This is a genomic window from Pseudomonas sp. NBRC 111130 (assembly GCF_001320485.1).
Lineage (GTDB): Bacteria > Pseudomonadota > Gammaproteobacteria > Pseudomonadales > Pseudomonadaceae > Aquipseudomonas > Aquipseudomonas vlassakiae.
In genome coordinates this window covers 113127-228469 of sequence record NZ_BCBG01000010.1, presented here as the reverse complement: position 1 = coordinate 228469, position 115343 = coordinate 113127, and the positions used below count along the sequence as shown (strand labels likewise).

Below are 115343 nucleotides of genomic sequence, written 5' to 3'. Positions count from 1 at the left end.
ATTCAGTCCATCGGCGGCAACCGCCGCTTCACCGGACTTTTCTTGATGATTGCGGTGTTGGTTTCGGCCAGCACATTGATCCGGTCGAGCAAAGTGTCGAGTTGCTCCATCGAGCGGACATGCAGCCGCGCGATGAAACAGTCCTCGCCCGTGACCTTGTCGCATTCGGTGAACTCAGGGATGGCGATGATCTGTCGCTCCACTTCCTGCAACTGCCCTGGCAGCGGGCGAATGCGCACGATCGCCTGCAGCTGGTAGCCGAAGCTGCGCGGATCGATCTCCACCGTGTAGCCGCGCAACACACCGCGTTCCTCCAGGCGCCGAAGGCGTTCGCTGACGCTGGGGGCTGAAAGGCCGCTGATCTGCGCCAGCGCCTTGAGCGAGCGGCGGGAGTCTTCCATCAAGGCGTTGATCAGCAGCTGGTCGATGGCGTCGGTCATGCGTACCTCGTCAGGCAAATCTTGAAAGTTGCCTTGATAGTAAAGGTGAAAAGGCTGATACGCCTTGGATATCCGCTGGAAGGTGCACGGTGACCCTCCGCATACTATGGCCATCATCCAAGGGAGGTGTGAGATGGACAGTTCATTACGCCGCGGCTCGCTGGAAATGGTCGCTGCCATGCTGATTTCCGGGACCATCGGCTGGTTCGTGCTGGTGTCAGGGCAGCCGGTGCTGGAAGTGGTGTTCTGGCGCTGCGTGTTCGGGACCGGCACCTTGCTGGCGATCTGCGCGGCATTCGGCTTTCTCAAGCCTGGCGTGATCACCCGGACGGCATTCCTGCTGGCCATCGCCAGTGGCGTGGCCATCGTCGGCAACTGGGTGCTGCTGTTCGCCTCCTACTCGCGGGCTTCGATTGCCATCGGCACGGCGGTCTACAACGTCCAGCCGTTCATGCTGGTGGGGCTGGCGGCGCTGTTTCTGGGCGAGAAGATCACCGCCGCCAAGGTCACCTGGTTGAGCGTGGCATTCCTGGGCATGCTGGCGATCGTCAGCGCCCATGGCGCGGGGCAGGCCAGTGGCGAGGACTACCTGTTGGGCATTGCCCTGGCGCTGGGTGCGGCGTTGCTGTACGCGATCGCCGCGCTGATCATCAAACGGCTCAAAGGTACGCCGCCGCACCTAATCGCTTTGATCCAGGTCGCCACCGGGGTGCTGCTGCTGGCGCCTTGGGTGAACCTGGGCGGGCTGCCTGGCCAGCCCTCGGCGCTGGCCAGCCTGGTCGCGCTGGGCATGGTCCACACCGGGTTGATGTATGTGCTGCTGTACAGCGCCATCCAGCGCCTGCCGACGGCATTGACCGGTGCGTTGTCGTTCATCTACCCGATTGCCGCGATCCTGGTTGACTGGGTGGCCTTCGGGCACCGCCTGGCGCCGTTGCAGTGGCTGGGGGTAGTGTTGATCCTGCTGGCGGCAGCAGGCATGCAGCAAGGCTGGTGGTTCCGATCTGCACAAGTACCGGCCAAGGGGTAGAATGGCGGCCTTTTCACTTGCTTGCGACCCGCCATGACCTCGCCGATGCACACCCTCGAACAGCACCTGCTCGCTGCCCTTGACCCTGCTCCTGCCGAAACCCGCCGCTTGTTCCACGGCCGCGGCCGCTGCTGGGAGGGCCTGGAGCAGGTCACGGTGGACTGGCTGCAGGGTGTGCTGTCGGTGGCGCTGTTCCGCGAACCGCCAGAGGGTCAGCTGGCGGAACTGGAAGCCATGCTGCGCAACCTGGCCGAACGCCCGCAATGGACTGGCCAGGCGATCCTCATCCAGCACCGTTACCTGCCTGACAGCCCGGGCCAGTGGCTGCTGGGCGAGCCCTGTCAGCAGCGCGAGGTGGTCGAGGATGGCCTGACCTACCTGCTCGACCTGGGTGTACGGCAGAACAACGGCCTGTTCCTCGACATGCGCTACGGTCGTCGCTGGGTGCGCGAGCAGGCGGCGGGCAAGCGGGTACTCAACCTGTTCGCCTACACCTGTGGTTTCTCGGTGGCGGCGATCGCTGGCGGTGCCGAGCAGGTGGTGAACCTCGACATGGCCAAGGCAGCGCTGTCGCGGGGACGCGATAACCATCGCCTGAACGGGCACGATGCGTCGCGGGTCGCCTACCTGGGGCATGAACTGTTCAAGTCCTGGGGCAAGGTGCGCAAGTACGGGCCTTACGACCTGATCATCATCGACCCACCGACCTTCCAGCGTGGCAGCTTCGTGCTGACCCAGGATTACGCCAAGATCCTGCGGCGCTTGCCGGAACTGCTGAGTGAGGGTGGAACGGTGCTGGCCTGCGTCAACGACCCGGGCATCGGGCCGGAGTTTCTGATCGAGGGAATGGCGGAGCAGGCGCCTTCGCTGGCCTTCGTCGAGCGGCTGGAGAATCCGCCGGAGTTTCCGGACGTAGACCCGGCGGGGGGGCTGAAGGCCCTGGTATTCCGCCAGGTTTGATGTTGCCCGTACCGGCCTCTTCGCGGCTAAAGCCGCTCCCACAGGTACAGTGCAGGACCCTGTGGGAGCGGCTTTAGCCGCGAAGAGGCCGGTCCTGCCTACATCAATTACTGCTGATTGGTATAGATCTGGTCAAACACGCCACCGTCATTGAAGTGGGTCTTCTGCACGGTGCGCCAGTCACCAAAGGTCTTCTCCACCGACAGGAAGTCGACTTTCGGGAAGCGGTCGTTGTACTTGGCCAGTACCGTCGCATCACGCGGGCGCAGGTAGTTTTGCGCCGCGATTTCCTGGGCCGCTGGCGACCACAGGTACTTCAGGTATTCCTCGGCCACGGCCTGGGTGCCTTTCTTGGCCACCACCTTGTCGACCACGCTCACCGGCGGCTCGGCCTCGGCCGACACGCTCGGGTAGACCACTTCGAACTGATCGCGGCCAAACTCGCGGGCGATCATCTCGGCTTCGTTCTCGAAGGTGACCAGCACGTCGCCGATCTGGTTGGTCATGAAGGTGGTGGTGGCGGCACGGCCACCGGTGTCGAGCACTGGCGCCTGCTTGAACAGCTTGCCGACGAATTCGCGGGCCTTGGTTTCATCGCCACCTTGCTTGAGCACATAGCCCCAGGCCGACAGGTAGGTGTAGCGGCCGTTACCGGAAGTCTTGGGGTTGGGCACGATCACCTGCACGCCGTCCTTGAGCAGGTCGGGCCAGTCCTTCAAGGCCTTCGGGTTGCCCTTGCGCACGATGAACACGGTGGCCGAAGTGAACGGCGCGCTGTTGTTCGGCAGGCGGGTCACCCAGTTGTCTGGCACCAGCTTGCCGTTGTCGGCCAGGGCGTTGATGTCGGTGGCCATGTTCATGGTGATGACATCGGCCGGCAGGCCATCGATCACCGCACGCGCCTGCTTGCTCGAGCCGCCGAAGGACATCTGCACATTGACCTTCTCGTTGTGCTCGGCTTCCCAGTGCTTCTGGAAGGCCGGGTTGTAGTCCTTGTAGAAGTCACGCATCACGTCATAGGAAACGTTCAGCAGGGTCGGGGCAGCCTGGGCCAGGTTGCCGAGGGCCAGGCCGGCGGCGAGCAGTGAGGCGGTGAAGAGCTTTTTCACGTTGCGTCCTTGTTATCGATGGCAGTTTGCCTGCGACTATAGCGGGTGGGTTAATGCGGGCTAAAGAACAAAAAACACTTTGGTTATGCCTCTGTCTGTACTGGCCTCTTCGCGGGCACGCCCGCTCCCACATAATCACCACAGGCCTGAATTATGCGCGGTCCCTGTGGGAGCGGGCGTGCCCGCGAAGAGGCCGGTTCAGGCAGCATCATTGCTTGGGAAACAGCACGTTACCGCAGCGCGAGCAGAAAGCGGCGCCATGTTCGTGGGTCTTCTTGCTGCAAGTCGGGCAGTCATGCTGCAACTGCTCCCCGCGCATGGCATTGGCCAATTCTGCAGTAAAGATTCCCGTCGGCACGGCAATGATCGAATAACCGGTGATCATCACCAAAGACGACAGCACCTGGCCCAGCGGCGTCTTCGGCACGATATCGCCAAAGCCCACCGTCGTCAGCGTGACGATGGCCCAATAGATGCCTTTCGGGATGCTGGTAAAGCCATGCTCCGGCCCTTCGATCACATACATCAGCGTGCCGAACACCGTCACCAGGGTGGATACCGTCACCAGAAACACGATGATCTTCTGTTTGCTGCCACGCAGCGCGTCCATCAGGTAGTGCGCCTGCTTGAGGTAGGGGCTGAGCTTGAGCACGCGGAAGATCCGCAACATCCGGATCACCCGGATGATCAGCAGGTACTGGGCGTCGCTGTAGTACAGGGCGATGATCCCCGGCACGATCGCCAGCAGGTCGACCAGGCCGTAGAAGCTGAAGGCATAGCGCAAGGGCTTGGGCGAGCAGTACAGGCGGGTGAGGTATTCGGCCAGGAATATCGCGGTGAAGCCCCACTCGATGGCGGCCAGCAGGCCGGCGTAGCCCTGGTGGACCTCGTCGATGCTGTCGAGGATCACCGTGACCAGGCTGGCCAGGATGATCAGCAGCAGGATCTTGTCGAAGCGCCGACCGGCTACGGTGTCGGTCTGGAAGACGACGATGTAGAGGCTTTCGCGAAGAGATTGCGGGGTGGACATGGACTCAGCTTCCGCGAACAGGAAATAGCAAGCCTAGAGCGTCTTGGTCGGTAACGGGAAGGGGCAGATGCCCGACCTGATAAAACTGACAGTTATCCTTTGCAATGGCAGGGGCCATCATTGGCGCCAGACCAATTGAAAATGGAGTCGATACCATGCCTGAAATCCTGACTTCGCCACACCGCGACCGCGATATTGTTCTTCTGCAGGTGGATGGTCTCGGTAGTATTGTGGCCGAGCGCGGTTTGCGTCAGGGGGAATGGTCGTTCCCGCCCTATGGACAGCTTCCCTCACGGTGGGTCGTCGGTGCGCTGCGGTTCGCGGGGCAATGGTTCGACCCTGTAGTGCGGGGTTATCTACTGGGCCATGGGCATAGGTTGTATAGCCCGGCCATCATGCGGTTCCTCAGCCCCGACAGCTTGAGCCCATTTGGTGCGGGCGGAATTAATGTTTACGCGTACTGTTCTGGCGATCCTGTCAATTTGCACGATCCTTCGGGCCGGATCGGTACCAAAACGGGTCTCACCCAGTTGTTGCAAAACTTCGAGCTGCCGAAGCCGCAGCTGCGAGGCTATCTCAAGCCACTGGGTAAATTCGATAATTTCAGGAAAACGCGATGGATATATCGACTGAATGGCGATAACTTTGAACGTTTCGAGTTCATGGGAGCGGGGAATAAGATCATCGGAGCAAAACGTGAAGATCGTTCAGCCCTGTCAGTTTCCCTCAACTCCGAGACTTTTTATCGGTCTGGCGAGTTGTATATTCCTCACTCGACAGTTCCCCAAGGAGCAGTCGATGGGCTTCTGAGCGCTGGCTTTGAACAAATCCGGTTCAATACGGACTACCTTGTAGACACCCTCTTCCTTGGAGAAGCGAGCGCCCAAGCGGGGGGGATTGCCCATCCTGCCCCGCGTAGCCGGAACAACCCCTACACCGAAGATCCGGTTGCTGCAATGGTCCGCACTAGAACTATGCCGCCGAACTAAGTGGTCTTTAGCTACGTTGTGCCACGTCTCGATGTGAGCGATGTGCTTCTATCTGAGCCAGAACGGTGCCAAGGATCCAGCAAGCGACAACGAAGGGCGCGGTCAGGCCGGCCACCGGCATTAGCTTGAACAGCGGTTGCAGTAGCAGGGCCAAGGTGATTGCCAGCAACGTCACCCAAGGTTTTTCACCTTGCCTGCTGAACGCCAGCGCTGCCAACGCGGCATTGAAGCCGAACAAACCCAGCCAAGCAGCTTGCGCCTGGTCGGCGAGCAGTGCCACACCGCCGCCAATGGCCGAACCGAGCACGGCCCACATTGCGGCATAGGGGTTGGCAATGAACATCCCGATAATGATCAGCAACCCGGCCAGCGGCTGGTCGAGCAAAAAGATCTGCCCCACGCCACGCGCCAGGGCATACGCCGGTTCTGCTTCGACGAAGCCGCTGGGCGCGGGGCTTGCGAACAACAGGGCAACCCAGCCGAGCAGCACGAACGGCGCGGTATAGGCAACCAACAGCTTGCCGCCGCGCTTGCGCCACTGGTGGGTGATGATGCTGGACAGGCCGCCGGCGGCAATGATCAGCGGCGGCAGGATCGCCGACCAGGGCAGCACGGCGCTGGTCAGGATGCCGATCAGCACGCCGTTGTAGCAGTACAGCCCGGCCTGGCGGTCGGCCCGGTCGTAGCCGCGGCGTTGGGCGGTGAGCAGGCCGGCGAGGGCGCCCAGCAGGGCGCCGCCGACCAGGTCGGGGGCGGTCAGCAGGATGGCCAGCAGGCAGCACAGGCCGCACAGGGGGTTGCGCAGCAGCAGCACCTGGCTGAAGCCGTTGAGCAGCGCCGTGGCCCAGTCGGGGCACGGGTTGACGAAATTCTTGGTGTACATGGGCAGTCAGCAAGGTTGATGGGGAAGCGGTGGGCCTCTTTGGGCCTCGGTTTTCCGCAGGTTCGGTGTATGGGGAGGGCGTTGCCCTCCTTTCGCGACACAAGGCCGCTCCTACAAGGGATCGCGGTCTCTTGTAGGAGCGGCCTTGTGTCGCGAAAGGGGCGCAAAGCGCCCCCGGCGATCTCAGACCAGAGTCTCGATCCGCAAGGTATTAGTCGAACCCGGCTTGCCGAAAGGCACGCCGGCGGTGATCAGCAGCGTGTCGCCACGGCTGGCCATGCCTTGCGCCTGGGCGATCTCCAGGGCGGTGGACACCACCTCGTCGACCTGGCGCAGGCGGTCGTTGACCACCGAGTGAACACCCCAGGCCACGCTCAGGCGGCGGGCAGTGGCCAGGTTCGGCGTCAGGTTGAGGATCGGCGCCCGTGGCCGCTCGCGGGCGGCACGCAGGGTCGAAGCACCCGACTCGCTGTAGTTGACCAGCACCGCCACCGGCAGGATGCCGCTGATACGGCGGATCGCGCAGCTGATGGCGTCCGACACGGTGGCCTCGGCCTTTGGCCGGCCGACGTCGAGTTGGGCCTGGTAATCCGGGCCGTTCTCCACCTGGCGGATGATCTTGCTCATCATCTGCACGGCTTCCAGCGGGTAGTCACCGGAGGCGGTCTCGGCCGACAGCATCACCGCGTCGGCGCCTTCGGCCACGGCGTTGGCCACGTCAGTCACTTCGGCACGGGTCGGTGCTGGCGAGAAACGCATCGATTCGAGCATCTGGGTGGCCACCACCACGGGTTTGCCCAACTGGCGGCAGGTGCCGATGATGCGCTTCTGGATCTGCGGCACGCTTTCGGCCGGCACTTCCACGCCCAGGTCGCCACGGGCCACCATGATCGCATCGGCCAGTTCCGCAATGGCTTGCAGTTGTTCGACTGCCGATGGTTTTTCGATCTTGGCCATCAGGTAGGCGCGGTCACCGATCAGCTGGCGCGCTTCGACGATGTCTTCCGGGCGCTGCACGAACGACAGGGCTACCCAGTCAACACCCAGCTCCAGGCCGAAAGCCAGGTCGCGGCGGTCTTTCTCGGTGAGCGGGGAGAGGTCGAGCACCGCTTGCGGCACGTTGACGCCCTTGCGGTCGGACAGCTCGCCACCGTTCAGCACTTCGGTGTCGATGGCGTCATTGTGCTTGGCGGTCACCCGCAGGCGCAGCTTGCCGTCGTCGAGCAGCAGGTCCATGCCTGGCTCCAGTGCCGCGATGATCTCGGGGTGCGGCAGGTTGACCCGACGGCTGTCGCCCGGGGTCTTGTCCAGGTCCAGGCGCAGGGCCTGGCCGCGTTGCAGCTGGACCTTGCCCTCGGCGAAGCGGCCGACGCGCAGCTTTGGCCCTTGCAGGTCCATGAGGATGCCCAGCGGGTAGTTCAGCTGCTGCTCGACTTCGCGGATCCACTGGTAGCGCAGGGCGTGGTCGGCGTGCTCACCGTGGCTGAAGTTGAGGCGGAAGATGTTCACCCCGGCTTCGACCAGCTGGCGGATGTCGTCGATGCCTTTGATCGCAGGGCCGAGGGTGGCGAGGATCTTTACTTTTTTATCAGGCGTCATGATTGGGCAGTCTCGAGGATCAGGATGGCGCGGAAGTCGTTGACGTTGGTACGGGTCGGCTCGGTGACGATCAGGGCATCGAGCGCGGCGAAGTAGCCATAGCCGTTGTTGTTGTCCAGCTCGTCGCTGGCCGACAGGCCCAGGGCTTCGGCGCGGGCGTAGCTGCTCGGGGTCATGAAGGCGCCGGCATTTTCTTCCGAACCGTCGATGCCGTCGGTGTCACCGGCCAGGGCATACACCCCGGGCAGGCCTTTGAGGCTTTCGGTGAGGCTGAGCAGGAACTCGGCATTACGCCCGCCACGGCCATTGCCGCGCACGGTGACGGTGGTTTCACCGCCCGAGAGGATCACGCAGGGCGCCTTCAGCGGCTGGCCGTGCAGCACGATCTGCCGGGCAATGCCGGCGTGCACCTTGGCCACTTCGCGCGATTCACCTTCCAGGTCACCGAGGATCAGCGGGCTGAAGCCGGCCTGGCGGGCTTTGACCGCCGCGGCTTCGAGCGATTGCTGCGGTTTGGCGATCAGCTGGAAGTGGCTGCGGGCCAGGGCCGGGTCATCGGCCTTGACGGTTTCCGAGGCCGGGTTGTTGAGCCAGTCGATGACGGCTTTCGGCGCGTCGATGTTGTAGCGCTTGAGGATTGCCAGGGCATCGGCCGAGGTGCTCGGGTCGGCCACGGTCGGGCCCGAGGCGATGACGGTGGCCAGGTCGCCAGGCACGTCGGAAATGGCATAGGTGTAGACGGTGGCTGGCCAGCAGGCCTTGGCCAGGCGGCCGCCCTTGATCGCCGAGAGGTGCTTGCGCACGCAGTTCATCTCGCCGATGGTGGCGCCGGATTTGAGCAGCGCCTTGTTGATCTGTTGCTTGTCCGCCAGGGTCAGGCCTGCGGCTGGCAGCGCCAGCAGGGCGGACCCACCGCCGGACAGCAGGAAGATGACGCGGTCTTCTTCGTTGAGGTTGCTGACCAGCTCCAGCACGCGTTTGGCCACGGCCAGGCCGGCGGCGTCGGGGACCGGGTGAGCGGCTTCGACCACCTCGATCTTCTGGCAGTTGGCGCCGTGACCGTAGCGGGTCACGACCAGCCCGGAGACGTCGCCCTGCCAGCTTTTTTCGACCACTTCGGCCATGGCGGCTGCGGCCTTGCCGGCGCCGATGACGATGACCCGGCCGCTACGGTCGGCGGGCAGGTAAGGTTCGAGCACCTGGCGTGGGTGGGCGGCGGCGATGGCTGTGTCGAACAGGTCGCGGAGAAGTTTTTGCGGATCGACCGACATGGCAGGCTCCCATTTATTGTTGTTCTGCAGAATCGAAAACGCCCCTGGAACTGCCTCCGTGCAGGCCGAACCAGGGGCGGGTGTTGCTCGGGGTCACCTATGGACCTGTGGTCGCAGGTTCATAGGTGTTGGCTTCTTCGCGGGCTTGCCCGCTCCCACAGGAATATCGTGGCCCTCAGGCTTGCGCAGTACCTGTGGGAGCGGGCGAGCCCGCGAAGAGGCCAGAAAGGTCTTATTTATCGTCGCGGATCGAGAAGTTGGCCATGTGCTCCAGGCCTTTGATCAGCGCCGAGTGGTCCCAGTTGCCGCCGCCCAGGGCCTGGCAGGTGTTGAACACTTGCTGGGCATTGGAGGTGTTGGGCAGGTTGATGCCCAGTTCCTTGGCACCTTGCAGGGCCAGGTTAAGGTCCTTCTGGTGCAGGTTGATGCGGAAGCCTGGGTCGAAGGTGCCTTTGATCATGCGCTCGGCGTGCACTTCAAGGATCTTCGACGACGCGAAGCCGCCCATCAGCGCTTCACGTACCTTGGCTGGGTCAGCGCCGTTCCTGGCGGCGAACAGCAGGGCTTCGGCAACGGCCTGGATGTTCAGGGCGACGATGATCTGGTTGGCAACCTTGGCGGTCTGGCCGTCACCGTTGCCACCGACGCGGGTGATGTTCTTGCCCATGGCTTCGAACAGCGGCTGGGCGCGCTCGAAGGCTTTCGGGCAGCCGCCGACCATGATGCTCAGGGTCGCGGCCTTAGCCCCGACTTCACCGCCGGACACCGGGGCGTCCAGGTAGGCAGCACCAGTGGCTTTGATCTTCTCGGCGAAGGCTTTGGTGGCGGTAGGGGAGATCGAACTCATGTCGATCACCACCTTGTTCGGGCCCACGCCTTCGGCGACGCCGTTTTCACCGAACAGGACGCTTTCGACCTGTGGGGTATCCGGCACCATGATGATGATGAACTCGGCTTCCTGGGCCACTTCCTTCGGGTTGGCCAGAGCCACGGCGCCAGCGGCGATCAGGTCGGCCGGTGCCGCATCGTGGTGTGTGGAAACGAAGATGCTGTGGCCTGCTTTCTGCAGGTTCTGCGCCATGGGCTTGCCCATGATGCCAGTGCCGAGGAAACCGATTTTAGCCATGAGAAATTACCTCTTTGTAATTGTGATATCTCAAGCAAGCATTGGCCCCCTGTGGGAGCGGGCTTGCCCGCGAAGCAGAAACCCGGTGGATGGCACCGGCTTCGCCGGTGTTCGCGGGCAAGCCCGCTCCCACAGAGATCTGTATTCAGCCGTTAAATGACGTTGTGGGTCTTCAGCCAGCCCAGGCCCGCTTCGGTGGTGGTCAGCGGCTTGTATTCCGCGCCCACCCAGCCCTGGTAGCCGATGCGGTCCAGGTGTTCGAACAGGAAGCGATAGTTGATCTCGCCAGTGCCTGGTTCGTTGCGGCCCGGGTTGTCGGCCAGCTGGATGTGGTTGATCAGTTTCAGGTTGGCTTCCATGGTGCGAGCCAGGTCACCTTCCATGATCTGCATGTGGTAGATGTCGTACTGCAGGAACAGGTTGTCACTGCCGACTTCGGCCTGGATTTCCAGCGCCTGTTTGGTGGTATTCAGGTAGAAGCCAGGGATGTCGCGGGTGTTGATCATTTCCATGACCAGACGGATCCCCGCAGCCTTGAGCTTGTCGGCAGCGTAGCGCAGGTTTTCCACGAAGGTCTTGCGCACGTCGGCGCACTGCAGGCCTTGTGGACGGATGCCGGCCAGGGCGTTGACCTGGGTGTTGCCCAGGACCTTGGCGTATTCGATGGCCTTGTCTACGCCGGCGCGGAACTCTTCGACGCGGTCTGGGTGGCAGGTGATACCGCGCTCACCTTTCGACCAATCGCCGGCAGGAAGGTTGAACAGCACCTGAGTCAGGCCATTGGCGTCCAGTTGCTGCTTGATTTCGGCAGCACTGAAATCGTATGGGAAGAGGTATTCGACACCGCTGAAACCAGCGTCGGCGGCAGCCTTGAAGCGGGCCAGGAAGTCCTGTTCGGTGAACAGCATGGACAGGTTGGCAGCGAAGCGAGGCATGGGTTGTCTCCTTGCGATGAAGGCCCCCAGGGCAAGCCTGGGGGCGTCAGGCGATCAGTCCAGCAGCGAGATGGCGGTTGGCGCGTCGTTACCGACCAGGGCCAGGTCTTCGAACTCGTTGACCGCGTTGATCTCGGTGCCCATGGAAATGTTGGTCACACGCTCGAGGATCACTTCGACCACGACCGGCACGCGGAACTCTTCGGCCATCTTCTGTGCCTTGAGCAGGGCAGGGGCGATCTCGGCCGGCTCGAACACGCGGATGGCCTTGCAGCCCAGGCCTTCGACCACAGCAACGTGGTCGACACCGTAGGTGGCAGCGTCGGTCGAGTTGATGTTCTCGAACGCCAGTTGTACACAGTAATCCATGTCGAAGCCACGCTGTGCCTGACGGATCAGGCCCAGGTAGGCGTTGTTCACCAGCACGTGGACGTACGGCAGGTTGAACTGCGCACCGACGGCCAGTTCTTCGATCATGAACTGGAAGTCGTAGTCACCCGACAGCGCGACGACCTTGCGCTTCGGATCGGCTTTGACAACACCCAGCGCGGCTGGGATGGTCCAGCCCAGCGGGCCGGCCTGGCCGCAGTTGATCCAGTGGCGTGGCTTGTACACGTGCAGGAACTGCGCACCGGCGATCTGCGACAGGCCGATGGTGCTGACATAGCAGGTGTCCTTGCCGAATACCTGGTTCATCTCTTCGTATACGCGCTGCGGCTTGACCGGCACGTTGTCGAAGTGGGTCTTGCGCTGCAGGCTCGCCTTGCGCTGCTGGCAATCTTCCAGCCAGGCCTTGCGGCACTTCAGCTTGCCTGCGGCTTTCCACTCGCGGGCCACTTCGAGGAACACGTCCAGCGCCTTGCCAGCGTCGGAAACGATACCCAGGTCCGGGGTGAATACGCGGCCGATCTGGGTCGGTTCGATGTCCACGTGCACGAACTTGCGGCCTTCGGTGTAGACGTCGACGGAACCGGTGTGGCGGTTGGCCCAGCGGTTACCGATACCGAACACCAGGTCGGATTTCAGCAGGGTGGCGTTGCCGTAGCGGTGCGAGGTCTGCAGGCCGACCATGCCGACCATCTGTGCGTGGTCGTCCGGGATGGTGCCCCAGCCCATCAGGGTCGGGATTACCGGTACGCCGGTCAGTTCGGCGAACTCGACCAGCTTGTCGCTGGCGTCGGCGTTGATGATGCCGCCACCGGCTACCAGCAGCGGGCGCTCGGCGTCATTGAGCAGGGCCAGGGCTTTTTCGGCCTGTACGCGGGTGGCGGACGGCTTGTTGATTGCCAGTGGCTCGTAGGCGTCGATGTCGAATTCGATTTCGGCCATCTGCACGTCGAACGGCAGGTCGATCAGCACCGGGCCTGGGCGGCCGGTGCGCATTTCATAGAAGGCCTTCTGGAAGGCGTAGGGCACTTGGCCCGGCTCCAGAACGGTGGTGGCCCATTTGGTGACTGGCTTGACGATATTGGTGATATCGACAGCCTGGAAGTCTTCCTTGTGCAGGCGGGCACGGGGTGCCTGGCCAGTGATGCAAAGGATCGGGATGGAGTCGGCCGAGGCGCTGTACAGGCCGGTGACCATGTCGGTGCCGGCTGGGCCGGAGGTACCGATGCACACGCCGATGTTGCCTGGGTTGGCCCGGGTGTAGCCCTCGGCCATGTGCGAGGCGCCTTCGACGTGACGAGCGAGGACGTGATCGATGCCACCGACTTTCTTCAGGGCCGAATACAGCGGGTTGATGGCAGCCCCCGGGATGCCGAACGCGGTATCTACACCTTCACGGCGCATGACCAGAACGGCTGCATCGATTGCTCTCATTTTGCTCATGGTTTGTGCCTCATTGATTTTGTAATTGTATACAACTTGCTTTGTGCCAGAGTGTATTCATGGCTGGCCGCTCAGGTCAACGGGTTTTCGTCGGACACGATCCCTTTCGTTCGAGCGCCCGTGAAAACGGTGGTTTGCGGTATCGCATACGATCGTTTCAATTTATTGTATACAAAAATTAATTCAGTTGTGTTCTATTGGTTCATCGATTTTTCACCTGCCCTCAGGGCTTCTCACAACAAGAAGAGGACCTTTCCATGAACGCTTTGAACCTGAAAGTCGCTGTCAGTCTGGTGAACGCCGCGTTGGCGGCGGGCCGCGCGATCAATGCCGCACCCCTGACCGTGGCCGTGCTGGATGCCGGCGGGCACTTGCTGGCCTTGCAGCGCGAGGACGGCGCCAGCTTGATTCGCCCGGAAGTGGCCACCGGCAAGGCCTGGGGTGCGATTGCCCTGGGCAAGGGCTCGCGCCTGCTGGCGCTGGATGCGCAGCAACGGCCGGCGTTTTTCGCGGCGTTGAACGGCCTGGGCGAGCGGCCGGTGGTGCCGGCACCGGGTGGTGTGCTGATTCGTGATCAGGATGGCAAGGTGTTGGGCGCTGTGGGGATCAGCGGCGATACGTCGGATATCGACGAGCAGTGCGCGATCAGTGCGATCGAAGAGGTAGGGTTGAAGGCTGATGCGGGTGTAGCGGCTTAATTCTCTACTGCCTGTTCTGGCCTATTCGCGGGCACGCCCGCACAGGTACAGCGCTATCCCTGTGGGAGCGGGCGTGCCCGCGAATGGCTTACATAGGTGGCTCAGGCCGCCTCGGGCTCACAGCCCTTGAGCACCATGCGAATGATGGTGTCGGCCGCAGCATCGTAATCGCTGTCGGCCAGCCTGGCCTTGCCGGTCACCGCCGAAATCTGCCAATCGAAATCGGCATAGGTCTGGGTCGCCGCCCAGATGCTGAACATCAGGTGGTGGGCATCGACATGGGCGATCTGCCCGCGGTCGATCCAGCGCTGGATGCACTCGATGTTGTGCCGGGCTTGCTCGTTCAGCTGTTCCACCTGGCTTGGCGAGAGGTGCGGTGCGCCATGCATGATTTCGCTGGCGAACACCTTCGAGGCATGGGGCAGGTCACGCGAAATGCGGATCTTCGAGCGGATGTAAGCACTCAATACTTCTTTCGGATCACCGTCGGCATTGAACGGCGTCGATGCCTGCATGATCGGCGCGATGATGCTCTCCAGGACCTCGCGGTAGAGGTTGTCCTTGGATTTGAAGTAGTAATACACGTTCGGCTTGGGCAGGCCGGCCTTGGCGGCGATGTCACTGGTCTTGGTGGCGGCGAAGCCCTTGTCGGCGAATTCTTCACTGGCTGCGCGCAGGATCAGCTCCTTGTTGCGCTCGCGAATGGTGCTCATGGTCAGGGATCTTCCTCGTGTCTGGCCACCTCTAAGAGGGATCGGGCATGGTAGCACCGCGCCCGACGGGCGCTCAAGGCAGGGGCTTTGGGCTAGAATCCGGCAAATCGACTCATTCGGATACAAACAGACATGGCAGGAAGCAGTTTACTGGTACTGATCGACGATATCGCCACGGTGCTCGACGATGTGTCGGTGATGACCAAGGTTGCGGCGAAAAAGACCGCAGGTGTGCTGGGCGACGACCTGGCGCTCAATGCCCAGCAGGTTACCGGTGTGCGCGCCGATCGCGAGCTTCCGGTGGTTTGGGCGGTGGCCAAGGGCTCGCTGGTGAACAAGGCGATTCTGGTGCCGGCGGCGCTGTTGATCAGCGCGTTCATCCCTTGGGCGGTGACGCCGCTGCTGATGCTTGGCGGCGCCTACCTGTGCTTCGAAGGCTTCGAGAAGCTGGCGCACAAGTTTCTGCACAGCAAGGAAGAGGACGAGCTGCATCACGAGGCACGCAAGGAGGCTGTGGCCGATGCCGCTGTCGACCTCGTAGCGTTCGAGAAAGCCAAGGTCAAGGGCGCGGTGCGTACCGACTTCATCCTCTCCGCCGAAATCATCGCCATTACCCTGGGCATCGTCGCCGACACGCCGCTGACACAGCAAATCATCGTGCTCTCGGGCATCGCGGTGGTCATGACCATCGGTGTGTATGGCCTGGTGGGGGGGATCGTCAAGCTTGACGACCTGGGGCTGTGGATGACCCAGAAGTCTTCAGCGCTGGCCCGTTCGATCGGCAACGGCATCCTGCGGGCCGCGCCCTACATGATGAAAAGCCTGTCGGTGATCGGCACCGCGGCGATGTTCCTGGTCGGTGGCGGGATTCTGGTACATGGGGTGGCGCCGCTGCATCACGCAATAGAGGCGTTCAGCGAAGGGCGCGGAGGGGCGCTGACCAACGGCCTGCTCAATGGCGTGGCCGGTGTGCTGGCCGGGGCCGTGGTACTGGCAGTGGTGGCGGTTGCGGGGAAACTGTGGCGGATGGTTCGCCCGGTCCGCTAAGGCTGTATGGCCGGGGCTTCGCCCCGGTTCGCGGGCTCGCCCGCTCCCACAGGAATCGCGCATGCCCTGAAGCTGGCGCTCAACCTGTGGGAGCGGGCAAGCCCGCGAACACCGGCGGAGCCGGTGCCATGCATCGCGATCAGTTTTCGGTCGTGGCGCCCTGCAGCTCGGGCTTCCAGGCCAGCAGGCCCTGGCTGAAGCCGTAGGCCGCGCTCTGGTAGTAGGCGATCGCCCGGCGGATCAGCGGGTTGTCGCTGGCGACCGTGGTTTCGTGGCTCTTGCCCAGCGCGTCTTCATGCACACGCATGCCGCCACGCGGGCTGAGAATGGCCAGGTCGTTGCCATCGAACAACCCCAGGTGCTGATAGTTGCCGATCAGCACCCGTGGTGGCAGGTCGTCTTGCTTGAGCAGGTCGCGGCCGAAGAAGGTCGAGGTGTAGTCGAAGTTGAGCAGGCCCAGCAGGGTCGGGGCCAGGTCGATCTGGCTGGCCAGCTTGCTGTCTTCGCGGGGCTCGATCATTTTTGGCGCGTAGATCCACAGCGGAATCTGGTAGTTGTTCACCGGCAGGTCCTCGACCCCGGCACTGCCGGCCGTGTGGTCGGCGACAAACACGAACAAGGTGTTGTCGAACCATGGCTTGCCCTTGGCTTCCTTGAGGAACTGAGCGATGGCATGGTCGGTGTACTTCACCGCACCTTCGCGGCCGTCGCCTGACGGAATGTCGATGCGGCCGTCCGGGTAGGTGTAGGGGCGGTGGTTCGAAGTGGTCATCAGCTGCAGGAAGAACGGCTTCTGCCGGGCGTAATCGGCATCGGCCAGCTTGAGGGTCTGCCGGTACAGGTCCTCGTCGGCCATGCCCCAGGCATTCTTGAAACTGATTTCGCTTTCATCGACGCTGCTCTGGTCGACGATGCGGTAGCCGTTGCCGCTGAAAAACGCATTCATGTTGTCGAAGTAGCCGCGCCCGCCGTAGACGAATACCGCTTCATAGCCTTTGGCGGTCAGTTGCTGGCCGAGACTGGCGTAGCCGCTTTCGCGGCCGATGCGCTTGACGATCGAGCGGCCCGGGGTAGGCGGGATCGACAGGGTGATGGCTTCCAGGCCGCGGTCGGTACGGGTGCCGGTGGCATAGAAATTGTTGAAGTACAGGCTCTCGCGGCGCAGGGCATCGAGGTTCGGCGTGAGGTTGCGCGCATCGCCGTTACTGCCCATGTACTTGGCGCTGAAGCTTTCGATGGTCACCAGGATGATGTTGGGCGTGCGCTGCTCACCGTTTGCACTGATGTGGCGGCGGATGTCCTGGGGTTCCTGGCCCTGGAACTGTGCATTGGGTTCGGCCAGCTCCTGATGCATCTGCGCGCCGACTTCGCCGGCGCCGAGGCTGGCGTAGAACTGGGTGTAGTCCAGTTCGTTGTTACGGAAGGCGGCGAAGAACTGGTACGGGCCGTTGCTGGCCAGCTCGCGCTGATAGGCATTGCCGCCCTGGCCGCGTGGGAACTGCTGGTCGATCACCACGCTGTTCAGGCCGACCAGTACGGCCAGCACAGCCAGCCCGGACACGCGCTGACGCGAGGTGGCGGCAGGGCCGGCGAGGGCCTGGGCCAATGGCTTGCGCAACACCAGGGCAAGCAGGACCGCAGCCACCGCGATGCCGCTGAGCAATGCGGGCAGTGGGTAGGACTCGCGGATGTTGTCCAGCACTTCCTTGGAATAGACCAGGTAGTCGACGGCGATGAAGTTGAAGCGTACGCCGAATTCGTCCCAGAACAGCCACTCGGCCACGGCAACGAACAGCATCACGAACAGGCTGACCACCAGCAAGCCGCCAAGCAGCCAATGGTGGGCGCGCGAGCGCCACAATCTGGTTGGGCACAGCGCCAGGTACAGGCCCAGCGGCAAGGCCGTGTAGATGAGGAAGCTCAGGTCGTAGATCGCCCCGTCAAAGAAGATCGAAAAATAGTTGCCGCTGAACTCATTCATATGAGTGAACAGCAATAACAATCGTGTCAGCAGGAAGATGCCGAACCAGGTTGAGCAAAGCAACAGCAGATAGCGCCAGGGCGCAGGTAGGGGAGTACGCATCTAGTTGGCCTGTTTTCTTTCTTGGGTGTGCGAGGCCGACAGTCTAGTAGAAAAGTTGCAAAAATATTGTCAAAAATTCGCCGTGCGTGCGAAGGCGATGGCTGTATAGTCCTAACTTGCGATTTCAGATTTGATCGGAAGGAAAACACATGTTTGGTGTGCTGACTCACGACGCCTGTCACTTGGCCCTGTACCTGCTCACGGCGCTTGCCTGGTGGGCTCTGGGGCTTGGCCTCGTGCTGCGCGGTGCGCACTTTCAGGCGCTTTGGAAGTGTTGCGCGATGCTCGGCTTGGTCTTGGCGATCAAGTCGGTAGTGCTGGTGCTGGATATCTTAAGGGTCATACCGCACCACCAAGTGGAGTTGGTATTGCTGGTATTTGGAATCGTGCTGCCGGCGGGCATTTTTCTGACCTGTAAGGCAACTTCTATTTGTAAGTAAGACAGCGCTGAAAATGTTGTAAGTTAAAGCTTACAAGTGAGAACTATGACGGCGCCGCCAGGTAACGGCGCTGTCACGTTTCAGCCGATCAGAAGTGCACTTTCACCAGGAAACTCATGGTGTTCTGGTCGGTGGTGAAACCATCACTGTCCTTGATGCCGTACTTGTCTTTCCAGTAATCGTACTCGACACCGACATACAGCTGCTTCTCGCCCAGGTGCAGGGCCTTGCCCAGGTCGTACTTGATTTGCGGGTTGAAGTGCAGGTTGGCGTGGTAAGTACCGTGACGGTTCTCGTCGTTGTCAACGACCCAGTCCATGAAGCCGTCGATCAGCACATCGGAGTCACCGACCGGAATGGTGTAGGACCAGACCGGAGTGATCTGCCAGACATTGTTACCCGCGCGGCTGCCTTCAGGCATGCGGTTGTAGAAGTTGAGCTGGAAGTAGTCGAAGCCAGGAATGTTCAGGTCGAAGCCCGGGCCGATCAGGTACGACTCGACGTCACCCTCGCCAAACTCGTAGGTCGCGGCCAGCAGCACGTCCTTGACCGGGCCAAACTCAAGCTTCTGGTCGAAAATCTTGCCAAACGACAGGCGCGGGCTGAATTCGCCGTAGTAGCTGTTGGGGCCGTTGTTGGCGTCCTTCTTGCCCTGGTAGAAAATCTTGTCGACGAAGAAGAAATTGTCGCCGTACTTCCAGCCATCGGCATGTTCGAAGGTGAAGGTTTGCTGGATCTCTGGGTTGACCTTGAAGTTCTTGCCCCACAGGTAGGTCAGGCTGTTGTTCTGCCACTGCAGCAGGTCGCCGGCGAAGGTGGTGCCGCAGGCCAGCAGGCCGCCCGCGAGAATCAGGCTGTTGATGGTACGCATTGCGAGTGTCGCTCCCTTGATTGATCTGTTGTCAGCGCTCGTTGGCGCTTTTTTGTCTTTTGAGTCAGCTTTTTTCGATTGGCCACAACTGTTTGGCAAGAGCTGCGCCAACTTTTCGGGGTTAGCTGCTACCTTCCTGCTCGACTCGTTCTGAACGGATGAAAATGGGTATTTCAGGCTGGCAACACGTCGGCCAACCGCCCGAATTCATTGACTGAGCGGTCAGTAAACGCCGGCAGAATCCATTGTGCCGTGATCGAGGGGGCGCGCAGATTACTGGCTTGCGCGCCGCGCCTCAAGTGCTCCGTCCTGGAGCACGGTGATTCAAACTTGGGCGTTTGGTCAGATTTTCAGAAGTGTACTTTGATCAGCGCGCTGGCGACACTTTGATTACTGTCCAGATTGCCGCGGCTGTCGATGCCGTACTTGTCTTTCCAGTAGCTGTATTCGAAGCCGACGTAGAGCTGTTTGGCACCGATATTCAGGGCCTTGCCCAGGTCATACTTGACCTGCGGGTTGAAGTGCAGGTTGGCATGGTAGGTGCCACGTTTGTTCTGGTCGTTGTCGGTGACCCAGTCCATGTAACCGTCGATCAGAATGTCGGATTTGCCCACAGGGATGGTGTAGGACCAGCCGGGGGTAATCTGCCAGACGTTGTCACCGGGGCGGCTGCCCTCGGTGTTGCGCACATAGAAGTTCAGGGTGAAGTAGTTGAAGCCGGGAATGTCCAGGTCGAAGCCGGGGCCGATCAGGTAGGCCTCGTTGTCGCCTTCGCCGCGTTCGTAGGTCATGGCCAGCAGCACGTCCTTGACCGGGCCAAAGGCGAGCTTCTGGTCGAAGATCTTGCCGAACGATAGGCGCGGGCTGAACTCACCGTAGTAGGTGGTCACGCCTTTGCCGGGATCGGGTTTGCCGTTGTAGAAGATCTTGTCGACGAACATGAACGTGTCGCCGTACTTCCATTTGTTGGCATGCTCGAAGGTGACGGTCTGCTGGATGCTCGGGTTGACCTTGAAATCCTTGCCATACAGGTAGGTCAGGCTTTCGCCGTGCCACAGCAGCCAATCGCCTGCATGGGCGGGGAGGGTGGCCAGCAGGCTGCTGCCCAGCAGCAGGCTTGATGCGATGCGCTTCATGTTGTGATTCCCGGACTTATTGTTTTTGTTGGCGGTTTTTTCGGCGCGCAGGCGCCCCGAGCGGCCCATTCCGGCGGGCCGACGGTGAAACGGTTACTACGGAATGTGAGCAGGGGCGGCACACTGCGCCGCCCCGCTCAGGGCTCAATGCTGGTGGCAGGCGTCGTTATGCACGGCGCGCTCGGCACCACCCAGGATGTTGAACAGCACGTTGAGCACCAGGGCACTGACCGTGGCCATGGCGATCCCGCTGTGGGTGATGGGTTCCATCCACTGCGGCATTTGCGCGAAGAACTCCGGCTTGACCACGGGGATCAGGCCAAAGCCGACGCTCACCGCCACCAGCAACTGGTTGCGGCGGTCGCCGATGTCGGCTTCCTGGAGGATCTTGATCCCGGTGGCGGTGACCATGCCGAACATGGCGATGGACGCGCCGCCCAGCACCGCAGGCGGGATCGAGGCGATCAGGAAGGCCGCCTTGGGCAGCAGGCTGAGCATGATCAGCAGGGCACCGGCCATTACTGTGACGTAACGGCAACGCACGCCAGTCATCTGCACCAGGCCGATGTTCTGGGCGAACGATGAGTGGGTGAAGGTGTTGAAGAAGCCGGCGACGAACGACGCACCGGCATCGCACAACAGGCCGCGACGCAACATCCCAGGTGTCACTTCGCGGTCTGTCACCTTGCCCAGGGCGAGGAACATGCCCGTCGACTCGACGAAGATGATCACCACCACCAGGCACATCGACAGGATCGGCGCCAGGCTGAAGGTCGGCATGCCGAAGTGCAGTGGCGTGACCACTTGCAGCCACGGCGTGTCGCCCAGGCCCGACAGGTCGACCATGCCGATGGAGCCGGCCAGGATGTAGCCAAGGCCCATGCCCACCAGCACCGACACGTTGACCCAGAAGCCGCGCATGAAGCGGTTGATCAACAGGATGACTGCCAGCACCAGGCCAGCCACCAGCAGGTAGATCGGCGAACCGAAGGTGGTGGCGTCCTGGCCGCCACCCGCCCAGTTGACCGCTACGGGGAACAGCGACAGGCCAATCGAGGTGATCACCGTACCGGTGACCAGGGGCGGGAAGAAGCGTACGACCTTGGACATGAACGGCGCGATCAGCATGCCGAAGAACCCGGCAGCGATGGTCGCGCCGAAGATCCCCTGCAGGCCTACGCCCGGCATGCCGGCCATGGCCACCATGCTGCCGACGGCAGCAAAACTGGCACCCATCATCACCGGCATGCGGATCCCGACCGGGCCGATACCGAACGACTGGATGATGGTAGCGACACCGGCCACCAACAGGTCGGCGTTGATCAGGAAAGCGACTTCTTCACGGGACAAACCCGCGGCCTGGCCGATGATCAGAGGGACGGCGATCGCCCCCCCGTACATCAGCAACACATGTTGCAGGCCAACCAGGATCAGTTGGAACAGGGGCAGAGGCTGTCGCGGCGGCGCAACTGGGATGTACGCCTTGCGTGACTCGGACATGCAGCACCTCGAGTTTTGTTTTTATTCTCGGATCCAAGCGCCGGTCGCAAGCGGCGGGCCAAGGCAGCCCGGTTTTCCCGCCAGCAGTCGAACGCTCGATGCTTGCTTGTTGCGTATGTCTTGAAGCGGAGGCCGGATTTACCGGCCTCTTCGCGGGCAAGCCACTCCCACAACGAGAGCGGGGTGCCCGATGGATCAGTTGACCTGGGCGCCTTTGGCGATCCAGTCACCGACGAGCTTGCGCTCTTCGGCGGTCATCTGGGTGATGTTGCCCAGCGGCATGATCTGGCTGGCGACCGCTTGCGCCTGAATGCGCGCGGCCTGGGCCTGGATCTGCTGCGGGGTGTCGAACATCACGCCGGCCGGTGCTGCGCTGAACAGTGGGCTGGTCGGTTTCGACGAGTGGCACACGCTGCAGCGTTCCTGGATGACTTTATGGATCTTCTCGAAGTCGCCACCGGCGGCTTGAGCCGTTGCCTGGGCCGGGGCCTCGGCGGGTGCGGCTGGTGCTTCGGCGGCCTTGGCGGCTTCTTCAGCGCGCAGTTCGGCTGCGGTCTTGCCCCCGACGGCGGTGGCTGGCAGTGGCTGGTACTCGACCTTCGCTGCGGCCTGCTCAGGGCTGACAGCCATCGGCTTGGGACCGGTGACGTAGGCCAGGCAGATCATCGCCAGGGCACCGACCGGCAGGGTCCAGGCGTACTTGTTGCTGTCGTGGCGGGTGTTGAAGTAGTGGCGGATCAGAACCGCGGCTACTGCGATACCGGCCAGGATCAGCCAGTTGTACTGGCTACCGTAGGTGCTCGGGAAGTGGTTGCTGATCATGATGAACAGCACCGGCAGGGTGAAGTAGTTGTTGTGACGCGAGCGCAGCAGGCCCTTGGCCGGCAGTACCGGGTCCGGGGTCTGGTTGTTCTCGATCGCCGCCACCAGCTGGCGCTGTGCCGGCATGATGATGCGGAACACGTTGCCGACCATGATGGTGCCGATGATCGCGCCGGTGTGCAGGTACGCACCACGGCCGCTGAACACCAGGCTGAAGCCGAAGCAGGCAGCAATGATCAGGACGAACAGCACGGCGCCGAGCAGGGCAGGGTGCTTGCCCAGCGGCGAGTCGCACAGGAAGTCGTAGATGAACCAGCCGGCGACCAGCGAACCGATACCGATGGCCACGCCTTCGGCACCGCTCAGGGTGCTGCCGGGTGCCAGCAGGTACAGGCTCGGGTTCCAGTAGAACACCACGCACAGCAAGGCGATACCGGACATCCAGGTGAAGTAGGCTTCCCATTTGAACCAGTGCAGGTTCTCGGGCATTTTCGGGGGGGCGAGCTTGTATTTCTCCAGGTGGTAGATACCACCGCCGTGAATCGCCCAGAGATCACCCGACAACCCATCGCGCGGGTTGCTTCGGTTCAGGTGGTTCTCCAGCCAGACGAAGTAGAACGATGCACCGATCCAGGCCACGCCGGTGATCATGTGAACCCAGCGAATGCTCAGGTTCAGCCATTCGTGAAGGTGTGCTTCCACAGTATGTACCTCTGCCGATCACCGTGAACGATGACCGACCTTTTCTTATTGGTGGGGATTGAGGATCAGCATCTGTTCCTCGGTGAAGTAATGCTCATCGCAGTTGTTGCCAGAACCGCTGCGATCAACCACCAGGAAGTCATCCCGCTTTTCGATCGTCAGCACCGGGTGGTGCCAGACGCCGCGATGGTAATTAACGCCCTGCCTGCCGTTACTACGGAAGGCACGGACCAAGCCTGATACAGGTGCATCGCCAACGGGCGCGACCACGATCAGAAAGGGGTTGCCGAGCAGCGGGATGAAAGCCTGGCTGCCCAGCGGATGGCGTTCCAGCATGCGCACGGTCAGCGGCATGTCCTGCGCGTCGGCGCGGAAGATGCTGATGATCGCCTTGTCTTCGGGCTCTGCGGTCTCGACCGTGGCGAGCTTGTGGAAGCGCATGGTCGAGCCGTTGTTGATCATGAAGTGATCGCTGCCATCGGTTTCGATCACGTCTCCGAATTCGGCGAAGGCTTCTTTGGTCAGGGGCTCGATCATCAGGGTGCGCATGCGGATATCTCTTCTATTGTTCGATGTGCTGAATAAGGTTCGGCTGTTGCTTACAGCTGCAACAGGCGGAACAGGGCGATCAGGTTGATCTGCGCCAGGGCTTCCTTGAATTCGGCATCGGCATCGTTATGGATGCGTTTTTCGAAGGAGGCGAGGATCTGGTGCCGGTTGCTGCCTTTTACCGCCATGATGAACGGGAACCGGAACTTGGCCTTGTAGGCGTCGTTCAGCTCGGTGAAACGGGCGAACTCTTCGGCGGTGCACTGGTGGATACCGGCGCCGGCCTGCTCGTTGGTGCTCGATTCGGTCAGCTCGCCCTGGATGGCGGCCTTGCCGGCCAGGTCCGGGTGAGCGTTGATCAGCGCCAGCTGATCGGCGTGGTTGGCGCTGAGCAGGATGTCGCTCATGCGCTGGTGCAGCGCCTCGATCTCGTCCAGTTCGCCCAGCTGGCCCAGGTCGTAGGCTTTCTCGGCGACCCATGGCGAGTGCTCATAGATGTCGGCGAACGCCGCGACGAAGGCGTCACGGGACAGCGTGGAGGGCTTGAGGGTCTTGAAGGCGGTCATCAGGCGTTCTCTTTCTTGTACGGGTGGGTGGCGTGCCAGTGGCGGGCGATGTCCACGCGGCGGGCGAACCAGACCTGGTCGTGGCTCTTGGCGTAGTCGACGAAGCGCTTGAGCGCAGCCAGGCGCGCCGGGCGGCCGACCAGCCGGCAGTGCAGGCCGATGGACAGCATCTTCGGCGCTTCGGCGCCTTCGGCGTAGAGCACGTCGAACGCGTCTTTGAGGTACTGGAAGAACTGCTCGCCGCAGTTGAAGCCCTGCACCTGGGTGAAGCGCATGTCATTGGTGTCGAGGGTGTACGGGATCACCAGGTGCGGCTTGCCGGTCGGGTTGTTCGGTTCCCAGTACGGCAGGTCGTCGTCATAGGTGTCGCTGTCATAGAGGAAGCCACCTTCCTCCATCACCAGGCGGCGGGTGTTCGGGCCGGTGCGGCCGGTGTACCAGCCCAGAGGGCGCTCGCCGGTGATTTCGGTGAGGATGCGGATGGCTTCGAGCATATGCTCGCGTTCCTGGGCCTCGTCCATGTTCTGGTAGTCGATCCAGCGGTAGCCGTGGCTGCAGATCTCGTGGCCGGCTTCGGCCATGGCGCGGATCACATCGGGATGGCGCTGGGCGGCCATGGCCACGGCGAAGATGGTCAGCGGTACACCGCTGTCCTTGAACAGCTTGAGCAGGCGCCAGACGCCGGCGCGGCTGCCGTACTCGTACAGCGACTCCATGCTCATGTTGCGCTGGCCCTGCAGTGGCTGGGCAGCGACCATCTCGGAGAGGAAGGCTTCGGACTCTTTGTCACCGTGCAGGATGTTGCGTTCGCCACCTTCCTCGTAGTTGAGGACGAAAGACAGCGCGATGCGAGCGTTGCCCGGCCATTGCGGGTGAGGAGGGTTGTTGCCGTAACCGATCAGGTCGCGAGGATAGTCAGCGCTCACTGCAGTCTTCCTTCTTGTGTGTTAGTGCGGGGTGGGCGGGCCGCGTCGGGATGTCGCACCACCGGATGGGCTGATTGTATACAACTTCTGAAATCTTTTGTAAGCCTGTTTTTCCGCATTTCTTCCCTTTTGTCGCTTGAGAATCCGTTGCAAGAAACCTGCCTGTTTGGTCAGTTAATTCTGTTGGGCTCTGCACGGTGCCTGTAGTTGTGACTGATGGCCGGTTTACCGGGGCTGAGGCGGAATGGATCAAAAAATTGTGTACAATCTGGCGCTGAAATGTCTTAATGGCCTTCATTCCCCGCACAGTGCGGGCCCCATCCCGGGGCAGCTGTGTATTTTTTGCCCATAGAGTGAACAAGAGGCGACAAGCAGATGGGACGTTTGACCACACACGTACTGGATGCCGCGCATGGCTGCCCAGGCAGCTCGATCAAGGTCGAGCTGTACCGCGTCGAAGGCCAGCAGCTGGAGCTGGTGAACACTGCCTTGACCAACAGCGATGGCCGCGTCGACGCGCCGCTGCTGCAAGGGGACGATTACCGTACCGGCGTCTACCAGCTGCAGTTCAGCGCTGGCGCCTACTACCGTGCCCGCGGCGTACAGCTGCCGGATACGGCGTTTTTGGATGTTGTCGTGCTGCGCTTCGGCATCGATGAAAAGCAGGAGCATTACCACGTGCCGCTGCTGATCTCGCCGTACAGCTATTCGACCTATCGCGGAAGCTAGTTGGTCGCTAGAAGAATCTTCGTAGGTCCTTTGGCCCGCTCTCACACTGGCGGGCTTTTTTTCGTCTGCAGGAAGGTGACAGGCGCGGATTCTGCGGTATTCATGAGATCGAGCGCCGCGCGGGCGGGGCTCGATCTCGGGACTGTTGAAAATCTGAAGCCAGGCTCCCTCGGTCAGAGGAACACGAACTTGGCAATGAAGATCGCGCACAGCACCCAAAGGCTGGCGGAGATTTCCTTGTACTTGCCGGTACCTGCCTTCAACGCCACATAGCTGATGAAGCCCAGGGCAATACCATCGGCGACCGAGAAGGTCAGCGGCATCATGATCACCGTGACGATCGCCGGAATGCTGTCGGTGGCTTCGTCCCAGTGGATGTGCGCCATGCTGCCCATCATCAGCATCGCCACATAGATCAGCGCACCGGCAGTTGCGTAAGCCGGGATCATGCCGGCCAGTGGCGCGAAGAACATCGCCGCCACGAACAGAACGCCCACCACCACAGCCGTCAAGCCGGTTCGGCCACCCGCAGCCACACCAGCAGCGCTTTCTACATAGCTCGTTACCGGTGGTACGCCGACCACCGCGCCAAACACGCTCGAGGCACTGTCCGCCTTCAATGCCCGCGACAGGTTCTCGATGCGCCCGTCCGGCGCCACCAGGTTGGCCCGCTGGGCCACACCCATCAACGTGCCGGCGGTGTCGAACATGTGCACGAACAGGAAAGCCAGCACCACGCTGATCATGCTGACGTTGAACACGCCGGCCACGTCCATGGCCATCCAGGTCGGTGCCAGGCTCGGCGGCATCGACATCACCCCGCCGAACTTGACCAGGCCCAGGCCCCAGCCCGCCAGGGTGACGCCGATGATGCTGATCAGGATCGCACCGAATACCCGCTTGTAGCTGAGGATTGCAATCAGCAGGAAGCACAGCGCGGCCAGCAGCGGCCCTGGTTCATGCAGCGAGCCCAGCTTGATCAGGGTGGCCGGGCTATCAACGATGATGCCGGCCGTCTTCAGGCCGATCAGCCCGAGAAACAACCCGACGCCGGCCCCCATGGCATGGCGCAGGCTCACCGGGATGCTGTTGAGCAGCCACTCGCGCACGCGGGACAAGGTCAGGAACATGAACAGCACACCGGAGACGAACACGGCCCCCAGCGCGGTTTCCCAGTTGTAGCCCATGGTGCCGACCACGGTGTAGGTAAAGAAGGCGTTGAGCCCCATGCCTGGTGCCAGGCCCACCGGCCAGTTGGCGTACAGGCCCATCAGCAGGCAGCCCAGCGCGGCGGCGATGCAGGTGGCGACGAAGGCGGCACCGTGGTCGATGCCGGCGTCGGCCATGATGTTGGGGTTGACGAAGATGATGTAGGCCATGGTGATGAAGGTGGTCACCCCGGCGATCAGTTCGGTTTTGACGGTGCTGCCGTGTTGCTTGAGTTTGAAAATCCGCTCCAGCCAACTCGTTTCGAGCGGTGGCGCGAGATCCAGCGTAGGGGCTTCGGATTTGCGGCTTTCCACAGCGAGTACTCCTCAAGTCTTTCTTGTTGTTGTGGGAGCCAGGGTCCTGAGCAATGCACTTGGTGGCTCCTCGAGGGAAGGCAGACGTCTGACGCGTTTTGTTGACTTACGGGTCAAGAAGTTGCTCGGTGGATTATGCTTTTGTGTACAAAGAATGCAAATAATGTTTTATGTTTTGTGCGCGCAATGTGTCGTACAACGGCTATATAGGCAAAACGCCCCCTGCGGAATCGCCTCAGCCTGTGTACAATGGCGCCATACTTTCTCTTCGTGCCTCGAGAGCCCATGAACGAACAGCTGCAACCTCTGAAAAAACCTGCGCGCACTGGCAAGGCCGGCCGCAGTGGTACCCAGGACGACATCGTCTACGCGCATATCTTCGAGGCGATCCTCGAGCAGCGATTGGCGCCGGGCACCAAGTTGAGCGAGGAAGCGCTGGGCGAGATCTTTGGCGTCAGCCGCACCATCATCCGCCGCGCCCTGTCGCGCCTGGCCCACGAAAGCGTGGTGCTGCTGCGGCCGAACCGCGGTGCCGTGGTGGCCAGCCCGACGGTGGAAGAGGCCCGCCAGGTGTTCTTCTCGCGGCGCATGGTCGAACGCGCCATCACCGAGCTGGCGGTGCAGCATGCCACCCTGGAGCAGCTCAACGAACTGCGCCAGATGGTGCGCGAGGAGCGTGACAGCTTCTCCCGTGGCGACCGTGGCGCAGGTATCCGCCTTTCCGGCGAGTTCCACCTGAAGCTGGCCGAGGCCGCAGGCAACGCCCCGCTGGTCAGCTTCCAGCGCAGCCTGGTGTCGCAGACTTCGCTGATCATTGCCCAGTATGAGACCGGCACGCGCTCACACTGCTCATACGACGAGCACATGCAGCTGATCGATGCGATCGAGGCGCGTGATGCCGAACAAGCGGTGAGCCTTATGATGCACCACATGGACCATATCGACAGCAAGCTGAACCTGGACGAGGAAAGCGCTTCGGACGATCTGCATGCGGTGTTCTCGCACCTGCTGAAAAAGCCCAAGGCGTCCGTTAAGGGTTGATCGTTTGCACAGCCTTCCGTCATTCCCTTGTGGGAGCGGCTTCAGCCGCGAACACCGGCAACGCCGGTGCCATCCACCGCGGTGCCTGTTTCGCGGGTAAACCCGCTCCCACAAGGATTGCGAATGACAGTCGTTAGTGGCCATAAACCAAACGTCTGCTAAATTCTTGTGAGCAAACCTTCATCAAGCAGTTGGGCTTGCGCATCCATTGCGTTCCACTTCTTGAGGATAGGTCGATGACCATGTCTCTGGGTACACGGATGGGGGCCGAACTGGTCGGCACCTTCTGGTTGGTTCTGGGTGGTTGTGGCAGTGCCGTACTCGCAGCGAGTTCTCCGGTCGGCATCGGTGTGCTCGGTGTCGCCTTCGCCTTCGGTCTCACCGTACTGACCATGGCCTTCGCCATCGGTCATATCTCCGGTTGTCATCTCAACCCCGCCGTCTCGTTCGGGCTGGTGGTCGGCGGCCGCTTCCCGGCCAAAGAGCTGTTGCCCTACGTGATTGCCCAAGTGATCGGTGCCATCCTTGCTGCGGGTGTCATCTATCTGATCGCCAGCGGCAAGGCCGGCTTCGAGCTGTCCTCGGGCCTTGCCTCCAACGGTTACGCCGACCATTCGCCCGGCGGCTACACACTGGGCGCGGGCTTCATCAGTGAAGTGGTGATGACCGCCATGTTCCTGGTGGTGATCATGGGCGCCACCGATGCGCGCGCCCCGGCAGGCTTCGCGCCGATTGCCATCGGCCTGGCCCTGACCCTGATCCACCTGATCTCGATCCCGGTGACCAATACCTCGGTCAACCCCGCGCGCAGCACGGGGCCGGCCTTGTTCGTCGGTGGTTGGGCCCTGCAGCAGCTGTGGCTGTTCTGGGTGGCGCCGCTGATCGGGGCTGCGATCGGCGGCGCGCTGTACCGGGGCCTGGCGAAAGAGCCTTAGCGCTGGTGCACGCAACGCCCGGCGGCGTAGGTTTCGCGTACGGTGCGGTCGTCGCCCAGGGTGGTCAGCACGAACAGGGTTTCCTCGATACTGCTGGACTGCTGAATGCGGTAGTCCAGCAGCGGCGTGGCCTTGTAGTCGAGCACCACGAAGTCGGCATCGTTGCCTGGGCGCAGGCTGCCGATACGGTCGTCCAGGCGCAAGGCGCGAGCGCCACCGAGGGTGGCCAGGTACAGCGATTTGTACGGGTGCAGGCGCGCGCCTTGCAGCTGCATCACTTTGTAGGCCTCGTTCAAGGTGTTTAGCAGCGAGAAGCTGGTGCCGGCGCCAACATCGGTGCCCAGGCCCACGTTGACCTTGAAACGCTCAGCCTGGGGCAGGTTGAACAGGCCGCTGCCGAGGAACAGGTTGGAGGTCGGGCAGAAGGCCACGGCCGAACCGGTTTCGGCCAGGCGCTGGCATTCGCTGTCGCACAGGTGCACGCCATGGGCGAACACCGAGCGCTCGCTGAGCAGCTCGAAGTGGTCGTAGACGTCCAGATAGCCGTTCTGCTCGGGGAATAGCGCTTTCACCCAGTCGATTTCCTTGAGGTTCTCGGACAGGTGGGTGTGCATGTACAGGCCCGGGTACTCCTTGAGCAACTGGCCGGCCAGGGTCAGCTGCTCCGGCGTGCTGGTCGGGGCGAAGCGTGGGGTCACGGCATAGTGCAGGCGGCCCTTGCCGTGCCAGCGCTCGATCAGCTGCTTGCTCTCGATGTAGCCGGACTCGGCGGTGTCGGTCAGGTAGTCCGGGGCGTTGCGGTCCATCATCACCTTGCCGGCAATCATCCGCAGGTCCAGGCGTTCGGCTTCTTCGAACAGGGCATTGACCGACTGCGGATGCACGCTGCCAAACACCAGGGCAGTGGTGGTGCCGTTGCGCAGCAGCTCCTTGAGGAAGATCTTCGCCACCTTGTCGGCGTGATCCTTGTCGGCGAACTGTTTTTCGCAAGGGAAGGTGTAGGTATTGAGCCAGTCCAGCAGTTGCTCGCCGTAGGAGCCGATCATGCCGGTCTGCGGGAAGTGGATATGGGTATCGATGAAACCCGGGGTGATCAGAGCATCCTGGTAATGCACCACTTCAATGTCGGCCGCCAGGCTCGGCAGCAGCTCGCTGGCTGGGCCGACGGCGCTGATGCGGCCATCGTCGATCACCAGCAGGCCGTCCTCGAAATACTCATGGGAAGCGTCCAGGCCTACCTCGGCCGGGTCGGCGATGCTGTGCAGGATGGCGGCACGGTAGGCTTTGCGGGTAACGGTCATAACACACTCGTCAAACGGCTTGGCTGCGCCGGGAGGGCGGCAGCAACTGGGCAATGGGGCCGGCATTGGCGGCAGCGTCGTGCTGGCCGAAGCAGGCGTTGTAGGTGGCAATGATTTCGCCAGCGATGGACACGGCAATCTCGATCGGCAGCTTGCCCTTGACCTCGGGCAGGCCCATCGGGCAGCGCATGCGTGCCAGCTGCGCATCGTCGTAGCCGCGCTCGCGCAGGCGGTGCTCGAACTTGACCCGCTTGGTCTTCGAGCCGATCAGGCCGAACCAGGTGAAGTCGTTGCGCTTGAGAATGGCGGCGGTCAGTTCCAGGTCGAGCTGGTGATTGTGGGTCATGACGATGCAGTAGCTGCCCTGCGGCAGGTCCGCGACTTCGTCGACCGGTTCTTCACTGACGACCTTGCTCACCCCGTTGGGGATGAATTCGGGGAATTCCTGTTCACGCGAGTCGATCCAGCGCACCCGGCAGGGCAGCGCGGCGAGCAAGGGTACCAGAGCACGGCCGACATGGCCCGCACCGAACACGGCGATGTGCGCCTGCACCGCAGCCATCGGCTCGAACAGCAGCACGGTGGCACCGCCACAGCACTGGCCGAGGCTGGCGCCGAGGCTGAAGCGCTCCAGGTGCGGGGTGTAGCGATGTTCCTCGAGCATCTGCCGGGCGATGTGCAGGGCCTTGTATTCCAGGTGGCCGCCGCCGATGGTGTCGAACAGGCCGGTGGCGCTGACGACCATCTTCGAGCCAGCGTTGCGCGGGGTCGAACCGCGTTCCTCGATGATGGTCACCAGCACGCAGGCTTCGCCACGGGACTGGTGGTCGGCGAGGGCGTTGATCCATTGGTGCATGATTCAAATCCTCTTCAGATCAACACGGCCCGCTTTGTGTGGGAGCGGCCTTGTGTCGCGAAAGGGCTGCGCAGCAGCCCCAAAACTCTATGTTGCAGCACACATACCGGGGCCGCTTCGCGACCCCTTCGCGACGCAAGGCCGCTCCCACAAAAAAGCGGTCCTGCGGTTTACTGAGTGACGATTTCCAGTTCCTGTTCAGTTGAATGGGCATCAGCCACCGCCTTGCGCATCTGTTCACAACCCCACAACACCCGCTCCGGCGTCGCCGGCGCATCCACCTGTGGCTGCACACGGTAGTCGGCAATGCTGGCCACGGCGTCCTTGAGCGCGCACCAGGCGGCAATGCCGAGCATGAACGGCGGCTCGCCCACGGCCTTGGAGTGGAACACGGTGTCTTCCGGGTTCTTGCGGTTTTCGACCAGTTTCACCCGCAGGTCCAGCGGCATGTCGGCTACTGCCGGGATCTTGTAGCTGGCAGGGCCGTTGGTCATCAGCTTGCCCTTGGCGTTCCACACCAGCTCTTCGGTGGTCAGCCAGCCCATGCCCTGGATGAAGCCGCCTTCGACCTGGCCGATGTCGATGGCTGGGTTCAGCGAGTCGCCCACGTCATGCAGGATGTCGGCGCGCAGCATCTTGTACTCGCCGGTCAGGGTGTCGACGATCACTTCCACGCAGGCAGCGCCGAAGGCGAAGTAGTAGAACGGCCGGCCGCGTGCCTGGCTGCGGTCGTAGTAGATCTTCGGCGTGCGGTAGAAACCGGTGGACGACAGCGATACCTGGGCGAAGTACGCCTGCTGCACCAGTTGCTCGAAGCTGACGATCTGGTCGCGCACGCGGACGTGGCCGTTGCGGAACTCGACATCTTCCTCGGTCACCTGGTAGTGCCGCGCAGCAAATTCGGTGAGGCGCTTCTTGAGGATTTCGGCGGCGTTCTGGGCGGCCTTGCCATTCAGGTCGGCGCCACTCGAAGCTGCGGTTGGCGAGGTATTGGGTACCTTGTCGGTATTGGTGGCGGTGATCTGGATGCGGTTGAAGTCGACCTGGAACACTTGCGCCACCACCTGTGCCACCTTGGTGTTAAGGCCCTGGCCCATCTCGGTGCCGCCGTGGTTCAGGTGAATGCTGCCGTCGGTATAGATGTGGATCAGCGCACCGGCCTGGTTGAGGAACGTGGCGGTGAAGGAAATACCGAACTTGACCGGGGTCAGCGCCAGGCCCTTCTTCAGGACCGGACTGTTGGCATTGAAGCGGCGGATCGACTCGCGGCGCTCGGCGTAGTCGCTGCTGGCTTCGAGTTCGGCAGTCATCTCTTCGAGCATGTTGTGCTCGACGGTCTGGTAGTAGTGGGTGACGTTGCGCTCGGTCTTGCCGTAATAGTTGGCCTTGCGCACGGCCAGCGGGTCGCGGCCGAGGTGGCGGGCGATGTGGTCCATCACCTGCTCGATGGCGACCATCCCCTGCGGGCCACCGAAGCCCCGGTAGGCGGTGTTGGAGGCGGTGTTGGTCTTGCAGCGGTGGCCGTGCACGGTGGCATCGCCCAGGTAGTAGGCGTTGTCGGAGTGGAACATGGCGCGGTCGACGATCGAACCGGACAGGTCGGGCGAGTAGCCGCAATTGCCGGCCAGATCGAGGTTGATGCCGTGCAGGCGGCCGTCGTCGTCGAAGCCGACGTCGTATTCCACGTAGAACGGGTGGCGCTTGCCGGTCATGGTCATGTCTTCGACCCGGGGCAGGCGCATCTTGGTTGGCTGGCCGGTCAGGCGCGCGACCACCGCGCACAGGCAGGCCGGGCTTGCCGCCTGGGTTTCCTTGCCGCCGAAGCCACCGCCCATGCGGCGCATGTCCAGTACCACCTTGTTCATCGGCACGTCGAGCACTTCGGCAACCAGCTTCTGCACTTCGGTGGGGTTCTGCGTGGAGCAGTAGACAATCATGCCGCCGTCCTCGGTGGGCATCACCGAAGAGATCTGGGTTTCCAAGTAGAAGTGCTCCTGGCCGCCGATGTGCAGGGTGCCTTGCAGGCGGTGCGGGGCGCTGGCCAGGGCCGCGGCCGAGTCGCCCCGCTGGTGGGTATGGCTATCGAGCACGAAGTGTTTCTTGCGCAAGGCATCGACCACATCCAGTACCGGCTCCAGGTCTTCGTATTCGACGATGGCGGCCATGGCCGCTCGGCGGGCGGTGTCGAGATCGCGGGCCGCCACGGCGAGTACCGGCTGGCCGAAGAACTCGACCTTGTCGATGGCCAGCAGCGGGTCGCCGGCCACCACCGGGCCGATGTCCTTCAGCCCTGGAATGTCTTCGTGGGTAATGGCGATGCGCACGCCTTCGAAGGCGAAGCACGGCGAGGTGTCGATGCGCAGGATGCGCGCATGGGCACGGTCTGCGGTGCGCGCATAGACGTGCAATTGATTGGGGAATTCCAGGCGGTCGTCGATGTACAGCGCTTCGCCCGACACATGCTTGTCGGCACTGTCGTGCTTGACGCTGCGGCCGACCCCGGTGGTCAGGTCCTGGCTGAACAGTTCGGCCATCTCGGCCTGGCTCTTGGCTGCGTGATGGTTAGACATAGTCGGTCACCCGGGTCTCGATGTAGGGCGTTTGCTGTTCGATGAAGTACTTGCGCAACAGGTTCTGCGCGGTCAGCAGGCGGTATTCCTTGCTGGCGCGGAAGTCGCTTAGCGGGGTGAAGTCTTCAGCCAGGGCCTGGCAGGCACGCTCGATGCTGGCCTGGTTCCACGGCTTGCCGCGCAGGGCGGCTTCGCAGGCGCGGGCGCGCTTGGGGGTGGCCGCCATGCCGCCGAAGGCAATGCGCACGCCGCTGACCACACCGTCTTCGATGCTCAGGTTGAAGGCGCCGCATACGGCGGAAATATCGTCGTCCAGGCGTTTGGACACTTTATAGGCACGGAAGGCCCATTCGTTGCTGGCGCGAGGCACGATGATCTTCTCGATGAATTCACTGTCCTGGCGGGCCGTGATGCGGTAGTCGATGAAGTAGTCTTCCAGCGGCATGACCCGCTGGCGCTCGCCCTGGCGCAGCACCACCTGCGCATCCAGGGCGATCAGCAGGGGCGGCGAGTCGCCGATCGGCGAGGCATTGCCGATGTTGCCGCCGAGGGTGCCCTGGTTGCGAATCTGCAGCGAGGCGAAGCGGTGCAGCAGGTCGCCGAAGTCCGGGTATTCCTCGTTGAGTGCGCCGTAGCAGTCGGTGAGCGGGGTCGCGGCACCGATTTCCAGGTGGCTGGCGGTCTTGTCGATGCGCTTGAGTTCGGCGACGTGGCCGACATAGATCATCACCGGCAGGGTCTTGTGGAACTGGGTGACCTCCAGCGCCAGGTCGGTACCCCCGGCCAGCAGGCGGGCTTCCGGGTGCGAGCTGTACAGGTCGGCCAGGTCGGCCACGGTCAGCGGCACCAGGCAGCGCTTGTCGCCACTGTTGAGTTCGCCGGTCTGGGTAGGCGCAATCGCCTTGAGACGGGCGATGGTCTGCTCTTGCTGGGCGTCGAATTGGTCGCGGCAGGGCTGGCGGCAGCTTTGCTCGGCGGCGTCGAGGATCGGCCGATAGCCGGTGCAGCGACACAGGTTGCCGGCCAGGGCTTCCTGGGCCTGATGCCGGTTGGCGCCCTGGCTGTTCTTCTGTAGGGCGAACAGCGACATGACGAAACCAGGGGTGCAGAAGCCGCATTGCGAGCCATGGCAATCGGCCATGGCCTGCTGCACGCTGTGCAGTTGGCCCTTGTGCTTGAGGCCTTCGACGCTGATCAGTTGCTTGCCGTGCAAGGAGGAAACGAACGTCAGGCAGGAGTTCAGGCTGCGGTAGCGCAGGCTGTCCTCGCCCTGTTCATCCTGGACAAGCTCGCCGACCACCACGGTGCAGGCGCCGCAGTCGCCACTGGCGCAGCCCTCCTTGGTGCCGGGTTTGCCCAGGTGCTCACGCAGGTACTGCAGCACCGTCATGTTCGGGTCCAGGGCATGCTCACTACGCAGCTCCTGGTTGACGAGAAACTGGATCACGGGGATGGCCTCGCAATGGTTTTATTGTTGTTGAGCGGACAATAAGCAGACCTGTCGCAGTGGTCAATATTTTTCTGACTCAAAGGTCAGGAAATTGCGTATGTCAACGCCCAGCCGAACGCAGCGCCCATATCACAAGCATAGATCGCGCCGTGTGGCTGACGGTTTGGCAGGGTAAATAAAGCGCCGCGCCCCTCTGCGCGTGCGCTGGGCAAGTGCGCTACAATCGCTCCCTTGTGCCCAGTTCAATGATTTTGAAGGAAAACCATGACGTTCAAGGCGCCGGACAGCCTCTCCGAGCAGATTGCCGACTACCTGGCCGAACGCATCATCCGCGGCGAACTTGCGCCGGGTGAGCGTATCCAGGAGCAGAAGGTCACCCAGGCCCTGAGCGTCAGCCGCGGTTCGGTGCGCGAAGCGTTGTTGATCCTCGAACGTCGCCATCTGGTGGCGATCCTGCCGCGACGTGGTGCTCATGTCACTGAGCTGGACGAGCGCAGCGTGCGCAGCCTGTGCACCTTGATGGGCGAGTTCTACATCTTGCTGGGCAACGCTGTTGCCCAGCAATGGCGCCTGGAAGCCGACCTGCGCCCGTTTCTGGACATCCAGCAACGCCTGCAACAGGCTCGCGAGCGCCAGGACATCAAGGTGTTCGTCGCCGAGAGCTTCGCGGTGATGCGCGCTGCCTATCCTTTTGCTGACAACCCCTATCTGCAGGAAACCGTAGAAAACCTTCAGCCGGCCATGAGCCGTGCCTACTACCTGGCCCTTGATCAGCGCCAGGCCAGCATGGACGACTACCTCGACCTGTTCGCCCGCCTGCTCGAAGCCGTGGTGGCGCGTGACCTGCCGCGCATCCGCGAGGTGCTCACCGCCTATGGCCAGCGCAGCTGCGAACTGGTGCTGGCGGCGTTGGCCCGAGGCTGACCGATGCGCCTGAAGTGCATTCGCCTGGCCGGGTTCAAGTCGTTCGTCGACCCGACCACGGTCAACTTCCCCAGCAACATGGCGGCCGTGGTCGGCCCCAACGGCTGCGGCAAGTCCAATATCATCGACGCGGTGCGTTGGGTGATGGGCGAAAGTTCGGCGAAGAACCTGCGTGGCGAGTCGATGACCGACGTCATCTTCAACGGCTCCACCAGCCGCAAACCGGTGAGCCAGGCCAGTATCGAGCTGGTGTTCGACAACAGCGAAACCACCTTGCTGGGTGAATACGCCGCTTATGCCGAAATATCCATCCGCCGCAAGGTCACCCGCGACGGGCAGAACAGCTATTACCTGAACGGCACCAAATGCCGCCGTCGGGACATCACCGACATTTTCCTCGGCACCGGCCTGGGGCCGCGCAGCTACTCGATCATCGAGCAGGGCATGATCTCCAAGCTGATCGAGGCCAAGCCCGAAGAGCTGCGCAACTTCATCGAAGAGGCGGCCGGCATCTCCAAGTACAAAGAGCGCCGCCGCGAGACCGAAAGCCGCATCCGCCGCACCCAGGAGAACCTGGCGCGTCTGACCGACCTGCGCGAAGAGCTGGAGCGCCAGCTCGAGCGCCTGCACCGCCAGGCCCAGGCCGCCGAGAAGTATCGCGAATACAAGGCCCAGGAACGCCAGCTCAAGGCGCGCCTGTCGGCCTTGCGCTGGCGTGACCTGGACGAGCGTGTGCGCCAGCGCGAGACCGTGATCGGCGATCAGGATATCGCTCATGAGGCGCTGGTTGCCGAGCAGCGCAATGCCGATGCCAGCATCGAGCGGCTGCGCGACGGCCATCATGAATTGTCCGAGCGCTTCAACCAGGTGCAGGGCCGCTTCTATTCGGTGGCGGGTGACATCGCTCGGGTAGAGCAGAGTATCCAGCACGGTCAGCAGCGCCTGCGCCAGTTGCAGGACGACCTCATGGAAGCCGAGCGCACGCGCCAGGAAACCGAGTCGCACCTGGGTCATGACCGCACGCTGCTGGCCACCCTGGGTGAAGAGCTGGCCATGCTCGAACCGGAGCAGGCGTTGACCCTGGCCGCCGCTGAAGAGGCTGCCGCCACCCTCGAAGAGGCCGAGCTGGGCATGCACGGCTGGCAAGAGCAATGGGACAGTTTCAATACCCGCTCTGCCGAGCCGCGGCGCCAGGCCGAGGTGCAGCAGGCGCGCCTGCTGCAGCTGGAGGCCAGCCTGGAACGCATTGCCGAGCGCCAGCGCAAGCTGGTCGAGGAGGGCGAGCAGTTGGAGGCGCAACCACAGGATGCCTCCCTGCTCGAACTCTCCGAGCAACTGGCCAGCAGCGAGATGCTGATGGAAGAGTTGCAGTCATCGGAGGGGCAGGTGGTCGAGCGCCTGGAAAGCGTGCGTGAGCAACTGCAGCAGGCGACCAGTGCCCAGCAACAGCAGCAGGGCGACCTGCAGCGCCTCGGCGGTCGCCTGGCCTCGTTGGAGGCGCTGCAGCAGGCCGCGCTGGAGCCGGGGGGCGGTGCCGCCGACTGGTTGCGCGAGCAAGGCCTGCAGCAACGCCCGCGCCTGGCTGAGGGACTGCGCGTGGAGCCGGGTTGGGAGCTGGCAGTGGAAACCGTGCTGGGTGCCGACTTGCAGGCTGTGCTGCTGGACGATTTTGCCGGGCTGGACTTCGCCGGCCTGGAGCAGGGCGAGCTACGCCTGTTGCTGGCGGCTGATGGTCGAGAGCGTCACCCCGGCAGCTTGCTCGACAAGGTCGAGGGGAGTACCGATCTGAGTCCGTGGCTGGGCCGGGTGCAGCCGGTCGAAGACCTCGCCGAGGCCTTGGCGCGGCGCGCCGCACTGGGCGAAGGGCAGAGCCTGGTCAGCCGCGATGGCTACTGGGTTGGCCACCATTTCCTGCGCGTCAGCCGCGGTGGCGAGGCGCAGGGAGGGGTGCTGGCCCGTGGCCAGGAAATCGAACGCCTTGGGCAGCAGCAACTGGAGCTTGAGGCCGCGCTGGAGCAGCTGGAGCAGCAGCTTGAGGCCGCCCGCGAGCAGCAGCTGGGCCTGGAAGAGCAGCGTGAGCAGCTGCGCCGGCGCAGCCAGGAAGAAAGCCGCCAGCACGGTGAGCTCAAGGCCAGCCTTTCTGCCGGCCGTGCGCGCGCCGAGCAGGTAGAGCTGCGCCGTCGCCGCCTGCAGGAAGAGCTGATTGAGCTTCAGGAGCAGCGTGCCCTGGAACAAGAACAGTTGGGCGAGGCGCGCCTGGTGCTGCAGGAAGCACTGGACCTGATGGCTCAGGACACCGAGCAGCGCGAACAGCTGATGGCGCGCCGTGACACCCTGCGCGAAGGCCTTGATCGTATCCGCCAGGAAGCTCGTCAACACAAGGACCACGCCCATCAGCTGGCCGTGCGCCTGGGCTCGCTGCGCGCTCAGCACGACTCCACCCGCCAGGCCCTGGAGCGCCTGGAGCAACAAGCTGCGCGCCTGAGCGAGCGCCAGGAGCAGCTGAGCCTGAACCTCGAAGAAGGTGAGGCGCCGCTCGAAGAACTGCGCCTGAAGCTCGAGGAGCTGCTGGAGCGACGCATGAGCGTCGATGAGGAAATGCGCCTGGCGCGCCTGCACATGGATGAAGCCGACCGCGCACTGCGCGATGCCGAAAAGCGCCGCACCCAGGCCGAGCAGCAAGCCCAGTTGCTGCGCGGCCAACTGGAGCAGATGCGCCTGGAAAACCAGGGCCTGGACATTCGCCGCAAGACCTTGCAGGAACAATTGCTGGCCGACGGCTACGATTTGCAGGGTGTGCTCGCCACTGTCGAGGCCGATGCCAGCGAGCAGGGCACCGAGCAGGAACTGGAGCAGATGGAAGGCCGCATCCAGCGCCTGGGTGCAATCAACCTGGCGGCCATCGAGGAGTACGAGCAGCAGTCCGAGCGCAAGCGTTACCTCGACGCCCAGGACGCCGATCTGGTCGAGGCCCTGGACACCCTGGAAAACGTCATCCGCAAGATCGACAAGGAAACCCGCAACCGCTTCAAGGATACCTTTGATCAGATAAATGCCGGATTACAGGCACTTTTTCCAAAAGTTTTCGGTGGTGGCAGCGCTTATCTGGAACTGACGGGCGAAGATCTACTCGATACAGGGGTGACGATCATGGCGCGCCCGCCGGGCAAGAAGAACAGCACCATCCATCTGCTGTCCGGCGGCGAGAAGGCATTGACCGCATTGGCGCTGGTGTTTGCCATCTTCAAGTTGAACCCCGCACCGTTCTGCATGCTCGACGAGGTCGATGCGCCGCTGGACGATGCCAACGTCGGGCGGTACGCCCGCCTGGTCAAGGAAATGAGTGAAAGCGTGCAGTTCATCTACATCACCCATAACAAGATTGCCATGGAGATGGCGGATCAATTGATGGGGGTGACCATGCACGAGCCCGGTTGCTCACGTCTTGTTGCAGTTGATGTGGAGGAGGCGCTGGCCATGGTGGACGCCTGATGAGCGAAGATAGGGCGAAAACTGTAGGCAAATGCCCCTGTCATGTGCGACAGACGGTGTAAAGTTGCCTTTGGTCGTGCTAGCTTAATGTCACTCGTTTTTTGCGTGGGTAAAACGCCTGTCAGAACATAGAGTTGGCGCCACGTGTTAAAGGGCTTTGAACCCTTTGTTTTCAAGCATATTTTTATAGAGGCACGGGATTACATGGAAATCGGTCTGCGCGAGTGGCTGATCGTCATCGGCGTCATTGTCATCGCCGGTATTCTTTTCGACGGCTGGCGCCGCATGCGCGGCGGAAAAGGCAAGCTGAAATTCCGTCTGGATCGCAGTTATTCCAACCTGCCGGACGAAGAAGGCAGCGCCGAAGTGCTCGGCCCGTCGCGGGTGCTGGAGACCCAGAAGGAGCCTGAACTGGACGAAACCGACCTGCCTTCGGTCAGTGCGCCAGCACGCGAGCGTGAGCGTGAGCCCAAGCCGGCCAAGGCCAGCAAGCGCGGCAAACGTGTGACAGAAGCGCAGCAGCAGGGTGACTTGAACCTGGCCGCCGAACCTCGCGAGCCCGACCTGTTCGCCGATGCCGACGAAGATCTCGCCGCCGACACCAGCCGCAACAACGGTTTCGCTGCCACCGGCAACGCAGCCAAGGAGCTGCCACCGGTCGAGGAAGTGCTGGTGATCAGCGTGATTTCCCGCGACGAAGGTGGTTTCAAAGGCCCGGCCCTGCTGCAGAACATCCTTGAAAGCGGCCTGCGTTTTGGCGAAATGGATATCTTCCATCGTCACGAAAGCATGGCCGGTCATGGTGAAGTCCTGTTCTCCATGGCCAACGCGGTCAAGCCGGGCATCTTCGACCTGGACGACATCGACCATTTCAGCACCCGTGCGGTGAGCTTCTTCCTCGGCCTGCCAGGCCCGCGTCATCCGAAGCAAGCCTTCGACGTGATGGTGGCGGCAGCGCGCAAGCTGGCCCACGAGCTCAACGGCGAACTGAAGGACGACCAGCGCAGCGTGCTGACCGCCCAGACCATCGAGCACTACCGCCAGCGCATCGTCGAATTCGAGCGCCGTGCGCTGACCCAGAAGCGCTGATATGCCCAAGTGGGCAGGCCTGGCCTCGGTCTCGCCCACCCTGTTTCAAGTGCAAGAGCAGCCCTGGGCTGCTCTTTTGCTTTGCAAGAGAACCTGAAAATGACCGCCGAAACCCGAATCCACGAACTGCGCGCCGAGCTGGACCAGCACAACTATCGCTACTACGTGCTCGACGAGCCGAGCGTGCCCGATGCCGAGTACGACCGCCTGTTCAATGAGCTCAAGGCGCTCGAGGCCGAGCACCCGCATCTGGTAACCCCTGACTCGCCTACCCAACGTGTCGGTGGCGCCGCCCTGGCTGCCTTCAGCCAGGTTCGTCACGAAGTGCCGATGCTCAGCCTCGGTAATGCTTTCGAAGAGGCCGACCTGCGCGAGTTCGGTCGCCGCGTGGTGGACGGGCTCGACCGGCCCGGCACGGTGGACTTCAGTTGCGAGCCGAAGCTCGATGGCCTGGCGGTGAGCCTGCTCTACCGTGACGGCCAGTTGGTGCAGGGTGCCACCCGTGGTGACGGCACCACCGGCGAGGACATCAGCGCCAACGTGCGCACCGTGCGCAACATTCCGCTCAGGCTGCAGGGCAAGGGCTGGCCTTCCGTGCTCGAAGTGCGTGGCGAGGTATACATGAGCAAGGCTGGCTTCGACCGCCTCAATGCTGCCCAGGCGCAAGCTGGCGGCAAGACCTTCGCCAACCCGCGCAACGCCGCTGCCGGCAGCCTGCGCCAGCTCGATTCGAAAATCACTGCCGGGCGCCCGCTGGAGTTCTGCTGCTACGGCGTCGGGCAGGTTTCTGCGAGCATCGGCGAGAGCCACATCGCCATCCTTGAACAGCTCAAGCAGTGGGGCCTGCCGATCAGCCGCGAGCTCAGGCATGCGGCCGGTATCGAAGAATGCCTGGCCTACTACCGCGACATCGGCGAGCGCCGCAACAGCCTGCCGTACGAAATCGACGGCGTGGTATTCAAGGTCAACAGCCTGGCTGCCCAGCGCGAGCTGGGCTTCCGCGCGCGTGAGCCACGCTGGGCCATCGCCCACAAGTTCCCGGCCATGGAAGAGCTCACCGAAGTGCTCGACGTCGAGTTCCAGGTCGGCCGTACCGGCGCGGTCACGCCCGTGGCGCGCCTGAAACCGGTCAAGGTAGCCGGTGTGACGGTGTCCAACGCCACCCTGCACAACATGGACGAAATTGCCCGCCTGGGGCTGCGCATCGGTGACACGGTGATCATCCGCCGTGCCGGTGACGTGATCCCGCAGGTCATGCAGGTGGTGCTCGAGCGCCGTCCGGAAGATGCGCGCCCGGTACAGGTGCCGAGCGAATGCCCGGTCTGTGGCTCGCAGGTCGAGCGCACTCAGCTGGTCAAGCGCAGCAAGGGCAAGGAAACCACCAGTGAAGGTGCGGTATATCGCTGCGTCGGCCGCCTGGCCTGCGCCGCCCAGCTCAAGCAGGCGATCATTCATTACGTTTCGCGCCGCGCCATGGACATCGATGGCCTGGGCGAGAAAAGCGTCGAGCTGCTGGTGGATGAAGGCCTGATCAGCTCGCCGGCAGACTTGTACAGGCTGGAATTCGATCAGATCGTCGGCCTCGAGGGCTTTGCCGAGGTCTCCAGCAAGAAGCTGCTGGACGCCATCGAAGCCAGCAAGCGCCCGAGCCTGGCGCGCTTCATCTACGCCCTGGGCATTCCGGATGTCGGCGAGGAAACCGCCAAGGTCCTGGCGCGCTCGCTGGGCAGCCTCGAACGTGTGCAGCAGGCGCTGCCACAGGTGCTGACTTATCTGCCGGATATCGGCCTGGAAGTCGCCCATGAGATCCACAATTTTTTCGAAGACGAACACAACCGCAAGGTCATCGAGCAGTTGTTGGCCTGCGGCATGCAGCTGCAGGATGAAGGCGAGCTGGCTGCCGAGTTCGCCGCCAGCACCACCCTCGCCGGCATGATCGCCAAGCTGGATATCGCTTCGGTCGGCCCGACCGGTGCCGAGAAGCTGGTGGCCAAACTCGATAGCCTGGACAAGATCATCGCCGCTGACGGCATCGACCTGCGGCAGGCCCTGGCGGCGAAACAGGCCGAAGCGGTGCGCGAGTTCTTCAAGGATGAAGCCAACCAGAAGCTGGCCCGTGATATCGAGGCCCAGCTGTTGGCCTTTGGCATGCACTGGAGCAGCGAGAAGAAGGTGGCCGAAGGCCTGCCGCTAGCTGGCCAGACGTGGGTGCTGACAGGTTCCCTGGAGCGCTTCAGTCGCGACATCGTCAAGGAGAAGCTGGAAGGCCTGGGCGCCAAGGTGGCCGGCTCGGTGTCTGGCAAGACCCACTGCGTGGTGGCTGGACCTGGCGCGGGTTCCAAGCTGGCCAAGGCCAGTGAGCTGGGGGTGAAGGTGCTGGATGAAGAGGCGTTCGTTGCCTTCCTGGCGGAGCAGGGCATCACCGTCTGACGTTCTGCGGTCCCTGTAGGAGCGGCCTTGTGTCGCGAAAGGGCTGCAAAGCAGCCCGGCGTTTGCGAAGTGTTCTGAAGATCTGGGGCCGCTTCGCGCCCCCTGTCGCGACACAAGGCGGCTCCTGCACGAGTGCTGTGCTAGGTCCCGGTCAGCCTCAATCCAGTCAAGTCATTGAGAAATGATGACTTTTTCTCGCCCTAGAGGTTGTATCTTCGCCCCAGACCGGTACAATGGCGCGGCTCGCTGCTTGGCGAGTCGCGTAGTGGTGGCCCCATCGGTCCCCCCGCATTGATTACCCGTTAACCTGGTCAGGCCCGGAAGGGAGCAGCCATAGCGGGAACATCGAGTGCCGGGGTGTGGCTGGTGGGGCCGCCTCCATTACGCAAGTCCTTGAATTCTCAAGGATTTCTCTCTCAAAAATCTCGAAGTGTGACAGCGTTTAGGTACACCTAGGTGGTGGACTCTGTTGCATGCTAATCGTCTGCGCCTTTATCGCCAATCTTTTTCCGCCTCTTTGATCGGTGTCACTCACTGATGATGGGGTCATGCTTTTCGTCTTCCGCTAATCGATCGGGCAATTTTCCAACCTGTTGAAGTGGCGATGCGCTACTATTGGGCGACGAGGCCGGTTGGGAGCTTTAGCCTCCTTACGACGGTGATAATCGTTCAGGTGCGTGCTGCTTAATATCGCTCTAAAAAGTTTAGGCTGTATTAAGTGCTCGCTTTAAGGGTTGCAGATTTCATTGGTGTATTGAGGAAGGTCAAGGATGCACATAGTCTCAGTAATTAATTACAAAGGCGGAGTGGGGAAGACAACTGTTACTGCTAATCTCGCTAGTGAGCTCGCGTGGCGTGGACAGAAAGTACTCCTGATAGATACTGATGCACAGGCTAGTCTGACATTCTCATTTGTCACGCCTGACCAGTGGGATACGAAATACAAAGCGGATAAGACTATTAAGTCTTGGTTTGATGCTATAAGTCTTGGGAAGGAACCTCCGCCTCTATCTGATTTTGTTATCCGGCCTCCAGCGGTCAACGCTATAGTGGGGAAAAATGGTGGTCGGATTGATCTTGTTTGCTCCCATCTTGGCTTGATTAACGTTGACTTGGAGCTTGCAACTCTTCTTGGTGGCGTGAATATGACGCAGGCTAAGAAGAACTATATTAAGGTTCATGGCAAATTGAGGGAGGCAATCTCTGACCTTGCTGGGCGAGGGGATTATGATGTTGTGCTGATTGACTGCCCTCCTAACTTTAATATCGTCACAAAGAACGCGATTGTAGCAAGTGAGCAGATTCTTATTCCGGCTAAGCCTGATTACTTGTCCACTTTAGGGATTGACTACCTTCAGCGTAGCGTAAAGGAGTTGGTTAAAGAGTTCAATGAGTATGCGGCGCTTGATGAGGCGACTGATTCTATTTCGCCTCAAGTGCTTGGTGTGATATTCACTATGATTCAGATTACCAGTGGAATGCCTATTGCTGCGCAGAGACAGTTTATTGCCCAAACTAAACGTCTTGGTGTGCCTACGCTGTCTAATTATTTTAGGGAGAATAAGACTATCTTTGCGGATGCGCCGCAGGCTCTTGTTCCGGTGGTGCTAAACTACTACTCTAGCGGAACGCATTCAGACATCGTTACAGAAATTGAAGAGTTTGTTAACGAGTTCGAAGAGTTACTGGAGGAGGTATGAGCGAGCATTCATCAGCAATTGGTATCGCTATGCGGCGGCTGTCCTCCGCTTTACTTCGGCTCACGTCGGAGGATTTGAGTAAGCTTGTTGATCCGGCATACGATGTTGAGATTAAAATTACTCGTCGTCGGGCAAAGGAAGAAGCTGGTCCTGATGTCTTGGAGAATATTTCATCAATTATAGATAAGCTAACTCACTGTGCCAGCAGAGAGGATGCGGCTGCTTATCTTGATGATAGCTTCTCAACGAAGAAGCCATTAGAGCAGATTGCTCGCTTTCTTGATATCGCTATCAATAAAAAGGATCGCCTTGATAATTTGAGAGATAAAATTATCGAGAGTACTACGGGTGCCCGTATTCGATCTGAGGCAATCAAAGGTGTTGAATGAGTTGCTATTTGATTATTCGACCTTTCGTATGAATTGATAAATTGTGCTGGGTGGCCTTATTGTTTCGCGGGGTTGCTCAGCACGCTTCTTGCTTCTTGCTTCTTGCTTCTTGCTTCTTGCTTCTTACTTCTTGCTTTCTGTTGTTTGCTTGTAGCGGTTTTCTGGGGTTGCTATTTGTATAATTTTTGTTTTCTCGCTCGTTTTTGTTCTTTTTTGAGTATGGCTATTAACTAGAGTTTTGCATCTTTTGATAAGCGCACTCCTAAGGTGGCTTTATATTCTTCTGGCGGGGTTTGTCTTAAGAGGTTTTTCGCTTTATTTTTTGTGTTCAGGCTGAGAGGGGTTTGTGTGGCAGTAACTAAGGGGCATGGTAATCCTAGTTGGACGCGGGATGAAGTCATTCTTGCTTTGGAACTATACCAAAGGTGTAGTGGTCAAATTCTGGGGCCGAACGACGAGAGGGTTCGGCAGTTGTCAATTGAGTTAAGGTCATTTCCTCATCATGCTCAGGCAGCACAATGTGCGAAACTGGGTCATTTTTCGGTCAGCGGCAACACGCCCCGCGCTTGATGATGTAGGCCATGGGTGTGACACCAAAGTGTGACAGTGCTGGCTACACCCCAAGTTTTGAGCACCCATGCTGGGTGTGCGTACCGGTAGAACTCTGATTGCCTCATCAGCCTGAAACCCTTGCCCCATAAGGTCTGCATTGATTACCAGCATGCTTGCATGCGACCTAGGCATAGCCCGGAAGGGAGCAGCCATAGCGGGAACATCGAGTGCCGGGGTGTGGCTGGTGGGGCCGCCTCCATTTCCGGGGTCGGAGAATTGCATTCGGCCCGGCATCCAGATTCATCCCCCTCGGTATCACTGGGCTACAGGTGTCGCATGATCGATGTGCCGGCAACTATCAAGGTCAAAGTGAATCTCGCGCCCAGGCCCTTGACCTGAAACCAGGCAATCGTTCCGATGGAATATGGGCTGATGAATGTTTCCCATTATTTGATGTTCGCCGACAGCGATAGCCGCCGGGCGCTTGAACGGATCGAGGGTGAGGAGGCGCGACAGTTGCTCCAGCATGGGCTGCGAGCGATGCAGATTGCCTGTGGGCAGGCGGATGCGCTGGTGGCGGCTTTGGAGCGGAAGTGATCGTGTGAGGGCTGGCAAGTGCTTGGCGGGCTTTCGCGTCAGGGCCGCTATGTGCCCGCCACAAAAGCTTCAGTGCCTGTGAGATCGAGCGCCGCCCGCGCGGCGCATCGCGGGCAAGCCCGCTCCCACATCTGTTTCGGGCCAGTTACTCCTGTGCCGCCAACAGGATCCGCCTTGGTTCATAACTGGAGACCGATGATAAGCAGTTATGCGCATGACTGGAAATAGGTGAAGCGGCATCAGCGTCAACCGAGATGCATCGCCATGCCAACAAGGCGGTCCCTGTTGGCGGCACAGGAGAGACTGGCCCGAAACAGATGTGGGAGCGGGCTTGCCCGCGATGCGCCGCGCGGGCGGCGCTCGATCTCACAGGCACTGAAGCTTTTGTGGCGGGCACCTGGAGGCCCAGATGCTCTATCCAGGCAGGCGCCCAGCGGTCCGGGCTAAACTCAAGGCTGGACCGCCGAAATTTCCCCTGAATACCCTGTCGCCCCATACCGCCGCACAATCCGCTCAATCTCCCCGGACTCCTTCATCCGTACCAGTGCCCGTAAAACCCCCTGGGTCGGTATCGCCGGATCATCCCTCACCATGCACCCCAGCGCCTGTTCCTCCAGCACTGCCTGCACCTGCAGCCGCTGCCCGGCCGGTAAGCCCTGGTTGAACCATGCCACCGACAGCTCATTGCTCACCGCATGCTGATACCGGCCAGCCTGTAGCTTCTGCAGCGCCAGTTGCTGGCTGCGGCTGTCCTCCCGCTGCAGGCGCCCTTGGGCAAACAATGGCTCCAGCGTGCCGTAGGCATAGCCCAGCACCGTGCCGATCGCCTGGGGCGGCAGTTGTTCGGGGCGGGCAGGGGCGGCGTCGCCCGGGCGCCCGACCAGCACATCGCGTTGATGAATCAGCGGTATGCTCCAGACGAAATTGCCCGGTCGATCATTGAACCACTGGCTGCTTACATAGCAGCGCACATCGATGTCGCCCGCGTCCATCGCCTGTTGCATGCGCAAGCGGGCCAGCACGTGGTACTCGGGGCGCACGCCGGCCTCCCGGGCCAATGCCTGGATCAGGTCGAATACCAGGCCCTCCACCGGCTTGTCGCCTTCGATCCGCACCAACGGCATACTCCAGCTCTCGGCCACGGAAAAACGCAGCACCGGCAAGTCCGCCAGGCTGTGCGTGGTCCAGAGCATGAGCAGAGCCAGCAGTCGTCGCAATGCATATCCTCCTTGAACAGTGCGCCAGGTGCTTAGCTTAGACGAGCCGCGCAGGGTGCAATTTTGCCCCCGCTCCGCTAGCATTAGCGATCTTCCGCTCGATCAGGCTACGATGGTTTTTCGATGAGTTATCAGGTTCTTGCACGTAAATGGCGTCCGCGCTCGTTCCGCGAAATGGTCGGCCAGGCCCATGTGCTCAAGGCCTTGATCAATGCCTTGGACAACCAGCGTCTGCACCACGCCTATCTGTTCACCGGCACGCGGGGCGTGGGCAAGACCACCATTGCACGAATCATAGCCAAATGCCTCAACTGCGAGACCGGTATCACGTCCACGCCCTGCGGCACGTGTTCGGTATGCCGGGAGATCGACGAGGGCCGCTTCGTCGACCTGATCGAGATCGACGCCGCGAGCCGCACCAAGGTCGAAGATACCCGCGAACTGCTCGATAACGTGCAGTACGCGCCAAGCCGTGGTCGCTTCAAGGTCTACCTGATCGACGAAGTGCACATGCTCTCCACCCACTCGTTCAACGCCTTGCTCAAGACGCTGGAAGAGCCGCCGCCCTACGTCAAGTTCATCCTTGCCACCACCGACCCGCAGAAGTTGCCTGCGACCATTCTGTCGCGCTGCCTGCAGTTCTCGTTGAAGAACATGAGCCCGGAGCGGGTGGTCGAGCACCTGAGCCATGTGCTGCAGGCCGAGAACGTGCCGTTCGAGCCAGATGCCCTGTGGTTGCTCGGCCGTGCTGCCGACGGCTCGATGCGTGATGCCATGAGCCTGACTGACCAGGCCATTGCCTTTGGCGAAGGCAAGGTGCTGGCGGCCGATGTGCGTGCCATGCTCGGCAGCCTCGATCACGGCCAGGTCTATGGTGTGCTGCAGGCGCTGCTCGAAGGTGATGCGCGTGCGCTGCTCGAAGCCGTACGCAACCTTGCCGAGCAGGGGCCGGACTGGGGCGGCGTACTCGCCGAAATGCTCAATGTGCTGCACCGCGTTGCCATCGCCCAGGCGCTGCCCGAGGCGGTGGATAACGGCCAGGGCGATCGCGAGCGGGTGCTGGCACTGGCCTCGGCGTTGCCGGCCGAAGATGTGCAGTTCTACTATCAGATGGGCCTGATCGGCCGTCGCGACCTGCCGTTGGCGCCGGACCCGCGGGGCGGTTTCGAAATGGTCCTGCTACGCATGCTGGCGTTCCGCCCGGCAGATAGCGACGACGCGCCGAAGCCGGTGCTAAAGCCAGTGGGGATCAGCCAGGCCACAGCTGATCCGGCAACCACGGTGGCAGCGCCAGCCGTTGCTGTCGCGGCGCCTGCCGTAGCGCCGGCGCAACCTGCGCCCGTGGCGTCGGCCCCGCAGGCCGAAGTCGCGCCGGTCGTGGAGCCGGCTCCTGAACCTGAGCCTGAGGTTGTAGCGCCTGAGCCGCCGGCGGTCGAGGAGGTCATCGATCTACCCTGGGAAGAGCCCGCTGCGCCGCCCGCGCCCGTCGCCGCACCGGCCCCAGCCCCGGTAGTTGCCGCGCAAAACGCCCAGCCCTCGTACGACGAGCCACCGTTCGACCCATCCGCCTACGCTTCGGCGGGTATGGAGCGTGACGACGAGCCGCCGATGGATGAGGACTATTACGGAGGCGAAAGTGACCCGGTAGGCTTCAGCTACCTGCACGAGCTGGCGGAACACGTTCAGGAAGATACCCCGGCAGTCGCACCCGAGCCGCTGCCAGCTGCCCGGCCGGCGACCGGCCTGGCCCTGCAATGGCTGGAATTGTTCCCACAGTTGCCTGTGTCCGGGATGACAGGCAACATCGCTGCAAACTGTACGCTCATGGCTGTCGACGGTGACGACTGGCTGCTGCACCTGGACCCTGGCCAGGGTGCGCTGTTCAATGCCACCCAGCAACGCCGGTTGAACGAGGCGCTCAACCAGCATCTGGGGCGCACCTTGAACCTGCGGATCGAACTGATCCGCCCCGAGCAGGAAACCCCGGCCCAGGCGGCCTCGCGCAAGCGTGCCGAGCGCCAGCAGGACGCCGTGCTGTCGATTGAGCAGGATCCGTTGATCCAGCAGATGATCAAGCAGTTCGGTGCCACGGTGCGACAGGATACTATTGAGCCTGTAGAAGCCCTGGTCAGCCAGGGCCAGTAATCGATAACCATGCGGCCGGCCCCTCGCCGGGCCGCATCACATGACCCAATCGAGGTATACCCCATGATGAAAGGTGGCATGGCCGGCCTGATGAAGCAGGCCCAGCAGATGCAGGAAAAGATGCAGAAGATGCAGGAAGAGCTGGCCAACGCCGAAGTCACCGGCCAGTCCGGTGGTGGTCTGGTGAGCGTGGTGATGACCGGCCGTCATGACGTCAAGCGTGTCAGCATCGACCAGAGCCTGATGTCGACCGACGAGGACGACAAGGAAGTCCTGGAAGACCTGATCGCCGCAGCGCTGAACGACGCCGTGCGCAAGATCGAGCAGAACAGCCAGGACAAGATGGGCAGCATGACCGCTGGCATGCAACTGCCGCCGGGCTTCAAGATGCCATTCTAAGGCATCGCGTTGCACAGAGCCGCCGCTGGGTAACCGCGGCGGCTTTTTTTTGCCCGTGCAAATGGCCCGCTCAAAGGGTCTACTGATTTGACGCCCCATGCCTGCGCTGGGTATAAACCGCCTCTCATTGATTTATCAGGCATTTCCCATGAGCTTCAGCCCCCTGATCCGCCAACTGATCGATGCCCTGCGCACCCTCCCGGGCGTCGGCCAGAAAACCGCCCAGCGCATGGCCCTGCAGCTGCTCGAGCGTGACCGCAGCGGCGGCCTGCGCCTGGCCCAGGCGTTGAGCCAGGCCATGGAAGGGGTAGGGCATTGCCGCCAGTGCCGCACCCTGACCGAGCAGGAGCTGTGCCCGCAGTGCAGTGACCCGCGCCGTGACGACACGCAGCTGTGCGTGGTGGAGGGGCCGATGGATGTCTATGCGGTGGAGCAGACCGGCTATCGCGGGCGTTACTTCGTGCTCAAGGGGCATTTGTCGCCGCTCGATGGCCTGGGGCCTGAGGCGATCGGAGTGCCGCAGCTGATGGCGCGGATCGAAGAGCAGGGCAGCTTTACCGAGGTGATCCTGGCGACCAACCCGACCGTGGAAGGTGAGGCGACGGCGCATTACATTGCCCAGTTGCTGAACGAGAAGGGGCTGGTGGCGTCACGGATTGCTCATGGTGTGCCGCTGGGCGGGGAGCTGGAGCTGGTAGACGGTGGCACCCTGGCCCATGCCTTTGCCGGGCGCAAGCCGATTTCGCTGTAATTTCGCGGGGCTGCGACGCAGCCCCCAAATCAGAACCTCAGTATTCGCTCAGGGAAAACTCGGTCAGGCAGAAGGTCGGCACCCCGGCCGCCTGCAGCCGGCGCGAGCCCTCCAGCTCTGGCAGGTCGATGATCGCCGCCGCCTCGAACACCTGCGCCCCGGTGCGGCGCACCAGGTTGGCGGCAGCCAGCAGGGTGCCGCCGGTGGCAATCAAGTCATCGAAGATCAATACCGAATCGCCTTCGCACAGGCTGTCGGCATGCACTTCCAGGAAGGCTTCGCCGTACTCGGTCTGGTAGCCCTCGCTCAATACGTCAGCCGGCAGCTTGCCCTGTTTGCGGAACAGGATCAGCGGCTTGTTCAGTTGGTGGGCGATGATCGAGCCGATCAGGAAGCCGCGTGCATCCATGGCGCCGATGTGGCTGAACTCAGCCTCGACATAACGCTCGATGAACTGGTCGGCCACGTAACGCAGCCCGCGCGGCGACTGGAACAGCGGGGTGATGTCGCGAAAGATCACGCCGGGCTTGGGGAAGTCCACTACCGGGCGGATCAGGGCTTTGAGGTCGAAGGCGTCGCTGTGCATTGTTGCGGGTATCCTGGGAAAACGAATGCCCAAGTATACCCGCTAAACGCTGGTCTCAGGCCTCCATTGCACCGCCGGCCAGCGCGCACAGCTGGATCGGGTCGAGGATGTGCACTTCCTTGCCTTCGGCGCGAATCAGGCCGTTCTGCTGGAAGCGGGTGAATACCCGCGACACGGTTTCCACCGCCAGGCCGAGGTAGTTGCCGATTTCGTTGCGCGACATGCTCAGGCGGAACTGGTTGGCCGAGTACCCGCGGGCGCGGAAGCGTGCGGACAGGTTGACCAGGAACGTTGCGATGCGTTCGTCGGCGGTCTTCTTCGACAACAACAGCATCATCTGCTGGTCGTCGCGAATTTCACGGCTCATCACCCGCATCAGCTGGCGACGCAGCTGCGGCAGTTGAACGGAGAGCTCATCGAGGCGCTCGAAGGGGATCTCGCAAACCGAGGTGGTTTCCTGGGCCTGGGCCGACACCGGGTAGGCCTCGGTGTCCATGCCGGACAGGCCGACCAGCTCGCTGGGCAGGTGGAAACCGGTGATCTGTTCTTCACCGCTGTCGCTCAGGCTGAAGGTCTTGAGGGCGCCGGAGCGTACGGCATAAACCGAGCCGAAATTGTCACCCTGGCGGAACAGAAACTCGCCTTTTTTCAGCGGGCGTCCGCGTTTGACGATCTCATCCAGTGCATCCATGTCTTCGAGGTTGAGCGAAAGAGGCAGGCACAGGGGGGCCAGGCTGCAGTCCTTGCAGTGGGCCTGGTTGTGGGCGCGCAGTTTGACTGGCTCGGACATTTGAATCGATCCTTGTGGGAAAACACACATAAGTCGTAAGGGTAACTCACGACCGAGGGTGTAGGCCAGCCTGCGCTACTTTGAAGCGAACTGGCGAAACCCCGGCGGAAAACTGCCGGGAGTCCTTGTCAGCCCATAGTGTGCCTGCCCTGGAGGGCTTGTCCATGTGGTCGATTGACTCCGTGATCAGATTACCCGTGAGAAGCGCTGGCGGTTGTGCATCGCCAGGTAGGCATCGAACACCATGCACACCGAGCGCGCCAGCAGGCGCCCGGCCGGAAGGATACGGATGCCCTTGTCGTCCAGGCTGATCAGGCCATCGCGCTGTAGAGCCTGCAGTTCTGGCCAGAGGTCGTCGAAATAGCCGCGAAAATCGATGGTAAAGGCTTCCTCGATCGGTGCGAAGTCCAGTTCGAAATGGCAGATCAGCTGCTGGATCACGGCCCGCCGCAGGCGGTCGTCGTGGTTGCAGACCAACCCGCGCTGGGTCGCCAGCTGGGCATTGGACAGGGTGTCCTGGTAGGTATTGAGGTCGCTGCTGTTCTGGCAGTAAAGGTCGCCAATCTGGCTGATCGCCGAAACGCCCAGGCCGATCAGGTCACAATGACCGTGGGTGGTGTAACCCTGGAAGTTGCGCTGCAGGGTGCCTTCTTCCTGGGCAATCGCCAGTTCGTCGTCGGGCAGGGCGAAGTGGTCCATGCCGATGTAGCGGTAGCCGGCGGCTGTCAGCTGTTCGATGGTGTTGCGCAGCATCTCGAGTTTGACTGACGGTGCCGGCAGGTCGTTGCCGTCGATGCGCCGCTGCGGCATGAAGCGCTCGGGCAGGTGGGCGTAGTTGAACACCGAAAGACGGTCGGGTTGCAGGCGGATCACCTCGTCGACGGTGCGGGCGAAGCCTTCCACGGTTTGTTTCGGCAAGCCGTAGATCAGGTCGAGGTTGACCGAGCGAAACTGCAGGGTGCGGGCGGCCTCGATCAGGGTGCGGGTCTGCTCCAGGCTCTGCAGGCGGTTGACCGCACGCTGAACGGCCGGGTCGAGGTCCTGCACGCCAAGGCTGACACGGTTGAAGCCCAGTTCGCGGAGCAGGCCCATGGTCGACCAGTCGGCTTCGCGCGGGTCGATCTCGATGCCATAGTCGCCGGAGTCGTCATCCAGCAGGTTGAAGTGCTGGCGCAGGGTGGCCATCAGCTGGCGCAGTTCGACGTGGCTGAGGAAGGTCGGCGTGCCGCCGCCGAAATGCAGCTGCTCAACACGCTGTTTAGGGGCCAGGTGGCAGGCGATCAGCTGGATCTCCTGCTCCAGGCGTTGCAGGTAAGGCGCAGCGCGGCCGCGGTCCTTGGTAATGACCTTGTTGCAGGCGCAGTAATAGCAGATGTTGGCGCAGAACGGCACGTGTACGTACAGCGACAGCGGGCGCACGGCCCGGCGGCTCTCGCGCAGGGCGTGGAGCAGGTCGAACGAACCTACCTCGCTGTGCAGTTGCACGGCGGTCGGGTAGGAGGTGTAGCGTGGGCCGGCGAGATCGTAGCGGCGGATCAGGTCGGCATCCCAGCTTAGGTCGGCGAGCATGTGGGAGTCCCCGGATGATGCAGCAGTGTCCGGAGTCTATGGCTGTCTGTAGGAATGTGTGTTGATTTGTATCAAGCGTCCATCAGTGGCCCATGAGCAAATGCTGGTGCGGGCCGGGCAAGGTCCAGATACCAAACAGCACCACCAATACACCACCGACCACGCGCACACTACGCCGTCTCAACACGGCGTTTACCCGCTCCGCCGCCAAGCCGGTGGCGAGCAAGATGGGCCATGTGCCCAGCCCGAATGCCAGCATCAACGCTGCGCTGTAGCCGGCGTTGCCCTGGCTGGCCGCCCACAGCAAGGTGCTGTAGACCAGGCCGCACGGCAACCAGCCCCACAGTGCCCCCAACAGCAGTGCACGGGGCACGCTGGAGACCGGCATCAGGCGCGAAGCAGCTGGCTGGATGTGCCGCCACAGCCCACGGCCCAGTGCTTCGATACGGGTCAGGCCGCTCCACCAGCCGGCCAGGTACAGCCCCATGGCGATCAGCAGCAGCGCTGCCACCACGCGCAAGGCCATGGCCGCCGGGCTGCTGGCCAGTGCCCAGCCAGCCAGGCCGAGCAGCAGGCCGGCGCAGGCATAGCTGAGGATACGCCCCAGGTTGTAGGCCATCAGCAGGCGCAGGCGCCGGCCGCGTTGCTCGGGGGGAATGGCCAGGGTCAGTGCGCCCATCAGGCCGCCGCACATGCCCAGGCAGTGCCCGCCGCCGAGCAGGCCGAGCACCAGTGCCGAGCCGAGCAGGGGAAGCAGGTCAGGCACGGGGTGGTGTTTCCTTGTCGTCTGGCGTTGCGCTTTCTTCGGGTTTGACGGCCGCCTGGTGGCGCGGGTCCTGTTCATCGAACAGGATGCTGTGGGCCGGGCTTTCGAGGTCGTCGTACTGGCCGCTGTCCACCGCCCAGAAGAAGATGTAGACGGCCACGCCAACCAACAGCAGGGCAGCAGGGATCATCACATAGAGGGCGGGCATGGCGACTTCCTTCCGTAAGCGGCTGTGTCGTTCGCCGCCAGGCCTGCCACCGCCGGCAGGCGGGTCAGGCGCAGGGCATTGAGCACCACGATCAGCGAACTGACCGACATGCCGATGGCCGCCCAGACCGGGGTGATCCAGCCAAGCGCCGCGAACGGCAACATCAGGCCATTATACAGGGTTGCCCAGAGCAGGTTCTCGAGGATGTTGCGGCGGGTACGGCGGGCCAGGTCGAAGGCCTGCACCAGTGCCTGCAGGCGGTTGGACAGCAGCACCGCATCGGCGCAGGTCTTGGCAAGGTCCGTGGCGCTGCCCATGGCGATGCTGATGTCGGCAGCCGCCAGCACCGGCACGTCGTTGACCCCGTCACCGAGCATCAGCACCTTGCGCCCGGAGGCCTGCAGTGCCTTGAGCCGATCGAGCTTGTCATCCGGGCGCAGGCCACCGATAGCCTGGTCGATGCCCAATTGGGCGGCCACCTCGGCAACCATCGGCGAGCTGTCACCGGACAGCAGCAGGGTACGCCAGCCTCTCGCCTGGCAGGCAGCGAGCAGGGCGGGGGCGTCCTCGCGCAGGCGATCATCGAGGCCGAACCAGGCGAGTGGCCCTTGGCGGTCGCCCAGTAGCAGCCATTGGCCACGCGGTTCCGGCACGCTGGGGATCTCGGCGCCGCTCAAGGCGCAGACGAACGTGGCCTGGCCGATGCGCAACGGTTGGCCGTCGACCCGGCCTTCAAGGCCGAGCCCGGCAACTGTCTGCACATCATCGGCGGCGGCGGCGGTGCGGCCGAAGGCGCGCGCAATCGGGTGCTCGGAGCGGTTTTCGAGCGCGGCGGCAAGGGCCAGGCAACGGTCGGCCGGCAGCGTTGCCAATGGGCGGATACTGCGCAGGGTCAGGCGGCCCTCGGTCAGGGTGCCAGTCTTGTCGAAAATCACCGTGTCGATCTGGTTCAGGCCCTCGAGTACATGGCCACGGGTTACCAACAGGCCGAGCTTGTGCAGCGTTCCGGTGGCGGCAGTAAGCGCGGTCGGGGTGGCCAGCGAGAGCGCGCACGGGCAGGTCGCCACCAGCATGGCCAGGACGATCCAGAAGGCCCGCCCCGGGTCCAGGTACCACCACCACAGGCCGATGGCTGCAGCGGCCAGCAGCGAGAACAGCAGGAAATACTGCGAGGCGCGGTCGGCAATTTCCGCCAGCCGTGGCTTTTCCGTCTGTGCACGCTCAAGCAGGCGGACGATGGCCGACAGCCGCGAGTCATGGCCTAGCGCTTCGACCTCAACGTTCAGTGTGCTCTCGACGTTCAGCGTGCCGCCGGTGACGCGCTCGCCGACGCGCCGTGGTTGCGGCAGGTACTCGCCGGTCAGCAGCGATTCGTCGACGCTTGAGCGGCCGGCGACGATGCGCCCATCGGCCGGGATCACTGCGCCGGGCAACACCTGCACGGTGTCGCCACGCTGCAGTTCGCCGAGCAGGATGCGTTCGGCCTGCCCGCAGCTGTCCAGGCGCAGGCACGAGGCCGGTAGCAGGTTGACCAGCTGCGCGGTGGCTGCAGCCGTGCGCTCGCGGGCGCGGCGCTCGAGGTAGCGGCCGGTAAGCAGGAACAGTGCGAACATGCCGACGGTATCGAAATACAACTCGCCGCTGCCGGTCACGGCCGTCCAGATACCCGCGCCGAAGGCCAGGCCGATAGCCAGCGACACCGACACGTCCATGGTCAGGTGGCGGGTGCGCAGGTCGCGCGCGGCGCCTTTGAAGAATGGCGCGCAGCTATAGAACACGATGGGAATGGTGAGGAACAGTGCAACCCAGCGCAGGATGGTGTGCATTTCCGGCGACAGGTCGATGTTGAACTCCGGCCAGGTGGCCATGGTTGCCATCATCGCCTGGAACCACAGCAGGCCGGCCACGCCCAGCCGGCGCAGGGCGCTGCGGTTGTCCATGGCAAGCTGTTCGGCGGCCTGGTCGGGCTGGTACGGGTGGGCGGCGTAGCCGATCTGGCGCAGTTCGGCGAGCAGCCGCGACAGCGGCAGCTGGTGGTCGTCCCAGTTGAGCAGCAGGCGGTGGTTGGACAGGTTCAGGCGGGCTTCGGCGACGCCGGGCAGATTGCGCAGGTGCTTTTCGATCAGCCAGCCACAGGCGGCGCAACTGATGCCTTCGACCAGCAAGGTCGCCTCGGCCAGGTCGCCCGTATGGCGGACGAAATGCTGCTGCACATCGCTGCGGTCGTACAGGGCCAGCTCATCTTGCAGTTGCTTCGGCAGTGCCTCGGGGTTGGCGCTGCTGTCGCTGCGGTGTTGGTAATAGTGTGCAAGGCCGCTGGCGACGATCGACTCGGCCACCGCCTGACAGCCGGGGCAGCAGAACTGCCGGGGCTCGCCGAGGACCACGGCGGTGAAGCGGCTGCCGGCGGGGACGGGCAGGGCGCAGTGGTAGCAGGGGGTGGGTTGGGTCATAAGGCGAACACGGCTGGTGGGGCAGATGATATACCCTGTGGGAGCGGGCTTGCCCGCGAATGCGGTTGATCAGGCAATGATGTTTTCAGGTCTGGCGCATTCGCGGGCAAGCCCGCTCCCCCAGGGAATGATGATGTGGCTATTGCTGGTGTTCGGCTCCCTGGAGCGCTTCATCGCCTAGCTGCAAGGTCACGCCATGCTCGACCTTCTCTTCCTCGAACAACCGCCATACATGCTCATCCTGGCTGCCCAGCAATTCGACGAACCGCCGCCCGTCGACCTTATCTTCCAGCTGCCCTACGTAACGCCCGCTCGCTACCTTGCTGAGCAGCACCTTGCGGTCCTTGTCCGGCTGGGTCGGCGAAATCAGGTTGAGCTCCAGGCTTTGCGGGTCGCTGTTGCCACTCAGGCGCACCTCCACCTCGCCGGTCAGCTCATCCAGGTGCACGCTGGCCTTGAGGTTGAGGGTCTGGGCCAGCAGCTCGCGGTCCAGCGAACGGTTGATGCCTTTGCCCGCTTCGTAGTAGTTGTCGTTGACCAGGTTGTCCGGGTTGCGTACGGCGATGCTGACCATGGTCAGGCTCAGGCACACCGAGGTGGTCAGGATGCCGATGATGATCCAGGGCCAGAGGTGCTTGTACCAAGGGCTGGCGGCGGTGGCGGCAGGCATTGTCAGTGTTCTCTCTGTCAGCGGATCTGTGGGCCGATGAAGCGGCTCTTGGCTTCAACCTTGGCAGCACTGTCGTCGGCGCTGTGGAGGATGAAGGTGATTTCGTTGGTGGTGGATGGCAGCTTTTCGGGCGCAATCGACAGCTGTACCGGCAGGCTGACGATATCGCCGGCGGCCACGCGGATCTCGCGCTGGCCTTCCAGGCGCAGGTCAGGCAGGCCGGTGGCGTCCAGCACGTAGACGTGGTCGCGCTGGTCCTTGTTCATGACCTTGAGGCTGTATACGTTCTCGATCCGGCCTTGGCCGTTCTCGCGGTACAGCACGCGGTCCTTGCTGACGTCGAAACCGACCAGCGAACGGGTGGCGAAGGCCGTGCCCAGAGCAATGATCATCACCAGCAGCACCACGGCATAGCCGATCAGGCGAGGGCGCAGCATGTGGGTCTTCTGGCCCGAGAGGTTGTGCTCGGTGGTGTAGCTGATCAGGCCTTTGGGGTAGTTCATCTTGTCCATGATGCTGTCGCAGGCATCGATGCACGCTGCGCAGCCGATGCATTCGATCTGCAGGCCGTCGCGGATGTCGATGCCGGTGGGGCAGACCTGCACGCACAGGGTGCAGTCGATGCAGTCGCCCAGGCCCTTGGCCTTGTAGTCGATGCCTTTCTTGCGCGGGCCGCGGGTTTCGCCACGGCGCGGGTCGTAGGAGACGATCAGGGTGTCCTTGTCGAACATCACGCTCTGGAAGCGCGCGTAGGGGCACATGTACACGCACACCTGCTCGCGCAGCCAGCCGGCGTTGCCGTAGGTGGCCAGGGTGAAGAAGCCGACCCAGAAGTAGGCCCAGCCATCGGCTTCGCCGGTGAAGAATTCGGTGAGCAGTTCGCGGATCGGCGAGAAGTAGCCGACGAAGGTCATGCCGGTGACGAAGCCGATCAGCAGCCACAGGCTGTGCTTGGCGAACTTGCGCAGGAACTTGTTGCCGCTCATGGGCGAGCGGTCGAGCTTCATGCGCTGGTTGCGGTCACCCTCGGTGACTTTTTCGCACCACATGAAGATCCACGTCCACACGCTTTGCGGGCAGGTGTAGCCGCACCACACGCGGCCGGCGAATACAGTGATGAAGAACAGGCCGAAGGCGGCGACGATGAGAATGCCTGACAGCAGGATGAAGTCCTGGGGCCAGATGGTGGCGCCGAAGATGTAGAACTTGCGTTCCGGCAGGTTCCACCACACGGCCTGGTGACCACCCCAGTTCAACCACACGGTGCCGAAATAGAGCAGGAACAGCACGGCCCCGCCGACCATCCGCAGCCTGCGGAAGATGCCGGTGAAGGCGCGGGTATAGATTTTTTCGCGAGAGGCGTAGAGGTCGACGGAATCCTTCCCTTTGTTGGCAGGCGGGGTGACGTCATGTACCGGAATTTGCTTGCTCATCATCAAGTCCCACGGCAGTGGAGAAACGCCGCGGCCAGTGCGTGCCGGCCGCGGTCTCGCGCATGCTGCTAGCGCTATGCGATCCATGATACGCCGCTGGTGGCGGTATGGGATCGCGCTGCGACCTTTAGTCGCGTTGGGTTCGTGGTATGAATCGTGATAGGGCGGGTGTCAATTGATCCAGGTCATCTTGTGCTGCTTTTGCCGGCCTCTTCGCGGGCTTGCCCGCTCCCACAGGGATCGCACGCAGCTGCAGGCTTGTGCTGTACCTGTGGGAGCGGGCAAGCCCGCGAAAGGGCCTGGCCTGCCTTACTCGGCCTGCTGGGCCGCCTCCGGCTGGTGCGACAGGCTGTACACATAAGCTGCCAGCAAGTGCACCTTGTCATTGCCCTGCAGCTGTTCCTGGGCCGGCATCTGCCCCTGGCGGCCATAGCGAATGGTCTGCTGCAGCTGGGCAAAGCTCGAACCGTAGATGAACGCCTGCGGGTGGGTCAGGTTCGGCGCGCCCATGGCCGGGGTGCCCTTGCCCTCAGGCCCGTGGCAGGCCACGCAGTTGGCGGCGAACAGCTTCTGGCCGTTGTCGGCATCGGCCTTGGCGCCTTCCGGAAGGCTGCGGCCATCGAGCTTGCTGGTGACGAACGCGGCGACATCGGCAACGCCCTGTTCGCCCAGCACGTCACCCCAGGCTGGCATCACGCCGTGGCGGCCGCCCATGATGGTGGTCTTGATGGTTTCCGGCTCGCCGCCCCAGCGCCAGTCGTTGTCGGTCAGGTTGGGGAAGCCATAGGCGCCCTTGGCATCGGAGCCGTGGCACACCGAGCAGTTCGAGGCGAACAGGCGTGCGCCCATCTTCAGCGCTTGCGGGTCCTTGGCGACCTCTTCGATCGGCATCGCCGCGAACTTGGCGAAGATCGGCCCGAAGCGTGCGTTGGCCTTGGCCATTTCCTTTTCCCACTCGTGCACGCCGGTCCACCCCGGCTGGCCGTTGGAGAATTCGGTCTGCTTGTCGTTGTCCAGGTACGAATAGCCCGGCAGGATGCCTTTCCAGTTGCCCAGGCCCGGGTACAGCACCAGGTAGCCGAGGGCGAAGACGATGGTGCCGACGAACAGCCAGAACCACCATTTCGGCAGCGGGTTGTCGTACTCCTCGATGCCATCGAAGGCATGCCCGACGGTTTCGTCGGTGACCTCTTCGCGCTGGCCCTTGCGGGTCGACAGCAGCAGCCAGGTCAGCGAGAAGATGGTGCCCAGGGTCAGGACGGTAACGTACAGACTCCAGAAGGTTGTCATTGTTGTTTGCTCCCAGAAGCTTTTGCTTGCTCGACGTGCTTGCTGGCCTCGGGATCATCCGCGAAGGGCAGCTGGGTCGCTTCGTCGAAGTCCTTCTTGCGCCGTGGGTTGAACACCCACAGCGCCAGGCCCACGAAGGCCACCATCACCACGACGGTGCCCAGGCCGCGAATCATCCCGATATCCATCAGCGTCACCGTTTGCTTTTGATGATGGTGCCAAGACCCTGCAGGTACGCGACCAATGCGTCCATTTCGGTCTTGCCCTTGACCGCGTCGCGGGCGCCGGCGATGTCGGCGTCGCTGTAGGGCGTGCCCAAGGTACGCAGCACTTCCAGCTTCTTCGCGGTGTCCTTGCCATCGAGCTTGTTCTCGACCAGCCACGGGTAGGCCGGCATCTTCGATTCCGGCACCACGTTGCGCGGGTTGTACAGGTGCGCGCGGTGCCAGTCATCGGAGTAGCGGCCACCGACGCGGGCCAGGTCCGGGCCGGTGCGCTTGGAACCCCACAGGAACGGGTGGTCCCAGACGCTTTCGCCAGCGACCGAGTAGTGGCCATAGCGTTCGGTTTCGGCGCGGAACGGGCGGATCATCTGCGAGTGGCAGCCAACGCAGCCTTCACGGATGTAGATGTCGCGGCCTTCGACTTCCAGCGCGGTGCGCGGCTTCATGCCTTCGACCGGCTTGTTGGTGACGTCCTGGAAAAACAGCGGGACGATCTGGGTCAGGCCACCGACGCTCACGGCGATGACCATGAAGAAGGCCAGCAGGCCTATGTTCTTCTCGACGGCTTCATGCTTCATCAGTGCGCTCCCACGACGACGATCTTGGCGGCTTCCTCGGCCTGTACCGGGTTGGCGGCACGTACGGTACGCAACACGTTGTAGGCCATCAGCAGCATGCCGGTGGCGAAGAACGCACCGCCCAGGGCACGGACGATATAGCCAGGGTGGCTGGCCTGCAGGGCTTCGACGAACGAGTAGGTGAGCGTGCCGTCATCGTTGATGGCGCGCCACATCAGGCCCTGGGTGATGCCGTTGACCCACATCGAGGCGATGTACAGCACGGTACCGATGGTCGCCAGCCAGAAGTGCGCGTTGATCAGGCCGACGCTGTGCATCTGCTCGCGGCCGTAGAGTTTCGGGATCATGTGGTAGACCGCGCCGATCGAGATCATCGCCACCCAGCCGAGCGCACCGGCATGCACGTGGCCGATGGTCCAGTCGGTGTAGTGCGACAGCGAGTTGACGGTCTTGATGGCCATCATCGGGCCTTCGAAGGTGGACATGCCGTAGAACGCCAGCGACACCACCAAAAAGCGCAGGATCGGGTCGGTGCGCAGTTTGTGCCAGGCGCCCGACAGGGTCATCATGCCGTTGATCATGCCGCCCCAGCTCGGTGCCAGCAGGATGATCGACATCACCATGCCCAGCGATTGCGCCCAGTCCGGCAGCGCGGTGTAGTGCAGGTGGTGCGGGCCCGCCCAGATGTACAGTGTGATCAGTGCCCAGAAGTGGACGATCGACAGGCGATAGGAGTAGATCGGCCGTTCAGCCTGCTTGGGCACGAAGTAGTACATCATCCCGAGGAAGCCGGTGGTGAGGAAGAAGCCCACCGCGTTGTGGCCGTACCACCACTGGATCATCGCGTCGGTGGCACCGGCATAGGCCGAGTACGACTTGAACAGGCTCACCGGCAGCGAGATATGGTTGACGATGTGCAGCATCGCGGTGACCACGATGAAGGCGCCGTAGAACCAGTTGCCGACATAGATGTGCTTGGTCTTGCGCTTGACGATGGTGCCGAAGAACACCAGCCCGTAGGTGACCCAGACGATGGCCAGGAGGATCGCCAGCGGCCATTCGAGCTCGGCGTATTCCTTGGTGGTGGTGAAGCCCATCGGCAGGGTGATCAGCGCGCCGACGATCACCGCCTGCCAACCCCAGAAGGTGAAGGCGGCCATGCTGTCGGAGATCAGCCGGGTCTGGCAGGTCCGCTGCACCACGTAGTAACTGGTGCCGAACAGCGCACAGCCACCGAAGGCGAAGATGACCAGGTTGGTGTGCAGCGGGCGCAGGCGGCCGAAGCTGGTCCAGGGCAGGTCCAGGTTCAGTTGTGGCCACACCAGCTGCGAGGCGATGAAGACGCCCAGGCCCATGCCAAGGATCCCCCAGACCACCGTCATGATGGCGAACTGGCGGACGACCTTATAGTTATAAGCAGTCGGACTGATTGCTGTGCTCATGCTAAGGTTCCACGGTTTTGGTGTTCTTGTTGGTCGAAAAAATCGGCGCCAGTATCGATAACCGCGTGGGTTATGCAACGCAAGGATCCGTGCGCCGACCCGTGTCCATGCCCTTTCGCCGGTGTCCCGCGGCGATAGGGTCGGGACGATTGTACACAAATAAATATTTGTAATGTGTACCGTTTTTCACCTTTTTCTGATCGATTGGTCAAGCTTTTTCTGCGGGCGGCATCAGGCTGTGCGCCGCGTCTGCTTCGGACCTTTCGGAGCGAAGCCGCTGTGGCAACAAGCTTAGTTCTGTTCGGAGGGGGTGCAAGGGAGGGGTGGAGCGGGGAGAGGGGCTGCTGTGCAGCCCCTTCGCGGGCTCGCCCGCTCCCACAGGTACGGCGCTGCCTTCAAATGTGGCGCAGAACCTGTGGGAGCGGGCGAGCCCGCGAAGGGGTGTTACTTGGCTGTCAGGTCTGGCGAAGCTTGATTCTGCGACAGGCTGTACACATAGGCTGCCAGCAAATGCACCTTGTCATTGCCCTGGATCTCCGCCTGGGCCGGCATCTGCCCCTGGCGCCCATAGCGAATGGTCTGCTGCAACTGGGCAAAGCTCGATCCATAGATGAACGCCTGCGGATGGGTCAGGTTCGGCGCGCCCATGGCTGGGGTGCCTTTGCCTTCAGGCCCGTGGCAGGCCACGCAGTTGCCTGCGAAGATTTCCTTGCCCTTGACCGGGTCGGCCTTGACCCCTTCCGGGAGGCTGCGGCCGTCGAGGTTGGTCAGCACGAAGGCGGCGACATCCGCCACACCCTGTTCGCCGATCACCTCGGCCCACGCCGGCATCACGCCATGGCGGCCATTCATGATCGAAGCCTTGATGGTCTCCGGCTCGCCGCCCCAGCGCCAGTCGTTGTCGGTCAGGTTGGGGAAGCCGTAGGCGCCCTTGGCATCCGAGCCGTGGCACACCGAGCAGTTGGAGGCGAACAGGCGGCTGCCCATTTTCAGCGCCTGTGGGTCCTTGGCAACTTCCTCGACCGGCATGGCCGCGTACTTGGCGAAGATCGGGCCGAACTTGGCGTCGGCCTTTTCCATCTCCTTCTGCCACTCGTTGGCACCGGTCCAGCCATTCTCGTAGCCCGGCAGGATGCCTTTCCAGTTGCCCAGGCCCGGGTACAGCACCAGGTAACCGGCACCGAACACCAAGGTGCCGACGAACAGCCAGAACCACCACTTGGGCAGCGGGTTGTCGTACTCCTCGATGCCGTCGAAGCTATGCCCCATGGTCTGGTCGGTGGTGCTGTTGCTCTGGCCCTTGCGGGTCGACAGCAACAGCCACGCCAGGCCGATCAGGCTACCAATGGTCAGTACGCTGATGTAGGTACTCCAGAAGGTGGTCATTGCGCTTTGCTCCTCACAGCCGCAGTCATGGCAGCAGGTTCCTGCCCGGCGGGGGGCAGGCGGTCGTCGACGAAGGGCAGCAGGCGCGCTTCGGCGAAATCATGGTCGCGGCGACGGTTGAACACCCACAGTGAGAGGCCGATGAAGGCGATCATCACCACCAGGGTGCCCAGGCCACGGATCATGCCGATGTCCATTTCCATGGTGGTTTACCTCTTGTTCTTGATGGCGGTGCCAAGCACCTGCAGGTAGGCGACCAGCGCGTCCATCTCGGTCTTGCCCTTGACCGCGTCACGGGCGCCGGCAATGTCCTCGTCGGTATACGGCACGCCCAGGGTGCGCAGGGTGCGCATCTTGGTGTCGGTATGGCTGTTGTCGACCTTTTCGGCGACCAGCCACGGGTAGGACGGCATCTTCGATTCCGGCACCACGTTGCGCGGGTTGTACAGGTGCGCGCGGTGCCAGTCATCGGAGTAGCGGCCACCGACGCGGGCCAGGTCCGGGCCGGTGCGCTTGGAGCCCCACAGGAACGGGTGGTCCCACACGCTTTCGCCAGCGACCGAGTAGTGGCCGTAGCGTTCGGTTTCGGCGCGGAACGGGCGGATCATCTGCGAGTGGCAGCCCACGCAGCCTTCACGGATGTAGATGTCGCGGCCTTCCAGTTGCAGTGCGGTGTAGGGCTTCATGCCTTCGACCGGCTTGTTGGTCACGTCCTGGAAGAACAGCGGGACGATCTGGGTCAGGCCGCCGATGCTCACGGCAAACACCATCAGCAAGGCCAGGAGGCCTACGTTTTTCTCGATGACTTCATGTTTCATCAGTCAGGTCTCCTCAAGCCAGCTGGGCATTCGCAGGGGCGGCGTCGAGCGCCGGCGAACGCACGGTGCGCCAGGTGTTCCAGGCCATCAGGAACATGCCGCTGAGGAAGATCGCGCCGCCGACGAAGCGCACGATGAAGCCTGGGTGGCTGGCCACCAGGGTTTCCACGAACGAGTAGGTGAGCGTGCCGTCGCTGTTGACTGCGCGCCACATCAGGCCTTGGGCGATGCCGTTGACCCACATCGAGGCGATGTACAGCACGGTGCCGATGGTCGCCAGCCAGAAGTGCGCGTTGATCAGGCCCAGGCTGTGCATCTGCTGCTTGCCGAACACTTTCGGGATGGTGTGGTACAGCGCGCCGATCGAAATCATCGCCACCCAGCCGAGAGCGCCGGCGTGCACGTGGCCGATGGTCCAGTCGGTGTAGTGGGACAAGGCGTTGACCGTCTTGATGGCCATCATCGGGCCTTCGAAGGTGGACATGCCGTAGAACGCCAGCGACACCACCAGGAAACGCAGGATCGGGTCGCTGCGCAGTTTGTGCCAGGCCCCCGACAGGGTCATCATGCCGTTGATCATGCCGCCCCAGCTCGGCGCCAGGAGGATCAGCGACATCACCATGCCCAGCGACTGCGCCCAGTCCGGCAGGGCGGTGTAGTGCAGGTGGTGGGGACCTGCCCAGATGTACAGGGTGATCAGTGCCCAGAAGTGAACGATCGACAGGCGATAGGAATACACCGGGCGCTCGGCCTGCTTGGGCACGTAGTAGTACATCATCCCGAGGAAGCCGGCGGTGAGGAAGAAGCCTACCGCGTTGTGGCCGTACCACCATTGCACCATGGCGTCGGTGGCACCGGCGTAGACCGAGTACGACTTGGTCAGGCTGACCGGTAGTTCCAGGTTGTTGACGATGTGCAGCAGTGCCACGGTGAGGATGAAGGCGCCGAAGAACCAGTTGCCGACGTAGATGTGCTTGGTGGTGCGTTTCATCAGCGTGCCGAAAAACACGATGGCGTAGCTGACCCAGACGACGGTGATGAGGATGTCGATCGGCCATTCCAGCTCGGCGTACTCCTTGGAGCTGGTGTAGCCCAGCGGCAGGGTGATGGCCGCCAGCAGGATCACCAGCTGCCAGCCCCAGAAGCTGAACGCCGCCAGTTTTGGCGCGAACAGGGTGGTCTGGCAGGTGCGTTGCACCGAATAATAGGAGGTGGCGAACAGCGCGCAGCCGCCGAAGGCAAAGATCACCGCATTGGTATGCAGCGGTCGCAGGCGGCCGAAGCTGGTCCAGGGGAGGTCGAAGTTTAGGGAAGGCCAGGCGAGCTGGGCGGCGATGAAGACGCCGAGCCCCATCCCGACTATTCCCCACACCACCGTCATGATGGCGAATTGGCGGACCACCTTGTAGTTATAGGCGGTACTGCTGGTTGTGTTCATGTATGGGTTCCCATCCACGGTTATTGGCAGGCTTTACAGCGAGGCAAGCATGAGTAATGGGCAAAGTGCCGGTATTGACGGGGATCAATGGGCGCAAGTCGGAAATGTCCCAGGCTTGCGCTGCGATCCTCCGCGAAACGGGGGGGAAGGGCGTGCGTCCGCGTGCCTGATCCTGGCCCATGGCGCAGGTGCGCCGATGGACAGCGAGTTCATGACTGAGATGGCGCAAAGGCTGGCGGCGCTTGGGGTCGGGGTGGTTCGCTTCGAGTTCCCCTACATGGCCGAGCGGCGCAACGGCGGCGGCAAACGGCCGCCCAATCCGCAGAAGGTGCTGCTGGAATGCTGGCGCGAGGTGTACCGGCAGGTGCGACCTTTGGTCGCGGGCAGGTTGGCCATTGGCGGCAAGTCGATGGGGGGGCGCATGGCCAGTCTGCTGGCCGACGAACTGGAAGCGGATGCGCTGGTGTGCCTGGGGTATCCGTTCTATGCGGTGGGCAAGCCGGAGAAGCCCCGGGTCGAGCACCTGGCCGAGCTGAAGACACGCACGTTGATCGTGCAGGGCGAGCGCGATGCGCTGGGCAATCGGCAGGCAGTGGAGGAGTATGCGCTGTCACCGGCGATCGAGGTGAGCTGGCTGGTGGCGGCGGATCATGACCTGAAGCCGCTGAAGGCTTCGGGGTTCAGCCATGAGCAGCACTTGCAGGCGGCGGCGGAGCGGGTTGTGGCTTTTTTACAAAAATAGCGGTGGGATTTCGTACATTGATCGCCGCCTAATCTAATCAAATCCGGGCTTACTTGTAGGAAAAACTACCCTGCTATGTGGGAACCTTCCTAATCGCCTGCCTCGCATGGACTATCAACAAATTACAGGCCAATGTAAACGGAAATTCTTCTCCTTTCGGCGCCAAGTTGTCGCAGATGAGTTGGGAAATGCAGTTTCCGTTCAGGGGTCGTTATGTCTGAAACCATACGCTTGATCTTCAACCATAGCCAACACATCCATGGTGATGCCTCTGCGGACTTCGTATGGGGTGATAACTGGGCTCATGCGTCTATCCGCTTCCTGCGATGAAACCACCCTGGAACCACACCTGGCCCTGCTCGGGTGTGGCAAGCAGTACTGCATCTACCAGCCCCCGCCTGTTGGCAGAAGATGGTAGCGAGGGCTACTCGTTACGAGCTTGATTCACAGGCTCTCAAACTGAGGATGGAGTGAACATGGAGTCCACCAACGATAGCCAGGCAGAAGCACCGCACGCAGAAGGGGTGACCAGTAGAGAGGGCACTGTAGTGGTTGCCTACCAGAAAGCCGCGCAGTGCTACTTCCGCCCCGACACCGAAGAGCTGGTATTCCTTGCCGGCATGGAGGCCGGCAGGTTTGAAACGCACTGGCGTGGCATGCAGGCCAGCATCAGCAACTTCCACGAGGCGCAAGCCAGGTATCAGGAAGTGCTTGAGGCCTACATGGCCGGTTCGCTGAAAGGCCTTTCGGCGCTGGCGCGGGACCAACACGAAATCGCAATTGCCGCTGCCGAAGACAATGTGGATGAACACCGCAAGGCGATACACGAGAAGCTGGGCACATTCTCGCAAAGCGGCATGGCCTACGAGGATGTGGTCGAACTGCTGCCGATCATAGGCCAGAACAGCAAGGGCAAGCGGGGCAAGAAGCCCATTCGCTATGCCTATGTCAAAAAGAGTTATTACGACGAAAACAAACAGGGAGGAAAGCTGAGCAGCAAGTCGCTCAAGGCCAAGGACAAGAAAACCGGCCAGCAAAGTTTTATCCGCAAGGACAAACGCGGCAATACCCGCATTGACACGCAGCTGTTACGGCAACAGTTGCAGAACCTGGAGTGGCCAAAGCTGAAGCTCGAGCTGGCCGACGTGCTGAAGTGGGCCGGTACTGACTTCAACCCGGAGGACTTGCAAAACGACCGCACGCTGTTCGACTGGGCGGAAAGCTGGAACGAAAGTGCAACGACCAGCGGCGCGGTGCTTGGTAGCGAGAATATCGATTTTTCGGCCGGTGCCCAGTTCATGCGCCTGGTTTCCAATGTGGGCGCCAGTGCCGATTTCGACCCCGCCAAGGGCCAGGCAGCGGTCAATGTCGGTGCCAAGGCCAGCTTCTCCATTGCCTCGGCAACGGTTGGCACTCAGGCCTACGTACCGGATCGCCTGGGCTGGTCGCTGGCCTATGCCCACGGTGATGGCCAAACCTTCGACATGGGCCGGATGCGCCTGTTGATCGAACCGGAGCTGACCGGCTTCATCGGCGGCTCGGTAGTGCTGGAAGGCCAGTTGCAGGTCGTGGTCAAAGGCGACAAACAGATGCTGGCCGGCCAACCGGGTGGGCGGCTGCCGCGCTTCGAAACGCGGCGCACCAAAGCAGCTGTGTTTCACCAGCAGATGGACGCCGAAGACGAGGGACTGAAGCTTACCGGTCAGGCATTTGCAGGGGTTCGGGCAGAGGGCAGCCTGAAAGGCAGCTTGCAGTGGTTGAAACCGGCGGGGCCGATCGACCCGGAGTACTGGACCGCGGGCATGCTGATGTCCAGTGGCGAGTTCACGGACTTTTGCACGATTGCGCCGAACATAGGCGGATTGGCAGGCGTTGGCGCGAGTGGAAAATTTCACTGCACGTTCATTAACGGCAAGTTTTGCTTTCATGTTGCTGCCAGCCTGTGTTGGGGCTACGGGGCCAAGGGCGGGCTTATTTTTGAGGTGGGTACTAATTCGATTGCGGAGTTTGGGGCGTGGTTGGTGTATCAGCTTCATCGATTGGATTATGGGTTCTTTTCTGTTGTCGATAAAGACGCGTTTGCTATCTATAGCAGGGCATGTGTGGTTGGGCTCATTGGTGTGGGTTTTGAACTTTACGCGCGCTATACGCAGTTTGGTAAAGACTTGTCGAAGGTGGCTGGTGATTTATCACATGCGTTGATTGAATTTGCTGGAAGTGCTAAAGGCCAGATTGCCGCATCTCGTCGGAGAAATATGTTGGCAAAAAATACTATTTCTCGTCGCTTTGAGTTGCTTACCTATACTCCGGAATCTAAAGGTATCTTGATTTATCTGCTGACTAGGCATGGCAAGCTGGATTATCAGGACCCGAATAATATGGGGGAGAATCTCGTGCCTGATTTCTTTCAGCAGCGAAAAGAAGCGGTGGTTTGGGTTTTGAGAAGTATTCAAACCCTTGTCGAGTGGCGAAAGGTGCTGTGCCGCGTAACAGTTGATGGTGGTAGCCAAGCCGGCGAGGGAGATGAGGCAATTGTAGAAAAACGGCAAGAACAGAGCTTGATAGAGTTCCTGCAAATTGGGTTCGATCGCGATGATGATCTTCGCAGGGCGAAGGACGAATTATACGCCATTCGAAAGGTTATAAGGTTGGGAAGCAGTTGGGGGTATGCGCTTACTATGAATAACACCGAATACTACAGGCTGAATTACGGTGATAACCCCAACTTCCCTGAGCGCTGTAGTTTTGGCCCTGGTTGCGGTGAATTTGATTTTAGGTGGGGGGAAGTATGAGGGCGTATCTGAATATTAGTCTAGTTTTGGTCGCTTCAGCTATTGGTGGGTGCGGCCAGGAAGTCAGCAGCAATGTAGCTAGTGCTCCGCAAGTGGATCCTGAAAGGGTTGAGGCTTTTGTTGAGAAGGTAGTCGAGCGGCTGGTGTACGTTGAAGGTGGCAAATACCTGATGGGGGATTTCGGTGCTGAGTATGGTTTGGAAAAAATTCAATATGATGCTGATGTGAACAGTAAGCCGCTTCATGAGGTAAAGCTTAGTAGTTTTTCCATGTCGAAGTTCAAGGTGACGAATGAGGAGTATGATTTTTACCTGCTGGCAAATCAGCTGCCTTTTGATGGTGTGGAGGATAAAATTGCAGAGTATACAAACTCCAAGCGCATGCGCAGTCATCCGCAGTTGCCTGCACATATCGACTGGTACGAGGCTGAAAAATACTGCAATTGGCTTGGCGTGGTCAGTGGTCTTCCATTCTCACTGCCCACTGAAGCCCAGTGGGAATACGCCGCTCGGAGCAGAGGGCAATTTATTGCCGTCGCCACGGATGATGGTACTTATAAGGTAACTGATGAGTTCTACAATCGCGATGGGAGTGGCGGTCCACGAGGTATTAATATTTCTACGATCAGGGATCGAGAGGAGTTTTCCAAGGCTATGGGATGGAAAGTTCAAAGTTTGACATCACTCCCGGTTGATCGTTTTCCACCCAACCCTTTAGGGCTGTATGCAATGTCTGATAATGGATTTGAATGGGTGAGTGACTGGTATGATCCTGATTATTACCACACCTCTCCTGTCCTGAATCCACAGGGTCCACCTGCGCCCGTTTATAAAGGAGAAGATACGGATAATAAGTATGCCAAGGTCCTGCGGGGTGTTGATTACGCCAACGCGCAATGGGGTGGAGGCTTTAATGTTCGGCGCCGGTACAATCCACCTGATGCAATCACGAAAAATATGTTTATAGATAAAGATCGCCGTGTAATTACCGACAAAACTGCTCGCTGCGTTGTAAACAGCCCTGTTCCTGTTAGTCGAGGTTAGGTCGTCAGGCTTGCAGATGTTTCAGGACGAAAACGCGTAATATAAGTGATAAATGCGCCAAGGTGATGAGCGGTGTTGATTCCGCTAATGTAAAGTGGGGCAGGGTTTGATGCTCGGTGTCGGTATTGTACTCCAGGTGCAATGAGGCAGAGTTTTTAGCAGAAGAGAGATATTCTCGTGATTACCGATATAACTGCTCTTTGCGTCGTGAATACCCTGTGCCTGCCAGTCCAACATGAAACCCGAGTGGATGTGCAAACGTGCAGCTTGTCCAGGCGCACACGGTCGGTTTGTTGAGTTGCGGTATTTTATCAACAGTTGGAATCGCAGGCCGAGGCGCTGAGTCTTGCTGGTGAGGCTTTTGCTGGCGCTTGAATGTAAGGCATCCTGAAGGGTGATTCCAGTCAGTAAAGGCACATTGGGGCCGCTAGGCAGCCCCAAATTGCTTAACTGATTTACCTGAAGATAGTTAGCAGGGGTTGAAGCCGGCAGGGCCGATTGACCCTGAACACTCTCACCCTGCTTGGGCAGATTAGTCGCGGTACTCGCACAGGTAAGCGGTATCTACCTTCACCTGCAGCTGGAACTTGCTGTCGGCCGGCACGTTGAACTTGTCGCCAGCGTTGAAGGTTTCCCAGTTGTCGCTACCCGGCAGTTTCACGGTCAGGGCGCCGGACACCACATGCATGATCTCGCGCTTGGCGGTGCCGAACTCGTATTCGCCCGGGGCCATCACGCCCACAGTGGCAGGGCCTTCTTCGCCTGCGAAGGCGATCGACTTGACGGTGCCGTTGAAGTACTCGTTGACCTTGAACATGGGCGACTCCTGAACAATGGGGGTGAAAAAGGGCTGGCCAGTATGCCCAAGCCCATTCGCCCCGTCATCTGCTTTCAGGTGCCGTTCGCAGGCAGGCTCAAGGGCAGCAGGCGTGCGGTGTTGCGGGCATCCTCCAGGGCCCGGTGCTGCTGCCCGCAAAAGTGCATGCCCGCCAGTTGCAGCGCCCCATTGAGCCCGGCCGGGCGCTGCAGGTGGCGAGCCTTGGCGAAGCGCTGCTTGAGGTTGATGTGCGGCAGCTCGCGCAGCAGGCTGTCGACCTCATGCTGGCGCCATTCCTGCAACAGCTGTTGGCGGTCGTAGTCGCCCCAGCTGACCCAGGCCTGCAACTGCTCGCGGTGGTGCCCCAGCCAGCGCTCGAAACGCTCCCACACCTCCGGGAATGCTGCGGCGCTGTCGACACTGGCCTGGCTGATGTGCGTAAGCTCGCGGCAGAACGGTGTCAGCTGCGGCCGACGCCGGGGCCGCACGAAGCGCTGGAAGTGGTCCACTTCGCGGCCTTCGCGGGTCACCAGGCTGGCGCCGATTTCAATGATTTCCATCTCTGTGACCGGCCAGCCACCGTCATCGGTGGTGGCTTCCAGGTCGATCACCAACCAGTGGCCCATACCAGGCTCCCTCGCCATACATGCCAAAGCAGCGTAGCCAATGTCTGGCCACACGGCATCCCCTGGCAAAATGCCCTCACTTTGGCATAACCGGCAGTTGTGCCTCGTCGGGAAAACGCCTAGCTTAAGCGCAACCTAGGTATGAACCGTAATGAGCGTCCGTTTTGACTCCAGCGTCCGGCCTGAAGTTGCTCTCCACCTTGATGATGCTGGCTGCGGCTTGGCTGGCGGCGCCGGCGTGGGCCGACGATGCCATTGAGGTGAAGATCGGCGCTGCGCATTTCCCGCCTTATACCGTGCGCCCCGAGCAAGGCGCCGATACCGGCTTGCTGCCCCAGCTGGTGGAGGCCTTGAACCGCTTGCAACCGGACTATCACTTCGTCCTAGTGCCCACCTCTATCCAGCGGCGCTTTGGTGATTTCCAGCAAGGCCGCACAGACATGGCGATCTTCGAGAACCCCGAATGGGGCTGGCAGCAGATCCCTCACCAGACGGTGGACATGGGCCTGGAGGATGCCGAAGTGTTCGTCGCCAGGAAGACCAACGGCCGCGACCAGCATTATTTCGACAATCTGAGCGGCAAGCGTCTGGCGCTGTTCAACGGCTATCACTACGCATTTGCCAACTTCAATTCCGACCCCAACTATCTGCGCAAGACCTACAACGCAACGCTGACCTATTCCCACGACAGCAACCTGCTGATGGTCCAGGCCGGCCGCTCCGATATTGCCCTGGTGACACGCTCCTACCTGAGCGACTTTCTGGCCCGCAACCCCGACAGCCTCGACCAGCTGGTCGCCTCGCAGCGCATCGACCAGGTCTACCACCACTATGCGTTGCTGCGTCCTGGTGCTCCGATCACTGATCAGAAGTTCGCCGAATTGCTGCGTCGTTTGCGCGACAGCGGCGAACTGACGCGCATCTTCCTGCCCTACCGGATCACCGTCGCCGCGCCGAACGACTAAATTCCCCGGTCATGGCCACGTCCTGACAAGTGAGCCTTTCTTTCGTTATTTCGTGAGCCAAGACCATGCCGTTCGATGCCGCTTCGCAGCCCCTGTACCTACCACGCTGGCGCAGCCTCGATGCCGAGGAGGATGACTGCCGGTTGAGCCTGTCCCTTGAAGGGCGCCCATTGATCCAGCTGCGTCTGGAGCCGGGTGATCCGCTGCACGTGCATGTGCAGAGCCTGTGTCCGGAGCGCCCACAGCAGGCGTTATGGGCTGCCTGCTATTGGCTGTTGTCGCGCGATCCGGCTCGCCAGCGCCTGGCTGTACATTTGCCCACGAGTATTGCGCAAGCTTTGGCCAGCGGCTTGCTGGTGGCCGGCGAAGTCGCCGGCGTCTACTTGTGCGAGCGCGCCTTGTTCTGGCAGTTGCCGCAGCCATGGCTGGGTAGTTCGAGCGGCGATGTCTACCCGCAGCAGATGCAGTTCAGCAACGGCAAGCGCCACCCGCGCCGGGCACCCAAGCCGCGTGGCGAGGTGTATCGCCGCTTCGATGCGCGGCTGGGTGCCTGGGTGTCGTTGCGCACCCTGGAAGTCGACCAGGACCTCGAGCGCTTCAACCGCTGGCAGAACAACCCGCGGGTGGAAAAATTCTGGCAGGAGGCGGGCTCGTTGGAGCAGCACCGCGAATACCTGACGAAGCTTGAGGCCGACCCGCATACCCTGACCCTGATCGGCTGCTTCGATGACCAGCCGTTCGCCTACTTCGAAGCGTACTGGGCCAAGGAGGATCGCATTGCGCCGTTCTATCCGGCCGATGATTACGACCGTGGCATCCACATGCTGGTGGGTGAAGAGGCGCACCGGGGCCCGCACAAGGTCGCCAGCTGGCTTTCGGCGCTGGTGCACTACCTGTTCCTGGACGACCCGCGCACCCAGCGGGTGGTGGCTGAGCCCCGTGCCGACAACGGCAAGATGATCGGCTACATGCACGATCAGTGCTTCCATTGCGACAAGGAATTCGACTTCCCGCACAAGCGCGCGGCGCTGATGATTCTGGGGCGGGAGCGGTTCTTCGATCGCTGCAAACTGGTTTGAGATCGCCGGGGCCGCTTTGCGGCCCTTTCGCGACACAAGGCCGCTCCTACAGAAATGCGCGATTCCTGTAGGAGCGGCCTTGTGTCGCGAAAGGGGTGCGAAGCGCCCCCGGCAATCCCAAACAGTACTCAGGCCTGCCGGCTGGCCGTCTTGCGGCAATGCACCAGGGCATCGCGGATCATGAAGTTGACCAGGGTCGGTGAAACCCCCAGTTCCTTGGCAATGTCCTTCTGCGGCACGCCGTGCAGGCGGTACATCTCGAAGGCATAGCGGGTGCGCTGGGGCAGTTCGTTGAGTGCCTCGGCGATGTGTTCGAGCGCCGCCAGGTTGATGTGCGTGGCTTCGGGCGAAGCGTTCGGGATGACCACGTTCAGGCCTTCCTCTTCGCTGCCGGAGTACTTCAGCTCCATCGCCTGCTTGCGGTAGTGGTCGATGGCCAGGTTGCGCACGATCTGGAACAGGTAGCTGAGCTGAGCCTTGAACGACGAGGTGATCTGCGGGGCGGCGCTGAGCCGGAAGAAGGCATCCTGCACCACGTCCTCGGCGCGCGAGCGGCAGCCGGTGATGCGCGCCGCAATCTTGACCAGGATGCTGCGGTTGTCGACGAATGCCTGGAGTAATGGTGAATCGCACTTACTTGTGGATAGTTGTTCCGCCATGGAAATCACCTTGTCTCGAAGGGGGGAGGGAGCACCCCTTGAGGGGAAGCTTCCTACGACGTGCGACAAGCTATTCATAATGATAATGATTGTCAAATACGAAAGTTAATGAGTTTCTATTCGTTTCAGTTCTAAAGCGAGCGACGTGATGCAGTTCACCTTGTACCCCCGCTGACGCTGCTAATTTCCCGCCGCGCCCATCCGTTCCCCTGTGTACATCCGGCCGCTGCCCGCCAACTTCGTGCGCTGCAGCCAGCCCGACTTAACCAGACACTGGCAGGAACCCCCCATGACGGACGCCTTCGAACTCCCGCTCTCGCTGGTCCAGGCCCTGGCGCAACGCGCTGCGCAGACCCCGGACCGCATCGCCCTGCGCTTTCTGGCCGATGCCCCTGGCGAGCAGGCCGTGCTCAGCTATCGCGACCTGGATGCCCGTGCGCGCACCATCGCTGCGGCGCTGCAGGCCCGCGCCAGGGTCGGCGAGCGGGCGGTGCTGCTGTTCCCCAGTGGCCCGGACTACGTGGCGGCGTTCTTCGGTTGCCTGTACGCCGGGGTCATTGCCGTGCCGGCCTATCCTCCGGAGTCGTCACGCCGCCATCACCAGGAGCGCCTGCTGTCGATCATCGACGACGCCGAACCGCGCCTGCTGCTGACCGTTGGTGCGCTGCACGGCAGCCTGCAGGATCTCGAAGCTCTGAGCGGCGACAACGCGCCGGAACTGCTCGCGGTAGATGCGCTTGACCCGGCGCTGGCCGAGCGCTGGCACGCGCCGGTATTGAGCGCGAGCGACATCGCCTTCCTGCAGTACACTTCCGGTTCCACCGCCCTGCCCAAGGGCGTGCAGGTCAGCCACGGCAATTTGGTAGCCAATGAGCAATTGATCCGCGCAGGCTTCGGCATCGACCTCAACCCGGACGATGTGATCGTCAGTTGGCTGCCGCTGTACCACGACATGGGTTTGATCGGCGGGCTGCTGCAGCCGATCTTCAGTGGCGTGCCGTGCGTGCTGATGTCGCCGGGCTACTTCCTCGCTCGGCCGCTGCGCTGGCTGCAGGCAATCAGCGAGTATGGCGGCACCATCAGCGGCGGGCCGGATTTCGCCTACCGGCTGTGCAGCGAACGGGTCAGCGAGGCGGCCCTGGCAGGCCTCGACCTGAGCCGCTGGCGCGTGGCCTATTCCGGCTCCGAGCCGATTCGCCAGGACAGCCTCGCCACCTTTGCCGACACGTTCGCCGCCTGCGGCTTCCAGCCGAGCAGCTTCTTTGCCAGCTATGGCCTGGCCGAAGCCACCTTGTTCGTCAGCGGCAGCCGCCGTGGCCAAGGCATCGGTGCGCTGGAGCTGGACGCCGAAGCCTTCGCTGCCAACCGTGCCGAAGCCGGTCAGGGCAGTGTGCTGATGAGCTGCGGCTACCCGCAGCCTGGCCATGCGGTGCGTATCGTCGAGCCTCAGCGCCTGGAGGTGTTGGGCGACAATCAGGTAGGCGAAATCTGGGCCAGCGGCCCGAGCATCGCCCTGGGTTACTGGCGCAACCCAGAAGCCACTGCGCGCACCTTCGTCGAAATGGACGGCCAGACCTGGCTGCGCACCGGCGACCTGGGCTTCATGCGCGACGGCGAAGTATTCGTCACCGGGCGTCTGAAGGACATGCTGATAGTTCGCGGCCAGAACCTTTACCCGCAAGACCTGGAAAAGACCCTGGAACGCGAGGTCGAAGGGCTGCGCAAGGGGCGGGTAGCCGTGTTCGCGGTCGACGATCAGGGCGAGGAGGGCATCGGCGTGGCGGTGGAAATCAGCCGCAACGTGCAGAAGGCAGTCAAACCCGAGGCGCTGATCAAGGCCCTGCGCCAGGTGGTCGCCGATGCCTGTCGCCAGGCGCCGGCCGTGGTCCTGCTGCTCAATCCGGGTGCATTGCCGAAGACCTCCAGCGGCAAGCTGCAGCGTTCGGCCTGCCGCCTGCGCATGGATGATGGCAGCCTGGATTGCTATGCGCGTTTTCCGCTGGCCGCCACCCCGGTTGCAGGCACAGCAAGCGACGATGACCTGCAGGCACGTATCGCCGGTATCTGGCGCGAAATACTCAAGGTCGAGGCGATTGCCGCTGACGATCACTTCTTGCTGCTGGGCGGCAACTCCATCGCCGCCACCCAGGTCACTGCACGGCTGGCCGAGGAGCTAGGTATCCCGCTGAGCCTGCGCACCCTGTTCGAGGCGCCAACGCTGGCCGAGTACTGCGCTGAGGTGGCCACCCTGCTGGCTGATGGTGCTGTTGGGCCCACCGCTATCACGGCACTGGCGCGTGGCCAGGCCTTGCCGCAGTCGCTGGCACAGAACCGCCTGTGGCTGACCTGGCAGCTTGAGCCGCAGTCTGCGGCCTACAACATTCCTGCCGGCCTGCACCTGCGCGGCGAGCTGGACGAAGCCGCACTTGAAGCCGCGTTCCAGGCGCTGGTCGCGCGCCACGAATCGCTGCGCACAGTGTTCAGCGAAGCCGACGGGCAGGCCTTGCAGCGTGTCCTGCCGGAGCAGCCGTTCACCCTTCGGCGCCTGGGCCTGGAAGGGCTGGCGCCCGAGCATGTGGTGTCACGCCGCGAGCAAGAGGCGCAGCAGCCATTCGACCTGACCCAAGGCCCATTGCTGCGCGTGACCCTGGTGCGCCTTGCTGACGAAGACCATCAGCTGTGGGTGACCTTGCACCACATCGTCGCCGATGGCTGGTCGCTGAATGTCCTGCTCGACGAATTCGCCAAACTGTACGCCGCCCGCTGCCAGGGCCTGGACGCCCAGCTGCCGGCGCTGACATTGGGTTACGCCGACTACGGCAGCTGGCAGCGGCAGTGGCTGGCCGAGGGCGAAAGCGCACGTCAGCTGGCGTACTGGAAAGCCGCATTGGGCGACGCCTTGCCAGTGCTCGACCTGTACCCGGACCAGCCGCGCTCCAGCCAGCAGCACAACCGCGCTGCCCGCGTGAGCGTGAAAGTGCCGGCCAAGCTGACCGACGCCCTCAAGGCCCTGGCCCGCGAACAGCAGGCCAGCCTGTTCATGGTCCTGCTGGCCGCCTGGCAAGGGCTGCTGCACCGCTATACCGGCCAGGGCGACATCCGCGTCGGCGTACCCAACGCCAACCGCCCGCGCCAGGAAACCCATGGAATGGTCGGCTTCTTCATCAACACCCTGGTGCTGCGTGCGCAGCTGGATGGCCGCCTGCCGTTCGCCCGGTTGCTGGCCCAGGTGCGCGGCGCGACCCTCGACGCCCAGGCCAACCAGGACCTGCCGTTCGAGCAATTGCTCGAAGCCCTGCCCGACGCTCGCCAGCAGGGCCTGTTCCAGGTCATGTTCAACCACCAGCAGCGTGACCTGTCAGCGTTGCGCCGCCTGCCGGGTTTGCTCGCCGAAGAACTGCCGTGGCACAGCCGCGAAGCCAAGTTCGACCTGCAACTGCACAGCGAAGAAGACCACCAGGGCCGCCTGAGCCTGGCCTTCGACTACGCTGCCGAGCTGTTCGATGTCAGCACCGTCAAGCGTCTTACCCAGCACCTGCTGGCACTGCTCGAGCAAGTCTGCGCGCAACCGCTACTGCCGCTGGGCGATGTGCAACTTCTGGACGAGCAGGGGCGTGAACAACTGCTGGCCTGGGGTGAGGCACCTGTGCCCGCCGCGCAGCGCTTGCTGGTCGAGCAGCTCAACGAGCAGGCGCGCCTGACTCCGGAACGTACCGCCCTGGTCTGGGACGGTGGCAGCCTCGGCTACGCCGAACTGCATCAGCAGGCCAACCGGCTGGCGCACTATCTGCGCGACAAAGGCGTCGGCCCCGACACGTGCGTAGCCATCGCGCTGGAGCGTTCGCCGCAGCTGCTGGTCGGCCTGCTGGCGATCCTCAAGGCGGGCGGCGCCTATGTGCCGCTGGACGTCGACTACCCGGCCGAGCGCCTGGCCTACATGCTCGGCGATTGCCAGGCTAGCCTGCTGCTCAGCCACAGCAGCCTGCTGGGTACGTTGCCGCAGGTCGATGGCGTCAGCGCCATCGCCGTTGATCAACTGCACCTCGACAGCTGGCCCAGCCAGGCACCGGGCCTGCACTTGCATGGCGACAACCTGGCCTACGTGATCTACACCTCCGGTTCTACCGGCCAGCCGAAGGGCGTGGGCAATACCCATGCGGCGCTGGCCGAGCGCCTGCAGTGGATGCAGGCCCGCTATGCGCTGGATGAAAGCGATGTGCTGATGCAAAAGGCACCGATCAGCTTCGACGTCTCGGTGTGGGAGTGCTTCTGGCCGCTGATCACTGGCTGCAAACTGGTCCTGGCCGGCCCTGGCGAGCACCGCGACCCGCAGCGCATTGCCACGCTGGTGCAGCAGCATGGCGTGACCACGCTGCACTTCGTACCGCCGCTGCTGCAGGTGTTCGTGCAAGAGCCACTGGCCGCCGGCTGCAACAGCCTGCGCCGGCTGTTTTCCGGTGGTGAAGCGCTGCCTGCGCAGTTGCGTGACCGTGTGCTGCAGCTGTTGCCACAGGTGCAGTTGCACAATCGCTACGGCCCGACCGAAACCGCCATCAACGTCACACACTGGCATTGCCAGGCAGCCGATGGCGAGCGTTCGCCGATCGGCCGCCCGCTGGGTAACGTCCTCTGTCGGGTGCTGGACGATGAACTCGAACTGGCTGCGCCTGGCGTGCCGGGCGAGCTGTATCTGGGCGGTGCCGGCCTGGCCCGCGGTTACCTGGGCCGTCCGGGCCTGACTGCCGAACGTTTCGTGCCCCAGGCTGGCGGCAACGGCGCGCGCCTGTACCGCAGCGGTGACCGCGCCCGCTGGCAGGTGCAAAGCGAGGCCCTGGAATACCTCGGTCGCCTCGATCAGCAGGTCAAGGTGCGTGGCTTCCGCGTCGAGCCTGAAGAAGTGCAGGCATGCCTGTTGGCTCAGGCGGGTGTCGAACAGGCGCTGGTGCTGATTCAGCAGGACGCGGTCGGTGCGCAGCTGGTGGGTTACTACAGCGGAAACGCAACGGCCGAGGTGTTGCTGGCCACACTGGCAAGGCAATTGCCGGCATACATGGTGCCGGCTCAGTTGATCGGCCTGGAGCACTTGCCGCTGGGCCCGAGTGGCAAGGTCGACCGCAAGGCACTGCCTGCACCGGTCTGGCAGCAGCGCGCCCATGTCGAGCCACAGACCGCATTGCAGCAGCAGGTAGCGGCCATCTGGCGCGAGGTGCTGAACCTGCCGCAGGTCGGCCTGCACGACGATTTCTTCGCCCTCGGCGGCCATTCGCTGCTGGCCACCCAGATCGTCTCGCGTACCCGTCAGGTGTGTGATGTCGAGCTGCCGCTCAAGACGCTGTTCGAGGCCAGCGAGCTGGTTGCGTTCTGCGAGGTAATTGCCCAGGTCCGCGCTGCCGGTGCGCGCAACCAGCAAGGTGCAATCGCCCGGGTCGACCGCCGCCAGGCCGTGCCGCTGTCCTACTCGCAGCAGCGCATGTGGTTCCTCTGGCAGATGGAGCCGGACAGCCCGGCCTACAATGTTGGCGGCATGGCGCGTCTACGCGGGGCGCTGCATGTGGATGCCTTCGAACGCGCCCTGCAGGCGCTGATCGTGCGCCACGAGACCCTGCGCACCACCTTCCCCAGCATCGATGGCGTGCCATACCAGTGCGTTGCCGACGACAGCGGGCTGCAACTGGACTGGCAGGACTTCACGGCCTTGCCAGCCGACATCCGTCAGCAGCGCCTGCAACAACTGGCTGACGAGCAGGCCCACCAGCCATTCGACCTGGAGCGCGGGCCGCTGCTGCGCGCCTGTCTGGCCAAGACCGAGGACCGTGAACACTACTTCGTGCTGACCCTGCACCACATCGTCACCGAAGGCTGGGCCATGGACATCTTCGCCCGCGAACTGGGCGAGCTCTATGAAGCCTTCGTCGATGAGCGCGAGTCGCCATTGGTGCCGCTGCCGGTGCAGTACCTGGACTACAGCGTGTGGCAGCGGCAATGGCTGGAAGGCGGTGAAGGCGCACGCCAGCTTGCCTACTGGAAAGACCGCCTCGGCGATGAGCACCCGGTACTGGCGCTGCCCGCCGACCGCCCGCGCCCTGCCGTGCAGAGCCACCGTGGCGAGCTCTACCGCTTCGAACTCGACCCGGCACTGGTCGCCCGCGTGCACGCCTTCAACAAGCAGCGTGGCCTGACCCTGTTCATGACCATGACCGCCACCCTGGCCGCGTTGCTGCACCGCTACAGCGGCCAGCGAGACCTGCGCATCGGCGCGCCGGTGGCAAACCGTATCCGCCCGGAAAGCGAAGGCCTGATCGGCGCTTTCCTCAATACCCAGGTGCTACGTTGCGAGCTAGACGGGCAAATGACCGCCGCCGCCTTGCTCGAGCAGGTCCGCCAGGCCGCCATCGAAGGCCAGTCGCACCAGGACCTGCCGTTCGACCAGTTGGTCGAGGCCCTGCAGCCGCCGCGCAGTAGCGCCTACAACCCGCTGTTCCAGGTGATGTGCAACGTGCAGCGCTGGGCCTTCCAGCAGAGCCGCACACTCGCGGGAATGCAGGTGGATTACCTGGTCAACGACGCCAGCGCCACCAAGTTCGACCTGTACCTGGAGGTCACCGACCTCGACGGCCGCCTGGGCTGCTGCCTGACCTACAGCCGCGACCTGTTCGACGAGCCGCGCATCGCACGCATGGCCGAGCACTGGCAGCAGCTGCTGGTCGGCCTGCTCGACAACCCGCAACAGCGCCTGTGCGAGCTGCCGATGCTGGCCACTGCCGAGCAGCAAATGCTGATTGGCCAGTTGCAGGGCGAGCAGGATTTCGCCCTCGACCAGACGCTGCACGGCCTGTTCGCCGCCCAGGCGGCGCGTACGCCGAAAGCGGGTGCACTGACCTTCGCCGGCCAGCACATGACCTACGCCGAGCTTGACCAGCAGGCCAACCGCCTGGCCCGTGCCCTGCGTGAACGCGGGGTCGGCCCGCAGGTGCGGGTGGGCCTGGCGCTGGAGCGCTCGCTGGAGATGGTGGTCGGCCTGCTGGCCATTCTCAAGGCCGGTGGCGCCTATGTGCCGCTCGACCCGGAGTACCCGCTCGACCGCCTGCGCTACATGATCGAAGACAGCCGCATCGGCCTGCTGCTAAGCCAGCGGGCACTGCTCGAAAGCCTCGGTGGACTGCCCGGCGGGGTAGCTCGCTGGAGCCTGGAGGACGATGCCGCGAGCCTCTCGGCCTACAGCGATGCGCCTCTGCATGACTTAAACCTGCCGCAGCATCAGGCCTATTTGATCTACACCTCCGGCTCCACCGGCAAGCCCAAGGGCGTGGTGGTCAGCCATGGCGAAATCGCCATGCACTGCCAGGCGGTGATCGACGCCTTCGGCATGCGCAGCGATGACTGCGAACTGCACTTCTACTCGATCAACTTCGACGCGGCCAGCGAGCGCTTGCTGGTGCCGCTGCTTTGCGGCGCCCGTGTGGTGCTGCGCGCCCAGGGCCAATGGGGCGCCGAGGACATCTGCCAGTTGGTGCGCGAGCAGCGGGTGAGCGTGCTCGGATTCACCCCGAGCTATGGCAGCCAACTGGCCCAGCACCTGGCCGGGCAGGGTGAACAACTGCCGGTGCGGCTGGTGATCACCGGCGGCGAAGCGCTGACCGGCGAGCACTTGCAGCGCATCCGCCAGGCGTTCGCCCCGCAGCAGTTCTTCAACGCCTACGGGCCCACCGAAACCGTGGTCATGCCGCTGGCTTGCCTGGCGCCGCAGGTCATGCCTGCCGACGCTGGCAGCGTGCCGATCGGCCGGGTGATCGGTGCCCGCACCGCCTACATCCTCGACGAGGACTTGGCGCTGCTGCCGCAAGGGGGGATCGGCGAGCTGTACGTCGGCGGTGCCGGCCTGGCCCAGGGCTACCACGACCGCCCGGGCCTTAGCGCCGAGTGTTTTGTCGCCGACCCGTTCAGCCGTGACGGCGGCCGCCTGTACCGCACCGGCGACCTGGTACGCCTGCGTGTCGATGGCTCGGTGGAATACGTCGGCCGTGCCGACCAACAGGTGAAGATCCGTGGTTTCCGCATCGAACTGGGCGAAATCGAAAGCCGCCTGCAAGAACATGCCGATGTCGACGAGGCGGTGGTACTGGCCCTCGACCTGCCGGGTGGCAAGCAGCTGGTCGGTTACCTTGTTTGCCAGCAGGCCGCCGCCGACAGCGAGGCTCAGGTCAGGCTGCGTGAAGCGGTCAAGGCCGATGTCCGTCAGCACCTGCCGGACTACATGGTACCTGCGCACCTGGTGTTGCTCGAGCGCCTGCCGCTGATGGGCAACGGCAAGCTCGACCGCCGCGCACTGCCGGCACCGGACCTGGAGCAGGCCCGCCAGCATTACCAGGCGCCGGCCAATGAGCTGGAGGAGCAACTGGCGCACGTCTGGCGCGAAGTGCTCAACACGTCCCGCGTGGGTGTGCAGGACAACTTCTTCGAGCTGGGTGGTGACTCGATCCTGTCGATTCAGGTGGTCAGCCGTGCACGCCAGCTGGGCCTGCAGTTCACCCCGCGTGATTTGTTCCAGCACCAGACCATCCAGACCCTGGCGGCCGTGGTCAGCCGCAGCGCCGCGCCGAGCAGCATCGAGCAGGGCCCGCGCGAAGGGCGCAGCGGCCTCACGCCGATTCAGCACTGGTTCTTCGACAGTGACGTCGCCCAGCCGCAGCACTGGAACCAGGCCGTGCTGCTGGAGGCGCGTCAGCCCTTGGACCGTGCCACCCTTGAACAGGCCTTGACCGGGCTGGTGACGCACCACGACAGCCTGCGCCTGCGCTTCGTCCAGGGGCAGGCGGCCTTTGCCGCGGTACCTGCCGAGCAATTGCTGTGGACCGCCACGGTCGCCGACTTCGCCGACTGCCAGGCGCTGTATACCGACGTGCAGCGCAGCCTCGACCTGGAACGGGGCCCGCTGTTGCGCGCCTTGCTGGTCAGTGACGGGCAGGGCGCCCAGCGCCTGCTGCTGGCGATCCACCACCTGGTGGTCGACGGTGTGTCCTGGCGTGTGCTGCTCGAAGACCTGCAGGCGCTGTATCGCGGCCAGCCACTGGCGGCCAAGACCCACGCCATGGCCGACTGGGCTGCGCGCCTGGCCAGCTATGCCGGCAGCGATTCGCTGCGCGACGAGCTGGACTGGTGGCAAGGCCAGCTTGGCAGCGTGCGCCATGAGCTGCCGTGCGATCACCCGCAGGGTGGCAACCTGCACCGGCATGCCGACACCCTGGCCATCGGCCTGGACGCAGAACAGACCCGGCAGTTGCTGCAACAGGCACCGGCGGCCTACCACACCCAGGTCAACGACCTGCTGCTGACCGCGCTGGCCCGCACCCTGTGCCGCTGGAGCGGTGACCAGGAAGTGCTGGTGCAGCTCGAAGGCCACGGCCGTGACGGCCTGTTCGAGGACATGGACCTGACCCGCAGCGTCGGCTGGTTCACCAACGCCTACCCGCTGCGCCTGAACCCGCAGGCCGGCGAAGATGATGCTGCGCGTGCCACCTCGATCAAGTGCATCAAGGAACAGCTGCGGCAGGTGCCGCACAAGGGGCTGGGCTACGGCGTGCTGCGCTATCTGGGCGATGAGGTCAGCCGCGAAAGCATGGCGGCGTTACCGCAGGCACGCATCACCTTCAACTACCTGGGCCAGTTCGACCAGCAGTTCGACGAAGCCGCCTTGTTCCTGCCGCTGGATGCGCCGGCCGGCCTGGCTCACGATCTGGATGCGCCGCTGCCGAACTGGCTCAGCATCGACGGCCAGGTCTATGGCGGTGCCCTGCAACTGCGCTGGACCTACAGCCGCGAGCGCTATGACGAGCGCACCATCGCGCAGCTGGCCGAAGCCTATCGCCAGGAGTTGCTGGCGCTGGTCAGCCACTGCCTGGCCGATGGCAACGGCAGCTTCACGCCCTCGGACTTCCCGCTGGCGCACCTGAGCCAGCAGCAGATCGACGCGCTGCCGGTCCCCGCCGCGCAGATCGAAGACGTCTACCCGCTGACGCCGATGCAGGAGGGCATGCTCTTGCACACCCTGCTTGAACCGGGCACCGGCCTGTACTACATGCAGGACCGCTACCGCATCAACAGCGCCCTCGACCCGCAACGTTTCGCCCAGGCCTGGCAGGCGGTGGTGGCGCGTCACGAAGCCCTGCGTGCATCGTTCAGCTGGAATGCCGGCGAGACCATGCTGCAGATCATCCACAAGCCGGGCAATACGCCGGTGGACTACCAGGACTGGCGCGGCCTGGATGAAACCGCCCAGGAAGCGCGCCTGCAGGCCCTGCACAAAGAAGAGCGCGAAGCGGGCTTTGCCCTGCTGCAGGAGGCGCCGTTCCAGCTGCGCCTGGTGCGGGTCGACGACCAGCGCTACTGGTTCATGATGAGCAACCACCACATCCTCATCGATGCCTGGTGCCGTTCGTTGCTGATGAACGATTTCTTCGAAATCTATCAGGCCCTCGGCGAAGGCCGTCAGGCGCAGTTGCCGGTGCCGCCGCGCTACCGCGACTACATCGGCTGGCTGCAACGCCAGGACATGGACGAAGCGCGCAACTGGTGGCAGGCCAACCTGGCCGGCTTCGAGCGCGCCACGGCGCTCCCCAGCGACCGCCCGCTGCGCAACGACCACGCCGGTGACGGCATGGTGGTGGGCGACTGCTATTCCCGTCTGGAGGTAGGCGACGGCGTGCGCCTGCGCGAACTGGCCCAGGCCCATCAGCTGACCATCAACACCTTCGCCCAGGCGGCCTGGGCGCTGGTGTTGGCGCGCTACAGCGGTGACCGCGACGTGGTCTTTGGCGTGACCGTGGCCGGGCGCCCGGTGAGCCTGCCGCAGATGCAGCGCACGGTCGGCCTGTTCATCAACAGCATCGCCCTGCGCGTGCAACTGCCCGAACCGGGCCAGCGCCTCAGCGTGCGCCAATGGCTGCAAAGCGTGCTGGAACGCAACATGGAGTTGCGCGAGTACGAGTACCTGCCGCTGGTGGCGATCCAGGAGTGCAGCGAACTGCCCAAGGGCCAGCCGCTGTTCAACAGCTTGTTCGTGTTCGAGAACGCCCCGGTGGAAACGGCGGTGCTCGACCATGCCCAGCACCTCAACGCCAGCTCCGATTCGGGCCGCACCCACACTAACTTCCCGTTGACGGCGGTGTGCTACCCGGGCGATGACCTGGGCCTGCACCTGTCATTCGACCAGCGCTACTTCGACTACCCGACCGTCGAGCGCCTGCTGGCCGAGTTCAAGCGCCTGCTGCTGGCGCTGGTGCAGGGCTTTGAAGGGGAGGTGAGTGAATTGCCGTTGCTGGGCGAGGAGGAGCAGCGCTTCCTGCTCGACGACTGCAACCGCACCGGGCACGCCTACCCGCTGGAGCAGAGCTACGTGGCACTGTTCGAAGCGCAGGTGGCTGCCCACCCTGAGCGCACCGTTGCCCGCTGCCTCGATGCGTCTTATGACTACGCCGGGCTGAATCTCGCGGCCAACCGCCTGGGCCATGCCCTGGTTGGTGCGGGCGTGGCCATCGACCAGCCGGTTGCCCTGCTGGCCGAGCGGGGCTTGCCGCTGCTGGGCATGATCGTCGGCAGCTTCAAGGCCGGCGCCGGCTACCTGCCGCTGGACCCAGGCCTGCCGTCGGCGCGCCTGCAACGTATCGTCGAACTGAGCCGCACGCCAGTGCTGGTGTGCAGCGCAGCCTGCGCCGAGCAGGCGCGCCAGTTGCTGGATCAACTTGAGGGTGTGACGCGGCCGCAGCTGCTGGTGTGGGAAGAGGTGCAGGGCAGCAGCGTCGCCAGCCATAACCCAGGCATCCACAGTGGGCCGGACAACCTGGCCTACGTGATCTACACCTCCGGCTCCACCGGGCTGCCCAAGGGCGTGATGGTCGAGCAGCGCGGGATGCTCAACAACCAGCTGAGCAAGGTGCCGTACCTGGCCTTGAGCGAGCATGACGTGATCGCCCAGACCGCCTCGCAGAGCTTCGACATCTCGGTCTGGCAGTTCCTTGCCGCGCCGTTGTTCGGCGCCCGGGTGGAGATCGTGCCGAACGCCATCGCCCATGACCCGCAAGGTTTGCTGGCGCATGTGCAGGCCACCGGTATCACGGTGCTGGAAAGCGTGCCATCGCTGATCCAGGGCATGCTGGCCAACGATCATCAGGCGCTCGATGGCCTGCGCTGGATGCTGCCGACCGGCGAGGCGATGCCGCCGGAACTGGCTGCGCAATGGCTGCTGCGCTATCCGCAGATCGGCCTGGTCAATGCCTACGGGCCGGCGGAGTGCTCGGATGACGTGGCCTTCTTCCGCGTCGACATGGCCTCGACCCGTGGCAGCTACCTGCCGATTGGCACGCCGACCGACAACAACCGGCTGTACCTGTATGGCGAGGACCAGGCGCTGGTACCGCTGGGGGCGGTGGGTGAGTTGTGCGTGGCAGGTACTGGCGTCGGCCGTGGCTATGTCGGCGACCCGGTGCGCACGGCACTGGCGTTCATCCCGCACCCGCACGGAGCGCCAGGCGAACGCCTGTACCGTACCGGTGATCTGGCGCGGCAGCGCCCGGACGGGGTGTTCGAGTATGTCGGGCGTATCGACCATCAGGTGAAGATTCGCGGCTACCGTATCGAACTGGGCGAGATTGAGGCGCGTCTCCACGAGCAGGCCGAGCTACGCGATGCGGCGGTGGGGGTGCAGGAGGGTGCCAGTGGCAAGCATCTGGTTGGCTACCTGGTGGCACACCAGGGTGTACCCGCCGATGCCGCGCTGCTGGAGCAGGTCAAGCAGCGCTTGCGTGCGCAGCTTCCCGAGTACATGGTGCCGCTGCACTGGGGCTGGTTCGCCAGCCTGCCGCACAACGTCAACGGCAAGCTTGACCGCAAGGCATTGCCGGCCATCGAGATCGGCGGGCAGCACAGCCAGGCCTACCTGGCGCCGCGGGATGAGCTGGAAGCGGTGCTGGCGGCTATCTGGGCCGATGTGCTCAAGGCCGAGCGGGTCGGGGTGCATGACAACTTCTTCGAACTGGGCGGGCATTCGCTGCTGGCCACGCAGATCGCGTCGCGGGTGCAGAAGCAGTTGCAGCTGAACGTGCCGCTGCGGGCGATGTTCGAGTGCAGCACGGTGGAGGCGTTGGCCGATTACGTGCGTGGGTTGCAGGGGAGCGTGGTGGATGAGGCGAAGGCTGATCGGCTCAGTGATCTGATGGCGGAGCTTGAAGGGCTGTAGATCGCGGGGGGCGCTTTGCGCCCCTTTCGCGACGCAAGGCCGCTCCTACAGGGGATCGCGTATTCCTTAGGAGCGGCCTTGCGTCGAGAACGGGCTGCGAAGCAGCCCCAGCTTCAGCGCTTGCCGAGAATCTTCCCGAGCAACTCGGGTCGCGGTGCGCCTTGCCGGCTCTGCAGGTCGCCCTCTAATCCTCATGGGAGGAAGCAGTGATGAACGCCTCATCGAGCGATGAAGCGTTGTATCGCGACATGAAGTCCCCACCGCTGCCAAACGCATCAAGCCGCTGATTTGCAAGGAGGTAGAAACGGTCACAGTTCGCCGCGATCTCTTCGGTGTAGTGAGACGAAACCAACACGCTTGCGCCTTCTTTACGTGCCGCGTTGATTGCAAACCATATGAAGTGTCGAAATTCCGCATCAACACCTGCAGTCGGCTCATCGAGGATGATTAAATCGCTCCGCAGCAGTAATAATGTCAGCGTGAAGTAGCTACGGATCTCGCCGTAGCTGCAACGAGCGACTTTTTTTTGGGATATTGAATCGTACCGTTTGTAAAGTGCCGGTGACCACCTGGCCAAACGCGCCATGATTTCGCTTTGCGACGGGGGCACGGTTGAGCTCAAATGCTTGATCAGGGCCCCTGTTTCACTCATGCGCAATAAAGGGGGCGGCGTCAGGATCTGAGTAAGATAGGCTTGTCTCCTCGCTGAGTTAAGGATCTGTCCGCCCGAAGGCTTCTTGATATGACAAATAAGGTCAAAGAGTGTTGTTTTGCCGGCGCCATTGCTGCCTAGAATCCCTATCACCTCACCTGTTCTAAGACTGAGTGTGACATTTTTGAACAGTGGCAGGTTCTCATAGCTGAAGCTCAGATCTTTCAGATTGAGTATGTTCATGAGTATCTGCTCCAGACAGGTTGGGTCCTAAAATGTCGCCCGGTAATGTAAAGGCCGGTGAGCAGCGCTGTGAGCGCTGTACAGAAGGACGCCGAAAGGGGGATTTCATTGTTGAAGATTTTGCTGCTCAACTGCAGGGGATTCATCGCAAACACGCCCTGAGAAACAGGGTGAGCCTGCAGTGTTCCCAAGTAGCCTGAGAGCAGCATGAGGTACGAAAGGAGGGAAAACAACGTGCTAGAGGTGCTGAATTTGATGGGAAGCGCAGCGACTGCAAGCCCGAGGCAGCAAAAAAACAGGAAGCTGGTGTAAAAGCATGCCGTCAGGTAAAGCAACTCACTAATCTCGTAGTTGCCGTAGAGCGGCTTGGTAGTCAAATAAAAAACAACGGCATAGAGCATGCTTACTGCGGAGTAGCTAAGGAAGTGCGCTGCCAGGAAGCGCCCGATGGCGCTGCGTTGATAGATAAAAGATCTTGTGAATCCACTTTCTCGTCTTCCGATCAGATAAAAGCTGAATCCGAAAAAAGCAACGCTTGCCGAAATGTACGAGAAAAACCACGACGCAGAGTGAATGTAGGTGTCACTTTGGATGGGCGTTGTTCCCACATGGCCCTGAGTCAGCAAGAAAAGCAGGCAAGGCGCGATTGCCGACCAGATCAGGGCTGTAGGCTCTCTCAGGTGCTCTAGGGTTAGAATTCGCGCGATGCACACGATTTTTCTTGTGTTGATTATGATTGATACCAGGTGTCGGTTCATGGGAAAGGCACCATTCGGGTAAGTTGGTGTGCGATGACGTCATTGAGGAAGGTTGCCGAATATCTGTTGCTAAGATTGAAGTGGCGTGCGTTGTTCATATGAAGGAATAGGTTGGGTGAAAAATATTTGCAAAAATACATGTAAGATTGAGTGGAGGGTAGTTGAGATATATAGATGTAGCCATTTAGTTCTAGATGTCTGAGTGTGCTCAGAAGACTGCCGCAGTTTAAAGAGGTATCAAGGGTTTTGACTATCTCGCTGGTGTTGTAAGGCGTGGCTGCGGATATTTCTCGGTAAGTGTCGTAGTGATTGCACGCAAGGAAGTGTTTAAGGTATGGGTCTTGAGGCTCACCGTTAGGGTGGTCTTCGCTATCAATGGATTGCATGTAGCGGAAAGTTTGCCACAGTTCTAAAGTCGCTTTTTCAAGTGCGTTGCTTGCGGTATCTGAATATGACATTCCCGCGCAAAAGTGGACCTTGGCTTCGGCATGCAAATTTCCGTAGCAAAGAAGAATGCAGGTGCCGGGAAAGCGGCCGTCAGTGAGGTCCAGTATAAGAAGGTCTCCAGATCTGGAGAGCTCACGGAAAAGGGTTGAGCTAGGTCGGCCATTTAGCAGTACGCCTGCTTCAATATAGCTTAAGCGCTTATTGAATTTAAGGGTGAGCCAGAAGCGCAATAAAAACTGTCGCTCTAGGCTTTCCTTTAGGGCGCCAAGAATAGCGCTCTCGATGTTGTCATGTGCGCTGCAGCCGCAGGTGTCTCGCATCGGGTAGTAATCATTATCAATCTTGTTTCTACATTCTGTTATCGAAATACACGCGGTAGGGACGTTACAAGTAGTAAAGTCGCTAACTCTGTGCACGGTGGTGCGATCAAAGATATGTGAATGAATATGGGTGCCCGAGTCGTGAGTCGAAGTCTGCATGAAAGCTTCTGTGAACTCATTGAGTTCGAAGGCACTCAGTCCATCGGAAAGTTTGTTTGAATCGTTGACCGGGACGTCCAGATAGAAATGCTTACGCTCGAAGTGCTCGCCTCTGGCACAGGCAGTGACGTCCGCAGACCAACCGCTACTGGAACCATAGGTCTGCCAGCGACTACCGCACTCCACGCTGTGAGGTAGGTGTCTAATTGCGCTAGGGCGAAGCAGTTCAAAATCTACGGACGAGGCATGATGGATCTCGTTGAAGATATTCATTGGCTTAGCCTATCAGTTGGATACATGTTGGAAGGAATAAAGCGGGGTTAAGATTCAAGAGTTTGGTTATCTGGTGGTCTGTGAAAGCAGACCACGGCCTGCTGTTCAGATTTATTTCTTTACAGCGTAGGTCTGTTAGCATGTAGAGAGATCCCACCTCCATGAGCGCGTGGCGATAACCTCTATATCGATATTTGAATAATGCTTTAGGCAAATAGATCACATAAATGAGCGCCAGCGCAGGCGTGCCAATTTCGGTGTTGAGTGGTGTGACGGCTTCAGTCAGTCGATTGATATTGATGTCAGCGCTGTGTATCTCAAATGTCTGCGATGCAGGGAGTAGATGTAGTGCCATGCAATCAGTTGGCCATTGTTCGATTTTGTTATTTAGGTTGATGCAGAATATTTCGATGGGGAAAATTGCGCCAGCGCTCGGGTATCCGCGCTTGTAGCCAGATTCATTTTTCCTCAGAAGTGGAGCCAGCAGTTGACGAATGGCGTCAAAATGCAGGTGGCTCTCACCAAAATGATCGCATGAGTCATTTCTTGCGAGCGGATGGGTCAAGGGTAGCCCTGTTAAGCGGAATTTCGGGTCCGCGGCCTCCTGTGTAAGTGTGTTAAGTTTGAGCTCTTTGCCGGTTAGCATGTTCAGCGCTTTTGAAGGTATGTGATGGAGGGTGCTCAGGTGTTGCGTCGACTTGTGAAGTGTGTAATTTCCCTTGGCATGAAAGGCCAGTGTCTCATCAAGAACTTTGCCGTCGGTGAACTTTGAATATTGATCGTGACTAATGCTCATTTTATTTCCCTAGGCATTGGCAAAATGGCCAGTGGGTACTTATTTCTTCAGTGGTAGCCCCGGTATCCAGATCGATAGTTTTGGATAAAAGTACCTGATCTTGCGTGTACTTGAATTTTGGAGCCAGCGTCAATTTGTTTGTGAACGAAATAATGGTTCCCAGAATTAATGAAGTCTGAAGGTCGTCAACGTCGGTTTTAGGGAGGTCATAATTGTTTCTACAACAAAAGGCCCATACTTTGCTCCATGGATGTTGGCTGGCGCGTTTGGATTCATAATATGTAACACGATCAAGGGTGCAAAAGGCGCAAGGGTTTCCTATGGATGGCACATGTACTTCTGTCAGGTGAAAGTGGTGATTGCTTATAAAGCCGATGCTCGCGCCATGCTCGGGGTTTTCTTTCATGATCCTTGTATAGTGACTCCTGATTGCGTCCGGGCGAAGTTTCAGGCAGGCAAAAATGAACAACGTTGGAATGCTGTGGTTAAGTACTTCAAATTGCTCAATTTTTTTGAATGTTATTGTGCTGTTGTGTTTTTTCTCATAAAAATCTTTCAGTGGCGTTGAAATGTCCAGATCATGATAAATAATTACTTTTTGAAAGTGCGGCGGCTCTACCTTCTTCCCTAAGATCGACAATGACTCTAGAAAATTTAATGCGCTCTTGGGTTCAAGGCTTTCAGCTTCAAAAATTTGTTCAAGCTCATGAAGGTTGATATATTTGGCATGCGTGGCGCCCATTGTTTGTAAAGCTCTGATGATTTTGGGCTCTGTAATCTTTGTAAATCCGGTGCTTGAGAACACCATGGGCTCTTGATCGAAATTCAAAATCTCGTAATTGAAAATTCTCAATGCATTCATTTGCGTGCCTTTAGCTATGCGAGAGCGTTCTTGGCGTCATGCTGGGAACGCTCAATCCTTAGTTGGCCATGGGAATATCAGTTTGCGCCGTCATCGTTCTCAATAGCGTTGCCTCCGCAACCGCCGGAGCCACCGCTCCCTCCCTTGCAACCTCCGCCGCCGCCGCAGCCTCCACTACCACCGCAACCGCCAGCACTACCAGAACCGCCGAAAAATTCAGAGTCCATATCGCAGTCAGTATCGAAAGGAAGTTTGAGGATGTTGATGCCGTATTGAGTTTCCATAATGTCTCCTAATTTTGTTGTCACCCGGCGTGTGCGGGTGTGAATAGGTTTAGGAGTTTGAGTTTTAATTGTCAATGGGGCGGCAAGGCAGCTTAGGTAAACAAAATCAGCCAATTGTGTTTGGTTTGAAATGGAAGTTGTAGGGCGGTTCTTACGGAAAAATACTACTTCGGATCAGTGTTTAAGAATTTCTTTGCGGTGGGCTTAATTCTTGTGGGTTCTAATGTTTTTCTTTGTGTGAAATTTTACTTTTCTATGTCGGATAACTCTCCCTGTTTGTGTCTATTGATTTGATGTTTTGGCGGTAGGGTTTATTATGGATTGTTTCAAAATGTTTTGGGCCGCTTTTATTAATGTCGCCGCTTGTTGAAAAATCGCTCTAGCGTCTTATTTACATCGTATGCACGGTGCCAACGGCAAGCTCGACCGCTAAGCGCTGCTGGTCGGCATCTGGGCCGATGTACTCAAGGCCGAGCGGGTCGGGGTGCATGACAACTTCTTCGAACTGGGCGGGCATTCGCTGCTGGCCACGCAGATCGCGTCGCGGGTGCAGAAGCAGTTGCAGCTGAACGTGCCGCTGCGGGCGATGTTCGAGTGCAGCACGGTGGAGGCGTTGGCCGATTACGTGCGTGGGTTGCAGGGGAGCGTGGTGGATGAGGCGAAGGCTGATCGGCTTAGCGACCTGATGGCTGAGCTTGAAGGGCTTTAAGTTGATTGGCTAGCCTGTGCTGGCCTCTTCGCGGGCGTGCCCGCGAAGGGGCCAGATCAGGCAAAGCCACTATCAGCGCTTGCCGAGAATCTTGCCGAGCAACTCCGGCCGCGGTGCCCCTTGCTGGCTCTGCAGGTTGCCCTGCTCATCCTGATAGAAAATCGCCGGGGTCGCCTGCAGCCCCATCTCTTCCATCAGCGCCATGTTCGCTGCCAGCTTCTGTTGCACGGCATCGGGCACCTTGTCCAGCGGCTTCAGGCTGCTCGCCTTGCCTGCTTTTTCGTGCTCATGCAGGGCCTTGGCCGGGTCCTTGGCTGCCAACAATGCCGCCGACTTGCCCGGACTGTCCTCGCGGATGATGCCGACCATGATATGGCGCAACTGCACCTTGCCCGAGTCGACCCACGGCCGTGCCTGCTCCCAGAACATGTTGCAGTACGGGCAGTTGGGGTCGCTGAACAGGTACACCTTGCGTGGCGCACTGTCCTTGCCGTCGGCGATCCAGGCGGTTTTCTCCATCTTCGCCCAGATCTCCTTGCTCATCGGCGCGTACACCAGCTTTTGCAGGGGCTCGGCGCTGAGGTCCTTGCCTTGTTCGTCGAACAGGCTGCCGACCAGTACATGCTTGCCGTCCGGGGTCAGGTACAGGGCCAAGGCGTTGTTCTGGTACTCGGCGGCATAGCCGCGCAGGCCGTTGGGCGCATCGAAGCTGCCCTTGATCTCGGCGCCTTTGGCTTGCAGTTGCTGGATCGCCTTGGGCAGGTCTTCGGCCTGCACCAGCGGGGCGGCCAGCAGGGCCAGGGACAGGGGCAACAGGGCAGTCAATCGCATGTCAGTTTCCTTGTGCGGCAGGGGCGGGCGCCTTGGCCCGCTCGAAAGGTTCCAGGGCATGGCGCAGGCTGGCCCGCGACAGCTCGCCGAGGTGGCTGCCGATCAGGCGGCCGTCGGCGTCGTAGAACAGGGTGGTGGGCAGGGCCATCGAACCGACCCGCTGAGCCAGCACGCCAGTGCCGTCGAACAGCACATGGGTCAGGCTCAGCCCGGTGGTGGCGAGGAAGGTCGTGACGTTTTCCGGTGTCTCGCCCTGGTTGACGAAGATGAAGGTCACGTGCGGGTATTCGCCCTGAGCCTGTTGCAGCACTGGCATTTCCCGGCGGCATGGCGGGCACCAGGTGGCCCAGATATTGATCACCAGCGGCTTGCCCCGGTAACTGTGCAGGGCCACCGACTGGCCAGTGGCGTTGCGCAGGCTCAGGTCGGGCAGAGCGGTGCCCTTGCTGTACAGGTGGCTGCCCAGGCTGGTCAGGGCCCAGAACAACGCACCGCTGAACAGTGCCCAGCCCAGCGGGCGCCGCAGGCCAGGCTGGCGCCAGCCCTGCCAGAGGGTGGCGAGGACGATGCCGACCAGGCCCGACCAGAGCAGGAAGCCGCCGTCACGGATATCGATGACTTGCACCAGGTCATCGCGGTACATCGGCCAGTAGGCCAGCACGAAACCCAGGCGGGCGCACAGCAGGCCGACCAGGAACAGGTTGAACAGCGCCGATTCCGGGCTTTCGCCGCCACGCCGGGCGACCCACCAGCCGACCAGGCAGGCCACGCCGAGGGCGGCGAGCATCAGCAGGTGGTTGAGGGCCATGGTCAGCGGCCCGAGGGTTACCGTCAGCATCAGCCTTGGCTCCGGGTCTGGGTCCAGTGTTGCAGGAACGCGGCGGCATCCACCTCACCAGTGATGCGCCGTGCGCGGCGCTCTTCGCCTTCCGGGCCGAGCCAGATGATGCTGGGCGGGCCGGGCACCTGGTAGCGCTGCAACAGGGCGTGGCTGGCGGCGGAGTCGGCGGTCACGTCCAGGCGCAGCAGGTGCACGCCGGCCAGGCTGGTTTGCACGTCGGGGCGGCTGAACACTTGTTTCTCCATGACCTTGCACGACACGCACCAGTCGGCGTAGTAGTCGACCATGACCCACTGGCCGCGGGCCTTGGCGGCGTCCAGCTCGCGTTGCAGGGCTTCGGGGCTGCTGACCGTGACGAAGTGCTCGTCGGCCTTTTGTACGGTGGCGGCTGCGCTGCCGCCGGCGAACGGCCGCAGCGGTTGCCACAGGTCGTCGCCCCCCGCAGCAGCGCCGACCAGTAGCAGGCCACCCCACAAGGCGCCCAGCAGCGGTACCGCACGCAGCGCCGGCAAGCGCTGCAGGGCTGGCCACATGGCCCAGCCCAGGGCAATCAGCCAGGCACCGCTCAGTGCCAGCAATACCGGGGCGGCGAGCAGGCTGCGCACGGTGTAGAGGGCCATGGCCAGGAACACGAAGCCGAACACGCCCTTGACCCGGTTCATCCACGCCCCTGGGCGCGGCAGGTAGCGGTTGCCCAGGGTCACCAGCAACAGCAGTGGCACGCCCATGCCCAGGCCGAGGCTGAACAGCACCAGCGCACCTTGCAGCACATCGCCGCTTTGCGCGATGAACAGCAGCGCACCGGCCAGCGGCGCGGTCATGCAGGGGCCGAGCAGCAGGCCGGAGAGGGCGCCCAGCAGCGCTGCGCCGTACAGGTTGCCACCACGGGTGCCCTGGCCGGCGCGGTCGAGGCGATCACGCAGGGCGGCCGGCAGTTGCAGCTCGAAGGCTCCGAACATGGGCAGGGCGAGGACGATGAACAAGCCGGCCAGGCTGCCCAGCAGCCAAGGTTGCTGTAGCCACGCCTGCAAGCTGGCCCCCAGCAGCGCCGCGACCACGCCCAGGGCCGCATACACCAGCGCCATGCTCAGCACATACACCCCGGCCAGCAGCCAGCCGCGCCGGGCGCTGGCGCCGTTGCCCAGGACCAGGCCGGCGAGGATCGGCAGCATCGGCAGCGAGCAGGGGGTGAACGCCAGCAGCAGGCCGAGGCCGAAGAATGCCAGCAGGCTCCAGGCCAGGCTGGCGCTTTGCAGGCCGCTGGCCAGTGCCTGGTCGCTGGCTTGTTCGGCGGCCGGCGGCGCGCTGCCGCCCAGGTCGATGGCGGTGGTCTGCGGTGGGTAGCACAGGCCGGCATCGGCACAGCCCTGCCAGCCCAGGCGCAACTGGCCCTGGGCGTTGGCCGGAATCAGCAGTTCGAGCTGGTCGCGGTACACCGCACTGTCACCGAAGAACTCGTCATGGTGATTCAGCGCGGGGGGGAGTTGCGGCTGTTGTTCGGCAGGCAAGCCGTCGAACTTCAGGCGCTTCTGGTACAGGTAGTAACCCTGCTTGATCTGGAAGTACAGGCGCATCTGGCCATCGGCCTGGCGGTCGTGAGTCAGCACGAACGCCTGGTTGACCGGCAGGAAGTCGGGTTTGGCGTCGAACGGGTTGGCCTGCAATGGGCCGGCCAGAAGGAACGTCAGGAAGAGCAGAAGGATGCGCATGTCTTCGCCTTGGCAGTACGGGTTGGTGGTCATGCTGGCTGGGGTCGATTAACCCAAGGTTAACCGTAGCGATGGTCGGTTTGGGCCATTTGGAATTGCGTCAGGGCCGAAAGGTGCTCGCCACAGCATTATTGGCGCCTATGAGATCGAGCGCCGCCCGCGCGGCGCTCGATCTCATAGGCGCCACACCTCTCCAGCCATGCACCCCTCAGCCCCATCACAGCCTCCAGACACACCGCGACATACTGTCAACTTGACTTTGCCTATCCCCCTCCCATTGGTGTAAAGTTGACGCATAAGTCAGTTTTTCCTGACTTGCGTGACAAGGTTCTCATCCCTCCGAGTTCCCCGCACTAGAATCAGAAAAGTTGGGCAGAACCCCTGCTGCCCAGAGGATCAAGCATGTCCAACCGTGATATTTCCCGGCGCGCCTTCTTGCAAGGCGGCCTGATCGCTGGTGTCGGCGTGACCATGGCGCCGCTCGGCAGCCAGGCGTTCGCCGCCCTGATGGAGGAGCGCGTCACCACCTCGCCGCAAAAGTGGATGAACCATGACGGCAAGGCGCGTTTTCGTAACGACGCGCTCTCCAAGGTCTGCGGCAACAAGGTCTTTGCCCGCGACATCCGCGCCAAGGACATGCCTGGCTGGCCGACCCGGCAAGGCCACGCGCTGCTGCTCAAGGCAACCAAGGTCGATCGCATCTATGCCGGCCATGACCTCAGCCTGCTCGGCGCCGACCTGCAGCCGGACCGTATCGTCACCGCCGCCGACCTGGCCAAGGACGGTATCGCCTGGCCCGAGGCCCATTCGCCCGACCCTCTGTTGCCGCCCGGCCAGGTGCCGATGTTCATCGGCCACCCGGTGGCGATCCTGATCTGGCATGACTTCGAGCGCTTCCGCCAGGCCAAGCGCAAGTTGCAGTTCAACGACAAGGCTATCAAGTACGGAGCCCAGGCCGCGCTGTACCAGCGCGACCCCTATGGCAGCTTCCGCTTCGTGCGGGTGGGCGGCGCCACGCCGTTCGACGACGATGAATTCTCCAGCCTGAAGAATTCCATGCTGTTCCCGACCATCCTCAACCGCAAACCGGTGTGGTCCAAGCAGCCCAACCAGCACGGCGACCTGACCGAGCAGGGCCTTTTCTACGCCAAGCGCATGGCTGAACAGCTGGATAATCCGCCTGAGGACTGGCTGGTGTTCGACGAGCGCTACAAGACGCCATCGATCGAGCCTGCCGCACTGGAGCCGGACAACGGCAACGGCTGGTACGACCCGGCGACCGGCACGCTGCACTTCGTGGTCGCCACCCAGTGCCCGTTCGAAGTGGCGCAGGAATGCGTGCACATGATCAAGCCCTCGCGCTTCGCCCTGAACACGCTGAACATGCACCCGGGCTACACCGTGGGCTACGGCTCGAAAGACAACAACATCTTCGTCTTCTACGCGGCCGTGGCGGCCCTGTATGGCGCTGGTGTGCCGATCCGCCTGGCCAACGACCGCTACGAGCAGTTCCAGAGCGGCATCAAGCGCCATGCCTTCGACATCCGCTACCAGCTGGCCGTGGACAAGAAGGACAACAGCTTCAAGATCTTCCGCGCCGACATGAGCTGCGACGGCGGCGGGCGCATCAACTACAGCCCGTCGGTGGCTGCGGTGGGCGCCACCGCGGCGCAGTCGATCTACTACATGCCGCAGAACGACCTGTCGGTGACCGCCTACTACTCGCGCGGCGTCGAGGCTGGCTCCATGCGCGGTTACGGCACCCTGCAGAGCATGGCCGCCACTGAGATGATGGTCGATGAAATCGCCGGTCGCCTGGGCGTAGACGCCATCGACCTGCGCCGCGCCAACGCCCTGAAGTCGGGCATGAAGAACACCCAGGGTGCGGTCCCGGCCGGAGCCCTGCGCTTGTACGAGATCCTCGACAAAGCCGCCGTGCACGACTGGTGGCGTAACCGCGATGCGCGCAAGCAGCAGATGGACGCCAAGGACCCGGACCACTGGTATGGCGTCGGCTTCGCCATCTGCCAGAAGGACTTCGGCACCGGCTCCGAGGCGCCGATGGCCAGCGTCGGGTTCACCGCGGATGGCCGCATCAGCCTGCGCCACATCGGCACCGAGCTGGGCACTGGCATGTCCACGTCCCAGGCGCTGGTGGTCAGCGATTTCCTCGGCCGCTCGGCCGACGAGGTGAAGACCGCCGTCACCGAATGGCCGGAATTGCAGCTGACCACCAGCGGCAACCCGTACCTGATCAGCCAGCCCGAGCAGGACGCCGCACTGCGCAACCCGCGCTGGGTCGGCAAGCTGGCCTCGCCGTCGTCGGCGACCAACTCGGCGTTCTACTTCAGCCACGCCACCCGTGAAGCGGCTCGCGTGCTGTTCAACCACGGCCTGTGGCCGGCAGCCATGGCCCTCTGGAGCCAGGGTCCGCACGGCGGCCAGGCCAACCCGCTGGTGGTGCGCCGCGAGAACGCGGTGTGGGTCAACGGTGAGCTGACCGGCAACGGCCTGGCGCCGATCCCGTTCGCCCAGTTGGCGCAGAAGGCTCACCAGATGGGCCTGGTCACGGGCGTCAGCGTGCACGGTTTCAACCGCTGGAGCTGGGCCGAGGCCGACTTCGTCATCGACGGCGTGCGCGAGCGCTTGCCGCTCGATGCCGTGGCGGTGAAGTACGGCGATGGCGCGGTGAATGCCAAGAAAGCGCAGATGAGCAGCCATGGCTACCACCTGCTCGACCGGCAGAACGCCGCCTACCCGGATACCCAGCTGAACAACGCCATGGTCACCTACTACAGCCCGGTGGCGACCATCGTCGAGGTCAAGGTCAACAAGGGCACCCACGAGGTTGAGGTGCTCAACCACCACAGCTGGGTCGAGTGCGGCCGTGTGCTGGTGCCGGAACTGGTCAAGGGCCAGCTCGAAGGCGGTATCGCCATGGGCATCGGCCATGCACTGACCGAAGAAATGCCGTTGTACGAGGGCGGGCCCGGGGAGGGCGACTGGAACTTCAACCGCTACCGCCTGCCGCACGCACGCGATGTGGCGGTGTGGAAGCAGACCAGCGAAATCCTCCCGCCGCTGTCACCGACCGACCCGTCCAAGGGCATTGCCGAAGTGGTGATGATCCCGGTCGTCGGTGCCATCGGCAACGCCGTGGCGCATGCCATTGGCAAGCGCGTGCGCGATCTCCCCATCACCCCAGCCCGTATCAAGGAGGCCCTCAATGGCTAACCGTCCACTGCAACTGACCCTCAACGGTCAACCGGTCGGCCCGGTCGAGGTCCCTGATGACCTGGCGATGATCGACTACCTGCACGAACACCAGAACCTCACAGGTTCGCGCCTGGGCTGCGGCCAGGGCATCTGCCATGCCTGCGTGGTGATCGTCGACAACCCCGACGGCACCAGCGAAGAAGTGCGCACCTGCATCACCGGCGCGCATTACTTCGAGGGCAAGAAGGTCCGCACCATCGAAGGCCATGCCAAGCAGGACGAGGCCGGCAACCTGACGCTGAACCCGATCCAGCAGAAGTTCGTCGACCTGTTCGCCTTCCAGTGCAGCTACTGCGCGCCAGGCTTCGTCAATGCCGCCACGGTGCTGGTGGAAACCGCCCAGCGCCAGCCATTGAAAAAGAGTGAAGTGGAAGACCGTATCGAAGCCAGCCTCGGCCACCACATCTGCCGTTGCACCGGGTACGTGCGTTACTACGACGCCACCCGCACGGTGCTCAATGACCTCGGCCTGGTCAAGGAGGGTTGAGCATGGGCTTTGTTCGTAGCGCTCTCGCGCTGGCCCTGGGCCTTGCCGTCGTTTCGCTGGCCCAGGCGGCCGATGAGTCGCAGGTCAAGCGCGGTGAATACCTGGCCCGTGCGGCCGACTGCATGGCCTGCCACACGGCCGAAGGCGGTGCCCCGTTCGCCGGTGGCCTGCCGATCCATTCGCCGTTCGGCACCATCTATGGCAGCAACATCACCCCGGACAAGCAGTACGGTATCGGCAACTATACGGCCGACGAGTTCTTCGCCGCCGTCACCGAGGGCAAGCGCAAGGACGGCGCCAACCTCTACCCGGCGATGCCTTACACCTCGTACCACCTGATCAAGCGCGAGGATTCCGATGCGATCCTCGCCTACCTGATGACCGTGCCGCCGATCAACCGCCCGGCACCGCAGACGGCGTTGAGCTTCCCGTTCAACGTGCGCCTGGGGCTGACCGGCTGGAACATGCTCTATGGCAAGAGCGTGCAGCTGCAGCCGACCGAGGGCAAAAGCCCGGCCTGGCAGCGCGGGCAGTACATGGTCGAGGTCATGGGCCACTGTGGCGAGTGCCACACGCCGCGCAACCCTATCGGTGCACTGCAACAGGACCAGCGCCTGAGCGGTGGCCTGCTCGGCGGCTACCTGGCACCGAGCCTGCTGGCCCAGGACCTGGCCGACCGCGGCTGGACCCAGCCGGACCTGACCACCTTCCTCAAGCACGGCATCAGTGCCCAGGGCAGCATGTTCAACGAGATGTTCCCGGTGGTGCACCACAGCACCCAGCACCTGGAAGATGCCGACCTGGCGGCCATGGCCACCTACCTGCTCGGCGACCAGCCGCCGCCCGCCAAGGCGATCAAGCCGGTTGCTCTGGAGCAGATGAGCGATAGTGCCAAGCGCGGCCAGCAGCAATACCTCAACGTCTGCGCCGGTTGCCACGGCGTCGAAGGCGAGGGCAAGCCGCACATCGCGGTGGCCATGCGCGGTAACACGGTGCTGCGCCAGGGCGACTCGCGCAATCTGGTCAAGGCCATCCGCGACGGCATCCGTGAGCAACAGTTCACTGGTTTCGAACGCATGCAGCCAATGCCGGGCTTCGCCGACAAGCTCGACGACCAGCAGGTGACAGACATGGTCAACTACCTGCGCCAGGCCTGGGGTGGATTGCCCGGCGACCTGACCGTACAGCAGCTCGTCGAGCTGAAGGCGGAATAAACCGTGCAGCATCTCGATCTCCAGGTGATCAGCCAGGCGCTGCAATGGTCGTGCGATGGCCAGCGGGTGTGGTTGTGCACGGTGCTCGCCACCTACGGCTCGGCGCCGCGCGCGCCGGGCTCGCTGCTGGCGGTCAACGCCAGCGGCCAGTGGCTGGGTTCGCTGTCGGGTGGTTGCGTCGAAGATGACTTCCTCGAACGCGTGGCACGGGGCGAATTCCCCGAGCCGATTGCCATCGTGCGCTATGGCGATGGCAGCGACCCGCATTCGAGCATTCGCCTGCCTTGTGGCGGCGTGCTCGAGGTGCTGGTGGAAAACCTGCCGGCCGACTGCGCAGTGCAGGCTCATTTGCGTGAGCTGGAAGGCGCACTGCGCGGCCAGCGCCGGTTGTTGCGCGAAGTGAGCCTGCCGCAAGGTGAGCGCAACGTTGTCGACGACCACAGCCAGGGGCCGCGTGTGGAACGCGAAAGCGGCCGTGTGCGTTTGCGTGTCGGCGCTGCCCAGCGCCTGCTGCTGGCTGGCTACTCCAGCGTCGCGCATTTCTGCGCCGAGTTCGGTAAAGGCATGGGCTTTGAAGTCATCCTCTGCGACCCGCGTGATGAGGTGCTCGAAGGCGTGGTGCTGGACGGCATCGAGGTGCGCCGCGAGCTGCCGTCGGAGTTCATCGCCAATGGCGGTTGCCATGCCGACACGGCGGTGGTTGCATTGACCCATGATCCGAAAATCGATGACCTGGCCATGATGGAAGCAGTGCGTACCGAAGCGTTCTACATCGGCGTGATGGGCTCGAAGGCCACCTCCGACAAGCGTCGCGAACGCTTGCACCGCATCGGCGGCCTGGGCTACGACGAGCTGGCGCGGATCCACGCGCCAATCGGCCTCAACCTGGGCAGCAAGACCCCGGCCGAAATCGCCCTGGCGGTGCTCGCCGATATCCTGCGCCTGCGCAACGGCATCGGGCGGGCGGCGCTGTGAGTGTGGTGGCGCTGGTGTTGGCGGCTGGCAGCAGCGTGCGTTTCGGTGCTGACAAGCGGCGGGCGCTGATGGCCGATGGTCGCAGCTTGCTGGTGCACAGTGTCGAGCGGGCCTGCGCGGTGTTCGATGACGTGCGGGTGGTGTTGCGTGACGGCGAGCGGGGAGAGGAGCTGGGGCTGCCGTCGGCGTGCCGGGTCATCGGCAGTGCCGATTTCACGCAGGGCTTGGGCCATAGTCTGGCGGCTGGCGCCGCTTCGCTGGTCGACAGCGAGGCACAGGCGGTGGCGATTCTGCTGGGTGACATGCCCTGGGTGGAGCCCGCGACCCTGGGCTTGCTTGCACGCGAGGCCAGTGGGTCAACGATAGTCATGCCTTGTCATGCCGGGCAGCAGGGCCATCCGGTAGTGTTCGGGCGTGATTTCTGGCCTGCACTTGTACGATTGACGGGCGATGAAGGGGCGCGCTCGGTCGTGAGGGCCCATCCGGAGTGTTGCGTCAGGCTGGCGGTCGAGGATGCCGGTGTGCTGCAGGATGTCGATACGCCCGATGCACTGCGCCAGTGAGCGTCGGTTCTCCTCATCTTCTTCATCATCGAATGCACAAGGCTCCAGTTCGGCAAGCTGGGAAAGCAGAATCAGATGCACGTCGGCCTTGAGCCGCTGGAGATTGGCCAGGCTCGCAGGCCCGCCCAGCATCAACGCCGGGACGAAACCATATATCTTGTTTGGCGCCAATGTGCCTCCCATTTCGGCCATTTCTTCGGCAGCCTGTCGGAGCCCTCCTATCCTGCTTTTCCACTGAGGACCAATACTTGAATTAACCTCGTCCACCTGCACTAAGATCAGGGTTATGCAGGGCTGCGAGTGTTGAGATCGTCTCCTTAGCTTGCATTTCCGAAAGTTTTCTCGCTTCTCGCTGTCCCATCGTTTTGGAGGTGTTGCTGCGGGGGTACGGCCGGGGGGGATTTGGCGCCTGTGATATCGAGCGCCGCCCGTGCGGCGCTCGATATCACAGGCGCTGAAAGCATCAAGGCGAACGCAAAAAAGGTCCATAATCCCCCCTTAATCCCCCCATAGTGCAATCCCACCCACACCACTCCGGGAGCCCCACCATGCACGTTCTGCTCTGCGAGGACGACGACCTGATCGCCAGCGGCATCTGCGCCGGCCTCACCGCCCAGGGCCTGACCGTCGACCGCGTGGCCAACGCCGCCAGCGCTCGGGCGTTGCTGCAAGCGGCGCAGTTCGACGTGATGATCCTCGACCTCGGCCTGCCCGACGAAGACGGCTTGAAACTGCTGCGTCGCCTGCGCCAGCAGGGTGTGGACCTGCCCGTGCTGGTGCTCACCGCCCGTGACGCCGTCACCGACCGCGTCGACGGCCTGCAGGCCGGTGCCGACGACTATCTGCTCAAACCCTTCGACCTGCGCGAGCTGGCTGCGCGCCTGCATACCCTGCTGCGCCGGGTGGCGGGGCGGGCGGTCAATGTGATCGAGCACGGCCCGCTGCGCTACGACCCGAGCAGCTGCGAAGCGTCCCTGGCCGGCCAGCCGGTAGACCTGTCGCGGCGCGAGCAGGCGCTGCTCCAGGCGCTGTTGCAGAACCCCGGCCGGGTGCTGTCCAGCGAACAACTCAAGGACTGTGTGTACGGCTTCAGCGACGAGGTCGAGAGCAACGCGTTGAACGTCCATATCCACCACCTGCGCCGCAAGCTTGGCAACAGCATTGTCGAAACCGTGCGCGGTCTGGGTTATCGCCTGGGCCCGGCACAGGCGCCAGAGGAAGCAGCTTCATGAGCCTGCGGGTACGCCTCAGCCTGATTCTCGGCACCGCCTTCATCATCATCTGGGCGCTGGCAGCCGCGTGGATGTTGCGCGACCTGCGCCAACAGATGATGTTCTCCCTCGACCAGCGCCTGGTGGCGTCGGCGCGAATGGTCGCCGGGCTGATCGACCAGCTGCCGCAACCGCTGGCAGCCAAGGGCGAGGATGCGCATTTTTCCGCCGACCAGTTGAGTGTGCCCGACGGTATGGCCTGCCAGGTGACTTCCCTGCGCGGCGAGATCCTTGCCAGCAACCACAAGCACGACGGCGCCATGGATGACCAGCGCAGCGGCTTTCGCGATCAGACCATCGATGGTGCGTTGTGGCGCACCTTCACCTACAACCACGGTGACGTGCGTATCACCACCGCCGATCGGCACATGGAGCGCGAGGCGCTGAACCAGTCGATTCTGCTGGCCGCCTCGGCGCCGGTGCTGATGGCCTTGCTCGGCAGCCTCGGGCTGCTGTGGATCGGCTTGGGCAAAGGCCTGGAACCGCTCAACCGGATGCGCGACGCTTTGCGCCGACGGCGTGCCGACAGTGTCGAGCCGTTGCAGGTGGCCGGCTTGCCCAGCGAGCTGCAACCTTTGCTCGATACGCAGAACCAGCTGTTCCTGCGTATCGCCCAGACCATCGAGCGTGAACGGCGCCTGACGGATGATGCCGCCCACGAACTGCGCAGCCCGCTGACGGCGATCAAGACCCACCTGCAGGTGGCGCGCATGACCGACGGTGCGGTGCGCGAGCAGGCGCTGGAGCATGCCGAACAAGGCGCCGACCGCATGCATCGGACCCTGGAGCAGTTGTTGATGCTGGCTCGGGTCGAGGGCAGCCTGTCGTTTGACGACGGCGTGCAGTGCAGCGCCGAGCAGGTTGCCCGTCAGGCGGTGCAGGACGCCGGCGGTGGCGACAACCGGCGTATCGTTTTGCACCTGCCGCAGGAGGCTACACAGATCTATCTGGGCATGCCTGCACCGCTGGCGGTGGCGGCCTTGCGCAACCTGCTGGACAACGCCCTGCGCCATGGCGGCGATACCGAGGTGGAGCTGGAAGTGCAGATGGCCGATGGGCAGGTAGGGTTCATGGTGCGCGACCACGGGCCGGGTATTGCCGAAGCCGATTTGCAGCACCTGACCGAGCGCTTCTGGCGCAATGGGCAGAGTGGTGGGTGTGGGTTGGGGCTGGCGATCGTGCAGGCAATCGTGCAGCGCTGTGCTGGCAGCCTCAGGTTTGACAGTCGCAATGATGGGTTGCGAGTTCTGCTGCAGGTGCCGGCGCGTTCGGCCAGCTGATCTTCATTGCCTGTGCCGGCCCTTTCGCGGGTAAACCCGTTCCCACAGCAATCCCGCAGATCTCAAATACTGTGGTGTACCTGTGGGAGCGGGTTTACCCGCGAAGAGGCCGGCACAGGCAAAGCAAAATCCCGCAACAACCGCTAAATCCTCCCCGCACTCAAGCGTTTTCCAAGCGATAACTGCCCATTCGCTTGCTTGCGAGGATTCACCCATGTCCACCGCTACCAGCCTTGCCCAGGTCCCGCCGGCCAGCGCGCCGCAACCGTTGTACGAATTCATTGACTCACCCTTGCTGCAGCGCCAGCAGCAACAGGAATCCAATGCCCGCAGCTACCCCCGGCGCATCCCGCTGGCGCTCAAGCGTGCCCGTGGCATCTACGTCGAGGACGTCGAGGGCCGCCCGTTCATCGACTGCCTGGCCGGCGCCGGCACCCTGGCCCTGGGCCACAACCACCCGGTGGTGATCGAGGCTATCCAGCGCGTGCTGGCCGACGAACTGCCGCTGCACACCCTGGACCTGACCACGCCGGTCAAGGACCGCTTTGTCCAGGACCTGTTCGGTATCCTGCCCGAGGCCTTGCGCCGCGAGGCCAAGGTGCAGTTCTGCGGGCCGACCGGCACCGACGCGGTGGAAGCGGCGCTCAAGCTGGTGCGCGGTGCCACCGGGCGCAGCATCGTGCTGGCCTTCCAGGGTGCCTATCACGGCATGAGCCAAGGGGCGCTGAGCCTGATGGGCAGCCACGGTCCCAAGCAGCCACTGGGCGCGCTGCTGAGCAATGGCGTGCAGTTCATGCCTTACCCCTACGACTACCGTTGCCCGTTCGGCCTGGGCGGTGAAGCCGGGATCAAGGCCAACCTGCATTACCTGGAAAACCTGTTGCTGGACCCGGAAAGCGGTGTGCCGCTGCCGGCGGCGGTGATCCTTGAAGTGGTGCAAGGTGAGGGCGGGGTAATCCCGGCCGACATCGAGTGGCTCAAGGGTGTGCGGCGTATCACCGAACAGGCTGGCGTGGCGCTGATCGTCGATGAGATCCAGAGCGGCTTCGCCCGAACCGGGCGGATGTTCGCCTTCGAGCACGCCGGCATCGTGCCGGATGTGGTCACGCTGTCCAAGGCCATTGGTGGCAGCCTGCCGCTGGCGGTGGTGGTGTACCGCGACTGGCTGGATACCTGGAAGCCAGGCGCCCACGCTGGCACCTTCCGCGGCAATCAGATGGCCATGGCGGCCGGTTCGGCGGTGATCGACTACCTGGTCGAGCACCGTCTGGCCGAACATGCCGAGGCCATGGGCCTGCGTTTGCGCGGGCATCTGCAGCGGCTGCAGCGAGATTATCCGCAACTGGGTGATATCCGTGGCCGTGGCCTGATGCTTGGGGTGGAGCTGGTCGATCCACAGGGGCAGACCGACGCATTGGGCCATCCGCCTGCCAACCGGGTGCTGGCACCGAAGGTCCAGCGCGAATGCCTCAAGCGTGGCCTGATCCTTGAACTGGGCGGGCGCCATGGCGCCGTGGTGCGCTTCCTGCCGCCGCTGATCATCAGCGCCCAGCAGGTTGACGAGGTGGCGCAGCGCTTTGCCGAGGCAGTGGCCGCCGCTGTGTGAACCCGGAAGGGCCGCGTTGCGGCCCTCCTGTCAGGCCTGTTCATGCCCAGGGTGAATCAGCCCTTGCCCCCATGCCTCAACTGCCAACCACCCCCTAGTGCCTTGTACAACGCCACGCTGCCCTGCAGGCGAGCCAGGCGCAACTGCGCCTGCTGGTCCTGGGCGAGATAGAGCGTGCGTTGGGTTTCCAGCACACTCAGCAGGGTTTCGGCCCCGGCCGCGTAGCGCCGTTGGGCCAGGTCGAAGGCCAGGCGCGCCTGTTCGACCTCCTGGTCCTGCCACTGGCGCTGTTGTTCAACGCCGTGAATGGCATTGAGGGCCTTCTCGACATCGGCGAAGCCGGCCAGGATGCTGCTGCGATAGCTTTCCAGCAGCTCGTCCTGCTCGGCCTCGGCCAGCTGTTGCGCCGCTCGCAGCCGGCCATTGTTGAAGATCGGCGCGACCAGGCCGGCGGTCAGGGTGTAATAAGAGCTGTCGAAGACCTCGGGCAGGGTGCGTGCGCCGGTGCCAATGTTGGCGCCGAGGGTCAGTTTTGGCAGCAGGGCGGCCCTGGCCACTTGCACATTGGCGTGGGCGGCGGCCAGGCGTGCTTCGGCGGCAGCGATGTCCGGGCGGCGGGCGAGCAGTTCGCTGGGCACGCCGCTGCCAATGCGCGGCCAGTTCACGGTTGCCAGCGCTTCTCCCGTGGTGGGCAGGGCCTGGACCGGGTCGCCCAGCAGTGTGGCCAGGGTAACGCGGTTGTCCTGCCACTGCTGTTCGAGCCGCGGCACTTGCCGTGCCTGAGCGGCCACCAGGCTTCGCTGCTGGGCCAGTTCCAGGCGTGTCGCGGAGCCGGCGCGCTGACGTGTCTCGACCAGCGCCAGGACATCACGGGCGTTACGCAGGTTGAGGCGGGCAATGCGCAGCTGTTCTTCCAGGGCCAGGCCCTGCAGGTAACTGTTGGCCACGCTGCTGACCAGCGTCAGTTCGACCGTCTGGCGATCGAAGCGGCTGGCGTCGAGGCTGTGCAGGGCGCTCGAACGTGCAGCGCGCAGGCCTCCCCAGAAGTCGATCTCGTAGCTGGCGACCAACTGCATGCCGAACGACGTACTGGTTCGCTCGTACTTGCTGACATCGAGCTGGTCATAGCCCTCGCCATGCAACAGGCGCTGGCGGCTGCCGTCGAGGGCGAAGCTGAGCTCCGGCAATAGCGGCGCTCCGGCGATGGCCGCCTTGGCCTGGGCCTGGCGCACGCGGGCGGTGGCGGCGGCAAGGTCATGGGCATTGGACCGGGCGCGTTCGACCAGGCGGTCCAGTTCGGCGCTGTCGAAGGCCTGCCACCACTGCGCCGACGGCAGGCCGGCAGAAGGCTGGAGGGCTTCGCCTTGCCAGGCGGTGGGTGCAGCGATGCCGCTGGATGGCGCGGGCGGCAGGCTGCAGGCGGCGAGGCCCAGGCACAGGGACAACAGGCTGATGCGGCTTGGCAGGGTCATGGGCTATTCGCTGGTGAGGGCTTTGACAGGGTCGAGTCGGGCGGCTTTGCGGGCCGGCATGAAGCCGAACACGATGCCGGTAAGAACGGCGCAGGAGAACGCACCGAGCATGGCGGGCAGGGTGAAGGCCACGGCAACCTGGCCCAGCATCAAGGCGCCGCCGATCAGCAGGGCCAGGCCGATGCCGGCCATGCCGCCGACCATCGACAGCATCACCGCTTCGCTGAGGAACTGGCGCAGGATGTCGTGCTGGCGTGCGCCGGTGGCCATGCGGATGCCGATCTCGCGGGTGCGTTCGCGCACGGTCATGAGCATGATGTTCATCACCCCGATGCCACCGACCAGCAGCGAAATCGCGGCAATCGCCCCGAGCATCAGCGACAGGCTGTTCTGGGTACGTGCCTCGGCCTGGATCAGCGCGGCCGAGTTGGTCAGTTCGAAATCGTGACGGCCCTGGTGACGCTGGCGCAGCAGGCGGTCGACGGCAGCCTCGGTTTCATCGACCCGCGCCGCGTCGACCGCGGCGACGGTGATGTAGTCGGGGTCGCGCTGGCCGAACAGGCGGATCGCCGCGGCCGAGTAGGGCACCACGATGCGTCCGTCGGCATCCTGGTCGCCGGAACTCGCGCCTTTGCCGGCGAGTATGCCAATGACCTGGAAGGGCACGTTGCCTATCAGTAGGTACTGGCCAAGCGGGTCGCGGTCTGGCGCGAGCATTTTTTCCCGGACTTTCTGACCGATCACAGCCACCGCTGCGCCACTGGCTTCGTCGGCATCAGTGAAGAACGCCCCTGCCACCGCCGGCCAGTTGAAGATCAGCGGGAACTGGTTATTGTTGCCGCCCACGTAGAAATGCTGGCTGTTGTTGCCATGGCGCACCATCACCTTTTCGCCCAGCACCGGCATGATCTGCCGGACCTGCGGTAGCTGGCCAATGGCGGCGACGTCGTCGAGGGTAATCGTGCCGGCAGGTTCGCCCGGTGTGGCGGGCTTGCTGTTGAGGTAGAGGATGTTCGAGCCGAAGGCGGCCATCTGCGCCATCACCTGGCGCTTGCTGCCTTCGCCGACGGCCAGCATGACCACCACCGACGCGACCCCGATGACGATACCGAGCAGGGTCAGGGCGGTGCGAAAGCGATTCACCCACATGACCCTCCAGGCAGCCTGCAAGGCTTCGAGCAGCTCGCCTTTCCAGGCCCCGCGCAGGGTCGCGCCACGGTCGAGGCGCTGACGCAGGTCGTCGGCTTGCAATGTCTGGCGGGCAGGGCAAGGCGCCTGGTCGGTCGCGCTGTCGCTGATCATCCGGCCGTCGCGGATCTCGATCACCCGCTGGGCACGCGCCGCCACCTTGTGGTCGTGGGTGATCAGGATGATCACATGGCCCTGGCTGGCCAGTTCGTCGAGCAGCGCCATGACTTCGGTGCCGCTGTGGCTGTCGAGCGCCCCCGTGGGTTCGTCGGCGAGGATGATATGGCCGCCGTTCATCAGTGCCCGGGCGATCGACACCCGTTGCTGCTGGCCGCCCGAGAGCTGGTGCGGGCGGTTGGCGCTGCGGCTGGCCAGGCCCAGGCGGGCGAGCAGGGCGGCGGCACGGGCGTGCCGCTCGCTGGCGGGCGTGCCGGCATAGATGGCCGGCATCTCGACGTTTTCCTGGGCCGAGCCGGAGGGGATCAGGTGGTAGCCCTGGAACACGAAGCCGAACGCCTCGCGGCGCAACCAGGCCAGTTCGTCGTTGCCCAGCTCGGCCACGTGCTTGCCAGCGAAGCGGTAAATGCCCGACGTCGGGCGATCGAGGCAGCCGAGTATGTTCATCAAGGTCGACTTCCCGGACCCGGACGCACCCACGATGGCGACGAACTCGCCGGGCTGGATGCTAAGGCTGATGCCGCGCAGTACATCGACCTTGGGGCTGTCCTGGCCGCCGTAGGATTTGCGGATATCGACCAGCTCGATCAGCGGCGCAGTCATTCAGCCTCCGCTGGCGCTGGGGGCGCCCATCAGCAGTTGCTCACCTTCGCTGAGCCCGTCCAGCACTTGAACGCGCAGGCGGTCGCTGAGACCGGTGCGCACCTGGCGCTGCACCACCTTGCCGTGCGGGTCGAGCACGCGCGCGATGGACAGGCCGCCGTTGTCATCCAGCGCGGCCAGTGGCACGGTCAGGACCTGGCTGGCCTGGCCGGCGACGAAGAATACCTGGGTGGTCATGTTGGCCATCAGCGCGCCATCCGGGTTGTCGACATCGAGCAACACGGTGTACTGCACCACTTGATTGGCAGCATTGACCGGGCTGCCGCCACCCTGACTGGTCTGTTCCAGTGGTTTGGGTGGGATCGGCAGGATTTGCCGCACCTTGCTGTTCCAGCGGCGTCTGCCTCCGGACAGCGTGGTGAAGTAGGCGGTCATGCCGGGTTTTACCTTGCCGATATCCGCTTCCGAGACTTGCGCCCACACGGTCATGGGCGACAACTTGGCGATGCGCAGGATCAAGGGTGTCTGTTGCTGGGCGTTGAGGGTCTGGCCTTCGCGGGCGTCGACGGCGACCACCGTGCCATCCATCGGCGCATAGATACGCGTGTAGCCCAGTTCCGCCTCGGCGCTGCGCAGGCTGGCCTGAGCCTGGCGGATCTGTGCCTGAAACATGTCGATTCGCGCCTGGGTGACCTTGAGCTGGGCAACAGCGGCCTGGATGTCCTCATCGCGGGTAGCGCCGGCGGCGGCAAGCTCGCGCTGGCGCTTGAGCTGTCGGTCGGCCAGCTCGAACTGCGCTCGCTGTTCGGCGAGCTGGGCCTTGAGGTTGTCGATCGAGAAGCGCCCGGCGTCCAGCCGCGCCTGCTGGGTGGACGGGTCGATTTCGACCAGCAGCTGCCCCTTGCGCACCGGGTCGCCGGCTTCCACGTGCAAGGTGCGGATCTGCCCCGAGGCCTGGGCGCCCACATCTACATAACGCCGGGGCTGCAAGGTGCCCAGAGCCGTGACGCTGCTTTCGATGTCTGCCCGGGTGACCGTGACGGTAGCGAGCGGTTGCGCCCCCATGGGCAGGGTTTGCCAGGCCAGCAGGCAGCCCAGGCCAAGCAGGCCCAGGCCAGCGAGAATCAACTGGCGGCGGGTGGAGGTTAAACGGCTCATGCGGACTTCCAGCCAGGGTAGTGGTCACGCGCTGCCAATCGTGGCACGCACCGAAGTCCCAGATAAACGAAGGCTGGCCGGGTGGATTTAACCTGAACGAGAGGGTAGATGGTGTGTTGCTGAGAATAGTTATAATTTGTACTATCACAGCCCGGTATCACTCAGTCCCGCACATGGGTTGCAAGGACGATTTCAGGTGCTGTTGTGGAACATTATTATCGCGAACTGGTGAGCTTCCTGAGTGCGCGCCTGGGCAATCGCCAGGCAGCGGAGGACGTTGCCCACGATGCCTATCTGCGAGTGCTGGAACGTACCGACAGCGGGCAGATCGAGCATCCGCGAGCGTTCCTTTACCGAACCGCGCTCAACCTGGTGATCGACCGGCACCGGCGCCACCAGGTGCGTCAGGCCGAATCCCTGGATGCGCTGGATACCGATGGGCGCTTCCTCAGCGCGGAATTGCAGCAGGACCTGCAGCTCGACCAGCGCCTGGCCATGATGCAAAAGGCCCTCGATGAGCTGAGCAGTGTGTGCCGGGAGTGCTTTCTGTTGCGCAAGCTCGATGGTCTTTCTCACCAGCAGATTGCCGAGCGCCTGGGTATTTCCCGCAGCCTGGTGGAGAAGCACATCGTCAACGCCATGAAGCACTGCCGTGTGCGCATGCGGCTGTGGGAGTCCTGAATCCGCAGTGAAGGGCAGGTGAAAATTCTGTGTGATGGCCACTTGATTTCTCCCCGTTTCCCGACAACTATCTAGATTGACCCCTCCAGGCGCAGCCCTGGTGGTTGCCTGTTGCTGGCGCAGTTCGGTCAGGGAGCTGTCCCTCATTCACCTGACGGCCCAGGTCCGACAATGACAAACAAGACCCTGCGCATCCTGATAGCCGACGAGCACCCGCACCAGCGCCTGCAGCTGGAAAAACTGCTCAATGGCCTTGGCTACTACCGGATTGCCCCGGTCGAGTCCTTTGAAGAGTTGCAGCGGCTGGTGCAGTGCGCCTTGCAACCGTTCAACCTGCTGCTGGGCAATATCGAGCTGGCCAGCCATGCCGGCGTCGACCTGGCACGGTTCTGCCGGGTCAATGCGCAGATTCAGCATGCCTTGCTTTACCATTCGCAACACCTGAAAGTGCCTGTCGTGCCGCAGACCGAGCGCCAGGCCGTCAGTGTGAGCCTGCCCCAGGTACCGGATAACGAGGCACTGCAATCCTTCATGGCAATCATCGACAGCCCCGTGCTGGTCGGCAAGATTGCCCTGCCTTCCGGGCTCAAGGGTGGCCCGGTACCGCCGCGCAAGCCGAGGAACTTCGGCCACACCGTGTTCAGCCGTTGATGGCGTTGCTGGGGCAAGGCGGCGAGCATTTGCTATCCTCTTGCCCTTTGCCGATCTGCGGACCCCTGCCATGACTGCCATCGATACCGCTCGCCCGCCCCGGTTCAGCCGTAGCGACCACCGGACCCTGGGCCTGGCGGCACTGGGCGGCGCACTGGAAATCTACGATTTCATCATCTTCGTGTTCTTTGCCCTGACCCTCAGCCAGCTGTTCTTCCCGCCTCAGATGCCCGAGTGGCTGCGCTTGCTGCAGAGCTTCGGCATCTTCGTCACCGGTTACCTGGCACGGCCGTTGGGCGGCATCCTGATGGCCCACTTCGCCGACCATCTCGGGCGCAAGCGGGTGTTCAGCCTGAGCATCCTGATGATGGCCTTGCCATGCCTGCTGATCGGGGTGATGCCGACCTATGCCGACATTGGCTATGCGGCGCCGCTGATTTTGTTGGCGCTGCGCATCCTGCAGGGTGCCGCCGTAGGGGGTGAGGTGCCGAGCGCGTGGACCTTCGTCGCCGAGCATGCGCCAAACGGACGTCGTGGTTATGCGTTGGGCTTCCTGCAGGCGGGGCTGACCTTTGGCTACCTGCTGGGGGCGCTGACGGCGACAGCGCTGGCGCAAGTGTTCACGCCGCAGGAGATTCTCGATTACGCCTGGCGTTACCCATTCCTGCTCGGTGGGGTGTTTGGCGTGATCGGTGTGTGGCTGCGCCGCTGGCTCAGCGAGACCCCGGTGTTCCTGGCCTTGCGTGAGCGCCAGGAGCAACCCGTCAGGTTTCCGCTGCGGCGGGTGCTGGGCGAGCACCGCTCGGCGTTGATCCCGGCGGCACTGCTGACCTGCGTACTGACCTCCGCGGTAGTGGTACTGGTAGTGATTACCCCGACAGTCATGCAGCAACGCTTCGGCATGACG

At 62.5% G+C, this 115343-nt stretch carries 92 protein-coding genes, 1 other RNA gene and 2 pseudogenes (1 of these 95 only partly in view); 38 read left to right on the top strand and 57 right to left on the bottom strand.

The features are described 5' to 3' along the window. Positions 1–2: 2 nt before the first annotated feature. Positions 3–440, bottom strand: a complete 438-nt coding sequence (locus APH33_RS05345; protein ID WP_054884153.1) for an Lrp/AsnC family transcriptional regulator — start codon at positions 438–440, stop codon at positions 3–5. Positions 441–573: 133 nt separating this feature from the next. Between APH33_RS05345 and APH33_RS05340 the strand changes: the two genes are divergently transcribed. Continuing rightward, positions 574–1470 (top strand): DMT family transporter, encoded by an 897-nt coding sequence (locus APH33_RS05340; RefSeq protein ID WP_054884152.1) that lies wholly within the window; start codon positions 574–576, stop codon positions 1468–1470. A 33-nt stretch (positions 1471–1503) separates the two neighbouring features. Continuing rightward, positions 1504–2430, top strand: a complete 927-nt coding sequence (locus APH33_RS05335; protein ID WP_054884151.1) for a class I SAM-dependent methyltransferase — start codon at positions 1504–1506, stop codon at positions 2428–2430. Positions 2431–2537: 107 nt separating this feature from the next. On the opposite strand, the gene APH33_RS05330 is transcribed toward APH33_RS05335, so the two are convergent. Together APH33_RS05330 and APH33_RS05325 are read right to left on the bottom strand one after the other, a co-directional pair. Next, positions 2538–3539, bottom strand: a complete 1002-nt coding sequence (locus APH33_RS05330) for a sulfate ABC transporter substrate-binding protein (RefSeq protein ID WP_054884150.1) — start codon at positions 3537–3539, stop codon at positions 2538–2540. 208 nt (positions 3540–3747) lie between these two features. After that, on the bottom strand, positions 3748–4569 hold the full coding sequence (locus tag APH33_RS05325) for an ion transporter (RefSeq protein ID WP_054884149.1): 822 nt from the start codon (positions 4567–4569) through the stop codon (positions 3748–3750). 155 nt (positions 4570–4724) lie between these two features. Between APH33_RS05325 and APH33_RS05320 the strand changes: the two genes are divergently transcribed. Then, a complete protein-coding gene (locus APH33_RS05320) occupies positions 4725–5558 on the top strand; it encodes an RHS repeat-associated core domain-containing protein (protein ID WP_054884148.1) in 834 nt (277 codons plus the stop codon). Between the two features lie 7 nt (positions 5559–5565). Here APH33_RS05320 and APH33_RS05315 read toward each other — a convergent pair whose 3' ends face one another. From APH33_RS05315 to gcl, 6 genes are all read right to left on the bottom strand, one after another. Continuing rightward, complete coding sequence (locus APH33_RS05315; protein ID WP_054884147.1) at positions 5566–6441, bottom strand: urea transporter; 876 nt, start codon at positions 6439–6441, stop codon at positions 5566–5568. 183 nt (positions 6442–6624) lie between these two features. Continuing rightward, positions 6625–8040, bottom strand: coding sequence for a pyruvate kinase (gene pyk, locus APH33_RS05310; protein ID WP_054884146.1), 1416 nt, complete (start codon positions 8038–8040; stop codon positions 6625–6627). Then, positions 8037–9311: a glycerate kinase gene (locus tag APH33_RS05305; protein ID WP_054884145.1), complete on the bottom strand. Its 1275-nt coding sequence runs from the start codon at positions 9309–9311 to the stop codon at positions 8037–8039. Before APH33_RS05305 ends, pyk begins: the two co-directional genes overlap by 4 nt. Before the next feature lie 232 nt (positions 9312–9543). Next, the gene (locus tag APH33_RS05300) at positions 9544–10437 is read right to left on the bottom strand and encodes a 2-hydroxy-3-oxopropionate reductase (protein ID WP_054884144.1); all 894 of its coding nucleotides are present in this window, start codon (positions 10435–10437) and stop codon (positions 9544–9546) included. Between the two features lie 152 nt (positions 10438–10589). Beyond that, positions 10590–11372, bottom strand: coding sequence for a hydroxypyruvate isomerase (gene hyi / locus APH33_RS05295; RefSeq protein ID WP_054884143.1), 783 nt, complete (start codon positions 11370–11372; stop codon positions 10590–10592). Between the two features lie 54 nt (positions 11373–11426). Continuing rightward, the gene (gene gcl, locus APH33_RS05290) at positions 11427–13202 is read right to left on the bottom strand and encodes a glyoxylate carboligase (RefSeq protein ID WP_054884142.1); all 1776 of its coding nucleotides are present in this window, start codon (positions 13200–13202) and stop codon (positions 11427–11429) included. A gap of 257 nt (positions 13203–13459) precedes the next feature. Here gcl and APH33_RS05285 point away from each other — a divergent pair, with 257 nt between their 5' ends. After that, the gene (locus APH33_RS05285; RefSeq protein ID WP_054884141.1) at positions 13460–13900 is read left to right on the top strand and encodes a heme-binding protein; all 441 of its coding nucleotides are present in this window, start codon (positions 13460–13462) and stop codon (positions 13898–13900) included. A 101-nt stretch (positions 13901–14001) separates the two neighbouring features. Here the strand turns inward: APH33_RS05285 and APH33_RS05280 are convergent, their stop codons facing one another. Next, the gene (locus APH33_RS05280) at positions 14002–14613 is read right to left on the bottom strand and encodes a TetR/AcrR family transcriptional regulator (RefSeq protein WP_054884140.1); all 612 of its coding nucleotides are present in this window, start codon (positions 14611–14613) and stop codon (positions 14002–14004) included. Positions 14614–14745: 132 nt separating this feature from the next. Between APH33_RS05280 and APH33_RS05275 the strand changes: the two genes are divergently transcribed. Further along, complete coding sequence (locus tag APH33_RS05275; protein ID WP_054884139.1) at positions 14746–15660, top strand: DUF808 domain-containing protein; 915 nt, start codon at positions 14746–14748, stop codon at positions 15658–15660. 139 nt (positions 15661–15799) lie between these two features. Here APH33_RS05275 and APH33_RS05270 read toward each other — a convergent pair whose 3' ends face one another. Then, complete coding sequence (locus APH33_RS05270; protein WP_054884138.1) at positions 15800–17743, bottom strand: LTA synthase family protein; 1944 nt, start codon at positions 17741–17743, stop codon at positions 15800–15802. A gap of 149 nt (positions 17744–17892) precedes the next feature. On the opposite strand from APH33_RS05270, the gene APH33_RS05265 reads away from it, so the two are divergent. Then, the gene (locus tag APH33_RS05265) at positions 17893–18183 is read left to right on the top strand and encodes a hypothetical protein (protein ID WP_054884137.1); all 291 of its coding nucleotides are present in this window, start codon (positions 17893–17895) and stop codon (positions 18181–18183) included. Between the two features lie 88 nt (positions 18184–18271). Here APH33_RS05265 and APH33_RS05260 read toward each other — a convergent pair whose 3' ends face one another. From APH33_RS05260 to puuE, 7 genes are all read right to left on the bottom strand, one after another. Continuing rightward, the gene (locus tag APH33_RS05260; protein ID WP_054884136.1) at positions 18272–19054 is read right to left on the bottom strand and encodes an outer membrane protein OmpK; all 783 of its coding nucleotides are present in this window, start codon (positions 19052–19054) and stop codon (positions 18272–18274) included. A gap of 350 nt (positions 19055–19404) precedes the next feature. Then, positions 19405–20190, bottom strand: a complete 786-nt coding sequence (locus tag APH33_RS05255; protein ID WP_054884195.1) for an outer membrane protein OmpK — start codon at positions 20188–20190, stop codon at positions 19405–19407. A gap of 144 nt (positions 20191–20334) precedes the next feature. Further along, on the bottom strand, positions 20335–21690 hold the full coding sequence (locus tag APH33_RS05250; protein ID WP_054884135.1) for a nucleobase:cation symporter-2 family protein: 1356 nt from the start codon (positions 21688–21690) through the stop codon (positions 20335–20337). A gap of 195 nt (positions 21691–21885) precedes the next feature. Then, the gene (locus APH33_RS05245; RefSeq protein WP_054884134.1) at positions 21886–23214 is read right to left on the bottom strand and encodes a urate hydroxylase PuuD; all 1329 of its coding nucleotides are present in this window, start codon (positions 23212–23214) and stop codon (positions 21886–21888) included. Between the two features lie 45 nt (positions 23215–23259). Beyond that, positions 23260–23763 carry an ureidoglycolate lyase gene (locus APH33_RS05240; RefSeq protein WP_054884133.1) on the bottom strand — a complete coding sequence of 168 codons (504 nt, stop codon included), beginning with the start codon at positions 23761–23763 and terminating at the stop codon, positions 23260–23262. 50 nt (positions 23764–23813) lie between these two features. After that, on the bottom strand, positions 23814–24329 hold the full coding sequence (gene uraD / locus APH33_RS05235; protein ID WP_054884132.1) for a 2-oxo-4-hydroxy-4-carboxy-5-ureidoimidazoline decarboxylase: 516 nt from the start codon (positions 24327–24329) through the stop codon (positions 23814–23816). Further along, positions 24329–25255: an allantoinase PuuE gene (gene puuE / locus APH33_RS05230; RefSeq protein ID WP_054884131.1), complete on the bottom strand. Its 927-nt coding sequence runs from the start codon at positions 25253–25255 to the stop codon at positions 24329–24331. The genes uraD and puuE overlap by 1 nt, the downstream gene beginning before the upstream one ends. A gap of 375 nt (positions 25256–25630) precedes the next feature. Between puuE and uraH the strand changes: the two genes are divergently transcribed. Continuing rightward, positions 25631–25984 (top strand): hydroxyisourate hydrolase, encoded by a 354-nt coding sequence (uraH, locus tag APH33_RS05225; protein WP_054884130.1) that lies wholly within the window; start codon positions 25631–25633, stop codon positions 25982–25984. 173 nt (positions 25985–26157) lie between these two features. On the opposite strand, the gene APH33_RS05220 is transcribed toward uraH, so the two are convergent. Beyond that, entirely contained in the window at positions 26158–27507 is a 1350-nt protein-coding gene (locus APH33_RS05220; protein WP_054884129.1) for an NCS2 family permease, read from the bottom strand. A 285-nt stretch (positions 27508–27792) separates the two neighbouring features. On the opposite strand from APH33_RS05220, the gene APH33_RS05215 reads away from it, so the two are divergent. Together APH33_RS05215 and aqpZ are read left to right on the top strand one after the other, a co-directional pair. Further along, positions 27793–28548: a GntR family transcriptional regulator gene (locus APH33_RS05215; protein WP_054884128.1), complete on the top strand. Its 756-nt coding sequence runs from the start codon at positions 27793–27795 to the stop codon at positions 28546–28548. Positions 28549–28784: 236 nt separating this feature from the next. After that, on the top strand, positions 28785–29483 hold the full coding sequence (aqpZ, locus tag APH33_RS05210; protein WP_054884127.1) for an aquaporin Z: 699 nt from the start codon (positions 28785–28787) through the stop codon (positions 29481–29483). Here the strand turns inward: aqpZ and guaD are convergent. The 4 genes from guaD to xdhA form a co-directional block, all read right to left on the bottom strand. Then, entirely contained in the window at positions 29480–30784 is a 1305-nt protein-coding gene (guaD, locus tag APH33_RS05205) for a guanine deaminase (RefSeq protein WP_054884126.1), read from the bottom strand. The two genes, aqpZ and guaD, sit on opposite strands and share 4 nt — an antisense overlap. 10 nt (positions 30785–30794) lie before the next feature. Further along, entirely contained in the window at positions 30795–31640 is an 846-nt protein-coding gene (gene xdhC / locus APH33_RS05200; RefSeq protein ID WP_054884125.1) for a xanthine dehydrogenase accessory protein XdhC, read from the bottom strand. Between the two features lie 170 nt (positions 31641–31810). Beyond that, positions 31811–34210, bottom strand: coding sequence for a xanthine dehydrogenase molybdopterin binding subunit (xdhB, locus tag APH33_RS05195; RefSeq protein WP_054884124.1), 2400 nt, complete (start codon positions 34208–34210; stop codon positions 31811–31813). Next, positions 34203–35657, bottom strand: a complete 1455-nt coding sequence (gene xdhA, locus APH33_RS05190) for a xanthine dehydrogenase small subunit (protein ID WP_054884123.1) — start codon at positions 35655–35657, stop codon at positions 34203–34205. The genes xdhB and xdhA overlap by 8 nt, the downstream gene beginning before the upstream one ends. Positions 35658–35924: 267 nt before the next feature. On the opposite strand from xdhA, the gene APH33_RS05185 reads away from it, so the two are divergent. From APH33_RS05185 to APH33_RS05160, 8 genes are all read left to right on the top strand, one after another. Continuing rightward, positions 35925–36584: a GntR family transcriptional regulator gene (locus APH33_RS05185; protein ID WP_054884122.1), complete on the top strand. Its 660-nt coding sequence runs from the start codon at positions 35925–35927 to the stop codon at positions 36582–36584. Positions 36585–36587: 3 nt separating this feature from the next. Further along, entirely contained in the window at positions 36588–40076 is a 3489-nt protein-coding gene (gene smc / locus APH33_RS05180; RefSeq protein ID WP_054884121.1) for a chromosome segregation protein SMC, read from the top strand. A 204-nt stretch (positions 40077–40280) separates the two neighbouring features. Next, positions 40281–41165 carry a cell division protein ZipA gene (gene zipA / locus APH33_RS05175; protein WP_054884120.1) on the top strand — a complete coding sequence of 295 codons (885 nt, stop codon included), beginning with the start codon at positions 40281–40283 and terminating at the stop codon, positions 41163–41165. Between the two features lie 99 nt (positions 41166–41264). Continuing rightward, complete coding sequence (gene ligA, locus APH33_RS05170; RefSeq protein ID WP_054884119.1) at positions 41265–43595, top strand: NAD-dependent DNA ligase LigA; 2331 nt, start codon at positions 41265–41267, stop codon at positions 43593–43595. A gap of 275 nt (positions 43596–43870) precedes the next feature. Continuing rightward, an RNA gene (gene ffs / locus APH33_RS26370) (signal recognition particle sRNA small type) lies at positions 43871–43967 on the top strand. 398 nt (positions 43968–44365) lie between these two features. Beyond that, complete coding sequence (locus tag APH33_RS05165) at positions 44366–45295, top strand: ParA family protein (protein WP_054884118.1); 930 nt, start codon at positions 44366–44368, stop codon at positions 45293–45295. Then, positions 45292–45684 carry a hypothetical protein gene (locus tag APH33_RS27160; RefSeq protein WP_156351894.1) on the top strand — a complete coding sequence of 131 codons (393 nt, stop codon included), beginning with the start codon at positions 45292–45294 and terminating at the stop codon, positions 45682–45684. The genes APH33_RS05165 and APH33_RS27160 overlap by 4 nt, the downstream gene beginning before the upstream one ends. Before the next feature lie 984 nt (positions 45685–46668). Beyond that, the gene (locus APH33_RS05160) at positions 46669–46833 is read left to right on the top strand and encodes a hypothetical protein (RefSeq protein ID WP_256218590.1); all 165 of its coding nucleotides are present in this window, start codon (positions 46669–46671) and stop codon (positions 46831–46833) included. 449 nt (positions 46834–47282) lie between these two features. Here the strand turns inward: APH33_RS05160 and APH33_RS05155 are convergent, their stop codons facing one another. Then, positions 47283–48050 (bottom strand): ABC transporter substrate-binding protein, encoded by a 768-nt coding sequence (locus APH33_RS05155; protein WP_054884116.1) that lies wholly within the window; start codon positions 48048–48050, stop codon positions 47283–47285. Positions 48051–48173: 123 nt separating this feature from the next. Here APH33_RS05155 and dnaX point away from each other — a divergent pair, with 123 nt between their 5' ends. The 3 genes from dnaX to recR all read left to right on the top strand — a co-directional run bounded on the left by dnaX (position 48174) and on the right by recR (position 51345). Beyond that, positions 48174–50195 carry a DNA polymerase III subunit gamma/tau gene (dnaX, locus tag APH33_RS05150; protein WP_054884115.1) on the top strand — a complete coding sequence of 674 codons (2022 nt, stop codon included), beginning with the start codon at positions 48174–48176 and terminating at the stop codon, positions 50193–50195. Positions 50196–50258: 63 nt separating this feature from the next. Beyond that, positions 50259–50594: a YbaB/EbfC family nucleoid-associated protein gene (locus APH33_RS05145; protein WP_028692865.1), complete on the top strand. Its 336-nt coding sequence runs from the start codon at positions 50259–50261 to the stop codon at positions 50592–50594. A 148-nt stretch (positions 50595–50742) separates the two neighbouring features. Continuing rightward, complete coding sequence (gene recR / locus APH33_RS05140; protein ID WP_054884114.1) at positions 50743–51345, top strand: recombination mediator RecR; 603 nt, start codon at positions 50743–50745, stop codon at positions 51343–51345. A 37-nt stretch (positions 51346–51382) separates the two neighbouring features. Here the strand turns inward: recR and APH33_RS05135 are convergent, their stop codons facing one another. The 16 genes from APH33_RS05135 to ccoN (APH33_RS05060) form a co-directional block, all read right to left on the bottom strand. Then, a complete protein-coding gene (locus APH33_RS05135) occupies positions 51383–51931 on the bottom strand; it encodes an adenine phosphoribosyltransferase (RefSeq protein WP_054573138.1) in 549 nt (182 codons plus the stop codon). Between the two features lie 55 nt (positions 51932–51986). Then, positions 51987–52721 carry a Crp/Fnr family transcriptional regulator FnrA gene (fnrA, locus tag APH33_RS05130; RefSeq protein ID WP_054884113.1) on the bottom strand — a complete coding sequence of 245 codons (735 nt, stop codon included), beginning with the start codon at positions 52719–52721 and terminating at the stop codon, positions 51987–51989. A gap of 186 nt (positions 52722–52907) precedes the next feature. Next, complete coding sequence (gene hemN / locus APH33_RS05125; protein ID WP_054884112.1) at positions 52908–54290, bottom strand: oxygen-independent coproporphyrinogen III oxidase; 1383 nt, start codon at positions 54288–54290, stop codon at positions 52908–52910. A gap of 82 nt (positions 54291–54372) precedes the next feature. After that, complete coding sequence (locus APH33_RS05120) at positions 54373–55056, bottom strand: sulfite exporter TauE/SafE family protein (protein WP_054884111.1); 684 nt, start codon at positions 55054–55056, stop codon at positions 54373–54375. Next, positions 55049–55264, bottom strand: a complete 216-nt coding sequence (ccoS, locus tag APH33_RS05115; RefSeq protein ID WP_054884110.1) for a cbb3-type cytochrome oxidase assembly protein CcoS — start codon at positions 55262–55264, stop codon at positions 55049–55051. Before ccoS ends, APH33_RS05120 begins: the two co-directional genes overlap by 8 nt. Then, positions 55246–57717, bottom strand: a complete 2472-nt coding sequence (locus APH33_RS05110) for a heavy metal translocating P-type ATPase (RefSeq protein ID WP_054884109.1) — start codon at positions 57715–57717, stop codon at positions 55246–55248. The genes ccoS and APH33_RS05110 overlap by 19 nt, the downstream gene beginning before the upstream one ends. A gap of 139 nt (positions 57718–57856) precedes the next feature. Next, a complete protein-coding gene (locus APH33_RS05105; protein WP_054884108.1) occupies positions 57857–58387 on the bottom strand; it encodes a FixH family protein in 531 nt (176 codons plus the stop codon). 17 nt (positions 58388–58404) lie between these two features. Further along, positions 58405–59820, bottom strand: coding sequence for a cytochrome c oxidase accessory protein CcoG (gene ccoG / locus APH33_RS05100; RefSeq protein WP_054884107.1), 1416 nt, complete (start codon positions 59818–59820; stop codon positions 58405–58407). Between the two features lie 309 nt (positions 59821–60129). Next, positions 60130–61110 (bottom strand): cytochrome-c oxidase, cbb3-type subunit III, encoded by a 981-nt coding sequence (gene ccoP, locus APH33_RS05095; RefSeq protein WP_054884106.1) that lies wholly within the window; start codon positions 61108–61110, stop codon positions 60130–60132. Then, the gene (locus tag APH33_RS05090) at positions 61107–61298 is read right to left on the bottom strand and encodes a CcoQ/FixQ family Cbb3-type cytochrome c oxidase assembly chaperone (RefSeq protein ID WP_051101055.1); all 192 of its coding nucleotides are present in this window, start codon (positions 61296–61298) and stop codon (positions 61107–61109) included. The genes ccoP (APH33_RS05095) and APH33_RS05090 overlap by 4 nt, the downstream gene beginning before the upstream one ends. Before the next feature lie 5 nt (positions 61299–61303). Further along, entirely contained in the window at positions 61304–61912 is a 609-nt protein-coding gene (gene ccoO / locus APH33_RS05085) for a cytochrome-c oxidase, cbb3-type subunit II (RefSeq protein WP_054884105.1), read from the bottom strand. Next, a complete protein-coding gene (ccoN, locus tag APH33_RS05080; protein ID WP_054884104.1) occupies positions 61912–63354 on the bottom strand; it encodes a cytochrome-c oxidase, cbb3-type subunit I in 1443 nt (480 codons plus the stop codon). The genes ccoO (APH33_RS05085) and ccoN (APH33_RS05080) overlap by 1 nt, the downstream gene beginning before the upstream one ends. A gap of 444 nt (positions 63355–63798) precedes the next feature. Beyond that, a complete protein-coding gene (gene ccoP / locus APH33_RS05075; protein WP_054884103.1) occupies positions 63799–64740 on the bottom strand; it encodes a cytochrome-c oxidase, cbb3-type subunit III in 942 nt (313 codons plus the stop codon). After that, the gene (locus APH33_RS05070) at positions 64737–64943 is read right to left on the bottom strand and encodes a CcoQ/FixQ family Cbb3-type cytochrome c oxidase assembly chaperone (protein ID WP_054884102.1); all 207 of its coding nucleotides are present in this window, start codon (positions 64941–64943) and stop codon (positions 64737–64739) included. Before APH33_RS05070 ends, ccoP (APH33_RS05075) begins: the two co-directional genes overlap by 4 nt. Positions 64944–64949: 6 nt before the next feature. Further along, a complete protein-coding gene (gene ccoO / locus APH33_RS05065) occupies positions 64950–65558 on the bottom strand; it encodes a cytochrome-c oxidase, cbb3-type subunit II (RefSeq protein WP_054884101.1) in 609 nt (202 codons plus the stop codon). A gap of 13 nt (positions 65559–65571) precedes the next feature. Next, complete coding sequence (gene ccoN / locus APH33_RS05060) at positions 65572–66996, bottom strand: cytochrome-c oxidase, cbb3-type subunit I (protein ID WP_054884100.1); 1425 nt, start codon at positions 66994–66996, stop codon at positions 65572–65574. Between the two features lie 49 nt (positions 66997–67045). Here ccoN (APH33_RS05060) and APH33_RS05055 point away from each other — a divergent pair, with 49 nt between their 5' ends. The 3 genes from APH33_RS05055 to APH33_RS26350 all read left to right on the top strand — a co-directional run bounded on the left by APH33_RS05055 (position 67046) and on the right by APH33_RS26350 (position 71573). After that, entirely contained in the window at positions 67046–67738 is a 693-nt protein-coding gene (locus APH33_RS05055; protein WP_054884099.1) for an alpha/beta family hydrolase, read from the top strand. A gap of 476 nt (positions 67739–68214) precedes the next feature. After that, a complete protein-coding gene (locus tag APH33_RS05050; RefSeq protein WP_054884098.1) occupies positions 68215–70530 on the top strand; it encodes a hypothetical protein in 2316 nt (771 codons plus the stop codon). Further along, positions 70527–71573: an SUMF1/EgtB/PvdO family nonheme iron enzyme gene (locus tag APH33_RS26350; RefSeq protein WP_082433454.1), complete on the top strand. Its 1047-nt coding sequence runs from the start codon at positions 70527–70529 to the stop codon at positions 71571–71573. The genes APH33_RS05050 and APH33_RS26350 overlap by 4 nt, the downstream gene beginning before the upstream one ends. Before the next feature lie 532 nt (positions 71574–72105). Here the strand turns inward: APH33_RS26350 and APH33_RS05040 are convergent. Next, a complete protein-coding gene (locus APH33_RS05040; RefSeq protein WP_054884096.1) occupies positions 72106–72390 on the bottom strand; it encodes a pyrimidine/purine nucleoside phosphorylase in 285 nt (94 codons plus the stop codon). 74 nt (positions 72391–72464) lie between these two features. Beyond that, entirely contained in the window at positions 72465–73016 is a 552-nt protein-coding gene (locus APH33_RS05035) for an exonuclease domain-containing protein (protein ID WP_054884095.1), read from the bottom strand. Between the two features lie 164 nt (positions 73017–73180). Between APH33_RS05035 and APH33_RS05030 the strand changes: the two genes are divergently transcribed. Continuing rightward, on the top strand, positions 73181–73981 hold the full coding sequence (locus APH33_RS05030; RefSeq protein WP_054884094.1) for an ABC transporter substrate-binding protein: 801 nt from the start codon (positions 73181–73183) through the stop codon (positions 73979–73981). Positions 73982–74046: 65 nt separating this feature from the next. Further along, entirely contained in the window at positions 74047–75060 is a 1014-nt protein-coding gene (locus APH33_RS05025) for a GNAT family N-acetyltransferase (RefSeq protein WP_054884093.1), read from the top strand. Between the two features lie 128 nt (positions 75061–75188). Here the strand turns inward: APH33_RS05025 and APH33_RS05020 are convergent, their stop codons facing one another. Continuing rightward, positions 75189–75719: an RNA polymerase factor sigma-70 gene (locus APH33_RS05020; protein WP_054884092.1), complete on the bottom strand. Its 531-nt coding sequence runs from the start codon at positions 75717–75719 to the stop codon at positions 75189–75191. A 289-nt stretch (positions 75720–76008) separates the two neighbouring features. Here APH33_RS05020 and APH33_RS05015 point away from each other — a divergent pair, with 289 nt between their 5' ends. Beyond that, positions 76009–88950: a non-ribosomal peptide synthetase gene (locus APH33_RS05015; RefSeq protein ID WP_054884091.1), complete on the top strand. Its 12942-nt coding sequence runs from the start codon at positions 76009–76011 to the stop codon at positions 88948–88950. A 184-nt stretch (positions 88951–89134) separates the two neighbouring features. On the opposite strand, the gene APH33_RS05010 is transcribed toward APH33_RS05015, so the two are convergent. From APH33_RS05010 to APH33_RS27155, 6 genes are all read right to left on the bottom strand, one after another. Beyond that, positions 89135–89845 carry an ATP-binding cassette domain-containing protein gene (locus tag APH33_RS05010; protein WP_054884090.1) on the bottom strand — a complete coding sequence of 237 codons (711 nt, stop codon included), beginning with the start codon at positions 89843–89845 and terminating at the stop codon, positions 89135–89137. Beyond that, entirely contained in the window at positions 89842–90603 is a 762-nt protein-coding gene (locus APH33_RS05005) for a hypothetical protein (protein ID WP_054884089.1), read from the bottom strand. The genes APH33_RS05010 and APH33_RS05005 overlap by 4 nt, the downstream gene beginning before the upstream one ends. Continuing rightward, positions 90600–91802 carry a YcaO-like family protein gene (locus APH33_RS26345; protein WP_082433452.1) on the bottom strand — a complete coding sequence of 401 codons (1203 nt, stop codon included), beginning with the start codon at positions 91800–91802 and terminating at the stop codon, positions 90600–90602. The genes APH33_RS05005 and APH33_RS26345 overlap by 4 nt, the downstream gene beginning before the upstream one ends. A gap of 4 nt (positions 91803–91806) precedes the next feature. Further along, positions 91807–92598, bottom strand: coding sequence for a SagB/ThcOx family dehydrogenase (locus tag APH33_RS05000; protein WP_054884088.1), 792 nt, complete (start codon positions 92596–92598; stop codon positions 91807–91809). 1 nt (position 92599) lies between these two features. Continuing rightward, a complete protein-coding gene (locus tag APH33_RS04995) occupies positions 92600–93460 on the bottom strand; it encodes an McbB family protein (RefSeq protein ID WP_054884087.1) in 861 nt (286 codons plus the stop codon). A gap of 77 nt (positions 93461–93537) precedes the next feature. Next, entirely contained in the window at positions 93538–93744 is a 207-nt protein-coding gene (locus APH33_RS27155; RefSeq protein ID WP_156351892.1) for a hypothetical protein, read from the bottom strand. Between the two features lie 436 nt (positions 93745–94180). Between APH33_RS27155 and APH33_RS04990 the strand changes: the two are divergent. Beyond that, positions 94181–94453, top strand: a pseudogene (locus APH33_RS04990) (phosphopantetheine-binding protein); the annotation flags it as partial. A 72-nt stretch (positions 94454–94525) separates the two neighbouring features. Here the strand turns inward: APH33_RS04990 and dsbG are convergent. Genes dsbG through dsbD form a run of 3 tightly spaced genes read right to left on the bottom strand, consistent with a single transcriptional unit; the run spans position 94526 to position 97834 of the window. Then, entirely contained in the window at positions 94526–95284 is a 759-nt protein-coding gene (dsbG, locus tag APH33_RS04985; protein ID WP_054884085.1) for a thiol:disulfide interchange protein DsbG, read from the bottom strand. 1 nt (position 95285) lies between these two features. Further along, entirely contained in the window at positions 95286–96122 is an 837-nt protein-coding gene (locus APH33_RS04980) for a TlpA family protein disulfide reductase (RefSeq protein ID WP_054884084.1), read from the bottom strand. Next, entirely contained in the window at positions 96122–97834 is a 1713-nt protein-coding gene (gene dsbD / locus APH33_RS04975; protein ID WP_054884194.1) for a protein-disulfide reductase DsbD, read from the bottom strand. The genes APH33_RS04980 and dsbD overlap by 1 nt, the downstream gene beginning before the upstream one ends. Positions 97835–98236: 402 nt before the next feature. Here dsbD and APH33_RS04970 point away from each other — a divergent pair, with 402 nt between their 5' ends. From APH33_RS04970 to APH33_RS04950, 5 genes are read left to right on the top strand one after another with little or no spacing between them, the layout of a single operon-like run. After that, positions 98237–101068: a xanthine dehydrogenase family protein molybdopterin-binding subunit gene (locus APH33_RS04970; RefSeq protein ID WP_054884083.1), complete on the top strand. Its 2832-nt coding sequence runs from the start codon at positions 98237–98239 to the stop codon at positions 101066–101068. After that, the gene (locus APH33_RS04965) at positions 101061–101597 is read left to right on the top strand and encodes a (2Fe-2S)-binding protein (protein WP_013973477.1); all 537 of its coding nucleotides are present in this window, start codon (positions 101061–101063) and stop codon (positions 101595–101597) included. The genes APH33_RS04970 and APH33_RS04965 overlap by 8 nt, the downstream gene beginning before the upstream one ends. 2 nt (positions 101598–101599) lie before the next feature. Further along, positions 101600–102811, top strand: coding sequence for a cytochrome c (locus APH33_RS04960; protein ID WP_054884082.1), 1212 nt, complete (start codon positions 101600–101602; stop codon positions 102809–102811). A 3-nt stretch (positions 102812–102814) separates the two neighbouring features. Then, complete coding sequence (locus APH33_RS04955) at positions 102815–103786, top strand: XdhC family protein (RefSeq protein ID WP_054884081.1); 972 nt, start codon at positions 102815–102817, stop codon at positions 103784–103786. Next, positions 103783–104349 (top strand): NTP transferase domain-containing protein, encoded by a 567-nt coding sequence (locus tag APH33_RS04950; protein WP_054884080.1) that lies wholly within the window; start codon positions 103783–103785, stop codon positions 104347–104349. Before APH33_RS04955 ends, APH33_RS04950 begins: the two co-directional genes overlap by 4 nt. A gap of 30 nt (positions 104350–104379) precedes the next feature. Here the strand turns inward: APH33_RS04950 and APH33_RS27625 are convergent. Together APH33_RS27625 and APH33_RS27620 are read right to left on the bottom strand one after the other, a co-directional pair. Continuing rightward, a pseudogene (locus APH33_RS27625) lies at positions 104380–104526 on the bottom strand (T6SS immunity protein Tdi1 domain-containing protein); the annotation flags it as partial. 76 nt (positions 104527–104602) lie between these two features. Beyond that, positions 104603–104677 (bottom strand): polymorphic toxin type 15 domain-containing protein, encoded by a 75-nt coding sequence (locus APH33_RS27620; RefSeq protein ID WP_256218591.1) that lies wholly within the window; start codon positions 104675–104677, stop codon positions 104603–104605. Between the two features lie 220 nt (positions 104678–104897). Between APH33_RS27620 and APH33_RS04945 the strand changes: the two genes are divergently transcribed. From APH33_RS04945 to APH33_RS04935, 3 genes are all read left to right on the top strand, one after another. Further along, complete coding sequence (locus tag APH33_RS04945) at positions 104898–105581, top strand: response regulator transcription factor (protein WP_027921299.1); 684 nt, start codon at positions 104898–104900, stop codon at positions 105579–105581. Then, positions 105578–106900, top strand: a complete 1323-nt coding sequence (locus APH33_RS04940; protein WP_054884079.1) for an ATP-binding protein — start codon at positions 105578–105580, stop codon at positions 106898–106900. The genes APH33_RS04945 and APH33_RS04940 overlap by 4 nt, the downstream gene beginning before the upstream one ends. Before the next feature lie 214 nt (positions 106901–107114). Next, positions 107115–108506 carry an aspartate aminotransferase family protein gene (locus APH33_RS04935; RefSeq protein WP_054884078.1) on the top strand — a complete coding sequence of 464 codons (1392 nt, stop codon included), beginning with the start codon at positions 107115–107117 and terminating at the stop codon, positions 108504–108506. Positions 108507–108562: 56 nt separating this feature from the next. Here APH33_RS04935 and APH33_RS04930 read toward each other — a convergent pair whose 3' ends face one another. Genes APH33_RS04930 through APH33_RS04920 form a run of 3 tightly spaced genes read right to left on the bottom strand, consistent with a single transcriptional unit; the run spans position 108563 to position 113104 of the window. Next, positions 108563–109978: an efflux transporter outer membrane subunit gene (locus tag APH33_RS04930; protein ID WP_054884077.1), complete on the bottom strand. Its 1416-nt coding sequence runs from the start codon at positions 109976–109978 to the stop codon at positions 108563–108565. A gap of 3 nt (positions 109979–109981) precedes the next feature. Beyond that, complete coding sequence (locus APH33_RS04925) at positions 109982–111946, bottom strand: MacB family efflux pump subunit (protein WP_054884076.1); 1965 nt, start codon at positions 111944–111946, stop codon at positions 109982–109984. Beyond that, positions 111947–113104, bottom strand: a complete 1158-nt coding sequence (locus APH33_RS04920) for an efflux RND transporter periplasmic adaptor subunit (protein ID WP_054884075.1) — start codon at positions 113102–113104, stop codon at positions 111947–111949. Positions 113105–113308: 204 nt separating this feature from the next. Between APH33_RS04920 and APH33_RS04915 the strand changes: the two genes are divergently transcribed. From APH33_RS04915 to APH33_RS04905, 3 genes are all read left to right on the top strand, one after another. After that, the gene (locus APH33_RS04915) at positions 113309–113785 is read left to right on the top strand and encodes a sigma-70 family RNA polymerase sigma factor (RefSeq protein ID WP_054884074.1); all 477 of its coding nucleotides are present in this window, start codon (positions 113309–113311) and stop codon (positions 113783–113785) included. Between the two features lie 171 nt (positions 113786–113956). Next, positions 113957–114436 (top strand): response regulator, encoded by a 480-nt coding sequence (locus APH33_RS04910; RefSeq protein WP_054884073.1) that lies wholly within the window; start codon positions 113957–113959, stop codon positions 114434–114436. 70 nt (positions 114437–114506) lie between these two features. After that, on the top strand, positions 114507–115343 hold the 5' portion of the coding sequence (locus APH33_RS04905) for an MFS transporter (RefSeq protein ID WP_054884072.1). Its footprint extends 489 nt past the window's final position; the window shows 837 of its 1326 coding nt (coding positions 1–837); its start codon is at positions 114507–114509; its stop codon lies off the right edge, out of view.

Coding starts and splice junctions, on each gene's coding strand:
- APH33_RS05345 (WP_054884153.1), bottom strand. CDS start 440: ATGACCGACGCCATCGACCAGCTGCTGATCAACGCCTTGATGGAAGAC.
- APH33_RS05340 (WP_054884152.1), top strand. CDS start 574: ATGGACAGTTCATTACGCCGCGGCTCGCTGGAAATGGTCGCTGCCATG.
- APH33_RS05335 (WP_054884151.1), top strand. CDS start 1,504: ATGACCTCGCCGATGCACACCCTCGAACAGCACCTGCTCGCTGCCCTT.
- APH33_RS05325 (WP_054884149.1), bottom strand. CDS start 4,569: ATGTCCACCCCGCAATCTCTTCGCGAAAGCCTCTACATCGTCGTCTTC.
- APH33_RS05320 (WP_054884148.1), top strand. CDS start 4,725: ATGCCTGAAATCCTGACTTCGCCACACCGCGACCGCGATATTGTTCTT.
- APH33_RS05315 (WP_054884147.1), bottom strand. CDS start 6,441: ATGTACACCAAGAATTTCGTCAACCCGTGCCCCGACTGGGCCACGGCG.
- pyk (WP_054884146.1), bottom strand. CDS start 8,040: ATGACGCCTGATAAAAAAGTAAAGATCCTCGCCACCCTCGGCCCTGCG.
- APH33_RS05305 (WP_054884145.1), bottom strand. CDS start 9,311: ATGTCGGTCGATCCGCAAAAACTTCTCCGCGACCTGTTCGACACAGCC.
- APH33_RS05300 (WP_054884144.1), bottom strand. CDS start 10,437: ATGGCTAAAATCGGTTTCCTCGGCACTGGCATCATGGGCAAGCCCATG.
- hyi (WP_054884143.1), bottom strand. CDS start 11,372: ATGCCTCGCTTCGCTGCCAACCTGTCCATGCTGTTCACCGAACAGGAC.
- gcl (WP_054884142.1), bottom strand. CDS start 13,202: ATGAGCAAAATGAGAGCAATCGATGCAGCCGTTCTGGTCATGCGCCGT.
- APH33_RS05285 (WP_054884141.1), top strand. CDS start 13,460: ATGAACGCTTTGAACCTGAAAGTCGCTGTCAGTCTGGTGAACGCCGCG.
- APH33_RS05280 (WP_054884140.1), bottom strand. CDS start 14,613: ATGAGCACCATTCGCGAGCGCAACAAGGAGCTGATCCTGCGCGCAGCC.
- APH33_RS05275 (WP_054884139.1), top strand. CDS start 14,746: ATGGCAGGAAGCAGTTTACTGGTACTGATCGACGATATCGCCACGGTG.
- APH33_RS05270 (WP_054884138.1), bottom strand. CDS start 17,743: ATGCGTACTCCCCTACCTGCGCCCTGGCGCTATCTGCTGTTGCTTTGC.
- APH33_RS05265 (WP_054884137.1), top strand. CDS start 17,893: ATGTTTGGTGTGCTGACTCACGACGCCTGTCACTTGGCCCTGTACCTG.
- APH33_RS05260 (WP_054884136.1), bottom strand. CDS start 19,054: ATGCGTACCATCAACAGCCTGATTCTCGCGGGCGGCCTGCTGGCCTGC.
- APH33_RS05255 (WP_054884195.1), bottom strand. CDS start 20,190: ATGAAGCGCATCGCATCAAGCCTGCTGCTGGGCAGCAGCCTGCTGGCC.
- APH33_RS05250 (WP_054884135.1), bottom strand. CDS start 21,690: ATGTCCGAGTCACGCAAGGCGTACATCCCAGTTGCGCCGCCGCGACAG.
- APH33_RS05240 (WP_054884133.1), bottom strand. CDS start 23,763: ATGCGCACCCTGATGATCGAGCCCCTGACCAAAGAAGCCTTCGCCGAA.
- uraD (WP_054884132.1), bottom strand. CDS start 24,329: ATGACCGCCTTCAAGACCCTCAAGCCCTCCACGCTGTCCCGTGACGCC.
- uraH (WP_054884130.1), top strand. CDS start 25,631: ATGGGACGTTTGACCACACACGTACTGGATGCCGCGCATGGCTGCCCA.
- APH33_RS05215 (WP_054884128.1), top strand. CDS start 27,793: ATGAACGAACAGCTGCAACCTCTGAAAAAACCTGCGCGCACTGGCAAG.
- aqpZ (WP_054884127.1), top strand. CDS start 28,785: ATGACCATGTCTCTGGGTACACGGATGGGGGCCGAACTGGTCGGCACC.
- guaD (WP_054884126.1), bottom strand. CDS start 30,784: ATGACCGTTACCCGCAAAGCCTACCGTGCCGCCATCCTGCACAGCATC.
- xdhC (WP_054884125.1), bottom strand. CDS start 31,640: ATGCACCAATGGATCAACGCCCTCGCCGACCACCAGTCCCGTGGCGAA.
- xdhB (WP_054884124.1), bottom strand. CDS start 34,210: ATGTCTAACCATCACGCAGCCAAGAGCCAGGCCGAGATGGCCGAACTG.
- APH33_RS05185 (WP_054884122.1), top strand. CDS start 35,925: ATGACGTTCAAGGCGCCGGACAGCCTCTCCGAGCAGATTGCCGACTAC.
- smc (WP_054884121.1), top strand. CDS start 36,588: ATGCGCCTGAAGTGCATTCGCCTGGCCGGGTTCAAGTCGTTCGTCGAC.
- zipA (WP_054884120.1), top strand. CDS start 40,281: ATGGAAATCGGTCTGCGCGAGTGGCTGATCGTCATCGGCGTCATTGTC.
- ligA (WP_054884119.1), top strand. CDS start 41,265: ATGACCGCCGAAACCCGAATCCACGAACTGCGCGCCGAGCTGGACCAG.
- APH33_RS05165 (WP_054884118.1), top strand. CDS start 44,366: ATGCACATAGTCTCAGTAATTAATTACAAAGGCGGAGTGGGGAAGACA.
- APH33_RS27160 (WP_156351894.1), top strand. CDS start 45,292: ATGAGCGAGCATTCATCAGCAATTGGTATCGCTATGCGGCGGCTGTCC.
- APH33_RS05160 (WP_256218590.1), top strand. CDS start 46,669: ATGAATGTTTCCCATTATTTGATGTTCGCCGACAGCGATAGCCGCCGG.
- dnaX (WP_054884115.1), top strand. CDS start 48,174: ATGAGTTATCAGGTTCTTGCACGTAAATGGCGTCCGCGCTCGTTCCGC.
- APH33_RS05145 (WP_028692865.1), top strand. CDS start 50,259: ATGATGAAAGGTGGCATGGCCGGCCTGATGAAGCAGGCCCAGCAGATG.
- recR (WP_054884114.1), top strand. CDS start 50,743: ATGAGCTTCAGCCCCCTGATCCGCCAACTGATCGATGCCCTGCGCACC.
- APH33_RS05135 (WP_054573138.1), bottom strand. CDS start 51,931: ATGCACAGCGACGCCTTCGACCTCAAAGCCCTGATCCGCCCGGTAGTG.
- fnrA (WP_054884113.1), bottom strand. CDS start 52,721: ATGTCCGAGCCAGTCAAACTGCGCGCCCACAACCAGGCCCACTGCAAG.
- hemN (WP_054884112.1), bottom strand. CDS start 54,290: ATGCTCGCCGACCTAAGCTGGGATGCCGACCTGATCCGCCGCTACGAT.
- ccoS (WP_054884110.1), bottom strand. CDS start 55,264: ATGCCCGCCCTCTATGTGATGATCCCTGCTGCCCTGCTGTTGGTTGGC.
- APH33_RS05110 (WP_054884109.1), bottom strand. CDS start 57,717: ATGACCCAACCCACCCCCTGCTACCACTGCGCCCTGCCCGTCCCCGCC.
- APH33_RS05105 (WP_054884108.1), bottom strand. CDS start 58,387: ATGCCTGCCGCCACCGCCGCCAGCCCTTGGTACAAGCACCTCTGGCCC.
- ccoG (WP_054884107.1), bottom strand. CDS start 59,820: ATGAGCAAGCAAATTCCGGTACATGACGTCACCCCGCCTGCCAACAAA.
- ccoP (WP_054884106.1), bottom strand. CDS start 61,110: ATGACAACCTTCTGGAGTCTGTACGTTACCGTCCTGACCCTGGGCACC.
- APH33_RS05090 (WP_051101055.1), bottom strand. CDS start 61,298: ATGGATATCGGGATGATTCGCGGCCTGGGCACCGTCGTGGTGATGGTG.
- ccoO (WP_054884105.1), bottom strand. CDS start 61,912: ATGAAGCATGAAGCCGTCGAGAAGAACATAGGCCTGCTGGCCTTCTTC.
- ccoN (WP_054884104.1), bottom strand. CDS start 63,354: ATGAGCACAGCAATCAGTCCGACTGCTTATAACTATAAGGTCGTCCGC.
- ccoP (WP_054884103.1), bottom strand. CDS start 64,740: ATGACCACCTTCTGGAGTACCTACATCAGCGTACTGACCATTGGTAGC.
- APH33_RS05070 (WP_054884102.1), bottom strand. CDS start 64,943: ATGGAAATGGACATCGGCATGATCCGTGGCCTGGGCACCCTGGTGGTG.
- ccoO (WP_054884101.1), bottom strand. CDS start 65,558: ATGAAACATGAAGTCATCGAGAAAAACGTAGGCCTCCTGGCCTTGCTG.
- ccoN (WP_054884100.1), bottom strand. CDS start 66,996: ATGAACACAACCAGCAGTACCGCCTATAACTACAAGGTGGTCCGCCAA.
- APH33_RS05055 (WP_054884099.1), top strand. CDS start 67,046: ATGAGTAATGGGCAAAGTGCCGGTATTGACGGGGATCAATGGGCGCAA.
- APH33_RS05050 (WP_054884098.1), top strand. CDS start 68,215: ATGGAGTCCACCAACGATAGCCAGGCAGAAGCACCGCACGCAGAAGGG.
- APH33_RS26350 (WP_082433454.1), top strand. CDS start 70,527: ATGAGGGCGTATCTGAATATTAGTCTAGTTTTGGTCGCTTCAGCTATT.
- APH33_RS05040 (WP_054884096.1), bottom strand. CDS start 72,390: ATGTTCAAGGTCAACGAGTACTTCAACGGCACCGTCAAGTCGATCGCC.
- APH33_RS05035 (WP_054884095.1), bottom strand. CDS start 73,016: ATGGGCCACTGGTTGGTGATCGACCTGGAAGCCACCACCGATGACGGT.
- APH33_RS05025 (WP_054884093.1), top strand. CDS start 74,047: ATGCCGTTCGATGCCGCTTCGCAGCCCCTGTACCTACCACGCTGGCGC.
- APH33_RS05020 (WP_054884092.1), bottom strand. CDS start 75,719: ATGGCGGAACAACTATCCACAAGTAAGTGCGATTCACCATTACTCCAG.
- APH33_RS05015 (WP_054884091.1), top strand. CDS start 76,009: ATGACGGACGCCTTCGAACTCCCGCTCTCGCTGGTCCAGGCCCTGGCG.
- APH33_RS05010 (WP_054884090.1), bottom strand. CDS start 89,845: ATGAACATACTCAATCTGAAAGATCTGAGCTTCAGCTATGAGAACCTG.
- APH33_RS05005 (WP_054884089.1), bottom strand. CDS start 90,603: ATGAACCGACACCTGGTATCAATCATAATCAACACAAGAAAAATCGTG.
- APH33_RS26345 (WP_082433452.1), bottom strand. CDS start 91,802: ATGAATATCTTCAACGAGATCCATCATGCCTCGTCCGTAGATTTTGAA.
- APH33_RS05000 (WP_054884088.1), bottom strand. CDS start 92,598: ATGAGCATTAGTCACGATCAATATTCAAAGTTCACCGACGGCAAAGTT.
- APH33_RS04995 (WP_054884087.1), bottom strand. CDS start 93,460: ATGAATGCATTGAGAATTTTCAATTACGAGATTTTGAATTTCGATCAA.
- APH33_RS27155 (WP_156351892.1), bottom strand. CDS start 93,744: ATGGAAACTCAATACGGCATCAACATCCTCAAACTTCCTTTCGATACT.
- dsbG (WP_054884085.1), bottom strand. CDS start 95,284: ATGCGATTGACTGCCCTGTTGCCCCTGTCCCTGGCCCTGCTGGCCGCC.
- APH33_RS04980 (WP_054884084.1), bottom strand. CDS start 96,122: ATGCTGACGGTAACCCTCGGGCCGCTGACCATGGCCCTCAACCACCTG.
- dsbD (WP_054884194.1), bottom strand. CDS start 97,834: ATGCGCATCCTTCTGCTCTTCCTGACGTTCCTTCTGGCCGGCCCATTG.
- APH33_RS04970 (WP_054884083.1), top strand. CDS start 98,237: ATGTCCAACCGTGATATTTCCCGGCGCGCCTTCTTGCAAGGCGGCCTG.
- APH33_RS04965 (WP_013973477.1), top strand. CDS start 101,061: ATGGCTAACCGTCCACTGCAACTGACCCTCAACGGTCAACCGGTCGGC.
- APH33_RS04960 (WP_054884082.1), top strand. CDS start 101,600: ATGGGCTTTGTTCGTAGCGCTCTCGCGCTGGCCCTGGGCCTTGCCGTC.
- APH33_RS04945 (WP_027921299.1), top strand. CDS start 104,898: ATGCACGTTCTGCTCTGCGAGGACGACGACCTGATCGCCAGCGGCATC.
- APH33_RS04940 (WP_054884079.1), top strand. CDS start 105,578: ATGAGCCTGCGGGTACGCCTCAGCCTGATTCTCGGCACCGCCTTCATC.
- APH33_RS04935 (WP_054884078.1), top strand. CDS start 107,115: ATGTCCACCGCTACCAGCCTTGCCCAGGTCCCGCCGGCCAGCGCGCCG.
- APH33_RS04930 (WP_054884077.1), bottom strand. CDS start 109,978: ATGACCCTGCCAAGCCGCATCAGCCTGTTGTCCCTGTGCCTGGGCCTC.
- APH33_RS04925 (WP_054884076.1), bottom strand. CDS start 111,946: ATGACTGCGCCGCTGATCGAGCTGGTCGATATCCGCAAATCCTACGGC.
- APH33_RS04920 (WP_054884075.1), bottom strand. CDS start 113,104: ATGAGCCGTTTAACCTCCACCCGCCGCCAGTTGATTCTCGCTGGCCTG.
- APH33_RS04910 (WP_054884073.1), top strand. CDS start 113,957: ATGACAAACAAGACCCTGCGCATCCTGATAGCCGACGAGCACCCGCAC.